At 62.0% G+C, this 115,343-nt stretch carries 80 protein-coding genes (2 of these 80 running past the window's edge); 50 read left to right on the forward strand and 30 right to left on the reverse strand.

The genetic code is table 11. From position 1 onward, the window contains the following. The 10 genes from V7M64_RS00490 to V7M64_RS00535 form a co-directional block, all read left to right on the forward strand. A protein-coding gene (locus V7M64_RS00490; RefSeq protein WP_333676253.1) for a PP2C family serine/threonine-protein phosphatase crosses the window boundary here: on the forward strand, nucleotides 1-146 show its end. 565 nt of this gene lie to the left of the window's left edge; only the last 146 of its 711 coding nucleotides appear in the window; its start codon lies beyond the left edge, outside the window; it ends in the stop codon at nucleotides 144-146. A gap of 132 nt (nucleotides 147-278) precedes the next feature. Further along, complete coding sequence (locus tag V7M64_RS00495; RefSeq protein WP_333676254.1) at nucleotides 279-3,914, forward strand: protein kinase; 3,636 nt, start codon at nucleotides 279-281, stop codon at nucleotides 3,912-3,914. Beyond that, on the forward strand, nucleotides 3,911-4,246 hold the full coding sequence (locus V7M64_RS00500) for a hypothetical protein (RefSeq protein ID WP_333676255.1): 336 nt from the start codon (nucleotides 3,911-3,913) through the stop codon (nucleotides 4,244-4,246). Before V7M64_RS00495 ends, V7M64_RS00500 begins: the two co-directional genes overlap by 4 nt. Nucleotides 4,247-4,286: 40 nt before the next feature. Then, nucleotides 4,287-4,493 carry a hypothetical protein gene (locus tag V7M64_RS00505; protein WP_333676256.1) on the forward strand — a complete coding sequence of 69 codons (207 nt, stop codon included), beginning with the start codon at nucleotides 4,287-4,289 and terminating at the stop codon, nucleotides 4,491-4,493. 125 nt (nucleotides 4,494-4,618) lie between these two features. Further along, on the forward strand, nucleotides 4,619-5,014 hold the full coding sequence (locus V7M64_RS00510; protein ID WP_333676257.1) for a BPSL0067 family protein: 396 nt from the start codon (nucleotides 4,619-4,621) through the stop codon (nucleotides 5,012-5,014). Next, nucleotides 5,001-5,366: an STY0301 family protein gene (locus tag V7M64_RS00515; RefSeq protein ID WP_333676258.1), complete on the forward strand. Its 366-nt coding sequence runs from the start codon at nucleotides 5,001-5,003 to the stop codon at nucleotides 5,364-5,366. Before V7M64_RS00510 ends, V7M64_RS00515 begins: the two co-directional genes overlap by 14 nt. Before the next feature lie 599 nt (nucleotides 5,367-5,965). Then, the gene (locus tag V7M64_RS00520; protein WP_333676259.1) at nucleotides 5,966-7,957 is read left to right on the forward strand and encodes a ShlB/FhaC/HecB family hemolysin secretion/activation protein; all 1,992 of its coding nucleotides are present in this window, start codon (nucleotides 5,966-5,968) and stop codon (nucleotides 7,955-7,957) included. Nucleotides 7,958-7,967: 10 nt separating this feature from the next. Then, nucleotides 7,968-16,952, forward strand: a complete 8,985-nt coding sequence (locus tag V7M64_RS00525; RefSeq protein WP_333676260.1) for an autotransporter-associated beta strand repeat-containing protein — start codon at nucleotides 7,968-7,970, stop codon at nucleotides 16,950-16,952. A 17-nt stretch (nucleotides 16,953-16,969) separates the two neighbouring features. Continuing rightward, nucleotides 16,970-18,070 (forward strand): hypothetical protein, encoded by a 1,101-nt coding sequence (locus V7M64_RS00530; protein WP_333676261.1) that lies wholly within the window; start codon nucleotides 16,970-16,972, stop codon nucleotides 18,068-18,070. A gap of 92 nt (nucleotides 18,071-18,162) precedes the next feature. Then, a complete protein-coding gene (locus tag V7M64_RS00535; RefSeq protein WP_333676262.1) occupies nucleotides 18,163-18,534 on the forward strand; it encodes a hypothetical protein in 372 nt (123 codons plus the stop codon). Between the two features lie 164 nt (nucleotides 18,535-18,698). On the opposite strand, the gene tssA is transcribed toward V7M64_RS00535, so the two are convergent. Continuing rightward, nucleotides 18,699-19,742 carry a type VI secretion system protein TssA gene (gene tssA, locus V7M64_RS00540; protein ID WP_333676263.1) on the reverse strand — a complete coding sequence of 348 codons (1,044 nt, stop codon included), beginning with the start codon at nucleotides 19,740-19,742 and terminating at the stop codon, nucleotides 18,699-18,701. 598 nt (nucleotides 19,743-20,340) lie between these two features. Here tssA and V7M64_RS00545 point away from each other — a divergent pair. After that, nucleotides 20,341-21,855: a beta-xylosidase gene (locus tag V7M64_RS00545; protein ID WP_333676264.1), complete on the forward strand. Its 1,515-nt coding sequence runs from the start codon at nucleotides 20,341-20,343 to the stop codon at nucleotides 21,853-21,855. A 180-nt stretch (nucleotides 21,856-22,035) separates the two neighbouring features. Here V7M64_RS00545 and V7M64_RS00550 read toward each other — a convergent pair whose 3' ends face one another. After that, nucleotides 22,036-23,187 carry a hypothetical protein gene (locus tag V7M64_RS00550; protein WP_333676265.1) on the reverse strand — a complete coding sequence of 384 codons (1,152 nt, stop codon included), beginning with the start codon at nucleotides 23,185-23,187 and terminating at the stop codon, nucleotides 22,036-22,038. 222 nt (nucleotides 23,188-23,409) lie between these two features. Between V7M64_RS00550 and V7M64_RS00555 the strand changes: the two genes are divergently transcribed. Next, on the forward strand, nucleotides 23,410-24,792 hold the full coding sequence (locus V7M64_RS00555; protein WP_333676266.1) for an FAD-containing oxidoreductase: 1,383 nt from the start codon (nucleotides 23,410-23,412) through the stop codon (nucleotides 24,790-24,792). Nucleotides 24,793-24,859: 67 nt separating this feature from the next. Here the strand turns inward: V7M64_RS00555 and V7M64_RS00560 are convergent, their stop codons facing one another. From V7M64_RS00560 to V7M64_RS00570, 3 genes are all read right to left on the reverse strand, one after another. Then, a complete protein-coding gene (locus V7M64_RS00560) occupies nucleotides 24,860-27,172 on the reverse strand; it encodes a xanthine dehydrogenase family protein molybdopterin-binding subunit (RefSeq protein WP_333676267.1) in 2,313 nt (770 codons plus the stop codon). Further along, a complete protein-coding gene (locus tag V7M64_RS00565; protein WP_333676268.1) occupies nucleotides 27,169-27,630 on the reverse strand; it encodes a (2Fe-2S)-binding protein in 462 nt (153 codons plus the stop codon). The genes V7M64_RS00560 and V7M64_RS00565 overlap by 4 nt, the downstream gene beginning before the upstream one ends. A gap of 239 nt (nucleotides 27,631-27,869) precedes the next feature. Further along, entirely contained in the window at nucleotides 27,870-28,664 is a 795-nt protein-coding gene (locus V7M64_RS00570) for an SDR family oxidoreductase (RefSeq protein ID WP_333676269.1), read from the reverse strand. 384 nt (nucleotides 28,665-29,048) lie between these two features. Here V7M64_RS00570 and V7M64_RS00575 point away from each other — a divergent pair, with 384 nt between their 5' ends. Next, nucleotides 29,049-30,962 carry a type II CAAX endopeptidase family protein gene (locus V7M64_RS00575; RefSeq protein ID WP_333676270.1) on the forward strand — a complete coding sequence of 638 codons (1,914 nt, stop codon included), beginning with the start codon at nucleotides 29,049-29,051 and terminating at the stop codon, nucleotides 30,960-30,962. Between the two features lie 120 nt (nucleotides 30,963-31,082). Here V7M64_RS00575 and V7M64_RS00580 read toward each other — a convergent pair whose 3' ends face one another. Continuing rightward, complete coding sequence (locus tag V7M64_RS00580) at nucleotides 31,083-31,880, reverse strand: transporter (RefSeq protein WP_333676271.1); 798 nt, start codon at nucleotides 31,878-31,880, stop codon at nucleotides 31,083-31,085. Between the two features lie 9 nt (nucleotides 31,881-31,889). Beyond that, nucleotides 31,890-33,536 carry a methyl-accepting chemotaxis protein gene (locus tag V7M64_RS00585; protein WP_333676272.1) on the reverse strand — a complete coding sequence of 549 codons (1,647 nt, stop codon included), beginning with the start codon at nucleotides 33,534-33,536 and terminating at the stop codon, nucleotides 31,890-31,892. 513 nt (nucleotides 33,537-34,049) lie between these two features. Between V7M64_RS00585 and V7M64_RS00590 the strand changes: the two genes are divergently transcribed. Continuing rightward, on the forward strand, nucleotides 34,050-37,097 hold the full coding sequence (locus tag V7M64_RS00590; protein WP_333676273.1) for a kelch repeat-containing protein: 3,048 nt from the start codon (nucleotides 34,050-34,052) through the stop codon (nucleotides 37,095-37,097). Nucleotides 37,098-37,190: 93 nt separating this feature from the next. Here V7M64_RS00590 and V7M64_RS00595 read toward each other — a convergent pair whose 3' ends face one another. From V7M64_RS00595 to V7M64_RS00625, 7 genes are all read right to left on the reverse strand, one after another. Next, nucleotides 37,191-38,468: a S8 family serine peptidase gene (locus V7M64_RS00595; protein ID WP_333676274.1), complete on the reverse strand. Its 1,278-nt coding sequence runs from the start codon at nucleotides 38,466-38,468 to the stop codon at nucleotides 37,191-37,193. Continuing rightward, nucleotides 38,465-39,121, reverse strand: coding sequence for a zf-HC2 domain-containing protein (locus V7M64_RS00600; protein ID WP_333676275.1), 657 nt, complete (start codon nucleotides 39,119-39,121; stop codon nucleotides 38,465-38,467). The genes V7M64_RS00595 and V7M64_RS00600 overlap by 4 nt, the downstream gene beginning before the upstream one ends. Next, nucleotides 39,118-39,699: a sigma-70 family RNA polymerase sigma factor gene (locus tag V7M64_RS00605; RefSeq protein WP_333676276.1), complete on the reverse strand. Its 582-nt coding sequence runs from the start codon at nucleotides 39,697-39,699 to the stop codon at nucleotides 39,118-39,120. The genes V7M64_RS00600 and V7M64_RS00605 overlap by 4 nt, the downstream gene beginning before the upstream one ends. Before the next feature lie 97 nt (nucleotides 39,700-39,796). Next, nucleotides 39,797-40,573, reverse strand: coding sequence for a hypothetical protein (locus V7M64_RS00610; RefSeq protein ID WP_333676277.1), 777 nt, complete (start codon nucleotides 40,571-40,573; stop codon nucleotides 39,797-39,799). A gap of 265 nt (nucleotides 40,574-40,838) precedes the next feature. Further along, on the reverse strand, nucleotides 40,839-41,186 hold the full coding sequence (locus V7M64_RS00615; protein WP_333676426.1) for a c-type cytochrome: 348 nt from the start codon (nucleotides 41,184-41,186) through the stop codon (nucleotides 40,839-40,841). A gap of 161 nt (nucleotides 41,187-41,347) precedes the next feature. Then, on the reverse strand, nucleotides 41,348-42,697 hold the full coding sequence (locus V7M64_RS00620; RefSeq protein ID WP_333676278.1) for a cytochrome C: 1,350 nt from the start codon (nucleotides 42,695-42,697) through the stop codon (nucleotides 41,348-41,350). Nucleotides 42,698-42,732: 35 nt separating this feature from the next. Further along, on the reverse strand, nucleotides 42,733-43,299 hold the full coding sequence (locus tag V7M64_RS00625; RefSeq protein WP_333676279.1) for a cytochrome b: 567 nt from the start codon (nucleotides 43,297-43,299) through the stop codon (nucleotides 42,733-42,735). A 515-nt stretch (nucleotides 43,300-43,814) separates the two neighbouring features. On the opposite strand from V7M64_RS00625, the gene V7M64_RS00630 reads away from it, so the two are divergent. From V7M64_RS00630 to V7M64_RS00670, 9 genes are all read left to right on the forward strand, one after another. Beyond that, entirely contained in the window at nucleotides 43,815-44,252 is a 438-nt protein-coding gene (locus tag V7M64_RS00630; RefSeq protein WP_333676280.1) for an FdtA/QdtA family cupin domain-containing protein, read from the forward strand. Beyond that, on the forward strand, nucleotides 44,237-44,902 hold the full coding sequence (locus V7M64_RS00635) for an acetyltransferase (RefSeq protein ID WP_333676281.1): 666 nt from the start codon (nucleotides 44,237-44,239) through the stop codon (nucleotides 44,900-44,902). Before V7M64_RS00630 ends, V7M64_RS00635 begins: the two co-directional genes overlap by 16 nt. Before the next feature lie 5 nt (nucleotides 44,903-44,907). Continuing rightward, nucleotides 44,908-45,861, forward strand: coding sequence for a hypothetical protein (locus V7M64_RS00640; protein ID WP_333676283.1), 954 nt, complete (start codon nucleotides 44,908-44,910; stop codon nucleotides 45,859-45,861). Beyond that, nucleotides 45,848-46,783 (forward strand): GNAT family N-acetyltransferase, encoded by a 936-nt coding sequence (locus V7M64_RS00645; protein ID WP_333676285.1) that lies wholly within the window; start codon nucleotides 45,848-45,850, stop codon nucleotides 46,781-46,783. Before V7M64_RS00640 ends, V7M64_RS00645 begins: the two co-directional genes overlap by 14 nt. Before the next feature lie 223 nt (nucleotides 46,784-47,006). Further along, complete coding sequence (locus tag V7M64_RS00650; protein ID WP_333676286.1) at nucleotides 47,007-48,119, forward strand: DegT/DnrJ/EryC1/StrS family aminotransferase; 1,113 nt, start codon at nucleotides 47,007-47,009, stop codon at nucleotides 48,117-48,119. Continuing rightward, nucleotides 48,116-49,366 carry an O-antigen translocase gene (locus V7M64_RS00655; RefSeq protein ID WP_333676287.1) on the forward strand — a complete coding sequence of 417 codons (1,251 nt, stop codon included), beginning with the start codon at nucleotides 48,116-48,118 and terminating at the stop codon, nucleotides 49,364-49,366. The genes V7M64_RS00650 and V7M64_RS00655 overlap by 4 nt, the downstream gene beginning before the upstream one ends. After that, nucleotides 49,363-50,295: a glycosyltransferase gene (locus V7M64_RS00660; RefSeq protein WP_333676288.1), complete on the forward strand. Its 933-nt coding sequence runs from the start codon at nucleotides 49,363-49,365 to the stop codon at nucleotides 50,293-50,295. The genes V7M64_RS00655 and V7M64_RS00660 overlap by 4 nt, the downstream gene beginning before the upstream one ends. Continuing rightward, nucleotides 50,292-51,425 carry a hypothetical protein gene (locus V7M64_RS00665; RefSeq protein ID WP_333676289.1) on the forward strand — a complete coding sequence of 378 codons (1,134 nt, stop codon included), beginning with the start codon at nucleotides 50,292-50,294 and terminating at the stop codon, nucleotides 51,423-51,425. The genes V7M64_RS00660 and V7M64_RS00665 overlap by 4 nt, the downstream gene beginning before the upstream one ends. A gap of 11 nt (nucleotides 51,426-51,436) precedes the next feature. Beyond that, on the forward strand, nucleotides 51,437-52,270 hold the full coding sequence (locus V7M64_RS00670) for a Wzz/FepE/Etk N-terminal domain-containing protein (RefSeq protein ID WP_333676290.1): 834 nt from the start codon (nucleotides 51,437-51,439) through the stop codon (nucleotides 52,268-52,270). A gap of 83 nt (nucleotides 52,271-52,353) precedes the next feature. On the opposite strand, the gene V7M64_RS00675 is transcribed toward V7M64_RS00670, so the two are convergent. The 4 genes from V7M64_RS00675 to V7M64_RS00690 all read right to left on the reverse strand — a co-directional run bounded on the left by V7M64_RS00675 (nucleotide 52,354) and on the right by V7M64_RS00690 (nucleotide 61,782). Further along, on the reverse strand, nucleotides 52,354-53,676 hold the full coding sequence (locus V7M64_RS00675; RefSeq protein ID WP_333676291.1) for a GDSL-type esterase/lipase family protein: 1,323 nt from the start codon (nucleotides 53,674-53,676) through the stop codon (nucleotides 52,354-52,356). A gap of 22 nt (nucleotides 53,677-53,698) precedes the next feature. Further along, nucleotides 53,699-54,736 carry a LacI family DNA-binding transcriptional regulator gene (locus V7M64_RS00680; protein ID WP_333676292.1) on the reverse strand — a complete coding sequence of 346 codons (1,038 nt, stop codon included), beginning with the start codon at nucleotides 54,734-54,736 and terminating at the stop codon, nucleotides 53,699-53,701. Between the two features lie 283 nt (nucleotides 54,737-55,019). Then, nucleotides 55,020-58,199, reverse strand: coding sequence for a TonB-dependent receptor (locus V7M64_RS00685; RefSeq protein ID WP_333676293.1), 3,180 nt, complete (start codon nucleotides 58,197-58,199; stop codon nucleotides 55,020-55,022). Between the two features lie 163 nt (nucleotides 58,200-58,362). Then, nucleotides 58,363-61,782, reverse strand: a complete 3,420-nt coding sequence (locus V7M64_RS00690; RefSeq protein WP_333676294.1) for a LamG-like jellyroll fold domain-containing protein — start codon at nucleotides 61,780-61,782, stop codon at nucleotides 58,363-58,365. A 664-nt stretch (nucleotides 61,783-62,446) separates the two neighbouring features. On the opposite strand from V7M64_RS00690, the gene V7M64_RS00695 reads away from it, so the two are divergent. The 6 genes from V7M64_RS00695 to V7M64_RS00720 all read left to right on the forward strand — a co-directional run bounded on the left by V7M64_RS00695 (nucleotide 62,447) and on the right by V7M64_RS00720 (nucleotide 69,102). Continuing rightward, nucleotides 62,447-63,250: a class I SAM-dependent methyltransferase gene (locus tag V7M64_RS00695; RefSeq protein WP_333676428.1), complete on the forward strand. Its 804-nt coding sequence runs from the start codon at nucleotides 62,447-62,449 to the stop codon at nucleotides 63,248-63,250. Between the two features lie 4 nt (nucleotides 63,251-63,254). After that, nucleotides 63,255-64,484 (forward strand): amidohydrolase family protein, encoded by a 1,230-nt coding sequence (locus V7M64_RS00700; protein WP_333676295.1) that lies wholly within the window; start codon nucleotides 63,255-63,257, stop codon nucleotides 64,482-64,484. Then, nucleotides 64,484-65,179 (forward strand): class I SAM-dependent methyltransferase, encoded by a 696-nt coding sequence (locus V7M64_RS00705; RefSeq protein ID WP_333676430.1) that lies wholly within the window; start codon nucleotides 64,484-64,486, stop codon nucleotides 65,177-65,179. Before V7M64_RS00700 ends, V7M64_RS00705 begins: the two co-directional genes overlap by 1 nt. A 94-nt stretch (nucleotides 65,180-65,273) precedes the next feature. Next, a complete protein-coding gene (locus V7M64_RS00710) occupies nucleotides 65,274-66,785 on the forward strand; it encodes a radical SAM protein (protein WP_333676296.1) in 1,512 nt (503 codons plus the stop codon). Between the two features lie 74 nt (nucleotides 66,786-66,859). After that, nucleotides 66,860-67,978, forward strand: coding sequence for a glycosyltransferase family 4 protein (locus tag V7M64_RS00715; protein WP_333676297.1), 1,119 nt, complete (start codon nucleotides 66,860-66,862; stop codon nucleotides 67,976-67,978). Next, a complete protein-coding gene (locus tag V7M64_RS00720; RefSeq protein WP_333676299.1) occupies nucleotides 67,975-69,102 on the forward strand; it encodes a glycosyltransferase family 4 protein in 1,128 nt (375 codons plus the stop codon). The genes V7M64_RS00715 and V7M64_RS00720 overlap by 4 nt, the downstream gene beginning before the upstream one ends. A 148-nt stretch (nucleotides 69,103-69,250) precedes the next feature. Here V7M64_RS00720 and V7M64_RS00725 read toward each other — a convergent pair whose 3' ends face one another. Both V7M64_RS00725 and V7M64_RS00730 read right to left on the reverse strand, forming a co-directional pair. Then, on the reverse strand, nucleotides 69,251-70,462 hold the full coding sequence (locus V7M64_RS00725) for a nucleotidyltransferase family protein (protein WP_333676301.1): 1,212 nt from the start codon (nucleotides 70,460-70,462) through the stop codon (nucleotides 69,251-69,253). Beyond that, entirely contained in the window at nucleotides 70,437-71,915 is a 1,479-nt protein-coding gene (locus V7M64_RS00730) for a radical SAM protein (RefSeq protein WP_333676302.1), read from the reverse strand. The genes V7M64_RS00725 and V7M64_RS00730 overlap by 26 nt, the downstream gene beginning before the upstream one ends. Before the next feature lie 155 nt (nucleotides 71,916-72,070). Between V7M64_RS00730 and V7M64_RS00735 the strand changes: the two genes are divergently transcribed. The 3 genes from V7M64_RS00735 to V7M64_RS00745 all read left to right on the forward strand — a co-directional run bounded on the left by V7M64_RS00735 (nucleotide 72,071) and on the right by V7M64_RS00745 (nucleotide 75,771). Then, on the forward strand, nucleotides 72,071-73,105 hold the full coding sequence (locus tag V7M64_RS00735) for a serine kinase (RefSeq protein ID WP_333676304.1): 1,035 nt from the start codon (nucleotides 72,071-72,073) through the stop codon (nucleotides 73,103-73,105). A gap of 100 nt (nucleotides 73,106-73,205) precedes the next feature. Further along, nucleotides 73,206-74,909 (forward strand): ABC transporter ATP-binding protein, encoded by a 1,704-nt coding sequence (locus V7M64_RS00740; protein ID WP_333676305.1) that lies wholly within the window; start codon nucleotides 73,206-73,208, stop codon nucleotides 74,907-74,909. A 250-nt stretch (nucleotides 74,910-75,159) separates the two neighbouring features. Beyond that, nucleotides 75,160-75,771, forward strand: a complete 612-nt coding sequence (locus V7M64_RS00745) for a peroxiredoxin (RefSeq protein WP_333676306.1) — start codon at nucleotides 75,160-75,162, stop codon at nucleotides 75,769-75,771. Between the two features lie 50 nt (nucleotides 75,772-75,821). Here V7M64_RS00745 and V7M64_RS00750 read toward each other — a convergent pair whose 3' ends face one another. Next, nucleotides 75,822-76,757 carry a GNAT family N-acetyltransferase gene (locus V7M64_RS00750; protein WP_333676308.1) on the reverse strand — a complete coding sequence of 312 codons (936 nt, stop codon included), beginning with the start codon at nucleotides 76,755-76,757 and terminating at the stop codon, nucleotides 75,822-75,824. Nucleotides 76,758-76,897: 140 nt separating this feature from the next. On the opposite strand from V7M64_RS00750, the gene V7M64_RS00755 reads away from it, so the two are divergent. From V7M64_RS00755 to V7M64_RS00765, 3 genes are all read left to right on the forward strand, one after another. Next, nucleotides 76,898-77,503 (forward strand): TetR/AcrR family transcriptional regulator, encoded by a 606-nt coding sequence (locus V7M64_RS00755; RefSeq protein WP_333676310.1) that lies wholly within the window; start codon nucleotides 76,898-76,900, stop codon nucleotides 77,501-77,503. A gap of 169 nt (nucleotides 77,504-77,672) precedes the next feature. Then, the gene (locus tag V7M64_RS00760) at nucleotides 77,673-79,082 is read left to right on the forward strand and encodes an HD domain-containing phosphohydrolase (protein WP_333676311.1); all 1,410 of its coding nucleotides are present in this window, start codon (nucleotides 77,673-77,675) and stop codon (nucleotides 79,080-79,082) included. A 29-nt stretch (nucleotides 79,083-79,111) separates the two neighbouring features. Further along, nucleotides 79,112-80,206 carry a histidine kinase gene (locus V7M64_RS00765; protein WP_333676313.1) on the forward strand — a complete coding sequence of 365 codons (1,095 nt, stop codon included), beginning with the start codon at nucleotides 79,112-79,114 and terminating at the stop codon, nucleotides 80,204-80,206. A 217-nt stretch (nucleotides 80,207-80,423) separates the two neighbouring features. Here V7M64_RS00765 and V7M64_RS00770 read toward each other — a convergent pair whose 3' ends face one another. Then, nucleotides 80,424-83,642: a TonB-dependent receptor gene (locus V7M64_RS00770; RefSeq protein WP_333676314.1), complete on the reverse strand. Its 3,219-nt coding sequence runs from the start codon at nucleotides 83,640-83,642 to the stop codon at nucleotides 80,424-80,426. A 444-nt stretch (nucleotides 83,643-84,086) separates the two neighbouring features. On the opposite strand from V7M64_RS00770, the gene V7M64_RS00775 reads away from it, so the two are divergent. The 3 genes from V7M64_RS00775 to V7M64_RS00785 all read left to right on the forward strand — a co-directional run bounded on the left by V7M64_RS00775 (nucleotide 84,087) and on the right by V7M64_RS00785 (nucleotide 88,800). Beyond that, nucleotides 84,087-85,100: a LacI family DNA-binding transcriptional regulator gene (locus V7M64_RS00775; RefSeq protein WP_333676315.1), complete on the forward strand. Its 1,014-nt coding sequence runs from the start codon at nucleotides 84,087-84,089 to the stop codon at nucleotides 85,098-85,100. A gap of 65 nt (nucleotides 85,101-85,165) precedes the next feature. Then, nucleotides 85,166-86,458 carry an MFS transporter gene (locus V7M64_RS00780; protein WP_333676317.1) on the forward strand — a complete coding sequence of 431 codons (1,293 nt, stop codon included), beginning with the start codon at nucleotides 85,166-85,168 and terminating at the stop codon, nucleotides 86,456-86,458. Between the two features lie 554 nt (nucleotides 86,459-87,012). Beyond that, nucleotides 87,013-88,800, forward strand: coding sequence for a beta-1,3-glucanase family protein (locus tag V7M64_RS00785; RefSeq protein ID WP_333676318.1), 1,788 nt, complete (start codon nucleotides 87,013-87,015; stop codon nucleotides 88,798-88,800). Nucleotides 88,801-88,922: 122 nt separating this feature from the next. On the opposite strand, the gene V7M64_RS00790 is transcribed toward V7M64_RS00785, so the two are convergent. The 3 genes from V7M64_RS00790 to V7M64_RS00800 all read right to left on the reverse strand — a co-directional run bounded on the left by V7M64_RS00790 (nucleotide 88,923) and on the right by V7M64_RS00800 (nucleotide 94,287). Further along, a complete protein-coding gene (locus tag V7M64_RS00790; RefSeq protein ID WP_333676319.1) occupies nucleotides 88,923-89,699 on the reverse strand; it encodes an SDR family oxidoreductase in 777 nt (258 codons plus the stop codon). A gap of 2 nt (nucleotides 89,700-89,701) precedes the next feature. Continuing rightward, nucleotides 89,702-91,942: an alpha-galactosidase gene (locus tag V7M64_RS00795; RefSeq protein ID WP_333676320.1), complete on the reverse strand. Its 2,241-nt coding sequence runs from the start codon at nucleotides 91,940-91,942 to the stop codon at nucleotides 89,702-89,704. A 434-nt stretch (nucleotides 91,943-92,376) separates the two neighbouring features. Further along, nucleotides 92,377-94,287 (reverse strand): glycoside hydrolase family 76 protein, encoded by a 1,911-nt coding sequence (locus tag V7M64_RS00800; protein WP_333676321.1) that lies wholly within the window; start codon nucleotides 94,285-94,287, stop codon nucleotides 92,377-92,379. A 734-nt stretch (nucleotides 94,288-95,021) separates the two neighbouring features. Between V7M64_RS00800 and V7M64_RS00805 the strand changes: the two genes are divergently transcribed. Beyond that, the gene (locus tag V7M64_RS00805) at nucleotides 95,022-95,792 is read left to right on the forward strand and encodes a 4'-phosphopantetheinyl transferase superfamily protein (RefSeq protein ID WP_333676323.1); all 771 of its coding nucleotides are present in this window, start codon (nucleotides 95,022-95,024) and stop codon (nucleotides 95,790-95,792) included. A 22-nt stretch (nucleotides 95,793-95,814) separates the two neighbouring features. Here V7M64_RS00805 and V7M64_RS00810 read toward each other — a convergent pair whose 3' ends face one another. Continuing rightward, complete coding sequence (locus V7M64_RS00810) at nucleotides 95,815-96,546, reverse strand: YdcF family protein (RefSeq protein WP_333676324.1); 732 nt, start codon at nucleotides 96,544-96,546, stop codon at nucleotides 95,815-95,817. 275 nt (nucleotides 96,547-96,821) lie between these two features. On the opposite strand from V7M64_RS00810, the gene V7M64_RS00815 reads away from it, so the two are divergent. The 11 genes from V7M64_RS00815 to V7M64_RS00865 all read left to right on the forward strand — a co-directional run bounded on the left by V7M64_RS00815 (nucleotide 96,822) and on the right by V7M64_RS00865 (nucleotide 110,339). Continuing rightward, nucleotides 96,822-97,442, forward strand: coding sequence for an XrtA/PEP-CTERM system exopolysaccharide export protein (locus V7M64_RS00815; protein ID WP_333676325.1), 621 nt, complete (start codon nucleotides 96,822-96,824; stop codon nucleotides 97,440-97,442). A 67-nt stretch (nucleotides 97,443-97,509) separates the two neighbouring features. Further along, nucleotides 97,510-99,054: an XrtA system polysaccharide chain length determinant gene (locus V7M64_RS00820; RefSeq protein WP_333676327.1), complete on the forward strand. Its 1,545-nt coding sequence runs from the start codon at nucleotides 97,510-97,512 to the stop codon at nucleotides 99,052-99,054. A 2-nt stretch (nucleotides 99,055-99,056) separates the two neighbouring features. Then, nucleotides 99,057-99,836, forward strand: coding sequence for a polysaccharide biosynthesis protein (locus V7M64_RS00825; protein ID WP_333676329.1), 780 nt, complete (start codon nucleotides 99,057-99,059; stop codon nucleotides 99,834-99,836). A 62-nt stretch (nucleotides 99,837-99,898) separates the two neighbouring features. Then, a complete protein-coding gene (locus V7M64_RS00830; protein WP_333676331.1) occupies nucleotides 99,899-101,269 on the forward strand; it encodes a hypothetical protein in 1,371 nt (456 codons plus the stop codon). Then, nucleotides 101,266-102,048: an alpha/beta fold hydrolase gene (locus V7M64_RS00835; protein ID WP_333676332.1), complete on the forward strand. Its 783-nt coding sequence runs from the start codon at nucleotides 101,266-101,268 to the stop codon at nucleotides 102,046-102,048. Before V7M64_RS00830 ends, V7M64_RS00835 begins: the two co-directional genes overlap by 4 nt. Continuing rightward, nucleotides 102,048-102,872 carry an alpha/beta hydrolase gene (locus tag V7M64_RS00840; protein ID WP_333676432.1) on the forward strand — a complete coding sequence of 275 codons (825 nt, stop codon included), beginning with the start codon at nucleotides 102,048-102,050 and terminating at the stop codon, nucleotides 102,870-102,872. The genes V7M64_RS00835 and V7M64_RS00840 overlap by 1 nt, the downstream gene beginning before the upstream one ends. Beyond that, nucleotides 102,869-103,873: a UDP-glucose 4-epimerase GalE gene (gene galE, locus V7M64_RS00845; protein ID WP_333676333.1), complete on the forward strand. Its 1,005-nt coding sequence runs from the start codon at nucleotides 102,869-102,871 to the stop codon at nucleotides 103,871-103,873. Before V7M64_RS00840 ends, galE begins: the two co-directional genes overlap by 4 nt. A 24-nt stretch (nucleotides 103,874-103,897) precedes the next feature. Next, entirely contained in the window at nucleotides 103,898-105,568 is a 1,671-nt protein-coding gene (locus V7M64_RS00850; RefSeq protein WP_333676334.1) for a hypothetical protein, read from the forward strand. Then, complete coding sequence (locus V7M64_RS00855) at nucleotides 105,565-107,112, forward strand: oligosaccharide flippase family protein (RefSeq protein ID WP_333676335.1); 1,548 nt, start codon at nucleotides 105,565-105,567, stop codon at nucleotides 107,110-107,112. The genes V7M64_RS00850 and V7M64_RS00855 overlap by 4 nt, the downstream gene beginning before the upstream one ends. A 27-nt stretch (nucleotides 107,113-107,139) precedes the next feature. Further along, nucleotides 107,140-108,105, forward strand: a complete 966-nt coding sequence (locus V7M64_RS00860; RefSeq protein ID WP_333676336.1) for a hypothetical protein — start codon at nucleotides 107,140-107,142, stop codon at nucleotides 108,103-108,105. Nucleotides 108,106-108,701: 596 nt separating this feature from the next. After that, the gene (locus V7M64_RS00865; protein ID WP_333676337.1) at nucleotides 108,702-110,339 is read left to right on the forward strand and encodes a hypothetical protein; all 1,638 of its coding nucleotides are present in this window, start codon (nucleotides 108,702-108,704) and stop codon (nucleotides 110,337-110,339) included. A gap of 423 nt (nucleotides 110,340-110,762) precedes the next feature. On the opposite strand, the gene V7M64_RS00870 is transcribed toward V7M64_RS00865, so the two are convergent. The 4 genes from V7M64_RS00870 to V7M64_RS00885 all read right to left on the reverse strand — a co-directional run. Next, nucleotides 110,763-111,182 (reverse strand): hypothetical protein, encoded by a 420-nt coding sequence (locus V7M64_RS00870; RefSeq protein WP_333676338.1) that lies wholly within the window; start codon nucleotides 111,180-111,182, stop codon nucleotides 110,763-110,765. A gap of 425 nt (nucleotides 111,183-111,607) precedes the next feature. Further along, the gene (locus tag V7M64_RS00875; protein ID WP_333676339.1) at nucleotides 111,608-111,910 is read right to left on the reverse strand and encodes a hypothetical protein; all 303 of its coding nucleotides are present in this window, start codon (nucleotides 111,908-111,910) and stop codon (nucleotides 111,608-111,610) included. Continuing rightward, entirely contained in the window at nucleotides 111,907-114,105 is a 2,199-nt protein-coding gene (locus tag V7M64_RS00880) for a hemagglutinin repeat-containing protein (RefSeq protein ID WP_333676340.1), read from the reverse strand. The genes V7M64_RS00875 and V7M64_RS00880 overlap by 4 nt, the downstream gene beginning before the upstream one ends. Before the next feature lie 388 nt (nucleotides 114,106-114,493). Beyond that, a protein-coding gene (locus tag V7M64_RS00885; RefSeq protein WP_333676341.1) for a hemagglutinin repeat-containing protein crosses the window boundary here: on the reverse strand, nucleotides 114,494-115,343 show its end. The gene runs 8,207 nt beyond the window's last position; the window shows 850 of its 9,057 coding nt (coding positions 8,208-9,057); its start codon lies off the right edge, out of view; it ends in the stop codon at nucleotides 114,494-114,496.

The following is a 115,343-nucleotide window of genomic DNA, read 5'->3' on the forward strand; positions in this document are numbered from 1 at the left end:
ACAAGGAGCTCTCCGATGCCGAACTTGATCAGGAGTACCGCGAGCACAACGACCCGCAGATGGTGCTGGCGAGGTTGTTCGAGTTGTCTTTGAACAGGGCCGGGCGGGACAACATTTCAGCGGTTGTCGTGCGGTTGCGGGATTAGGCCTATGCAATGTATCCCCCATTCTCATAGCTGTCATTCCCGCGAAAGCACGCTGCTGCTCACCGGAATACTTGAAACTTCGCCGGGGCGACGAACCTTCGGCGTTGACATTAAGAAGAACAAGCACACCCCATGATCTCTCTCGCCGAACTCATCGACGACCTCATCGCCCACCGGCGCAAACTGCCGGAGCTGTTCGACGCGCTCGGCGAACGCGGTCCGCAGCCGGACGAGGTTCATCGCGACGACATCGCCCTGCTTGAGCGCATGGGCGAGGAAGGCACGCTGCCGGCAGCCATCGCACGCGCGCTGCTCGCCAAGCTCAAGGCCGTACAGCAATCTGCACCCATCACGGCTGACGATGCGACCGTGGTCAAACCGCCATCGCCCGCAGAAGCCGACGTCACGCAGGTCAAGCCAGCCATGGCGATGGCGACGGGCGATGCCGAGGCCACGGTGGTCAAGCCTGCTTCCGGCCCTTCCACCAACACCCAGAACACCGGCCACAACACCAGCAGCCATTCCGGCAGCTCCAACCGCGACACCTGGGCACGCGTTGCACAGGCCGAAGGCGGCGAATACGCCACGGTCGGCATGCTGCTGAAAGGCCGCTTCCTGCTCGAACGCGAAATCGGCCGCGGCGGCATGGGCGTGGTGTACCTGGCGCGCGACGAACGCAAGGTCGAGGCACGCGATCGCGATCCCTACGTCGCGGTGAAAGTGCTCAATGACGAATTCCGCCGCCATCCCGACTCGCTGATCGCGTTGCAACGCGAAGCGCGTCGCTCGCAATTGCTGGCGCACGATAACATCGTGCGTGTGTTCGATTTCGACAAAGACGGCACCATCGTGTTCATGACGATGGAGTACGTCGACGGCCAGGATTTGAAAGCACTGATCCGCGACCGCTACAACGGCATGCCGTTGGGCGAGGCGCGCCAGTTGATCGAAGGCATGGCGTGGGCATTGAAGCGCGCGCACAGCGCCGGCGTGGTCCACTCGGACTTCAAGCCCGGCAACGTGATGGTGACGCGCGAGGGCATACCGAAAGTGTTCGACTTCGGTATCGCGCGCGCCGGTAAACATGCGGGCGATGCATCCGGCGAGCAGACCTTGTTCGACGCCGGAACACTGGGGGCGCTCACGCCGGCCTACGCCAGCCTGGAAATGATCCAGGGCAAGGAGCCCACGCCCAGCGACGATATCTACGCGCTGGGTTGCGTGGCATTCGAGCTGCTCACCGGCAAGCATCCGTTCGATAAGGTCAGTGCGGAAGTCGCGCAGCGCGAAGGACGTAAACCGCCGCCGGTGCCAGGCCTGACCAAGCGCCAGTACAAGGCGCTGTGCGATGCGGTGGCCTTCCACGGCGAGCAACGCCTGAAAGCAGCCGTCGACCTGGTGGAAGGCCTGCGCGACGTCAGCCTGCGCGAGCGCATCGGGCCGCAGCTTGCCTACGGCAGCGGCGCCCTGGTGTTGCTGGTCGCGGCGGGATGGGGCGCGACGCATTACCTGCATGCTCGAAACGTGCAGCACATCGTGGCGCGTTTCGCCGCCACCGCGCCCGATCGCTACGCCAGCGAAGACCAGGCCGCGCAAGCCCTGGATACGTTGAGCGATAGCGAGCGCAAGGGCATCGTGCTGGACAACGGCGATGCGATCCAGAATTACCTGCTGAGCCGCATCGACGGTTATTGGGATCCGGCACGGAAGCATTACGACTACGCCGCCACGCAGCACGTGTTCCAGTTGCGCGATCAGCTGAAACTGTATTCGCCGACCTTGGACGCCAAGCGCAGCGCGATCGACGAACAGAAGAACGAACTGCTCAATGCGCTGGATACCCAGCTGACCCAGCGCATCGATGCCGGCGCGATTTTCGAGAACCAGCCCGACAACGCGGTGGAAACCCTGGCGCAGATCCGCGCCATCGATCCGCACAGCGACCTGCTCAACAATGCCGAGCTGGAACTGAAATACGACATCGCCATCGGCCAGGCCATCGCCGCCAATCACGCGGAAGACGCCAAGGCGGATCTGGCGACGGCGACGCGGCTGTTCCCCAACTCGGCTCGCTTGAAGCAACGCCAGGCACAATTGACGGCGCTCGGCGGCACGCTGGCAGCAACGCCGACACAGCCTGCTGCGCCAGCGCAAAGCCTGCCGGAAGCGCGCAAGTCGCTGGCCACCTTGATTGCGAAGCCATCGATCAACGCGGAATGGCAGCAACAAGTTGCCAACGTGATGAGCACGCTGCGCAGCGACAACGCGCCGGATACACGCAAGCTGGTGAACGACCTGGCCAGCGCCATCGCCACCCAGGCCGGCCAGCAAAACGACCCACTGCAATGGCAACAGGCCAGCAACCTGGTCAACCTGGGCTTGCAGTACGCGCCGCAATCGAGCGCACTGCGTGCGCAGCGCAGCCGTCTGGATGGTTTGCTGCAACAACAGCAGGCGCAACTCAACCAGGAAAGCATCGCCGCGGAAGTCACCTCGCGCATCGAATCGGTCAAGCGTGCCGCCGCGGCCAACGACATCGGCAAGGCCGAGGAATCGCTGGCGCGCATCCGCACCTTGCAACCGGACAACGCGTTCCTTTCCCAGGAAGGTCCGCAACTGGTCGCGACTGCATATCTCGATCAGGCAAAAACGGCAGTGCAGCGCGGCCGTTACCAAAGTGCCTCCGAGTTGCTGGGCAAGGGCATGAAATCATTGGGCGCGCGTCCGGATCTGCGTAATGCCAAGGGGCGCTACGACTTGCTGGCGGCGGTGATGACCGCGCGTGGCAAGCCGATCAGCGCCGGCGACCTGGATCGCATGCAGAAGCAATTGGCCGATGCGCGCAGGGTCGACGCGGATGGCTTGAAGCAGCTGGAAGCCGACCTGAAACAACGCGGCGCGTTGCAAGGTACGCTCGCCGATTTGCTGGACAGCATGAAGGCGAGCGCCGCTGCCGCGTCCACGCCGCCACCGAGCAATCCCACGCAGCCAGCAGCCACGCCGAATCAGCCCACGCCGACGCCAGGTGCCGCGGCCGGAAAAAGCGCAGCCAACGGCAAGCCTGCAACGGCTACCAATGGCGCCCCCGCGTCGGCCAACCTCGCCACGCCGAACACGGCCGCCACGGCTGGCAGCGATCCTTGCAATCAATCCGATTTGATCGGCAAGGGCAAGGTCTGCTTCGACGCCCTGGGCCAGCGTCGCGGCCCGTCGCTGGTGGTGATTCCGGGTGTGTCCGGGGGCAAGCCGTATGCCTTGTCGCGCGCTGAAATCACCGTTGCCGAATTCAACCGCTTCTGCAGCGCCACCGGACAGTGCTCGGCCAAGACGTCCGACGATCCGGAAGGCGGCAGCTTGCCTATCAGCAACATCACGCTGGCACAAGCCAAGGCTTATGCCGCATGGCTAAGTTCTGCCAGCGGCGGCTACGTGTACCGCTTGCCCACCGATGCGGAATGGACGCATGCCGCCAAAGGCGGCGGCAACTGGTCGCAAGCCTCCGACAGCAACTGCATTCCGCCCACGGCTGGCAGCGGTGACGACAACACCGGCGCCCCCATTTCCGCGCGTGGACGCGAAGCCAATCCATGGGGCCTGGTGAACATGACCGGCAACGTGTGGGAATGGGTGACCAGCGGCGGCGGCGCCAGCGTACGTGGCGGCAGCTTCACCAGCTATTGGTCCGATTGCACCGTCAACGCGCGCCGCGACGACAGCGGCGCCGCACAAAAAGATGTGGGGTTCCGAGTGTTGAGGGAACTGAAATGAGCGACCGCGAACACCACGTCAACCAGAGCCTGCGCGCCCTCGATGAAGCGCATCGGCTTGGCCGTCTGACGCGCGAGGAATACCGCTCGCGCCGCCGCCATTTGTTGGGCGCATTGCGCGATAGCCATGTGGTGACGGCGCGCAATGCGATCGTGCGCGCGGCGACGACGGAGCGTCGGCAAGCGGCACCTGGTGCGGGCAACGACGTGCTGGTTGACATGCTGGCACCACGGCGCGCGATGTGGAAATGGGTGATCGTCGCGCTGGCGTTGCTCGCCATCGTGTGCGCAGGCTTGGCGTATTGGCTATGGGGCCTTCGTAGGCTGGGATGAAATCCCAGCATCAGGACGTTACGGGAAGAAGGTCGCATCAATGGCTCACTTGAGAGAACTTACTATCTCGCTGCTTGATTGGGAGAGTCGCGCTGTGCTCGAAGCGCTGACTAGGGAAATGCAGCGCCTCAAGGTCTTGGCTGAGACTTCCGACGACGAAGATGAGGGTGCCGATGCTGGGAATGATTTTCTTGAAATTGGAGGCTTGTTGGAGCGCTTGCAATCGCAGGCCAAGTCAATCTGGTGATCAAATTACGAACTTCGATAACCAGGTGATGTAAGCGCTTAGCATCCCTAGGCGAAAGCAAGAAGCGGGGACTGCCATCCCAGCCTACTGGGCGGATGTATCATCGGCACATGGAGACAAGGAAGATGTACGTAGCAAGCAATCCGAAGCAGTTTCTTGGACAGTCGGTAGGAAATGGCCAGTGCGTAGCCTTTGCGAAATTGGCAGCCAATATGCCGCAGACCCGCCTCTGGAAACGTGGCGCCCTGGTGAAAGGGAATTTTTCCCTGCAGGCCGGGGCAGCGATTGCCACCTTTGATGCGAATGGTGCCTATGGAAACCATACGGATGGCAGCTCGCATGTGGCTATTTACCTCGGCCAGGACGTGCACGGCATTCGTGTGCTCGACCAGTGGATGAGCACCAAGATGATGGGCGGCAAGGCGGCGAAGGTTCCCACCAATGTCCACGAGCGCGTCATGTATTTCAGGCAAGCGCCCCGAATCGAAAACGACGGAAATAATTATTATGTCGTCGAGTAAATACCTGATGGCATTTGCACTTGCGTCCACGTGCATATCGGCATGTGCTGCGCCATCGATAAGCTGTCCTGCCACGATCAAAGACAACCTGCATGCCTACCCGTTGGCTGACGCGAGCTTGTTTGATGGTCCGCCCGGCAATCTGGCCGATTTGATGCCCGACACCGACAAGGAAATGGCCTGGACGCTGCCGCTTTATCAAAAGGGTGCGCAGGACAGAGGCGAATCCCTGTATTTCGTTTGTCACTATGCCAAAACGCAGAAGACGGTAACGCTTCAGGTGCCCAAGATTGCAAAGAAGTGTTCGGTGTACGGCAACGATAAGGGGCAAACTTTCGCGGTTTGCGAGTAAGTCGAGGCGTCGGTTGGATTGCCGGACGTGATCCTGGAGTGGCCCGACCCATCGCTTTCAAAATGTTGGATCACCCCCGGATCAAGCCCCGGGCAACCCAACCTACGATTACAAAGCAAGAGTAATGCCGTGATCACAATCGTTATATACATTTCGAGACTTGGAACACGGCATCGAACGGAGGCATCATAGGCACTCCCGTCGCGCCCGGTAAGGCGCAGCAGGGGGAATCAGGGTTGGAATTCAGGCTCCGCGACACACCTCATCCCGGTGATGTTCGGGATGCGGTCAAATGCGCGATGCCAGGCATTCCGGATCGATCTTGGATACCTGGCTCGATGTGTTTGACTGAAGCCCCGGTTATCGCCGGAAGCAGGGGAAAGCGGTTGATTTGAAGAACCTGGCCGGCCGCCGCGCCTTGCGGCGGCGCGCGGGTTCAGAGCAACGCATCACACCGAATGCAGGCGCATGAACCTGCGATTCGGCAGCAAGGGTTTCGCAAACATAAGTTGATCGACGGGGAGCGCATGGTGCGCTCCTTTACCCACAAGCACCACCGCGTTTCGATTCAGAGGACAAGTATCGTGCGGATTGCATGCATGGCAGCAGCGTTGGCTTTGGCCGGGGTTTCTTTGGCTTGGGGCGGCGGCTCGGCCTGGGCGCAAGGTGCGCCCGCGCCGGGACAGATCTTGATTAGCGGCGTACCGGCATCGGCGCCGGACATCCAGAAAATCATCGACGGTGAATACCGGAAGGCAGCGGGAGCAGGGGCGCCGGATCATGCGCACCTGCAGGCGCTGGCCGAGCGCATTACCGCGGCTTTGCAGAAGGCGGGCTACCCGCAAGCGCATGCTTACCTGGCCGACCAGTTCGCCACGTACAGCCTGGGGCCGCCGGCGAAGACTGCGCGCCCCGCCAATGCAGAGGCGGCCGCCAGCGCGGTGGCGTCGGCAAGCGAAGAGGGCAATGCCTCGCTGGCATCGGCGCCTAGCGCAGCGGGCGTGGTGCCGCCGGTAAGCCAGCGCGAAAGCAGCGCGCAGAAGATTGCCGTACGCGGCTTCCGTATTGACGGCGTGGGCGATCACCCGGCTGCGGGCATCACCTTCGACAGCATCCAGGCACTGGTCAACGACCAGTACCGCGCGCTGGGCGGCAGCTCCTCGCAACCGGCGATGCTCAGCTTTGCGCAGATGCAAGGCGTGGCCGACAAGATTACCGAGCGCTATCGCAAGGCCGGCTTCATCGTGGCCGACGCCTTCCTGCCGGCGCAGACCATCGGCAGCGACCAGATGGTGCAGATCCAGATCCTGGAAGGGCGCGTCGGGCGCATCATCGTCAAGGGCAACAAGCGTTATTACGCCGACGTGATCGCTGCACCGGCGCAGCAACTGAAAGACAAACCGCTGCAAAAGAGCACGGTGGATTCCGCGCTGCTGTATGTGCGCGATCTGCCGGGCGTGACGGTTGCTTCCACGTTTCAGCCGGGCCGGCAAACGGGCGACACCGACCTGGTCATGGTCGCGCACGAGGCGAAGAATCCGTTCACCTTTACGCTGGGTGCGGACGATTACGGCACCTCGCTCACTGGCCGCTATCGCGCATTGGCCGGCGTGACGTGGAACAGCCCGCTGGGCATTGGCGACAGCTTGTCGGCCAATGTGGACTACGCGCTGGATCCCAACCAGAACGCCTACGGTTCGCTGGCCTATACCGCGCCGCTGGTGGTGGTGCCCGGGTTGAGCATGACCGGTGGCGTGACGCGCAGCGAATTGCAGATCAGTTCCGACGGTTTTGCCGCCTTGAGAGTACGCGGCCCGACCACGACGCAGTTCGCCGGCAGCGACTGGAAGTTCCTCAATACCGACGACATGAAGATGCAGGCGACGCTGCACGTCATGCGCGAAGAATCCAAGCTGAGCACGCAAGGCATGCAGCTGTCGGACGAGCGCTTCAACGTGCTGGAGCTTGGCTATGCCATGAACCACACCGACCGGCGTTTCCACGGCGTGGACCTGTTGCAGGTGGACGTGCGCAAATCGCTCAACGACCAGTCGAAGGAACCGGACCTGGTTGCGCCCAACCACGCGCATGATTTCACCGTGGCGAAGGTGTCGTACACGCGCCTGCAGTTCCTGACGCCATCGCAGCGCTTGTATTTCAAGTTCACCGGCCAGTGGACGCCGGATGCCCTGGTGCCGATGGAGCAGTTCGTGATCGGCGGTCCGGACAGCGTGCGCTCGTATCCGATTGCCGATGGCCTAAGCGATCGCGGTTACTACACTTCGCTCGAATACCACGTGGACGCGCCGTTCATCGGCAACAAGCCGTCGCCGTTCTACGCGCGTCCCTGGCGCGAAGTGCTTGAGCTGGAAACCTTCCTGGATTACGCCCGCGGCTTTACCGCCGGCGCCGATCACAGCAGCACGGTTCCGCCGCTCAATTTCAGCGGTTTCGGTGCCGGTTTCATTTTCCGCATTCCACAGTTCCACCACTTCGAATTCCATCTCGACGGTGCGATACCCCTGGGCAGCCAGGCGGCAACGGATCGTCACGGTTACCACGTATACGGACGTATGGGCTTGACGTTCTAAGGAGGCCATCATGAATACGAGCATTGGCAAGCAGCAGCACACGTCACGTCACGCGCATGGATTGCCGGCCCTGCGACGCAAGTTGTTACCGGCCAGCCTGATTTCCCTGCTGGGGCTTTTCGCCTGCGGCGGCGAAGCGTTTGCGGGCGGCCACGTTGCGGCGAACACCACGCCGACCGGCGGTTCGATCGTCGGCGGCAGCGGTTCGATCGCACAGAACGGCGCCAACACCACCGTCGTGCAGAAATCGCAGATGCTGGCGTTGAACTGGCAGACCTTCAACGTTGGCGAAAACGCCTCGGTCATCTTCAAGCAGCCATCGTTCACCTCGGTGGCGCTCAACCGCATTCTCGACCAGAACGCCAGCCAGATCTTCGGCCACGTCAATGCGAACGGCCAGATCTTCCTGATCAACACGCACGGCATCATCTTCGGCCGCAATTCGCAGGTGAATGTCGGCGGCCTGGTGGCGAGCACGCTGGATTTGACGCCCAGTGATTTTCTGGCGAACCATTTCAATCTCGACGCACATGGCGGCAGCGCCGGCATCGTCAATCACGGCACCATCGAAGCGGCCAGCGGCGGCTCGATAAATCTCATCGGCGGAAAGGTCGCCAACGATGGCCTTATCGTCGCCAACTACGGGCACATCAATCTCGACGGCGCCGACCGCGCCGTGCTCGATTTCGACGGCGATGGCTTGATCAATGTGCAGGTTACCGGTGCGCTGCAAAAGCGCCTGGATGCCGACGAAGCGGCGGTTACCAACAAAGGCGCGTTGAAAGCGGACAACGGTACGGTGGTGCTGCAGGCTTCCGCGGCGAAGGATCTGTTCACCGACCTGGTGAACAATAGCGGCGTGATCCAGGCCGGCGGCATCAACACCAGTGGCGGCAAGGTGCAGTTGATTGCCAGCGGCGGCAATGCCGTTACCAGCGGCACCATCGATGTCTCCGGTGCCGAAGGCGGCAGCGTGCAGGTGCTGGCCGACCAGAACGTGGACGTCAGCGGCGCGATAAATGCCTCCGGCGCCAACGGCGGTGGCAGCATTCGCATCGGCGGCGGCGCGCACGGCGGCGAAGGCTTGATGCAAGCGGCTAACACCATCGTCGAAGCAGGCGCCACGTTGAATGCCGACGCCACGGCGAACGGTAATGGCGGCTCCATCGCGACGTGGGGCAGCCAGGGCAATACGGTTGCCGGCACTTTCAGTGCGCGTGGCGGCGCGAACGGCGGCAATGGCGGCAGCATCGAAACGTCGGGCGAACAGGTGCACATTGCCGATGGCACAAGCGTCAACACGCTGGCGCCGCGAGGGCACAGTGGCAACTGGTTAATCGATCCGGTGGATTTCACCATAGCGGCCAGCGGTGGGGACATAACGGGCGCCTTGTTGAGTTCGCAGTTGGCCAATGGCAACGTGGCCATCCAATCCAGCAGTGGCACAGTTGGAGGAACGTCCGGCAACGTCAACGTCAACGACACGGTGAGCTGGAGCAGCCATACGCTCACTTTGACGGCAGCCAACAACGTCAATATCAATGCCCCCGTAACGCTCACGGGAACAGCCAGCCTGGTGCTTGAGCCGTCAACGACCAATGGAAGCAGCAACGCCGTCGCCGGCGGCACCACCATCATTGGCAGCGCCGGCACGCTGACACTGGGAAGCAGCGGTGCGTCAATCCTTGGTGACCTGACCGACAACGGCTCCCTGGTGTTCAACCAGGCTGGCAGTGCGAGCTACGGCGGAGTGATTTCGGGTTCGGGAACGTTAACCCAGCAAGGCGCGGGCACGTTGACGTTGACGGGCGCCAACACTTATACCGGCGGCACCACGATCGCAGCCGGCAGCAAACTGGCACTCTCCAGCAGTGGCAGCGTGGCCGATTCCAGCACGATTAACGACAGCGGCACGTTTGACATCTCTGCTACCGGTGGAGCAAGCATCGTCAGCCTGGCCGGCAACGGAACGGTGACCTTGGGCGGAAACGCGCTGACCTTGAGCAACGCGGCCGGTACCTTCGGTGGCACTATTGTCGACGGCAATACCGGCGGCGGCAGTCTCGAGGTATTTCATGGCCAAGAGATTCTGTCCGGCACGAATACGTACACAGGCGCCACGACGATCGACAGCGGCGCCACGCTTGCACTGTCGGGCGCCGGCAGCATAGCCAGCCTGGCTGGTGTAAGCGATGCGGGCATCTTCGACATCACCAACGCAACCGGCGGCGTCACTATCGCCAGCCTCTCGGGCAACGGGTCGGTAACCCTGGGCGGCAACACGCTGACGCTCAGCAATGCGTCGGATACCTTCAGTGGCGCGATCAGCGGCAACCTGGGTGCCCTGACTGTATCGGGCGGCACAGAAATACTGAGCGGCGCCAATAGCTACACGGGTGCTACGACGATCGACAGCACCGGCACGCTCACGCTCTCGGGATCGGGCGCCGTGGCAAGCTCCAGCAAGATCGTCGACAACGGTACCTTGGACATTTCGACCACGACCGGCGGAGCGAGCATCACCAGCCTGTCGGGCAGCGGGGCGGCGATTCTCGGCAGCAGGACGCTCACGCTGAGCAATGCCGCGGACACCTTCGGTGGTGCCATCAGCGGCAATGGTGGCGGGCTGATGCTGACGAGCGGTAACGAAACCCTGGGTGGCGCCAATACCTATACCGGCAACACCACGCTCAATAGCGGCACGCTGGCGATATCCAGCAGCAGCAATGTTGGGTCGACCAACCGCCTGGTCTTTGGCGGTGGCACGCTGGAAACCACGGCGACGCTCACGCTGAACAAGGCGGTGACGTTGAACAGCGGCGGCGGCACGCTGCAAACCGACGGCAGCAATACGCTGACCTTGGGCAGCACCATCAGCGGCAGCGGCGGCCTCACCAAGACGGGCGCAGGCACGCTGGCGTTGACGCATTCCAATACCTACAGCGGCGGCACCACCTTCAACGCCGGCACGCTGGTGGTGTCCAGCAGCAACAACCTGGGGGCTGGCGGCAACAGCCTCACCTTTGGCGGCGGCACTCTGGAAAGCACGGCGTCGATGACGCTAAGCGGCACCGTCACGTTGAACGGTGGTGGCGGCACCCTGCAAACCGACGGTGGCGGCACCGTAACCTTGAGCGGTGTCATCGGCGGCAGCGGCGGCTTGAGCAAGACCGGTGCCGGCACGTTGTTGCTGACCAATGCGAACACATACACCGGTGATACGACGATCAATGCCGGCACCTTGCAGCTGGGCAACGGCTTCAGCACCGGCTCGGTCGCCGGCAACATCATAGATAGCGGTGCATTGATATTCGACGAACCCCTTTTTGGCGCGACTTATGCCGGCGTGATTTCCGGCGCCGGCTCGCTGGAGCAAAAAGGCAGCACGCTGACGCTCACGGGCGCGAACACCTACCGTGGCAGTACCACGATCGACGGCGGCACGACGCTTGCGTTGTCCGGCAGCGGCAGCGTGGCCGGTTCCAATGGCGTAACTGCCAATGGCACCTTCGATATCTCCGGCACCACCAGCGGCGCAAGCATCGCCAGCTTGAGCGGTACCGGCCAGGTCAACCTGGGCAGCAAGGCGCTTACCTTGACGGCTGCTGCCGGCACGTTCAACGGCGGCATCGACGACAACGGCATCGTCAGCGGTACCGGTGGCAGCCTGGTGTTGGCGGGCGGCTCGGAAACGCTGATCGGTGCGAAAGGCTATACCGGCGGCACCACGATCGACGCGGGCAGCACCCTGCAACTAGGTGATGGAACCACCGGCAGCACCATCAACGGCAACGTGCTGGACAACGGTACGCTGGTGTTCGACGAGCCCAGCAACCTGGCCTTCGCCGGCGCGATTTCCGGCGGCGGTGCGCTGACCCAGCAAGGCGCAAGCACGTTGACGCTGACGACGGCGAGCTACACCGGCCTCACCACGATTGCCACGGGCAGCACCTTGCAATTAGGCAATGGCGGTACCGGTGTTTCGATCAGCGGCAACGTCACAGACAGCGGCGCACTGGTGTTCGACCAGAACACCGCCATGAGCTACGGCGGCGTGATTTCGGGCACTGGTTCGGTCGAACAGCAAGGCACCGGCACACTGACGCTGACCGGGGCCAATACGTATTCCGGCCTGGCCACCATCGACAACGGCGCCACGCTGGCGTTGTCCGGCAGCGGCAGCCTGGCCAATTCGAGCGTCAGCGACGCGGGCACGTTCGATATCTCCGGCACAACGAGCGGCGCAAGCATCGGCAGCCTGAGCGGCGCGGGCAACGTCAATCTAGGCAGCCAAGCGCTCACCTTGACCAATGCCGCCGATACCTTCGGCGGCGTCATCGCCGATGGCGGCATCGTTGCGGGTACGGGCGGCAGCCTCAAGCTGTCAGGCGGCTCCGAAATATTGGCGGGCACGAACAGCTACACCGGCAGCACCACGATCGCCGCGGGCAGCACCCTGCAACTGGGCAATGGAGGAAGCACGGGTTCCATCACTGGACCGATAACGAACGACGGCATGCTCGTATTCGATGTGAGCGGCAACCTCAATTACGGCAACGTGATTTCCGGCGCGGGTTCGTTGACCCAATCAGGCTCCGGCACGTTGACGCTGACCGGCGCGAACGCCTACAGCGGCACCACCACCATCGACAGCGGCAGCACGCTGGCCTTGTCGGGCGCTGGCAGCGTGGGCAGCTCTGGCGTAAGCGATGCCGGCACTTTCGATATTTCCGGCGCGGGCGGCGGTATAAGCATCGCCACCCTGAGCGGGGCCGGCACGGTAGATCTGGGCAGCCGCGCGCTTATGTTGACCAATGCCTCCGGCAATTTCAGCGGTGCCATCAACGATGGGGGTATCGCTGGCGGGACTGGCGGCAGCCTCGTGCTGACGAGCGGTATGGAAACCTTGTCAGGTTCGAATGGATATACCGGCGCCACCACGATCAATGGCAGCACGCTTGCGCTTTCGGGCAGTGGCAGCATCGCTCATTCCAGTAGCGTCCTCGACAACGGCGCGTTCGATATTTCGGGCACCAGCAGCGGGGCAAGCATTGTCAGTTTGTCGGGCAATGGGACGGTGAAGCTGGGTCGCAGGGCGCTCACCCTGAGCAGTGCGTCCGGCAGTTTTAGCGGAGCCATAAGCGACGGCGGCATTGCCGGTGGTACGGGCGGCAGCCTCGTGTTGGCCAGCGGCGCGGAAACGCTCTCCGGTGCCAACACTTACACCGGCGGCACCAAGATCAACGCGGGCACGCTGACGCTGGGTACGGGCGTTTCGTTTGCCGGCAACGTGCAGGACAACGGTGCCCTCGTCTTCGACCAGGCCGGTACCGTCACTTACGGCGGGCTGATTTCCGGCACCGGCACGCTGACCCAGGCGGGCACGGGTACGTTGATCCTGACCAACGACAATACTTTTTCGGGCAGTACGACGATCAGCGCCGGCACGTTGCAGCTGGGCAATGGCGGAACGACCGGTTCCGTCGTCAGCATTACCACGGACAACGGTGCGCTGGTGTTCGACCATAGCGGCAACGTGAACTATGGTGCGGTCATTTCCGGTACCGGATCGGTCACGCAAATGGGCAGCGGCACGCTGACCTTGGGCGGCGCGAACACTTACGGCGGCGGCACTACCGTCAGCGGTGGCACGTTGGCGATCTCAAGCGACGGCAACCTGGGTGCGAGCGGCACCGGCGTCACGCTCAACGGCGGCACGCTGGAAAACACCGCCAGCTTTACGCTGGGCCGGACGATAACGCTGGGCAGCAGTGGCGGCGCGCTGCAAACCGACAGCGGCACCAACCTCACCGTAACCAGTGCGATCAGCGGCGGCGGCAGCTTCACCCAGAACGGTACCGGCACGCTGACGCTGGACAACAACGTCACCACCGTAGGCAGCCAGACTTACAACGGTGCCGTGGCGTTTGGCGGCAGCCCATCGCTTACCAGCAGCGGTAATGGCGATATCGATTTTGCTTCCACGGTGAGCGGTTCTGGCGCGCTTTCGGTCGCCACCGGTGGCGCGCTCACGTTCGGTGGTGCCGTTTCGCTGGGTGGCCTTACCACGCAAAGCAGCACGTTCACGGCGAACGCGCTCACCATCAACGGCAACCTGTCGGTGACGACCAGCGCCGGCGACATCAAGCAAACCAGCGCATTCAGCGTAACCGGCACTTCCTCTTTCAATGCCGGCAATCATGCGATCGATCTTACGAACGGCGGCAACAACTTCGTCGGCGCGGTAACGGCCATCGGCGATGGCGTATCCATTACCGATGCAAACCTGACCATTGCCGGCCTGACCGATAACGACGATGGCGACGTCAACCTGACGGCCACGCAGTCGCTGAACCTGACCGGCGCCATCAATACCGGCACCGGCAATCTCACGCTGGTTTCCAGCAACGGCACGCTGAGCACGGCGGGTGTGCTCAGCGGCAACAACGTGAGCCTCAGCGGCGCCAACGGCATCACGCTCGGCAATGATGTCACTGCTGCGGGCGCGCTCAATCTGGCCAGCAGCGCAGGCAGCATCTCGCAGAGCGGAGGCTTGCTTGCGGCCGGCACGTTGACCGGCAGCTCCGCCGGCGCTACCACGCTGGGCGGCGCAAATGCCATCTCGATGCTGGGCAATTTCACCGCGAACGGGTTCAGCCTCAACAGCACGCAGGCACTGACGGTCGCTGGCACAGTGAACGGTGGCGCTTCCAGCGTCAGCTTGACCACCACCGGCGGCGTTTTGGCCGTGAACGATGCAATCAGCGGCGCCACGGTGGCGCTGGGCAGTAGTGGCGATCTCGCCATCAATGCTGCCGTGAACAGTGGCACGGGAGCGGCCACGCTGAGCTCGGGCGGTGCGATCAACGAAGGCAACAGCGGCGTCATCACGGCTGGCAGCTTGTCTGGCAGCGCGGCCGGTGCAACCACGCTGAGCGGCGCGAACGTGATTGGCACGCTGGGCAACTTCACGTCCAGCGGCTTCACGCTATCGGATGCGCAAGCGTTGACCCTTGCCGGCACGCTCAACGCCGGCAACGGTGCCGCGACAGTCACCTCGACGGGCGCAATCGACGAAAGCAGCGGCGGCGCGATCATGGCCGGCAGCTTTACCGGTAGCGCGGGGGGCGCCGCGACGCTGCAGGGCGCGAACCAGATCGGTACCCTCGGCAGCTTCGTGGCAAACGGCTTCAGCTTGAACAACGCGCAGGCATTGACCGTGGGCGGCGCGGTGAATGGCGGCGGTGGCGCCACTTCCATCGCCACCACCGCGGGCGCACTGACAGTCGATGCGGGCATCGGCGGTAGCTCCGTTGCGTTGACGGGGCAAGCTGGCCTCGCCGTAAACGACGCCATCAACAGCGGCGCGGGCACCACCACGCTCAGCTCCGGCGGTGCCATCAGCGAAGGCAGCAGCGGCGCCATCACGGCCGGTGTGTTGACGGGCAGTGCCAGCGGCGCGGCGACTCTGGATGGCGCCAATGCCATCATCAGCCTGGGCAGTTTCACGGCGAACGGCTTCAGCCTGACCAATGCAAACGCGCTGACCGTGGATGGCGCCGTCAATGGCGGCAGCGGTACGACCAGTGTCGCCACGACGAGCGGCGAACTGACTTTGAACGGCAGCGTTGCCGGCAGCGCAGTGAGCCTTGGTGGCGGCAGTGGCCTTGCCATCAACGGCGGCGTAAACAGCGGCAGTGGCACCGCCACGCTGACCTCGGGCGGTACTGTCGACGAGGGCGGCAGCGGCGGCATCACTGCCGGTACCCTGACGGGCAGTTCGTTCGCCGCGACCACGTTGGATGGCACAAACCAAATCGCCAACTTGGGTGATTACGCGGCCAATGGCTTCAACCTGAGCAATGCGCAAGCACTGACGGTCGCAGGAACGGTAAGCGCTGGCAACGGCACCGCAACGATTGCCACCAAATCGGGCGCCATGACCGTCAATGGCAATGTCACCGGCAGCGCGGTGAAACTCACTGGCGGCAGCGGTCTTGCGATCAACGGCAGTGTGAACAGCGGCAGCGGCACGGCCACGCTGGCCACAAATGCCGGCAACATCGACATTGCCGGTCCCGTAACCGGCAATACGGTGGCCCTGTATTCGGCCGGTGCGATCGGTGAAGGCAGCGATGGGATCAACGCCGGAACGTTGACCGGCAGTTCGGCTGGCGTGACCTCGCTCAACGGCGCCAATCAGATCGATGCCTTGGGAAGCTTCAACGCCACCGGTTTCAGTTTGATCAACGCGCGCAGCTTGTCGATCAACGGTCCGGTCAATGCCGGCAGCAGCCTTGCGTTGACCACCAGCAGCGGCAACCTCAGCATCAACGGTGCCGTGAATGGTGCGGCAACCAGCCTCAATTCCGCCGGGACGCTCAGCGAAGGCAGCGGCGGCGTCATCACGGCCGATACGCTCAGCGGCAATGCGAGCGGCGTGACCACCCTCACCGGCAAGAACAAGGTAGACACGCTAGGCGATTTCCGTTCGCTGCTGGGCTTCAGCTTCGCGAACGATCAAACGCTCAGCCTGAGTTCCATCAATGGCAGCGGTTACGTGGTGAATGCGGGCACTTCACCGGTATCGATCATGGTGACCAATGGCAATCTGTACCAGGCCGATCACACCTGGACCTATGACGGTACCGGCTCATGGTCTTCGACCGGCGCCATTGGCACCCAGGCCAACCCGATTTACGTCACGGGTACCACCACGCAGTACGTGACCTTGGTCGGGAGTCCGCCGGCGTACTTCTATGCGGTGGATCCGGCCGGCGCCATCCTGCCCATCGTCGGCGACAGCGTGAACATTCCCACCTCGCTGTTCTCCAGCCGCGCGCAGAACGTCAACAATCACCTGGATTCGTATATCGACGCCAGCGTGATCACGGCGAACTACCGCTCGTTCGGCATCGTGCCTTCCGGCATTTTGTTGCCGCCGGATCAGCAGGCTTGCCAGGCGGGTAGTGGTACGGATTGTCCGGACGAATAAGCGAAAGAGGACGGTAGATGCGTAGCACACACCGGATCGTTTCGTTATGTTGCAGCTTGCTGCTTGCCGGTGTCGTGCACCAGGCGCCGGCGCAAATCGCGCCGCGCCTGACCGGCGAAGCGGTGATCGCTCGACTCGACACGGCCAAGCAGGATCTTGCAGCGCGTGCGAGCACTACGCATGACGATCGCCTTGCCGCGGCGAGCATGCAATTGGGCGAGATGGCCGATGCGTTGCGTAAAACCTTGGGCGACAAGGCCAGCCAGCCGGCCGACATCATGGACGACGGCCGGCGCGCCGCCGTATTGCGCGGCGACGCGGCCGTGCAACGCACGCGTGCCTATCTTGACCAAGCGCCCAGTTGTCCGGGGAACGATGCCACGGCGTTGACGGATGCCTTGGCAACCACCATCGACAACCTTGCCAAGACGTCGAGTTCGTCCAAAGCAACCCCGGTGATCAACAGCGTGGAAACGATCGATCATCGTCCGCTGTTCGCATTGCATCCAGGCAATACGCCCATCGCCCTGGCGCTGGTCGGCAGCAATCTGTCGGACCCGCAATGCGCCGATCCGCAACTTACCGCCACCGACGAAAAGGGCAGGCTGCTCGACGCGCAACCCGTCATCACCGGCGTGCTGCCCACGCGCGTGGAATTGAAATTCCCGGAAGGGGCAGGGAACAAGCCTGGCGCCGTGATGTTGCACGTGGTGCCCAAGCACAAGGTGTTTTTGCGCGGCTGCACGTCGCAGCCGGAAGCGGTGACGGCCGTGCAGGTGACGGCGCCCATGCGTGTCTCGATCCGTTACGACCTGACCACCACGTGCGGCAATGGCCAGCGCGTGCCGAGTTCCGGCACGTTGCCGGACATTACGGCATACGGCACGACATCTACGCGCCAGGTGGAAGCTGCTGCCTGCCCGGATCCATCGCGTTACGCGATCAGCGCCAAGGTGACGTTCGGCGATGGCCATGTCGCGTCGGTAGGGCCGGTCGAACAACCGGCCGCAGCGGATATCACGATGGGATTGCCGGCAGGATTCACGTTGAGCTGGAGCCCGTCGACACGAACGGTGTTCGTGCGCTCGGCAGCGAACGTGTGCAAGGGCGTGTATTGACGCACGCGATCAATGCGTCATCGAGGTTCGTGGTGTGGCGCAGGTTGGGTTGCGCCATTGAGGACGCTTTCGCTTGAATACAACAGAAAACCTTGACCCGTCGTCCCGGCGAAAGCCCACTGCTGTCCGGGGAAAATGAAGTTCTTCAGAAATGCGCGGGCATAGCACCCGCATCGAAAATTTTCCATGGAAATTCAGTGCCATCGGCTCGTCATTCCAGCGAAAGCTGGAATCCAGTGCCTTTGCAGATTTTCAAGTCGCTGGATTCCAGCTTTCGCTCACTGCTGTCCGGCATGCGTTTTGCGAATCCATGGCGACGTGATGGATCACAAGCACTTAGCGTCGTCTGTCGATGCCGCAACCCGAAAAGTGCCAGAAGCTCTATGGCCGTCATTCCCGCGAAAGCGGGAATCCATTTTAAGGATGCATCAGAGCAAAATGGATTCCCGCTTTCGCGGGAATGACGGCCGTGTGGACTGCCTGCGAAGCAGCGCAAATACGTGCCGGACAGCAGTGAGCTTTCGCTGGAATGACGTCGTTTTAGCTTTCCCGCAAGAACGGCGAAAAATTTCCCCGGACAGCAGTGGGCGAAAGCCGGGGTGACGGTGAGTTTACGAAAAGCTCGGCGCTACTCGCTTTCGCCGGAAATCACCTGCAACTCGCTCATGCCGCCTGGCGCCAGGTCCTTCATCAAATCGACAAAGCTCAACCCCACCAGCCGTTGCGCACGGCGCAGCAACAACGGAATGGGACTGGAAGGTTCGCAGCGCGCGTAGTAGTCGCAGATGTCATCCAAGCGGCGAATCACATCCTGCGGGTTTTCGATGCGGCCGCTATGCACCTGCTGCATGGAGCCGGCTGAACCGCCCGAAGCCATCTCGCCTTCCGCGTCACCGCCAGCATCGACGATCTGCGGCGAGCGCTTCGCCAGCTGCGGTTCCAGAAACTTCTTCACTTCATAGACATCGCTGAGCAGCGGCTTGAGTTCCGGCCCGGCCGTGCCGACCTGTTCGTTGAAAATGGCATCGATCGCCTTGACGTGCTCGAGCGCCGCGCTGATCGCCGCCACGTTCGCTGCCAGCTGTTCCTCCGGGCAATCCATGCAGCACGCTTCGATCTGCGCCAGGCCGGGGCGTTCGGCATTTTCGTCATCGCCGTCGCCCACTTTCAGCGTACCGTTGGCAATACGCAGATCGCGCAAGGTAAAGCGGCCCATCCGAGGCGATTGCACAAACGGCGTAACGCGGAAAAAGCGCAACATGCCCTGCAGATCGGCAATCGCCGCCACCGCGTTCACGCGCGCGGTCGGGTCGTTGTCGTCCTCGGCATCCAGCTGTGGATGCACCCCATCCCAATACTGCTCCAGCAGGCTGCGGATCAACTGCAAGCCGGCCGCCCAGCCCGGCAGGCCGGTCGTGCGCATCCAGGCGGTGGTCAAATGCACCGCCACGCGCAGGTCCTTGGAGCGCGCCAGCAGTGCCTCCGCCTGGCCGGATACCTTGTCCCAGTCCGGCTCCTCCGCCGCAATCACTTCCTCGCCGATTCCCCGTTCGGCCTTGGGCGCAGCCAGGCGTTCCAAGGCCATGAAATCAGGGTCATATTCAAGATTTTCCCCCGTGGGCGATTCACCATCGAGGGGGGACAGCAACGACTCCAGGGCAGGGCTGGTCATAGGTGCGTAGTGGTCCTTGAGGTGGTGGAAATCGTACCGCAATTGGCGGTTTTGCGAGGGTTGTTTAAGGCAACACTGATTAAGTATCGCCGTCGTCACCAGCCCTGTCTGTTCGCATGCCACAGGGCCGTCGGCGAAGGCAGACTGGTTGTCTGTCGAGACGGCGGACCTGCGGCATGCGGACAGACAGGGCTGGCCCCAACAGGTTGAATTCAAAGTGATGGGGTGATGTCTGGAAGGCCCGCAGGCTGCGCCGCGCGGCTTGGCAAGACGGCCAGTCTTCCCGGCGCCACGCAACACACCCTGCGAGCCTTCCAGGCATCATGACGACGGCGATACTTAATCAGTGTTGCCTTAAGGCCGTTCCAATCCATCATTGCGAAGACCCCCAATCGCGCTTACGAAAATTGAAGCTGCTTGGCAATACGGGGTTTCTTTATTGTCGTTGCGGTCGTAGGTTGGACTGGCTCAGCGCAACAACCACATCAACCCAACCTATCACTGGCATGCCGTGTCCATGAAAACATCGAGCACGATTTCCTTTTTGCGTCTTCATCGCTGGATGAGGCTATGTGGCCTGGCAAGCTTGCTAACGTGCATGGTACCTATTGCGCAGGCGGACCAGGGCACTCGCCATATTGTGGTTGACGTAAAGGGCCCTTCGTCGCCGCTTGATCGCTTCTACAACTTCTCCGTCGGCTCGGATTATCCCGGCACGCTGATGCGCGAGGACAGCCTCGCCCAGCTCAAGACGGTGCGCGAAGAACTCGGTTTTCGCTACATCCGTTTCCACGCCATCTTTCACGACGTGCTCGGCACCTATCGAGAGGTCGATGGCAAGCCAGTCTACGACTGGACCAAGATCGACGCGCTTTACGACAAACTGTTGGCGATGGGCATCCGGCCGTTCGTGGAGCTGGGGTTTACGCCCGAAGCGATGAAGACGTCCGATCAGCACATTTTCTACTGGAAAGGTAATACCTCCCACCCTGTGTTATCGAAATGGACGGCGCTGGTAAATGCCTTCGTGCGCCATCTGGAACAGCGCTACGGGCAGCGCGAAGTACGCAGCTGGTATTTCGAAGTCTGGAACGAACCCAACCTGGCCGGATTCTGGGAGGGTGGTGATCAAAAGGCTTATTTCCAGTTGTTCGACGCGACGGCACGTACCATCAAGCACATCGATGCGGCGTTGAAGGTCGGTGGTCCGGCAACGGCAGGCGCCGCATGGGTGCCGGACTTGATCGCGCACACCACGCAGGCGGGCGTGCCGCTCGATTTCATCAGCACGCACACCTACGGCGTGGATGGCGGCTTTCTCGATGAGCATGGCCAAAGCGATACCAAGCTATCGCCATCGCCGGACGCGATCGTCGGTGATGTCCGGTGCGTGCGTGAGCAGATCAGCCATTCGTCGCGCCCAAACCTGCCGCTGTATTTCACGGAGTGGAGCACCAGCTATACGCCACGCGATGCAGTGCATGATTCGTATGTAAGCGCCGCCTACGTGCTCAGCAAACTGAAGGCGAGCGAGGGGCTTGCGCAGGGCATGAGCTATTGGACCTTCAGCGATCTTTTTGAAGAACCCGGCCCGCCCACCGCGCCATTCCAGGGCGGCTTTGGCCTGATGAATCCGCAAGGGATCCGCAAGCCGGTGTATTTCGCCTACAAGTATCTCAACCAGCTCGGCAGCACCGAACTCAAAACGGCGGACGCGCAAAGCTATGTGACATGGAACGGCGGCGTGCTCAAGGTGCTGGCGTGGGATTTCATGCAGCCGAAGCAGGATAAAAGCAACCGTTCGTTCTATACCAAGCTGCTGCCTGCCCAGCCGGAAGGGAATGTCAGCCTTGACCTCAAGCATCTGGCGCCGGGCAAGTATCAGGTCGCCATCCACCGAACCGGCTTCGACGCCAATGATGCGTATTCAGCGTATTTGCGCATGGGATCGCCCGCGTCGCTGAGTGCTGCCCAGTTGCAGCAGTTGCAAGCGGCGACGGCAGATCATGCCGACATGCGTTCGCTGGTCGTCGGTGCGGATGGGAGTGCGAGTTTGTCTGTGCCTATGCGATCGAACGATGTGGTGCTGATGGAGATTGCGCGGAGCCCTTGATAGCGAGGGGCGGTCGTTCTTGCCCCTCGCACGCCGTCCCAGGGAGCGAGCGTCGCGCATCGGCTTGCAGTGCGCCGAGGTCCCCATGCCCCGGCCTTTGCCGGGGCGGCAAATCGATAGCAATCTGCGGGAATTCGCCTTGCGACGCATCGCAAAGGGTGACGCTATGGGTTGGCGGCATTACGGCTCTTCCCATGCGCCCTCATCCACCGTGCCGCCATTGGCCACGACACTGATGGCCTGCGTGTTCACGTCAAGCATGTTTACCGAAAAGTATTCGCCCGCATCCGGACCCGTGGTGATGTAATGCGTGCGATTGAGCAGGATGTGCGAATCGTCCCTGGACCAGCCGGCGGGATAGTAAAAATCGAAACCATCCGGCTTGTTGGTGAGCTGGCGAACTTTGCCGCTAACGGAGCACATTACGAAGACGGCGCCGAAAGGAAAGGGCGAACCCGTCACCGCAACGTTTCGGGTGAATGCAAAGTGCTTGCTGTCGTGCGACCAGCTTGGCGAGCTGCCGTAAAGTTCGCTGAACTCTCCGCCTGTTGTCCTGCCGGTGGTGAAATTCACGATCTCCATGGCGGAGGTGGCGTCCCACGTATAAATCCCGCGCGTGCCATCGGGAGAGATCGCCAGGTGAGCGGGATCGCCGGTATTCAGATGCGAGATGCGTGTGGTCTTGCCCGTGGCGGCATCGACTCGATAAACATCCGAATAGGAAGGCGGAGTCAGGCCCACGTCACCGAAATAGTGGATTTCGACAAATAGCTGCCTGCCATCGAGCGACCATTGCGGCGGCTGAAAAGCGCCATCGGCCGGACCCGGGCAAAACAACACATGCTGGTCGCCACCATTCGGCCTGACGAGGGCGAGACATTGATGGTTGTCGACGCCGCCGTCAATGAAGGCAATCCACCCGCGAGGTCCCCATACCGGGTATTGGTGCCTGCTCTTGCCGAGCGTGATCTGCCGAAGCCTTCCATTGTTGCGATCCAGGCGATAGATCTGCGATTGCGTAAACCAGTCTGCGGTGGCAACGCGCTCAAAGACCACGACATGGCCATGAGTGGACCAATGTGCGCCAAGGTCACGCGTACCGATCGTCAACGGCGTCAGTTGCCTCACCTTGCCGCCGGCTGCCGATGCCAGATAAATCGAGGTGGCATCCGTGACGTCGCCCGGGGCGAGGTGGTTCTGCGAGAAAAGCACCGAGCCATCTGGCGCCTGTTCGGTTGCTTCACTATTGGGTGCGTAAACGGCTATCCACAAGGCGGCTGCAACAAAAGTCAGCGTCGCCGCCAAGCGACGCACTCGCTGCGTAACTTTCATACTGGTTTACCTCTGTAATCCCCTGACTGGTCCCCTATTGCGCGACCCTACGGAGACGCGCGTGAAGCTTCTGCGTGGAGGCCGCAACGCTTTTTATTTCTATTTGCCGAAATAAATATTTGCGGGTCGAAATCAGGGCATAAAGGTCCACTATCGTATTTACGGTTTTTTCTTCATCCTTGCTACACACTGGTTGTCCCGTAAATTCGTCAAGGCAGCGTCATGACTCAGCGATTCGATGCGGTAGTGGTGGGGGCCGGGCAGGCGGGGCCTTCATTGGCCGAACGCCTGGGTAAATCCGGCCGCAAGGTGGCCGTCGTCGAGCGCAAACTGGTGGGCGGCACCTGCGTCAATACCGGCTGCATTCCCACCAAGGCGATGGTGGCCAGTGCCTATGTGGCGCAACAGGCACGGCGGGCGGCGAGTTATGGTGTGAATACCGGCGACGTCCGCGTGGATATGGAGGCCGTATGGCAGCGCACGCAAGGCATATCCGGGCAATCGCGCAGCAGCGTCGAGAAGTGGCTGGCCGGCATGCAGAATGTTTCCCTGCTGCGCGGGCACGCTGCATTTGAATCAACGCATACGTTGCGTGTGGGCGACACGCTGATCGAAGCCGACGAGATCTTCCTCAACGTAGGGGGGCGTGCCGTGGTGCCTGATTTTCCCGGCATCGACAGCGTGCCTTACCTCACCAACACCAGCGTGTTGCAATTGCGCGAGTTGCCCAGGCACCTGGTGATCGTCGGCGGCAGCTATATCGGGCTCGAGTTTGGGCAGATGTTCCGGCGTTTCGGTGCGGAGGTCACCATCGTCGAGCGTAGCGATCGCCTGTTGCCGAAGGAAGATCCCGACGTCTCGGCCGCAGTGGTCGATATCCTGGAGCAGGAAGGTATCAAGCTGCATCTGGCCGCCAAGTGCATCGAGCTGCGCGGCAAGTCCGGCGAGATCAGCGTCGTGGCCCAATGCGCCAGGCCGGGCTTGGACGTGCGTGGCACGCATCTGCTGCTTGCTGTCGGCCGCCGTCCCAATACCGATGCATTGGGCCTGGACAAGGCCGGCGTGGCCACGGACGCGCACGGTTATATCGTTGTCGACGATCAATGCCGTACGAATGTCCCTGGCATCTGGGCGATGGGGGAATGCAATGGCAAGGGCGCCTTTACCCATACCGCGTACAACGATTATGAAATCGTGGCGGCCAACGTGCTGGATGGCGAGCCGCGGCGAATTTCCGATCGCATTCTCGCTTATGCGCTTTTTATCGATCCGCCACTTGGGCGGATCGGTCTCACCGAGCAGGAAGCTTTAAAGCAAGGCCATGACGTACGCGTCGGCGTGCGCCCGATGACGCGGGTGGGCCGTGCGGTCGAGCGCGGTGAAACGCTGGGTTTCATGAAAGTGATCGTGGACGGCAAGACCGAGCAGTTGCTGGGTGCGGCGATCCTGGGTGTCAGTGGCGATGAGGCGATCCACAGTCTGCTGGATGTGATGTATGCCAAGGCGCGGTATCAGACCGTGACGCACGCGGTGCATATCCACCCGACGGTGGCGGAGTTGTTGCCGACGGTGCTGCAGAGTCTTTCGCCGCGTAACTTGGAGTGAGGCACGGCCGAACCCCAACATGGCATGTGTATCCGGATGTCGGGGTTGGCGTTCCGCTCGTCCCAACCTACGCCACACGCTTTGCCTTCACCCATTGCTGCCTGATCGGCAACGCACGAATCCTTGCTCCCGTCGCCGCAAAGATCGCGTTGGTCAACGCCGGCGCAATCGGCGGCAAGCCTGGTTCGCCCACACCGCTCAACGGCACGGAAAAATCATCCGCCCCGACCATATGCACATGGATCTCGCGCGGCGCCTCATTCATGCGCAGCACCAGAAAGTCGTTGAAATTGGATTGCTCGGCGCGGCCGTTCTTGAAGCTGATCTCGCCATGCAGCGCCAACCCCAGCCCCATGATCACCGCCCCTTCCAATTGCGAGCGCACGCGCTCTGGGTTGACCTGCGGACCGCAGTCGATGGCGATATCCACGCGCGGAATGCTCAGTTTTCCATCGGCAGTCGCCTTCACTTCAATCACAGCAGCGGTGTACGAGACAAAGCTGCGATGCGCAGCCAGGCCCAGGCCGTGGCCTGTGGGCCGCTTGCGATCCCAGTCTGCCGCCGCCGTTACCGTTTCGATAACGCGCTTCAGTCGCTTGGTGTCGACGGGAAAAAGTGCAGGATCTTCGCCATAGTTGGTAAACGGCAATTGCGTCGAAGGGTCGAACTGGCGGTCGGCACCGATCAACTCCAACAGGAAATCGCGGTGATCGCGGCCGGCTGCGTGCGCCAGTTCCGCCACGAAACTCTGGATGCCGTAGGCATGCGGAATGTTGTACACCGAGCGGAACCAGCCGATGCGCGTATGCGCGTCGATGGCGGGATTTTCGATGCGTACGTTGGGAATGGCGAAGGGCAGGTCGACGATGCCCTGGTTCAATTCACCGGCCTGTTCGTGATCCACGCCGGGCATGAAGGTGGACGAGATGGAGGGCGCGACCGTGCGATGCAGCCAGCCGGTGACTTTGCCCGAGCCATCCAGCGCCGCCTCGAAATGCTCGGCCGATACCGCATGGAAATAATCGTTGACGATGTCGTCTTCGCGCGTCCATAGCACTTTTACCGGCTTGCCGGTGGCACGCGAAAGCAGGGCGGCTTCCACGACATAGTCCGGCTTGGATTTGCGCCCGAAGCCGCCGCCGAGCAGCGTGACATTCACGGTGATGTCGGCGTCCGGAATGCCCAGCGCCTTCACCAGTTCGTTGCGCACGTCTTGCGGCGATTGCGTGGGCGCCCACACTTCGCATTTGCCATCGGCGAAGCGTGCGACCGCGCACGGCGGTTCCATGGTGGCGTGGGCGAGATGCGGTATGTAGTAATCCGCGGTGACGCGTTTGGCAGCGCCATGCAGCGCCTGCTCGATGTTGCCGTCGTTGCGGACCAGCTTGCCCGGCTTGCGGTTGGCGGCATCCAGTTGCGCGTGGTAGGCGACCGAGTCGTAGCCGGCGTTCGGGCCGCTGGCCCAGTCGAGCTTCAATTGCTCGCGCGCCTTGATTGCCGTCCAGCTGTTGTTGGCGATCACGGCCACGCCACCCAACGGCTGGAAACCCGAAGGCAGCGGCGTGGATTCCAGCGCCATCACCTTCACCACGCCGAGCATTTTCTCCGCGGCACTGCCATCGAACGACGCGAGTTTGTCGCCATACACCGGCGGCCGCGCAATCACCGCGTACAGCATGCCGTCCAGGCGCATGTCGATGCCGTAGGGCGCGCGGCCGGTGACGATGTCGTGGTTGTCGATCAGTGGCGTCTTGCCTTTGCCGATGTAGCGGAATTCAGCCGGCGATTTCAGCGCGAGCGTCTTCGGATCGGGCGTGGGCAGGGCGGCAGCCTTGGATGCCAGTTCGCCAAAACCCAGCTTGCGCCCGCTCTTGCTGTCGACCACTTCGTGGATGCCGGCTTTCACCTGGTTCACCGGCACGCCCCACTGCGCCGCGGCGGCCTGTTCCAGCATCGTGCGCGCGGCGGCGCCGGCGCGGCGCAGGGCGGCAAAGCTCTGGCGCAGGCTGCGCGAACCATCGGTATCCTGGTCGCCGTATTTCACTTCATCGCCCGGCGCCTGGCGCACCTTCACGCGCGACCAGTCCGCTCCGAGTTCATCGGCCACCACCAGCGCCACACTGGTGCGCACGCCCTGGCCCATTTCCGAGCGGATGCATACCACCGTCACCGTGCCGTCCGGTGCGATCTCGACGAACAAATGCGGATCGTCGCGCAGCCCATGCTCGTTCGCTTCGCCTCCGTATTTCTTCTTGGGCGCCGTTTCCGCTGCGCGTGCGAACGCGGGCAGGCCGAATGCCAGCAGCAGGCTGCCGGCGCCGAAACCAAGCAGGAACGCGCGACGGCTTTCGTTGCAGATGTGCAGGCTGCCGTTGTTCATGCCGCGCTCCCTTCGCCGGCGGCGAGCTTGATGGCATCGCGAATACGCGTGTACGTGCCACAGCGGCAGATATTGCCGGACATGGCAGCATCGATATCGGCATCGCTGGGATGCGGGTTGCTTTTGAGCAACGAAGAAGCCTGCATGATCTGCCCCGCCTGGCAGTAGCCGCATTGCGCCACGTTGAGTTTCATCCATGCCTGCTGCACCGGATGGCTGCCATCCGGCGACAGACCTTCGATGGTGGTGACCTGCCTGCCTGCGGCCGCTGCCACGGGCGTGACGCAGGAGCGCACGGCGGTGCCGTCCAGATGCACGGTGCAGGCACCGCACAAGGCCATGCCGCAACCGAACTTGGTGCCGGTGTACCCGAGCGTGTCGCGCAGGTACCAGAGCAGGGGCATGTCGGGCGGGCCGTCGAAGGAGTGCTCTTGGCCGTTGATGGTCAACGTAAGCATGGGGGCCTCTTCATCGTTTGTGGGGCGACAGTTGGCAAAGGTACTGCTGATGTGGAGGTTTGAGAAATGCCGTAAGTTGGCGGGGTTTTGCCTGATACGGTTTTTCCTCGGACGCTAACCAATGAAGGCCCGCTGCGATGCGGGGATTTTTTTCGGATGGCTTGCTGCTAGTTGCTTATGCCGTGAGCCATCCCAGACGGCAGTCGCTCGAAATGCAAAAGCACAACGCGCACAACCATTCAAACCATCGACCTCACCACTCCGCCGTCCACCCGCACCGCCGCTCCCGTCGTTGCCGAGGCCTGCTCCGAGGCTAGGTACACACAAAGATTCGCCACTTCCTCCACCGTAGCCAGACGCCTGATCAACGAGGAAGGCCGATGTGTCGCAATGAAATCGCGCTCCACCGTTTCCTGCGGCACGCCTTGCTCGCTGGCGATCTTGCCGAAGAAATCGCCCACGCCTTCCGAGCGCGTCGGCCCGGGCAACACTGCATTCACCGTCACGCCAGTACCGGCGAGCGTTTCGGCCAAGCCGCGCGAGATGGCGAGCTGGGCGGTCTTGGTGGTGCCGTAATGCACCATCTCGGCGGGGATCTGCACGCCTGATTCGCTGGAGATGAACTGGATGCGGCCCCAGCCGCGCTTGGCCATGCCTTGAGCGTAATGGCGCGACAGGCGCACGCCGCTCATCACGTTCACTTCGAAGAAGCGTTGCCAGTCCTCGTCGGGGATATCGAAGAAGGGCTTCGGTTCGAAGATGCCAAGGTTGTTCACCAGGACATCGGCATCCGGTTCCTGCCGGATCAATTGCTCGGCACCTTCGCGCGTGCCCAGATCACCGGCGATGCCGCTTACGCTCGCATTCGGTACGTGCGTGCGGATCGCCGCGAGTGCTTCGTCCACGCGCGCCTGCGTGCGGCCGGTTACCACCACGTGCGCACCGGTGGCGGCCAGGCCTTGGGCAATGGCCAGGCCAATGCCGGCGGTGGAGCCGGTGACGATGGCGCGGCGGTTCTTGAGCTGGATATGCATGAGGTACCTCAGGGCTCGGTTCAATTGCGATGGTGACCGAACTGGGTGGGTTCGCAATGGGGAATTGTGCGCCGGAAGTGTCTGATCCTGCGGGTTCAGTGGGGATGAAAACCGCAGCCGCGGCAGCAGGTGCCGCGTATTTCAGGCCGTAGCTTGCCGCCACCCCTTCCGCCATCGCCCGGAACCGGCCATAGTTATCGCAGCGCGGAAAACGCGCCGATCGGGGAAACCAGGGATGAAGGGGGAAGCGCGCCTGATTTGGCGTGCGCACGACATACCACTTTTCGTCTGGCACGTTCTCCGTGGGGTGCCATGGCGGCTGTCCGTGGGCGGCCGTCTACGCACGCAGCGAAATACAGTCATCGCTTGCAAGGAGAGATAGGGATGAACGTGATTTACCCGGCCGGCGCGGCCAAGGCCGCGGAGGATTCCATCCGCCGCGACGGCACCTGCCTGCGCCATGCGTGGCTCGTCGCGGGCGCCTTGCGGACTTTCATGGTGATCATCTGCGTGGTCGTCCTGTGCCCCGCAGCCTTGGCAGAAACGCCCATTCCGCCGGATGTCCTGCGCACGCATGAACAAGCCGTCGCCCTGGTTTCCGCCGGCCAGCAAGATGCCTACCGCCGTGTACTGTCAGCCTACGCACGCGAGGAAAAAGCCAGTCCGAACGACCTCGCGCTGGTGATGACGCGTTGCAGATTCGTCCAGACATTCACGTACAGCGAGGAGATCGATTGGACCGACGCCGCGCAGGATGATTTCCAGCATTGCAAGACCGATCTGCAAACCCGTTTTTCCAGCAATGCCGACGCCAATTTGTTCATCGCCGAACAGCAGGGCGGCAAAAACGCCATTGCTTTCGCGCGGAGCCTGCTGCCGGCCAGCGCACACTGGACCTTGCCGCAGCGTGCAAAGCTTCATGGCATTCTTGCGCGTGGCTACGCCGCGACAAAACAGACGCAGATTGCCGGACAGGAAGCACTGGCAGCGGTGCAATTGGACCCGGGCAGCGATCAGCTTGTCACGGCCTTGCGCTATCTCGCCAGCGCGGGCCGTATCGGCGAGGCGGAAGCGCTGCTCGCCAAGACACCGGTCGATACGTCAGCCTGGCGCGAATGGTCGCGTGTCAACTTTGCTGCCGACAGCCTGAGTCCGGCGGCCGCACTGGCTGAACTCGAGCGTGCCAAGAAAGCGCATGAATCGATCAACGAGTGGGTTATGGCGCGCATCTATCTGCGCGCGGGAAAAACCACGGACGCGGTCAGGGCGCTTGCAACCGTGGGAGGCTGTTCCTGCAGCGAGACCGTCCAGCAGTATCAAACGCGCCTGAATGTCGCGGTGGCCGCAGGCGATGGCAAGGCGGCGTCGGAGGCCTTGCAGGCATGGTTTGCCAAGACCGGCATATCCATGCCGCTGTTGTCCGCTTACGGAAGCCTGCTGCTGCATCGTCCCGCGCAACTGTTCGCGCCATCATTGATGCATCTGGCCCTGGGCATGCTGCTGTTGTTGCTGGCGCTTGCGTATGCGCCAAGCCTGATCGCTTTTCCCGCGTATTACCGTGGTGTTGTACGTGCACGTCTCCACAAGCCGGTCGTGCCGCTCTTCGCGCATATCGGGTTACGGCGGCTATGGATCGCTCTGGCCGTGTTTCTCGTTGCATCCACTATCGTGCCGTTCCTCGGTGGAGGCGGTGCCCTGCAGGCATGGGCGGCGAACAAAGTTCTATCGGGCGAAGAGCAGGCCACCCTTGTTGCCGTTGAGTTGACCACGCTACTGGTGGGCGGCGCACTGATGGCGCCCATCGCATTGAAGCTCTCGTGGCGAGAATGGCTGGGCAAGCGCGGCCTGGTGGCGGCGTTGGCCGTCGTATTGCTTTGGACCTTGGTGAAAGCCGTGGGTGTCTGGGTGGCGTGGCACTCGGGACATCTGAATGCGGTGGTGCGCGGTAGCTTGCACGACCGCATGATCGCCGCGCTGGCACAGGCGTTCGTGCACATGGGTGGACCCGTCTTCGCCTTGCTCGTCATCGCCGTGGCGGTGCCAGTCTATGAGGAGCTGGTCTTCAGGGCTTGCGTGCTCGGTGGACTCACCCGGCATATCAGCTTCGGCTGGGCCAATATCTGGCAGGCGTTGCTGTTTGCCACCTTGCATAACGACACGCCGCATTTTGTATTTTATTTTCTGCTGGGCCTGTTGGGCGGCTGGTTGGCGCGGCATACGCGGGGCCTGGCGGCGCCGATTGCATTGCATGCGGCGAATAATGCCGTTGCCTGCATGGCGATATTTCTGGGTGGTTGATCGGCGGCGTCGCATACCGCGCAGGTTGGGGCGAGCGGAATGGGAACCCGTCTTTCGGTAGATGGTGTTGGGGTTCGGCTGGGCTTCACCCCGGCCTGCACGAGCGTCGAGGCGCAACCATCACTTGCCGAAATAAAACGCGACGCCAAACCCCGCCACCCACGCCGGGGCCGTGCCGACGAAACCGCGGTCGAAGGAAAGATCCCATTGCAGGCGCGCATTGGGCAGATAGGTTACGCCGGCGCCGATCAGTCCGCCGGTGCGCGCCTGTTGATGCAGGGCCACCAACTCGCCGTATATGGCCCATGTCTTGTTCAAGCTATAGCCGTAGTTGCCGGCAAGCTGATAGGTGCCGTGCGTACCCATGCGTTGCCATTGCGCGAAATATCCTAGCGTGCGGCGCTCATCCAACTGCTGTGCCAGCGTCACGCCCAGCGTGTATTGGCGTTGCGGCAAGCGCAGGGCGTCGGCGCCGTCGGGCAACTCCACTGTAGCCAGCAGCGCGCCGCTCCATTGTGCATTGAACGGCGGCGGTGCGATTTTCAGGCCGAGCAGCGTATCGCCGCGCCCGGTCATGTGTTGCGATGCATGGCCTTCGCTGGTCGTGAGCTCATTGAATGGCGTGCTGCCCGCCTGCAATTCCAGGCCGTTGCCCAGGCCGACGCGGAGCAGGCTATCGGCCATGAATTGGCTGGTGCGCACGCCATCCTGATGCATCAGGCTCCAATCCGGCAAACCTTGTTCGACCGCAAAACCACCCAGCGGCAGGGCACTGGTGGCGAAGCCGAAGGCCGGGCGGTCGTAGGCCGGTACCGTACCGCTGGTGTTGTCCGCATCATCCGCCTGGGCCTGCGTGGATATCACCGTCAGCATGCACGCAAGCCCATGCGCAAGCAGCCACGCGCCTTTGTATTTCATGTTTCCCCTTCAAGCGCCCACGGCCTGCCATCTCGGCCTGGCCGATGATGCCACAGGCCCGGCGCTGCGCGAGTGCGGCCTGGCAGGTGCGACCTGCTCGTTCTCCGCGCCTTTGATGTGGAAGAAGTTGACCTGCTGCATCAGCTCGGTAGCTTGCTCTTGCAAGGCGTGGCTGGCTGCGGCGGCTTCTTCCACCAGTGCGGCGTTGCGTTGCGTCATGTCGTCCAGCGCCGTGACGGTGGTGTTGACCTGGTCCACGCCGGCCGCCTGTTCATGACTGGCTGCGGCGATCTCCGCGACCACATCCGTAGCTTTGCGCGTGCGATCCAGAATGTGCCGCAGCGCGTCGCCGGAGGCGCTGACCAGCGAGGTGCCGGCGTGCACTTTCTCGCTCGATTCGTTGATCAGCAGCTTGATCTCGCGCGCCGCACTGGCCGAACGCTGCGCCAGCGTGCGCACTTCGCCGGCCACGACGGCAAAGCCGCGTCCTTCCTCGCCGGCGCGCGCCGCTTCCACCGCGGCGTTGAGCGCCAGCAGATTGGTCTGGAAGGCGATTTCGTCGATCAGGCTGGAGATTTCCGCAATGCGCTTGCTGGCCGCTTCGATGTCGCTCATCGCCTGCACGGCTTCGCTCACCACCTTGCCGCCATGCTCGGCCTGTTCCAGTGCGCCTTTTACCCATTGCGACGCCTGGCTCGCGTTCTCGGCGTTCTGGCGCACCGTCGCGTTCATTTCTTCCATGGACGCGGCCGTTTCTTCCAGGCTGGAAGCTTGCTCCTGCGTGCGATGCGAAAGATCGTCGTTGCCCTGCGCAATCTGGTTGGAGGCCGTGGCGACGGACGCGGCGCCATGGCGAACTTCTTTCACGATGCGCGTAAGTTGCTCGTCCATGCGTTGCAAGCCAAGCAGCAGTCGGCCCACTTCATCACCGCGGTCGACCTCAATGCCGTGGTTGAGATGGCCAGCGGCAATCGTGTCGGCCAATTGCACGGCGTAGTCAAGCGGCTTGGAGATGGCGCGGATCATCACTACCAGCAAGCTCAGGATCCCCAGGAATCCGACCGCGATAAAGGCCACGGTGGCCAGCAGGATGCGATGGAAGGATGCCTCGGCGTGGTTGAACGAATCCGCCGCCTGGGCTTTGTTCTCCTGGTAGAGAACGTCTGCGTTGAGCATCGCCGACTTGAACGGCTGCTCATACGCGCCGCCGCTGGCGAGCACGCCGGTATCGAATTTGCCTTGCGCCATGTCGGCCAGCGCGCTGGCAGTCACCTCGCCGATCTCCTTGCGAGAGGTTGTCACCCTGTCGGCGGCATTGCGCTCGCGTGGGCTGTCGATCAGCGGATAGTAGGTGTTCCACGCCCGGTCCATGTCGGCATTGTTCTGCGCCATGGAAGCCTTGAACGCCGCGGTGCCTTTGGGGTCATGCGAAAGCAGCAGCTTGTTCAACGCAACCAGGTTCTGGTTGATGCCGTTGCGCACGGTGCTGATATAGAGAAGCGGCTGGACGTCGCCCTGATAAATATCGGCCACGTCTTTGTTGATCTGCTTTTGACCATAGATGCCCGCGCAACCGATCGTTACCATGATCAATGCGCAGAACGACAAGCCGATGATGAGTTTGTGTTTGATGGTGAACGTGATGCGGCGTTTCATGCTTGCTCCGACGGTCAGGCGCCTCCTGCAATCGATTTCTGTCCTCTGTAAAAGCAATATCGGCGGGGTATGTTTTTTTTTGAGTGTGAACCAGGGACGCCATGGAGGGCGGAGGTGACTGGCCGGCGAGGAGTGCGCCGAGCTGCTTCAATCGCCGGAAACTTCTGTTCGTCATCCTCGCGAAAGCTGGACGTGGCGCGAAGCGCGCAGAACGTTCGAATGGGAGATTGTAGAATCGAGCAGGGTTGACAGGGGGCAATGACGTGCCTGAACGGGACTTCTTTGAAGCCGCCGCCTATAGGGCATGCGGCGACGTGCTGGCAGTGTCGAAATCACCCTGGATATTTTGCAAACGCGACGGGGTGCATGTGATCGAGTGTCGACGCAGGCAGGTTCGTCAGTTTCGCGAAAGTTGTTTGGAATGCGGCGCGGTCAAGCGCATTTGAATTGGCGGGCAGGCGGAGCCATGGCTGCCTACTTATGCACACGACACTAAAAATGGAATTCCCAGCAATGCATCGGATTATCAGGGCCATCATCTGGATGTTGCTTTTCAGCCTGGCTGGCATGGCTCAAGCCGGCAACACGCTGCCCAGTGTGCCCACCCTGACCCGCGTGCAAGCATCCACGCCAACGCAACCGGCCGGCGCGTTGCACGACATCGGTGCTTATCCAACGCAGATCGCCGGCCCGACCATGACGCCGCTTGCCGGCGGAAAGGTGCTGGTCTTCGGTTTTGATCCGATCGGATATGGCGTGCGCGATGAAGGAGGAAGGCCGGCAGTCACGTTGCGCAACCGCTGGAAACAAGGCTACGGCTATGGCTTTCGCGTCAACAGCGCATGGACGCCGTTGGTGTGGAAACCGGAGCGGAAGGGTTGGACGAAAATTCCGCCATTGCCGGACTGTGCCGGAGCGAGATACCTGCATACCGCCACGGCGTTGCCCAATGGCAACGTCCTGATTGCAGGGGGCCTTTGTGATGTGCAGGTATTCGAAAACACCGGCGGATTGTCCGCTGGCGGCTATACCAGCCTTTGGCTGTGGGACAGCACCTCGGAGAACTGGGAGACGGCGCCACCGCTGAACGACCCGCGCATCTTTCATAGCGCAACGCTCATGCAGGATGGCAGTGTTCTATTCGTCGGTGGCGAAAGTGATCCTGCTTTGTCAGCCGCGGATGAACCCGTGCTCGATAGTGTCGAACGCTACGACGGCAAGTCGGTGACGCGCCTTCCATCGCTGCACGTGGCGCGCGCCAGGCATACGGCGACCTTGTTGGCGAATGGCACGGTACTGGTCGCAGGAGGCATGGATCGCGACGGCCACGCCATCGACGCGGTCGAACTTTGGGATCCGTTGTTGCGTACGTGGTCGGCATTGCCGCCCTTGAATACGGCTCGCTACGCACACACGGCGGCATTGCTCGACGACGGCAGGGTCATGGTCGCAGGCGGCATCGGCCCTGACGGACGCGCCCTCAATTCGGTCGAGTTCTGGGATCCAGCCACCAGCCGCTGGTCCATCGGCAGCCCATTGCCACGTGCGGCCAGCCATCACGCGATGGTGAAGCTCCCGGACGGGAATGTCCTGCTGGTGGGCGGAACAAGCGCGTTTTCTCCTTATCCCGTCGACTGGGCTTTGCTATGGAACCTGTTCACGGGTGACTGGCGCCCCGCCGGCACGGCCCAGCCTGACGAGCAGAATGATCTGGTCTATCCACCGACGCTCGTCCCCTCGAACGACGGCAGTGTGCTGGTCTTCGGAACGCGCCGCATTCTTCGATGGCAATCGTCTGCCGCCATGCAGTCGTCCGGGCAGCCTACCTGGCGCAGCGCCACCGCGATGATCGCCCTGGCCGATGGCGATCTCATGGTCATCGGCGAAACCGATCTCAACAAGTGGACGGCGAACATCTGGCATCCGCGCGACGACACGTGGACCTTTGCCGGCGGCCTGGCCTATCAAGGCCGTAGCCACACCAGGGCCGTCCTGCTGCAGACCGGGCAGGTGATGCATGTTGGCCTGGGTGGCTACAACGACATTGTTTGCGAACTCAGCGACATCGAACATCGGCACTGGACCGATTGCGGCCATTTTTCGCTTGAGCATCTCGCTGATTCACCCGTGGGGCTGGGAGTCTTGCCGAGCGGGAAGGTTGCGCTGGTGGCGAATGCGGCCGATGCATTCCTGTACGACCCGCATGCCAACCAATGGAATGCCGAGCACCTGGAGTGGAACAACCAGGACATGGCGTATGGCGCCCCCGTACGCGCCGGGCAGCATCCCTTGGCAAGGCTGTGGGATAGCGAGCACGATGCATGGCTCGACGTAAGCAGCATCGCCGCCGAATACTGGAGCGCCACATTCGGCCACTATGGCTACGAAGTGGTGATCGACGGCCACGTCAGGAAAGTGGCGTCGCGTGGCGCACCACCGTCGCTGTTGTGGGATGCGAGCCGGCAGCAATGGGCTTATGTCTTTCCGCCGGGCAGCACAAAGATGGGCGGCCAGGCGCAAATGCTGCCGGACGGTTGCGCGCTCTCCTGGTTGCCGCTGAAGCTGTTCAATCCGGATACGGGCGACGCGACGGCATTGAATGATCCGGGCATTGGCATTGAGGCATCGCAAGGAAGCATGCTCGTTCTTGCCGATGGCACGGCGGTGTTTACGGGCGCGCCGGATGGCGGCGTGGGCACAGGTTTTTTCCGTCGCAAGGTGAGCTGTGCCGGTTTCGCGCCAGCGCAAGAAGATCAATGGCTGATGCCAGCGGTTTTCAGCCCGTCACCCAATGCGATCCATGACACCGTCGCGGCGCCCGCACCGCCAGCCAAAGCGGTGCCGCCACGTTCGCGCGCATCGCTGCTGTGGGATTACCTGCAGGCCAATCCGTGGCCGTTGCGTGCCGTGCTGGGCGTACTGTTGCTCTATGTGCTGCTGCGCTATCTGTTTTTGCCGGCGGTCAGGTACACGGCCGGGCGCAGCATTTCACGCCGGCGCGCGGCGACGCTGACACGCCCATTGCCACGGCCCTATGCATGGGTCACGCGCATCGTCATTTATGGATTGCTGGCACTCGCCGTCGTGCCAGCCTTGAAAGGGTTCGTGCATTTCCATCGCGGGCAGGCGGTGGAAGAATGCAAGCACGATGCATCTGCATGCCTGGATCCACACACCGGCATCCTGCAAAGCATACCGGCGCTGGAGCAGGCATCACCCGATCACCCGCAGCCCGGCATACCTTGCCGTTTCGTGGGGATCTGGTCCTCGCGGGAAGGCGCCCTGGCGTTTCGCATCACGATGAAAGACGACGGCACGTATGCGGTACAGCCGAACGCCGGCGGCATCGGCGATCCGGCCGGATACACCGGCTATTGGATGGTGCAAGGCGACAGCGTGGTCTGGCGCGATCGCGCACGGCCCGAGCTTGGCCCGGACATCAACCCGGTCATTTCGCAAAGCGATGGCCGCTTCGTTCTGCTTGAGCAGGATGGGCGTCGCACGCAGTTCGACTTGATCAAGCCTGTCGTGTCGGATCGTTGCAAGAAGCAAGGTGGCTGAGTGTGTTTGCGGCGCAGCCCGGGCGCGGGCTGGGACGCAAAGAATGCTGGAATTTCATCCTAGCCTGCGTGCTACGCGCTCACGCGCTGGCGATCAACGCGTCGATGTGTTCGCGCCGTGCAGCGCCGCGACGGCGGCGGCGGCGTTCACTTCCATCACGCCGTTGGAGGTTTTGCTGCTCTGTACCAGCAGGTCGTGCACGGCGTGTGCGTCCAGCCGCGGTGAAAGCGAAAGCAGCAACGCAACGATGCCGCTGACGTGCGCGGCGGCCATGGACGAGCCGGAGGTGAAGTCGTAGCCGCCGCCGGGCTGGGTGGTGAGGATGTCTTTGCCGGGTGCGCTTATGACGCCGGCGGGCGAGGCGGATGGACCGCTGGAGCGCACCACGATCACGCCGGGGGCGTTGTCCGGAAATCCTTCCAGGCTTCCGCTCGGCGGCAACGCGGCTACCACGATGCGGCCCTGGCTGAGCAATTGCGCCAGCAGCTTGTCGAGCAGGGGATCGGCCGGGCCGCCCAGGCTCAGGTTGACGATGCGCGCATCGGTATCGATCACCGCTGCCAATGCCTTGGCCAGCGTGAATGAATTGCAGCGCGCGCCGCTATGCGGCTGGGGCGCATACCAGCACGCCTTGTACACGCTGAGCACGGCCTTGGGCGCGATGCCGACGATGCCTTGGTGATTGTCCGCATCCGCGGCGATCACGCCGGCCACTTCGGTGCCGTGGTTGTCGCGATCGAAAGCGGCGGCATCGTCGCTGACCATGTCGTGGACGTCGTGGATGCGTCCTTGCAGGTCGGGATGCTTGGTGTCGGCGCCGGTGTCGACCACGGCGATGTGCACGCCGTCGCCCTGGCTGAAGGTTTGCGCCAGCGCCGCGTCGGTTTCTTCGAAGCCGCGCTGCAATCCCACGTACGGATCGTTGTAGCGATGATGCGTGCTCGCGGCGACGGTTGCGTAGACCGAATAGTCTTGCAGCGGCTGGGCAAGCTTGACGCGGTCGTCCTTGGCGAGCGTCTTGATCAAGTCGTCGCGGCCGGTGCCCGCGGGTGTTTCCACGACGACGCAGTACACGCCCAGCGCCTTGATCGGCCAGCCGGCGACTTCGTGCAGGTGGTAGTGCCGCTTCAGATCGCCGAGCGCGGAAGCCGCGCGTTGGCCGGCGCCGTAATAGCCGGCGGGTGCATAGCCCAGCATGCTGGAGCCGGCATGCAGGGCCGGGGGATCGATCGGGTTGGCGACGGCCAGCACGATGTCGCGCTGGCTGTTCATCGCGGACACTGGCGACGCCTGGCTGGATGCATCGGTAGCCGATGCCTGCATGCCCAGGCACATCAGCGCTGCGGTGAGCAGGAATGCAGCGATCCTCATGGCGTATCGGTCACCGGCTCCGCCAGGCGAACGCCATGCGCGGCACGCAGTTGCTGCAGCCTGCCTGGTTGAAGTGTCGTGCCCTGCTGGCTGGTCGCGCCAGCCATGGGTGCCACGGTGTAGGCGCCCACGTCGTTAGGGCCGCCCACCACCTGCAATTGCAGCGAATGCAGCAAGGCATTCCAGTCGGCCAGCGTCATGCTTGCATCGGGCACGACACGGATGGCGCCGGCCGTCGCCGGCGCGGCGGGTTGCTGGCTCAGCGTGCGGTACGCGGCGCCGTCGCCGGCCGACCAGGTCTTCAAACCCAGCGCACCGATGCCGATGGCTTGAATCAGTACGGCGGCCGCCAGTGCACGCGTCAGCCAGCCACCGCGGCGCACGCGCTGGGGTTCTTCCACCGCCGGTGCATCCAGGCGGCCGAGCAGGCGCTGCAGTCCGGCTTCCATATCCACCGCCGTTTCCGAAGGTAGCGACATCGCGTGTTGCAGGCGTTTCTGTTGCTCGAATTCCGCGCGGCAGGCTTCGCAATGCGCCAAGTGGTGCGTCAGCCATGCGCCCTGTTCCTGCGTGGCGCTGTCTTGCAGCACCCACGGCATCATTTCCCACGCACGCGGGCAATCCTGGCTGGAGTAGGTCGGTAACATCGTCATGGTGCTTGCTCTTTGAAAGTGGCGGTGCGTTCGGCCAAGGCTGGCAGTACGTTGCGCAGCTTTACGCGCGCATGGAACAGGCGTGCCTTCACCGTGCCCACCGGGCATTGCATGATCGCGGCGACGTCGTCCAGGGTATGGCCTTCGCCGTACACCAGTTCGACCACTACGCGCTGGTCGTGCGAAAGGCGTTGCAGCCCTTTGCTCAGCCAGTCGCGCATGACGCGATCTTCATCGGGATCATCCGCGGGAATGCGGTCTTCCAGGACATTGTCTTCAACCGGCTCCTCGCCGTGCTGGCGCAACGCCTTGAGGCCGCAGCGATAGGCAATGCCCATGATCCAGGTGGACACGCGCGAGTCGCCGCGGAAATCGCCGGCTTTTTGCCAGGCGATCCAGAAGCAATCGTTGATCACTTCCTCGATGACTTCCGGGCGGCGGGTCTGCCGCGACAGAAACCGGCACAGCCGGCCGTGGTAGTTGCGGTAGAGGATGGCCAGCGCGGCACGGTCGCCCGCTGCCATGCGCTGCAGCAGCTGGCGATCGGTGGCATCGGTATTGAGATCGGCGTCGTTCATGAGGTTCGATGGCGTCGGTTGACGACATAAGTGCCGGTTTGGCGCCGAAAGGTTGCTAGCGATGTTCTGCCGGGTGCGTGGATGGATCAGGGCATCCCTAGAAGGACCAGGAAATCGTGGCGACCCACGGCGCTGCCGCCATCTGGCGCTGGGACGGGTCGGTGGCGATCCGGTCCAGTTCGACTCGCCAGGCTTCGTAGGCCCAGGCCAGGCCCACTTGGCCGTAACCGTAGTATGGACCCGGGCGCTGGCGGTAGGGATAGGGCGGGAATGTGGCCCGGGTGCTGTCGTAAGCGGGGCTGCTGTAGCGGCTCCAGGCGGGCAGGGGCTGGGCCACGCCCACGCCGGCGGTCAGCGAGAAATGCGCCGGCAGCGGCCAATGGAAATCCACGTCGACGGCGCCGCGCGGCTGATGGTTGCTGCCACGGGTAAGGCTGATGGCCGATAGCCCGAAGGTGAGCACGTCGCGGTAGATCCAGCCGACGCTGGCTTCGGCCCGATCGAAGGCGCCGGCGCTCGCATTGCCGGGATAGGCGTAATAGGCCAGCCCGGCCTGCATGCGCCAGTCGCCGCCCAGCAACCAGTAGTGGTCGAGCTGGGCCAGAACGTCGGAACCATGTCTTGGCGTGCGCGTCTGGACACCTGCCGACAGGCCCAGCACCCAGCCATTGGCGGTGGCCCACGATGCCGCGCCCTGTAACACCGGCGTGACCGGGGTGACGGCGACCCCGCGATCGACCAGTTGCGAACTGAGCGCGACGGTGCCGCTGAACGTGCTGGTCTGTGCGTGCAGCGGTGCGATGGCGAGGATGGCCAAGAGGGCCGCGAGGGGAAGGCCGTGGCGACTTGGGCGAAGCGAACGGTGTGTGCACATGAGTAACACGTTCGCGCGATTTGCGATGGAGGTTACTGCCAGCTCACGGCCGTCATTTCCGCAGACGTTTCGCTGCTTGCCATGATGTGTTCCCTCCCTTGCGGCGGCAGGGGAGGGAGCAGAGCCGTCTTCGTCGTACCAACCCGCAAACGCCAAGCCGTCACCCTCGCGCAAGCAAGGATGACGGCAGGAAAAAGCTGGCTCGGAAACGCATGCGTACGGCATCACCGGCTTATAGCCGATCCCCCCGGACAAGGGAATGTCATCAATGAAGCGTGCTGAGATACGTGATCAGATCTTCCAATTGCTTCGCATCATCGAGCCCGTCGTATTTCATCTTGGTGCCGGGGTTGGCTTTCTTGGCCGGCTGCGACAGGTAGTCGTGCAGCTTGTCGGCGGTCCAGGTCCAGTGCGCCTGTTTGAGCGCGTCCGAATAGTTGTAGTTGGTGATGGAGCCGGCGGGGCGGCCCACGATGCCGAACAGGCTCGGGCCTTTCTTGTTCTTCCCCTGCTTGGGGCTATGGCATTCGGCGCATTCGGATCTGAATACATCGGAGCCGGCGCTGGCGTCGCCGGCCTTGGCGATGGGGGAGGCCACGATCCATCCGATCAAAAGTCCTGCTACGGCCGAGCCACGCAACAACCGTCCTGCTACTGACTGACTCACTACATCGACTCCTGTTCGCGTTTCTTGTGGGGGCTGCGTCGGCTGGGATGAAAATCCCAGCATCGCCATTCAAAAAAAAGCTGGGATTTTCATCCCAGCCGACGTACTTAGAACGCCACGCTGGCGAAAAGCAGGAAGGCGTTGAGATCCTTCGCATTGGTCACCGCCGGGCTGCCGGGCGGTGCGCCGAACACGTTGTCGCTGCTGCCGTTGAATTTGCTGAAGCGGAACCATTCGGCAGCCAGCTTCAGATTGGCGATGGAGGTGAAGGAATCGTCCTTGCCGAACGGCGTCCAGAACACGGTGAACGAATTGCTGGACGTGTCCGGTTCGCCATACGGCACGAAGCGCACGACGTCATGCGTGCCGGTGCTCACCAGGTGGGAAATCGATATGCCGTAGCTCTGCCTGAAGGTGTAGGTGAGCGTGGCGGTCTGGTCGTGAACCACGCCGTTCGACAAGGCGACCAGGCCGGGCAGGGGACCGAACGCCGTGGTCGCATAGCGGCGGCGTTCCATGATGTTCACGTAGGCAAACTGGACGATGTTCTCGTGATCGCCCAGGTATTGATACGTCACGTCATAGCCCACGTCGGTCACGTGCTCGCTCGGGCCGCTGCGTGGCAGCTGGCGCTCGGTGGTCAATCCCACCAGGCCGGCGGAAACGAACTGGTGCTTGAAATCGCGCAGGTAGGCAAAGCGCGCGTACACCGTGTCGCTGAGCCTGCCGGGGTCGCCGCCGAGCGAATAACCCAGGTTGTACTGCATCGATGTCGGCAGCGAATTGTACGTGCCCAGTTCGCCGTACCAGTTGTCGTCATACAACGCATAGAGGCTTGCGCCGATCACGCGATGCGCCAGCGTATTGGAGCTGGATGGATTGAGCAGCGTGCCCGATACCGTCGGCGGCCCGTTGTTGGTGGCTGCCGGCAATGCGCTGATCGGATCGTTGAAGCCCGGGTTGTTGTTGACGCTGATGCCGACCAGCGCCTGCTTGCCGCCGAGCTTGAGATCCTTCGCCACAAAGCGCAGGTCAACGTCGCTCAACTGCGTGTGGAATTTGTCTTGCCCGTTGTTGTTGTCCTGGATTTTGACGTAGCCGCCGATCTGATCCGTCACGCGGCCGGCCAGATAGATGTCGGCCTCGCTCAACAGATTGCTGCTTTGGCCCTTGGCGGGAACGGTGCGCGTGCCGGTGAGCTGGATGGCTGCCGGAATCTTGGTGCCCTGGCCGTCCGTATCGGTATAGCCGCCCATCTTGAAGCGCATGCCGTAAGGCGTCAGCGCGGGCCCGTAGGCGCCGGCATGGCAATCGGCGCAGGCATTGCCCGTCTGGCGCGCATAGGCAGGCACTGCGTGCGCGCTCTGCACGGCGAATAGTGGCAGCGCCGCCAAGCCATACCAAAGATGCAGCTTCCTGGGCCGGCACGCGGTGCGTCGGTGCAGCGAAGTGTGCATGGAATCTCCTTGTCTTGATGGATGCGGAAAATCAGTCATCGCCGGCGCTGCCACCACATGGCGCGCAGCAAGCCATCCCGTCGCACGAAGTGGTGCCAAAGCGCTGCCAATACATGCAGCACGATCAGCGCCAGCAACAGCCATGCAACGTTGGTATGCCAGGTCTGCAAAGTGTCGGCGCGGTCTTCATCGGCGGCGACCAGCGCCGGCAGCGTCAGCCCGAACAGATGCACCGGTTTGTCCTGCGCATTGCTGAGCGCCCAGCCGAGCAGCGGTTGGACCAACAGCAATACATATAAAGCGGTATGCACCAAGGCAGCTGCCGCGCGCGCGACGATCGATGTGTCGCCCGGCGACGCCAGCGCGCCGGCGCGCGCGCGTACCACCAGGCGAATAAAAAACAAGGCGAGCACGAACAAGCCGAAGTGGCGATGGAATTCCAGCAACCATTGCCGGGCGGCACGGGCGGATACTTCGTCGCGGGTCAGGATGGCGATGGCTGCGCCGAGCAGGCACAACACGGTAAGCCAATGCACCAGCACAAGCCTGCGCGGTCGCGCCGGTGCGGTGGTGTTGCCGGCACTGTCAGTGGATGTCGCCATTGTTCTCCCCGTGGCCTGAAATGACGTCCTGCTTCAGCCACTTGCAGGTGCCTGAAGGAGGTTTGTGCGGGTGAGTGCGGAATAAAACGGGAAAGGTTGTGGTCTTCTTTTTCTTTCGTTCCGTGAAGACCCCAGCCACGCGGCGTAGGTGGGGGGCGCGAAACCGACATCCTGAGCGCTGCATGCTTGCGACGCCGCCAGATGCTTGCGTCGGTGCGATTTCAGAGCGCGCCGTCATTCGGGCGAAGGCCGGACGGAGCGAAGCGGAGAACGTCCGAAGGACGGCCCAGCAGGGGTGAGCGAGGCGAATCATCCAGTCAAATACGTCGTGCGAAGCACACAAACCTTTTATGCCGTGTGCTGCGCACGCCATCCTTGACTGGATTCCGGCCTTCGCCGGAATGACGAGCGTTGGTCCTCTCGCGGCTGAAGCATTCCCTTCGCGCCAACGCAACCTTTCCCAATACAGCCGGCACTCAACTGCGTAGATCACCCAACCGCAGCCGGCCCATCACATGCAAATCCAGCGAGTCCAGTTGCAGCAGCATGGCGATGAGCGCGGCATGCTCGTAGCCTTGGAAAAGGATCGCAACGTACCGTTCGAGATCCGGCGCGTGTACTACCTGTTCGCGACCAGGAACCAGGTGCACCGCGGCCAGCATGCGCACCGCCATCTCAACCAGCTCGCGGTGACGGTGCGTGGTTCGGTCACGTTCCTGCTGGATGACGGCAGCGGACCGGTGGAAGTGGTGCTGGACGACCCGTCGCAAGGCTTGTTGCTGGGAAGCATGGTGTGGCGCGAGATGTACGACTTCAGCGAGGACTGCGTGTTGATGGTGCTCGCCGACCAGCTGTATGACCCCGCCGACTACATCACCAACTACGACGAATTCCTGCGCGAGGTAAACAGCCCGATGCTGTTGGGGGACGTGGCCGCATGCCAAAGCCGCTAGTGCTTATCGGCGCGGGCGAGTTTGCGCAAATCGCCTGCGAATATTTTCAGCACGACAGCGACTACGACGTCGTTGCCTTCAGCGTGGAGCGTGAATACCTCACGCAACCGAGCCTGGCCGAACGCCCCATCGTGGCGTTCGAAGACCTCGAAACGGCGTACCCGCCATCGGAAGTCGACACATTCGTGGCCGTGCCGGCCAGCCAGCTCAACCGCCTGCGCACGCGCCTGTATCAAGAGGCCAGGCGCAAAGGCTACCGTTGCGCCACGTATGTAAGTTCGCGCGCGTTCGTGTGGCGCAATGCCGAAGTGGGCGAAAACAGCTTCATCTTCGAGAACAACGTGATCCAGCCGTTCGTGCGCATCGGCAACAATTGCGTGCTGTGGAGCGGCAACCATGTGGGCCACCGCACGGTGGTGCGCGACAACGTATTTGTCGCATCGCATGCGGTCATTTCCGGCTATTGCGAGATCGGCGAACACAGCTTCGTCGGCGTGAATGCCACCTTCAACGACGGCGTGAAAGTCGCCGCCGACTGCGTGATCGGCTCCGGCGCACTGGTGGTGAAGGATACCGAGCAGGGCAAGGTCTACGTCGGCTCGCCGGCACGTGCGCTGCCTGGTCGTTCCAGCCTTGACGTAAGGCTTTGACGCCAATGTTTGCCTGGAACAAGCGTGGACTGGTATTCGAGCCTGCGCGGCAGGGCGTGGGCGGCTGGATGCAGCATTCGGCGCTCACGCCTACGCCATACCGCCTGGATGAGGAAACCATCCGCGTCTATGCGGGTTTTCGCGATGCGCAAGGCGTCAGCCGCATCGGTTACGTCGATGTGTGGGCACGCGATCCGATGGTGATGCTGCGCGTCAGTGCCGAGCCGGTGCTGGATATCGGGCGTGGCGGTTGCTTTGACGACAACGGCATGATCCTCGGCGATGTGATTGACGCGCCAGGTGGCCTGCACATGTTCTACGTCGGTTTTCAACGCGTGGCCAAGGCCAAGTTCCTGGCCTTTACCGGATTGGCCATGTCCACCGATGGTGGCGAGAGTTTCCAGCGCGTGCAGGAAACGCCCATCCTCGATCGCGTACCCGGCCGCAGCACCATCGCCGCGGTGCATTCGGCGATGTGGGAGAACGGCCGATGGCGCCTTTGGTATGCGGTGGGCGATGACTGGGAGACGATCGGCGGGCAGCCGTATCCGCGCTACCACATCCGCTATGCCGAGACCGCGTCGCTGCAGGCCATACCGCGTGCGGATCGTGTTTGCCTGCTGCCGCTGGGCAGTGAGTATCGTATTGGCCGTCCGCGCGTCTATCGCATCAGCGATCGTTACGCGATGTACTTCACGCGCGGCAATACCACCGGCGAATATTTTCCCGGCCTGGCCTTGAGCGACGATGGCGTGCACTGGGAGCGCTGCGACGAAGCGCTAGGCCTGGGCTTGTCGGCCAGCGGCTGGGATTCGCGCACGCTGTGCTATCCCGCCTTGATTCGCCAGGACGACACCTGGCTGATGTTCTACAACGGCAACGACATGGGCGTGGACGGTTTCGGCGTGGCCGAGGCCGTGACGGCGCATGCAGGCGGTGGTGCCCATGTTCACGCTTAAAGCCTATGCACCTGACGATGCGGCGCGCTGGGACGCCGTGGTCGAGCAATCGCGCAACGGCAATCTGTTGCACCGGCGCGGCTACATGGATTACCACGTCGATCGTTTCACCGATTGTTCGTTGATCGTCGAACGCAATGGCGAAGCGGTGGCCGTGCTTCCGGCCAGCCGCAAAAACGGCACGGTGAGCAGCCACGGCGGCCTTACCTATGCCGGCCTGATCATGACGCGCGCCGTGCGCACCGAGTGGACACTGGAGGTGTTGGAGCGTATCGGCCAACACTATCGCGCACTGGGCGTGGAACGCCTTGTCTACAAGGCGGTGCCGCACGTTTTTCATGCGTATCCGGCGGATGAAGATCTGTACGCCTTGCATCGGCTTGGCGCGCGGCTTACGCGACGCGATGTGTCATCGGTGATCGCGCTGCGCGAGCCGTTCGCGTTTGCCGATGGACGCAGGCGGGCGGTCGACAAGGCGCGGCGCTCGGCCATTCGCTTGCAACCGGCAAGCGATCTTGCGGATTTCCACGCCTTGCTGACGGAAGTGCTGCGCAGCCGCTACGAGGTGGCGCCCACGCATAGCCTGGCGGAGCTGCGTCTGCTGCAAGGGCGGTTTCCACGGCAGATCGTGCTGCATGAAGCACGCGAAGGGGACGCGTTGCTGGCCGGCGCGCTGGTTTATGACTTTGGCCGCGCGGTGCACACGCAGTACCTGGCAGCCTCGGAAGCGGGGCGTGAGTGCAATGCGCTCAATCTGCTGCTGGCCGAGCTGATCGAGCATACGTACGCGGACCGGCATTACTTTTCATTCGGGGTTTCGACGGAGCAGGAAGGACGGGTGCTCAACGGTGGACTGATCACGCAGAAGGAGTATTTCGGTGCGCGCGCCGTGGTGCATGATTTTTATGAGTGGGTGTTGTGATGGGCGGCTTGTGTGAGATGTCAGGTTTTCTTGCTCTCATTCCCTTGAATGGCGGCGGCACACGCCATCATGCATGCCGCCCATGGGGCCGTCATTCCCGCGAAAGCGGGAATCCATTTTCAAGGATGCGGCAGAGCAAGATGGATTCCCGCTTTCGCGGGAATGACGGCCGTAGGGTGTTTGCCGGGGAAGGAGTGCGTTTTGCATTCCGTGGGACGCCCTGATGGACATCCCCTTCCTCAACCTCCAAGCCATCAATGCCCGCCACGCCGACGAGCTGAAAGCTGCCGCCGCGCGCGTGATCGATTCGGGCTGGTATATCCTCGGCCAGGAACTGACCGCCTTCGAGCAGGAGTTCGCACGCTACTGCGGCGTGCGCCATGCGATCGGCGTAGGCAACGGGCTGGATGCGCTGTCGCTGATCCTGCGTGCCTACAAGGAACTCGGCGCCTTGCACGATGGCGACGAAGTGATCGTCCCTGCCAACACCTTTATCGCCAGTTTTCTTGCCATCACCGAAAACCGTCTCGTGCCGGTGCCGGTGGAGCCGGATCCGGCCAGCTTCAATATCGATCCCATGCGCGTGGCGGCAGCGATCGGCTCGCGCACGCGCGCGATCATGGCGGTGCATCTGTACGGACAATTGGCCGATATGCCCGCGCTGGCCGATCTTGCCCAGCGCCATCACCTGCTGTTGATCGAAGACGCCGCGCAAGCGCATGGCGCAACAAGCGATGGCCGCAGGGCAGGGGCGTTCGGGCACGCCGCGGGTTTCAGTTTTTTCCCGGCCAAGAATCTCGGCGCGCTGGGCGATGGCGGTGCCGTCGTCACCAACGACACCGTGCTGGCGGATCGCGTGGCGGCGCTGCGCAACTACGGTTCGGATGTGAAGTACCGCCATCTCTACCAAGGCATCAATTCGCGGCTGGATGAATTGCAGGCGGCCTTGCTGCGCGTCAAGCTGAAGTACCTGGACGATGACATCGCGCATCGCCGCCATATCGCGCTGCGCTATCGCGAAGGCATCCATCATCCGCAGATCCAGCTGCCGATCGTGCAGAGCGAAGAGCAGCATGTATGGCATCTGTTCGTGGTGCGCTGCGCGCAGCGCGATGCCTTGCAGCGGCACTTGCAGGCGCATGGCATCCATAGCCAGGTGCATTACCCGATACCGCCGCATCGGCAATCGGCTTACCCGGCGTTGCGCGACTTGCCGCTGCCGCTGACGGATCGGTTGCATCAGGAAGTGCTGAGCCTGCCGATCGGGCCGACGCTGCGTGACGAAGACGCCGATCGCGTCATCGCCGCCTGCCAATCCTTCGAGTACCGCGCATGAATATCGTGCGTGCCGGCTTCTATTCCAGCATCGCCACCGCGGCGCGCTTGCTGACCGGCCTGGTGGTGATCAAGCTGGTGGCGTGGCTGGCCGGTCCGGAGGGCGTGGGCAAGCTCGGGCAGTTCATGAGCCTGATGTCGCTGCTGGCAGTGCTTGCCGGCGGCGGTATCAGCGCGGGTATCGTGAAATACGTGGCGGAATACCGCCACGATGCGCAAAAGCTTGCACGCCTGCTGGCGGCGGCCTTGTGGTACGCGCTGGCCGCCTCCTGCCTGATGGGTTGCGCCGCGCTGTTGCTGAGCAAGCAGTTGTCGTTGTGGTTGCTGGGCGATGTGCATTACGAAAACCTGATACGCCTGTTGGCGATCGCGCAGTTGGGCATTGCGCTGGCCAATTACATCCTGGCGGTGATCAATGGTTTCATGGACGTGCGCCGGCTGGCGTTTATCCAGGTGCTGGGGGCGGCGCTCAGCGTGGCGATGGCGGTAGGGTTGTCGCATTGGCTGCATTTGTACGGCGTGTTGCTGGCGCTGGTGGTGGGGCAGTTGCTGTTGCTGGTGGTTGGCGTGCCGGTGTGGCGGTGCAGCCCGTACTTCCAGCGCAGCATGCTGCGCATGCATTTCGATCGCGAGATGAGCGCCAAGCTCGCGGCGTTCTCAGTGATGACGCTCACCTCGGCCTTGCTGCCGCCGCTGATCAATATTGCGGTACGCAATCACCTGGCGTTGCACTTCGGCTGGGAGCAGGTCGGTTATTGGCAGGCGGTGAGCAAGGTGTCGGACGCCTACCTGCTGTTCCTTACCACCGCCATCAACATCTATTACCTGCCCAAGCTCGCCTCCACGCATGAGCGTGCCTCGCTGGTGGCGGAGCTGCGGAACGCCTATCGGCTGCTGCTGCCGGCGGTGATCCTGCTGGCGGCGTTGGTGTATGCGCTGCGCGGCTGGGTGACGCGCATTTTGTTCAGTGCGGATTTTTCGGCAGCCAATGGTTTGTACGGGCCGCAATTGCTCGGCGACGTGATCAAGATCGCCTCGTTCATGCTGTCCTACCTGATGCTGGCCAAGGCCATGACGCGGCTGTTCGTGATTTCCGAATGCGTGTTCGCGCTGAGCTACCTGGCCCTGGTCTACGTGTTCACCGCATCGTTCGGCCTGGTCGGCGCGATGTATGCCTTCGCGGTCAATTACCTGCTCTATCTCGTGTTCAACGTAGTCGTTGCGCGACGTTACCTGGGGGCGCTATGACGAAGGCAGCCGCGCCGCTGGTATCCGTGCTGATCCCGGCCTACAACCACGAGCGCTTCGTGGAACGCTGCCTGGATAGCGTGCTGGAAGATGCCTATCCGGCCAAGGAAATCGTCATCATCGACGATGGCTCCATCGACCGCACCGGCGAACGCATCGCCCAATGGGCGGCGCGGTACCGCCGTCATCTGCGTGTGGAATACGTGCGGCACGATGGAAACCGCGGTATCGCGGCGACCTTGAACGAGTTGGCGGCGCGTGCGCATGGCGAGTTCCTGCGCCTGGGCGCCAGCGACGATTATCTGCTGCCGGGCGGCTTGGCCGCGCAGGTGAACTACCTGCAGGCGCACCCGCGCAAGCACGCGGTGATCGGCGATTCCATCGTGGTCGACCAATACGGCAACAAGCTGCATGACAGCGGCATGCGCGATCTGCATGGCGCGGACAAAAGCCTGTACCGCACGGACGAGGGCATTCGCCGCGCGGTGATCAGCCAATGGGCCATCGGCGGCCCGGTCGCCTTGCTGCGGAAAAGCGCGCTGGAAACAGTGGACCGGTGGACGGAAGGGCTGCGCATCGACGATTGGGATTTCTTCCTGCGCCTGGCGGCGCGCGATGCGCTGGGCTTTATCGACATGCCCGTGTGCGCCTATCGCCTGCACGGCAACAATGTCAGCAAGACGCGGCATACCGCGACGCGCATCGTGAATCTTACCGAGTCATGGCAGGTCGCGCGGCGCCGGGCGGAGATGTTCGACGAGCCTTACCGCAGCCTGCTCAAGGCGCAATCGCACTACATCAGCGCCAAGGTCGCTTTTCTGCAGAAGCGTTCCATTCTGCTGGGTTGCCATTTGCTGGCGTATCTCTCGCTGCTGCTCGCCTCCAAAGTGCGCCTGCCGCCGGCGGGCAGGCTGGTGGAAAAAACATGAGCAAGCTGCTGCAACTGCCGTCGACTTACCTGGCCGTGCCGATCCTGCTGGCATGCGCGTGCACACTGCTCAGCTACGACCTGCCGGGCGATTACCTGGAGGGCATGCTGCTGTTGCTGGCCACGGCGATGGGTATCGTGCTGTTCGATGTATTCGCCGGCCCTCGCTTGCCGACGATGCATGCTTTTCGCACGCGCCACTATGCAGGTACGCGTGAATCCTTCGTGGCCTTGGCGTATGCCGCGGGCATCATCGCCTTCTGCTTGCTGGACCTGGCGCTGTTTCCGATTCCGCTGCTGGTCGATCCTTCTTCCTATGCCACGATGGAGGGCGGGCATGAGCACATTCGGCATATCTCCGACATGTGCTGGACCCTGCCGCCGATCGGCATGCTGTGCACGCGCCGCAAATGGCTGCGCAATCTGCTGGTGTTTGCCGGCGTGGCGTTTCCGGTGCTGGTGATCGATCGCAATCGCCTGTTTGCATCGCTGTTCTCGCTGGCCTTCATGGTGGTGCTGCGCCGTGACGCGAGCAGGCCGTTGCCGTGGAAAGCGGTGACGCTTATCGGCGTGCTGGGCGCCAGCGTGTTCTCGGTGCTGGGCATCTTGCGCTCCGGCACGCTGGACACGGTGGCCTTGCCGTTCAGCGATGCGTATCGCGCGATGCCGTCGGGCATCAAGTGGCTGCTGCTGTATATCAGCGCTGGCCCCTACAACTTCGGCGCGATTTTCGCCAAGCATTACGTCAACGCGACCTTCCTGATCAATCAGCTGGTGCCCGGCGCAGGTTCCATTGCCACCGCCGGCACGGATATCCCGCTGGATGCGCCGAACATCAACGTCGGCACCGAGTTCCTGCCGTTCCTGATGGCATGGGGACCGGCCGGCGCGGTGTTGTCGATGGTGGGCATGTACGCCTTGCTGGCGTGGAGCGTGCGCCGCGTGCAGCCGGCCGCATCGCTGTTTCCGCTGCTGATCTTCCTGCGCGTTTCCTACTGCTGCGTCATGTCTCCGTTCGCCCCGCAGGCCTACACCTGGAGCAGCGCGGGTTTCATCGTCGTGTGCCTGGTGTTGCAGCTGTTGACAGCATGGCTGCCGAGCAGGGCGCATGTCTTGCACCTCCACTCCTGAGCCAGATACCCATGCAAAAAGAAGACATCTACCTGATCGACATGTGGCGGCTGCTACGCCGCGAATGGATGTGGTTCCTGGCCGTGTTCGTGGCGGTCCTGCTGGCCACGTTCGCGTACATGCGCAGCGCCAAGCCGCAATGGCAGGCGGATGCGTGGATTCGCATCGGCCAGGTTGGCACGGCGCCGAGCGGGCAGGATCCGAAAATCGAGCCGCTGCAACGCGTGCTCGAACGCCTGCAACTGATCCCGTTCCAGAACCAGGTACTGCAAGGCATTGGCCTTACCCTGAATGCGCCGGAGGCGAAGCTTTATCGCAAGAGCCTGAAAGTGGAGCCGCTGCCGTATGCCGGCCCGCTGGTGAAGCTGAGCGTGCGCGCGCATTCGCCGCAACAGGCGCGCCAGCTGGCCGAGGCGACGGTGGCTGCGCTGCAGGCCATCCACCAGGAAATGGCAGCGCCGCAATTGCGCCTTGCCCATCAGCGCCTGGATGAAGCGCAGCGCGACCTGCAGAGCGTGATGGCCGATCGAGAGCATCTGCAACAGACTGTCGCGCAGAACAAGGACAACTTCGCCGGCATGTTGCTGATGAACAAGAACGACGAACTCAGCGACCTGCAGCAGACACGCGACGACCTGCTCAACCGCCTTGGCGATGCGTATACCTATGACACGGCACTGATGTGGCCGGTGTACGTGCCGGACCACACGGCGTTTCCCAACCCGGTACTGATCTGGGGCATGGGAGTGGTGGGCGGCTTGTTCCTGGGCATGGTCGCGGCGGTGGGCAGGAATGCGTTGCGGCGTAGGACTTTGCAGCCTGCGGGTTGGGTTGGCGCAGGGTAACCCAACCATGGCGACGAATACGAAGCGCCTCGGCCTTCGCCGGAATAAAAGGCCAGTTGTCACGCCGAGCTGGCGTTCGTGGCTTAATCACACGGCAGGTCCAGGCGCCGCGCTTGGGCCGACAACACACCGAAAGCCAGCGTGCCCATCACGGCATAGCCGCGGTCGTTGGGATGCAAGCCGGCATCGCCAGCACAAACACTTGCCATGCCTGGTGGTAAGGGATGTTGTGACGCCGCGATGGGTGATGGCTGATACTTTCCGGCCAGTGCCGCGGCAAAGGGAAGCACGCCATCGGCTTTCGCTTCGTGTTCGATCCAATCGTTGACCCGCTGGCGCACGGCTTCCTTTTCCGGCGTGAACCATCCCGGCAAAGTAAATCCGGCAAACGGCGGCACGGTAGCGAGGTAGATGCGCAAGCCGTGCTGGTGCGCCACGTCCACCAGCATGCGCAGGCCAGCGATGATGTCGCCGGCAAGTGCGCCATGTGGCTGCCCGGTGCGGTCGATACCGCGGTTTATGTCGTTGGTGCCGAGCAGCACCAGTACGTCGGTCACGCCGGGCTGGTCGATCACGTCGCGCTCGAAACGCTTCAATCCGGACATGCCGGCTTCCGGCTGGCCGATCTGGTCAGTGGTGAGTTCATCGGCGCTGATGCCCATGTTGACCACGGCCATGGGTGAACGCGCGTCCGTTGCATTGGCCAACGTTGCGATCACGCCCGGCCAGGTCTTGGCCGGCGTACTGGCGAATGCGCCATCGGTGATCGAATCGCCAAAGGCAACCACGCCGCGCGTTGCGCTGCCTGCCAGCACATCCACGCCGTTGAGCACGTAGATGTGCGGCGAAGTATCGTCGCCGGCAAGCTTCAGAGGCTTTCGGTGCGCGAGTGTTTCCTCGGCCACGGCGTTGCCGTCCACCGCGACCGTGGTTGCTGCATGTTCCATCGGATGCATGTCGCTCAACGCCGCGCTGCCCTCAAAATAGAGGCTGACCACGACGGTGGACAGTGCCGGCACGTCGAGCGTGACTGCATCGCTGGTGGCCAGCTGGCCAGGCGGAATCGTCACGCTCGCTCGGCCATGAAAACGCAGCGTGCGATCACTGGTCTTGGTGATACGCGTATGGTCCTGCGTATCGGCCGCGCTCAACGCTATATGCGCGGAGGCGATCCGCAGTGGCGTGCTGCCAAAGTAATTCGACAGACGGATGCGAACCTTCCCACCCCCGGTACTGGTGAAGACGGCCTGACGCAAGGTGAAGTCCTTGCTTGCGCTGCCGCTGTGGGCAGTCATTGCCTGCGCCCAGGTAGCCACCCATTTCTGTCCCGCTGCGGACCCATCCGCATGCGCCGGCAGGATCAGCAGCATGGCAAGCATCAGCGTCGGCCACGAACGGAACATCATGCATTCTCTCCATCGGTATGGATCAGGACGGTGCGCAGGACGAATCCCGCTTCACCAGGGTGAACTTCATTACCTGATGCGCCACTGTTCGCGCGCGGGCTTCGTCACGGCGGCGGATCTGATCCAGGATCAGGCGTACTGCCGTTCGTCCCATGGCGGCGACGGGTTGGTGAATGGTGGTCAGCGCAGGCCAGATGGTGACGGCCACCGGCGTATCGTCGAAGCCCACCACGGTGAGATCGCGTGGCACGTTCAAGCCCATGCCATGGGCCACGGCAATGGTGGCGGCTGCCATATCGTCGTTGCTGGAAAAGATCGCGCTGGGGCGATCCGTCTCCTGCAGCAGTTTGCGCGCCGCCGTCAGGCCCGATTTATAGGTAAACAAGCCCTGCGCAAGGTGGGCTTCGGGCACCGCCAGGCCGGCCGCCGCCATGGTGTCGAAAAAGGCTTGCGCACGCAGCTGTGCCGGTGTGTGCGCGGGATCGCCCTTGATGAAACCAATGCGGCGATGGCCCAGCTTGAGCAGGTATTGCGTCATCGCGCATGCACCCTGGTAATCGTCGATGCGCACCGAGGTGACGCCTTCCATCGGCGAACCCGTCGCCACCGCCACCACCGGTACATTGGCGGTGTCCAGTTGCTGGATGGTCTGGCGCGAATCGCACAGCGGCGGCGGCAGGATGACGCCATCCACGCTCGCATCCAGCAAACGCTCCATCGCCTGCCGCTGGCTGCGCATGCCAGCGCACTTCTGAAGCATGATCTGCGCACCGCTCAAGCTGCTTTCTTCCAGCACGCCAAGCATGAATTGGTTGAGGTACGCAGCACTGGGGTTGCTGTAAAGCACGCCGACGCGTGCGATGCTGGACATACGCAGCGAACGCCCGGCGAGGTTGGGCCGATACTCCAGCGTCTTGGCCGAGGCCAGCACGCGCTCGCGCATGGCCTGCCCCACCTGCGGGTTGTTGTTCATCACCCGCGAGGCGGTCATGGGTGAAACGCCGGCATGTCGCGCAACGTCGAGAATGGTGACGGATTGGCGGCGGTTGCGTGGCGGCATGGGCCTCGTGGGTTTGGCGGCTGCGTAGGTTGGGTTGGCGCAGCGTAACCCAACACATCGCTGCGAGCGTGTTGAGGAGTAGCGCCCTCTCTCCCATCTTTGATCAATAACGGGGGCGAGGGCTGGGGTGAGGGGAGAATCTCGCGGGATAGTTAGTTCCATGCGAGATTCAAAAGAGCAAAACTTGCACGCTGACCAAGTTTTCTCGCAAGCCCAGCCCCTCACCCTAGCCCTCTCCCCGGAGGGAGAGGAAACTGGTCTGTCGCGTTGGGTTGTTATCCACTCAAAAATTCGCCCGCACCCCCACCATATACCGCCGGTCGAACATCGTCGTATCCGCCACCTGGCTCGGCCACACCAGGTAATAGCGTTCATGCTCATTGGTCAGGTTCGACGCCTGCACGAACAACTGCACGTTGGGCGTGAGCTTGTAACTGAGCGACGCATCCAGGTAAAACGTGGGCGCCTGGTATACCTCCAACCCAGCCACACCGCCGAAGTTCTGTGACACGGCACGCTTGGAGCGATAGTTGCCGGCGACGCGCGCCTCGAAGCGTTTGTCCTGGTACCACAGCGCTGCGTTGGCCTGTTCCTTGGAGTTGTCCTGGAACGGAATCTCGTTGCCGGCCAGGTCCCTGCCGGTGTTGCTCGGCGAATAGGTGAAGTTGGCATCCACGCCGAAATTGCCCCAGAAGCCCGGCAGGAAACGGAAATCCTGCTTGCCCGCCAACTCCACGCCACGCAGCGAATTGCCGCGGCCTTGCAGCGGGCCGGTGATCGCCACGCAACGGCCGCGCACCACGCCATCTTCATCCGGCAGGCTGCAGGTCTGCACGCTGCCGTTCTCGATAAAGCTCTGCACCTTGATGTAGAAGGCGGCCACGCTGAACAGGGTCGACCGCCCCATGTAGTACTCAAGGGAAAGATCGTAGTTGGACGAGCGCCATGGATCGAGATTGGGGTTGCCGGTAGTGGAACCGCCCAGCACCCGGAACAGCGTGGAGCCCGGCGTGGAGGTGTCGATGGCGTAGTTGAGCGTGAGGCCTCCACCCCATTGGTCGAGGTTGAGCGGCATCATGTTCTTCGAATACGCAAAGCGCAGCTTGAGCGAAGGCGTGAAATCGAAGGCGACGTTCAATGCCGGCAGGTAATCGTTGTAGGAGCGATTGGTTCGGACCGTGCCATTGTCGCGCGCCAGCAATCCATAGGGCTCGCTGTTGCCGACAACGTGCTGCGTGACGTCCAGATCGGTATGCACCATGCGCACGCCCACGTTGCCGCTGATTGGCACCGCACCATCGAAACTGAAATCACCCTGCAGATAGGCCGTGCGCTCTTTCAGCATGAGGTCCCAGCTGCCGCCCGGATCGACGTTGCGCATCTCGCCGGGGTAAAGCGCGTTCTGAAACGCCAGCACGTTGTCCATCGTGGCAGGGTCGAGGTTATAGATCGACACGCCACCGACACCGGCCAGATTGCTGTACCGATGCATATTGCCGCTGATGAGCGATGGAAGCTGGCTGGGGTTCTGCGCGGAAAGCACACCGGCACGGTAATAGCCCTGTGCATTGCCGGCCGTGCAGGCGCCCGGCACGCCGCCGCCGTTGAGCACCACGTCTGCCGCCTTCCAGCGCACCAGGCATCCCGATGGATCGCTGGCGCCATCGCCCGCATACACCGGCGCCACCATGTTGAAATTGACGTTCGAGGCGGTGCGGATGCTGTTGCGCACGCCGAAGTCCAGCTTGAAGCCGGAATCGTCGAAGTTGTAGTGGCCGTCGGCACGGAAGATCGTCATGCCGCTGGAGCGTTCGTGATTGCCTTCGCTGGAGATGGTCTTCAGCGCATAGTTGTTGAGATTGGATAGAAAACTGTTCAGTTGGGATGGCAGCGCCACGGCCATGTTGTCGCCACGCATGTCCACGATCACCGGCACGGTATTGGGCGCGAAACCCGCCGGATTGAACACGCGATTGCCGCCAGGGTAGATGTACGTACCCGGTGGCGCGGCGGTGATCGGGGAGTTCGGCCATTGCGAGCCATCCGCATCGCTGAACTGCACATAGCTTTGCATCAACAGTTCATGCGCGCTGGCCGAGATGCCGCGTACGCTGCCGGTGAAGTTGCCGCCGTTGTCGTAGTCCAGTTGCAGGTTGAAGTTGCGCGACACGGTGCGGGTGACGTCGTCTTCCGCATAGGTTTCCATGTCGCCCAGCCACTTCTGGTAAACCTGCGTGGTGTAGATCTCCTGATTCCAGCCCTGGTTGTCGTTATAGGGGCCGGCGATACGCTTGCCGGTATCAGTCGCCACCAGCGGGACAAAGGTGGCGCCCAGCCAGGACGACGAATTGAGCTGGTAGCCGTTGGCGCGCACATATTGGTTTTGATGCGTGTAGAACACATCGCCGGTCAGGGTGAAGCCGCCGCCCAGATCCGCTTGCCCCGACGCGTTCAGGCCAAGACGCTGGCGTTCGATCTGGCGATCGGAGATGGCGAAATCCTCGCTGCCGTAGAAGGCGTCGTTGGCATTGCGGTTGCCATTGACGTCCACGTTGCCACCGCCGAGCTGGTGGATTTGCGAAGGAATGGGCGCCGAGCCGAATGCACCCAGGAAACCATCGCTGGCCGTCGCGCTCTTGGCGTTCTCACCGAAGAACTTGCCGCCGTAGGAATCCATGCCCGTGATGGAATCGTTCAACGTGGTATCGGAATAAGCCGCCGAAACGAGCACGCCCCATTTGCCGCCCGCATTGAAACTGGCCAGCCCGTTGACTTCCGGGCCGGCTTTTTTCGATGTCCCGCCGTATTCGCCGTCGGCCGATCCGGCAAACGTCCAGCCGTTCTTCAAATCCCAGGGGCGCCGCGTACGCAAGTTGATCGAACCGGTGATGCCATTGTTCAACAGGCTGGCCGTGGGCGTCTTGATCACATCGGCACCGGCGAACAACTGCGAAGGAATATCGGTGAAATTTGGCTGCGCGGAAACGATCTGGCCGGCGGTCAGGAACGTTTCGCCGTTCAAGGTCGTGCCCACTTGCGGCAGGCCGCGCACGTTCACCGTGCTGCCTTCGCCGCCCGAGCGATCGATCTGCACGCCGGTAATGCGTTGCAGGGAATCGGCAATCGTCACGTCCGGCAGCTTGCCGATGTCCACCGCGGAAATGCTGTCCTGGATCGAAGCGGCGTCGCGTTTGAGTTCCACGGAAAGTTCTTCTGATGCGCGGATACCGCCGTTCACGGTGACAGTGGCCAGTTGCTTGGCCTTGTCTGCGTTGGCAGAGCTGCCGTCGTTCTTCTTGCTGGCGGCTGTTTTCGGCGGTGTGGTTTGCTGGGCGGTATTGTCGGTACGCTGCTGATCGGCCGGCATGGCCCACAGGCCCGCAGAACAACCCAGCGATAGACAGGCGGCAACGGCGGCAATCAACGGCTTTGTGCTGCAACGAACATGCTTGAAACGCATCATGGGACTTCCCCTCCAAAGCGCGGCATCCGCCGCGGTTCTGCGTTGTGGTAACGATCTGGCCTGGCGACAACGCCCCTTGCGTCCTTGCGCTGATGCCGCCCATTGCTTCCGCAACTGTTGCAAGCCCGTTTCCCCAAGCTGCACGGGTTCGCGAAAAGCTTTTTCAATGACTGCCTGCGCGCAGCGGAACCGACTGATCCGGCACGTTCCAGCCACGCACTTCCACCTTGGCGGCGTCCTTAAGCGCTGCCGCCGTGATGCCTTCGATATCGATGTCGCGCGATTCGCGCGGCGCCAGGTTCACGTAGTTGTCGCTGTAGTAGGCCGGCAGCACCCGATGGCCCTGCGCATCCACCAGGGTCAGCTTGGTGCTCAGCGCCGCGGCTGCCGCACCGTTGTGCAAGCTCACTCGAACTCGGCCATCCGCCCCGCGCTGCGCATGCACATCCAAGGCGGCCTTGGGCATGCTGTCCAGTTGCTGCAGATCTTTCAGTTCGCGCGATAGCCAATAGAAATTGCGCGACAGCAGTGTGCCATCCGCGCCATGCATTTGCAGTTGGACCAGCACGACGCCATGTGCCTGCAACAGTTGCGCGAGGTTGGTGGACAAGTTTGCCGGCGTAACGGAAACCGCCGCGGCATCCACGTAAGCACGGCTTTCACCCAGTGCATGGCCGTCCACGGCGTAAAGGCGCATGTCCACGGCAACGCCGGGCAAGGCGGTGGTGGTGTCATTGACCACCACCACGTCGTGATCCGGCAGATTCATCTGTACATGGACCGGCTCGGAAGCCTCTTTCACGCCGTAATACGCGGCGTGCGTGTCGTAGTCGTGGCTGTAAATTTGCCAGGTGGTGCTAGGCCACGCGGGATGGCTCATCCATAGCAGGCGGCCGCTGTTCTGCGTCCACAAGTGCGCATTGAGACCCTCGAAAATCGCGCGGTAACTGCCGTAGTTCAGCATCTGCGCCTTGCGCTCGAAGTCGGCAAGATTGGCCGCGTCGCCAAACTCCGTATGCATCGCCGCCATGAAGCCATGCACGTCGCCGTTATCCGATTGATGCCAGTCGTGATAGGCCCAGTCGTCGCTGATCGGCCACTGATCTGCGGTGGGCATCATCGCCTTGAAGGCTTCCAGCGTAGGGAAGGAAGGCGTGCCCACCTCCACCGCAAAACCCTTGGACAGGGTGGTGAAGTACGCTTCATCCGGCTGATATTTGTACGGCCCGCTGCCCCACAGGTTGATGCCGTTGGAACTGGGCATATAGATGCGCGTGCCATCCAGCTGTGCAATCAGGGCATCCAGCCGCTCGTTCAACGACGGCTGCGGCACGCCCTCGTTACGGCCGAACCACAATGCGATGCTTGGATGGTTGCGATAGCGCCGGATGGTATCGGCGGCATTGCGCAGGAAAAGCTCGTCGTCCTGCGGTTCGAAATTGTAGTTCTCCGTGGACTGCCAGAAATCGTTGAGCACGAGCAGGCCGTATTTGTCGGCCAGATCGTAGAACACCGGCTCAGTGTTCTGCCCTGTCCAGTTGCGTACCGCGTTGAGATGCGCCTCGCGCTGCAAGCGGAAGTAGGGCTCCAGGCGTTCGCGCGAGATGCGCTTGAGCAGGTCGTCCATGCCCCAGCTGCCGCCCTTGATGGCAATGCGCACTCCATTGACGCGAATGACGAGATAGGGCGTCAGGTGCGCATCGGCGAGCGCGCTAACCGCCGGCGAATGCTCGGCATCCGGTTGCAGCGAATACGCCCAACCGGTCGGCGTCTGCCGGATCGCCCGGTGGGAAACATCCATCAGGCGCTGGCCTGGCTGCGCGATAAGATCCGGCGTCAGCAAGACACGTCGCAAATGCCCCTGCTCATCGAACAAGGACAACTCGTAGCTGATCTGGCGAATGCCAAAGTGAAACTGCTGGTGATCGGATAGCTTTCCGTTCGCCTCGAACTGCACCTGCATGTCGTAGAGGTAAGGATCGCCGTAACCATTCGGCCACCACAGATGCGGATGGCTGAGCGCGAGTTGCGGAAACTCGCTGGGCCGCAGCATCACCGTGGTTCCGCCTGGCGGCACGACTACTTCCTTCGTCACCGTCACGTTGCCGAAGCTCACCTTCACGCGCCCGGCCACCGGCGAAGTGCTGGCATTCGCCAGCGGGACGTCCACGTCGATGTCCGCATGATCCTTGTTTGCACCGGCAAGCCGCGTGACCACCTGCGTATCGCCAATGCGCACGTCGCCCGCCGCGCTTAGCACCACGTCCTGCCACAGTCCCGTGTTGCGATCGCGAATGGCTGGAATCCAGTCCCAGCCCTCCGTGGCGAAGAAGGTGGGGCCATCCATCGTCTGCATGCCGCCGTTCGGCCCCGGCCCCGCCGCCAGTGATTGTTCGTGCGCAATACCTGGATGCGGCGGCGGCGACACGCGTACGGCGATGGCGTTGCGCCCGCCGGCGTGCAGCAGCTGCGTCACATCGAACCGGCCGCGAATGAAAGCGCCTTGCACATCGCCCACGCGTTGTCCGTTCACCCACACTTCGGCGGCGTAGTTGATGCCGTTGAACGTCAGCTGCCAATGCCGCCCCTGCGCATCGGCCGGCAAGTCGAACGCCGTGCGATACCACCAGTCGTGCTTGTTCAAGGATTCGGGAATGGCCATGTTGTTCAAGCCATACGCCGGATCGGGATACACGCCCCGGTCGACCAGCGTGGTCAGCACCGTTCCTGGCACGGTCGCTCTCATCCATGCGCTACCGGGCAGATACTCCGGCGCCGAAAGCCGCGCGCCATTGGCATCATCGAGCCTGGTAGCCGACGCAAGCAGCCAATGCCCGAGCTGCCAACGATCGGCGCCATCCGGCATCAGCGCCGCCTGCTGGTCGGCTGCATGCTGTATGGGCTGCGAAAAAGGCGCGCGGCTCGCCGGCAGAGTGGAAGCCGCCTGCGGCGCAGCCATGCCGATTGACTGGCGCGTTTGCACCGGCCATGCCTGCGACGCATCGGTAAAACGAATCAGCGCAGGGTCCGGCGCATGCTTGGCCATGGCCACCAGCTGCGCGCTGTCGATGGCCTGGTCCTGCACGGTGAAATCGGCGACTTTGCCACCGAAATGCACCGCGCCATCCCACGGCTGCGCGTCGGGGGCCACCGTCATTTGCGGCGCGATGAGCGACGGCGTAATCGAAGCTTCCGCCACCTGCCTGCCATCGAGATACAACGCAACGCGATCATGACGGCACACGGCCGCGATGAATTGCCAGCGATGCGGCGCAAGGCTTGCCTTGGACAACAATGCAGGCGACACGCCTGACCAGGGCGCGCCCGACTGGAATCCGAAACGGCCGTGATCCAACACAAAGTAGCGCGACGCCTTGAGCGGATCGCCCATGCCGGCAAGCAACTGTTGCGAAGAAGCGATGTCGGCCGGGAACACCCAGGCGTACATCGTCCAGTCGGCGTCAGCGCGAATCACCGCCGCCTGTTCCGGCAACGGAGCTGTCAGACCGACACCACCCTGCAGCACCCATACATTCATAGGCCCGTAGGTGGCGGCCAAGGCCGTAAATGACAGCGCTGTCATAAATAGGGCAAAAAAAGCCCGCCATATGCCTGCGACGCAACTATGCACCATGAAGAAGATCCTCCTGGATCCTTCCAACCTGGTTGTCAGGTGATCACTGCTTAGCACGCTGCCGCAAACACCATCACCGGATCTTCACGATGCTGAAAACGCGAAACCCTGGAAAATGCCGCTTAGGTAACGTTATCTAATGATTTTCACCGATCCAGCCATAACGCAAGTTGCGTTGCACAAGAAATTGCGGGTGTGTGCTTTGGCGGTTGAGACTGGCAGCTGCCTATTTGAAGACTTCACGGCGCGCTGGCGCCGGGCACGCCGGCATATGACAGCGCTAGCCAAAACGAGACACTTGGCAGAAGGAAAGCAGGCGTATCGATCATCGCGAAAGGCTGCCCATTACCCCCGCGCGCAGGCCAGGGCGAGGGTCAACGCTCCGTGTTTCAATCGTCGGAACCTTCCGTCGTCATGCCGGCGAACGCCGTAGTCCGTTCAAAATGACGGGCGTGCAGATGGCGATGCCGTGGTTTGCACCTCAACCTGCGCGGTTTACGGCAATTCAACCAAATCGCTCCGCACCAGCACTCACGACGTACCCCATGCCAAACCGGCGGAGACCGAAGTGAGTCGTACCTACGAGCTAGAAGCAGGAAGCCACGCCGCGACATTGAATGAAGCGCAGCTGCTGGATACCCAGCGTGCCTTTGACAGTGTCGCCGCCGACTACGACGGCCCGCGCGGCAACAACGACCTGATCCAGCGCATGCGGCTCACCTTGTGGGACACCGTGCGCCGCGAAGTTCCGAACGGTTCGCGCCTGCTCGATCTTGGCTGCGGCACGGGCATCGACGCCGTGGAGTTTGCCTCGCGCGGTTACCCGGTGGTGGCCAGCGACTGGTCGCCGCGCATGGTGGAGCGCACGCAGGCGCGTGCAGCCGCGGCAGGTTTGGATGCGCAGGTGTCGGCGGTGCACGTTGGCGTGCACCAGCTCGACCGGCTGGAAGGCGGGTTCGACGGGATCTATTCCAATTTCGGTCCCTTGAACTGCGCGCCGGACATGGTCGAGGTGGCCGATCAATGTGCGCGCCTGCTGCGGCCCGGTGGGAAATTGGTGTTTTCGGTGATCGGCCGGATCTGCCCGTGGGAAGTCGGTTATTACTTTTTCAAGGGACGCTTCAAGCGCGCCGGCATCCGCGCCACGCGCGGCGTCACCGCGGTGGGCATGAATCGCCACACGATCTGGACGCAGTATTACTTGCCGCGCGAGTTCTACCGCGCCTTCGCCCCGCACTTCGATTTGCGCGGCTATCGCGCGCTGAGCCTGTTCATGCCGCCGCCGTACCTGGTGGATGTCTATCAACGCCGACGCAAGCTGGGCGAATGGCTCGGCCGCCTGGACGATCGCTTCGGCGCATGGCCGGTGCTGCGCGACATGGGCGATCACTTTCTGATCGTTATGCAGCGGCGCTAAGGCGATGGAAGCGCTGCCAGGCAGCACTCACATCACGCTGTACCATGCGGCCACGGCCACGCCGCAGAGCGTGACGCGCGCGCCGCTGCCGATCAGGGCAGGGCGTATCGATGCAGCCGTGGCCACGTCGGCGTATCGCATCGACCTGCGCGACCATCTGGTTTTTCCCGGCCTGATCAACGCGCACGATCATCTGCAGGTGAACGCCGTGCCGCCGCTGCCTGCGCATGCACCGTTTCCCAACAGCTACGCGTGGATCGAAGCGTTCCAGGCACATTTCCAGCATCCTGACGTGATCGCCGCGCTGCGGACCCCCAAAGCCCTGCGCATGCGTCACGGCGCGCTGAAGAACCTGCTGGCGGGTACCACGTGCGTGGCGCATCACGACCCGTGGCATCCCGTGCTGGATGCGGATGATTTCCCTATTGCGCTGCTACGCGACTACGGTTGGAGCTACGCACTTGGCTGGCCTGGCTATGGTCCGCCGGTGCAGGAGAGTTTTGCCGCTACATCCGCCGATCGCCCGTGGCTGGTCCATCTGGCCGAAGGCACCGATGCCGTGGCGGCCGATGAACTGGCGCAGCTCGATCAACTCGGTTGCCTGGCCGGCAACAGCGTGCTGATCCATGGCGTGGGCTTAAGCGAACAGGATGTCGAGCGCGTGATCGCACGTGATGCCGCAGTGGTGTGGTGTCCGCGCAGCAACCTCAATTTGCTGGGGCGCACGCTCGATCCACGCCGCTTGTGCGCGGCCGGCCGGCTTGCGCTGGGCAGCGATTCGCGGCTGAGCGGCGCGCGCGATCTGCTGGAAGAACTGGCTGGCGTCGTCGACGGCTACGATCTCGATGCGGCGCAACTGCTCGCACTGGTGACGACGCAGGCGGCGCGCATGCTGCGCATGCCGTCGCGCGGCCACTTGCAGCCCGGCGCAACAGCGGATCTGGTTATCGTCAAAGACCTTGGCGGCGATCCCATGCGCAACCTGGTCGGTATCGAACGCAGCCGCATCCGTGCCGTCGTGCGCGATGGTCTGCCACGCATCGCCGATCCTGATTTCGCCGACTGGTTCGCCGCAGCCGGCGTGGATGCCGTGCCGGTGATGTTGGATGGCCAGCCGAAGCTGCTGGCCAAGCCGTTGGCGCAACCTGCCTTGCTTGCGTTGGAACCCGGACTCGAATTCGCAACGGGGCGCATCGAGCGTGAGCTTGCGACAGCAAGCGGGAGTTGCCCATGATGACCAGTGCACCGGTTCTTTCGCCGACCGAAGCCTATGCCATGTGGGCACCGAGCTATCCCTCACATGCGCACAATCCGGTGATGCAGGCCGAAGAGCGGGCCATGCTCGCGCTGATGCCGGCGGATCTGCACGGCTTGAACGTGCTCGACGTGGGCTGCGGCAGCGGGCGCTACATGTTGCATGCCGTGCGCCGCGGCGCGTCGCGCAGCATCGGGGTGGATCTCTCCGCCGCGATGCTGCGGCGTGCGTACGCCGAACTGACGGCATGCCGCTTCAATGCCGGCATTGGTTTGGCGCAAGGCGGCATGCATGCGCTGCCGGTGCTCGATGCGTGGGCCGATCTCACCATCAGCGGCCTGGTCATCGGCCATCTGGAACAACTGCACGGCGCGCTGCGTGAACTGCGCCGCGTGACACGGCCGGGCGGCATCGTGTTGTGCAGCGACGTGCATCCGATCGGCCCTGCGCTCGGCTGGCAGCGCGATTTCAAGCATGACGGACAGCGTTATGCGGTACGCCATACGCAGCATCTGTACAGCCACTGGCATGCGGCGTGCAAAGCGTTGGGGCTGGTGATCGAGGATGTGCTGGAGCCGATACTGGATCCGGCGGACATTCCGGCGGAGGCGAATTTCGATCGCACCGCGTTGGGAGTGCCGGTGGCGCTGGTGTTTCGGTTGCGTAGAGGCTGAGCATCTTGTCGATAACTCTCACTACTCCTGGCCGTCATTCCCGCTTTCGCGGGAATGACGGCCAGGAACTATGACGTAACGAGCGCACACCTGCATGTCCAACTCACCTCGCACGCTTCTCATCAACCCCACTATCACCTCGCGCAACAGCGCTCGCTTTCCGCTATCGCTGCTGAACCTCGCCGCCGCCCTCGACAAACACGGCAGCAGCGACATCATCGACGGCAACGTCGACCGCGATCTGCTCAGCGCCACCTTGCAGAAAATGGAGCAGGGTGGGTACGAGGCCGTCGGCATCAGCGTGATGGGCGGCCCGCAGATCGCGCCCGCCATTGATGTTTCCAAGACCGTCCGCGAGCGCTTTCCGCACGTACCCATCATCTGGGGCGGCTATTTCCCCACGCTCTACACCGAGACTGCGCTTGCCGCGCCGTACGTCGACTACGCCATCCGCGGCCAGGCCGAAGAGAGCCTGCCGGAACTGGTGCAGGCGCTGCGCCAGCCGGAACCCAAGCTGGCCAACATCGGCGGCCTGTCGTGGAAACACGGCGACGGCATCGTGCACAACCCGAACCGCCGCTTTGCGCTGCCCGATTCCGGTGTGGTGCTGCCCTACGAAAAACTGGGCGATCCGCGCCGCTATCTCGCGCGCACGTTTCTGGGGCGGCGCACGGCGGCACATCAGGCGGCGATCGGCTGCCGGTTCCGCTGCACGTTCTGCGGCGTGGCGGCGATGTTCGGCGGCACCACCATGCTGCCGACGGCGGCGCGGCTGGAGCGCGAACTCAGTTATCTGAAATACGAACTGGGCGCCGATTCCATCCAGTTCTTCGACCACAACTTCTTCGATCGCGAAGAAGACATGATTCCATTGCTCGAAGTGATGGCGAAGCTGGAGCTGCCGTGGTGGTGTTATGCCCGCGCCGATGCGTTGCTGAAACTGTCGGAAAGCTCGTGGAAGCTGGTGCGCAAGAGCCGCCTGAAGATGGCCTACATCGGGGCGGAATCGCCCAGCGGCCAGATGCTGAAGGAAATCCGCAAGGGCACGCGACCGGACCAGACGCTGGAAGTGGCCGAACTGTGCCGGCGCAACGGCGTGATTCCGGAACTCTCCTTCATGGTCGCGCCACCGGAAAACACCGAAGAAGAAACCGAACACACCTTCGAGTTCATCCGCGAGCTCAAGCGCATCAATTCCCTGTCGGAAATCATCGTCTATATCTACACGCCGCTGCCCGAAAGCAGCCGGCACGAAAAAGATCGCGGCAAGCGGCCGGGCATGGCGTTGCGCGATCTCAACGGCGAACCGGTGGTGTTTCCCAAAACGCCCGAAGAATGGACCGAGCGCCAATGGGTGGACTACGCCTGCCATGCCGATGCGCCATGGCTGACCGACAAGTTGCGCCAGCGCATCCACGACTTCGTCACCGTGCTGCGTTGCCGCTATCCCACCGTGCAGGACATGCGCTCGCCGCCGTGGGCCAAGCGCAGCCTGAGCGCGATGGCAACTTGGCGTTATCGCTATCGGCGTTATGACCGGCCGTGGGAATTGAACCTGGCCAACCGGTTGGTGAAGTTGCGCATGCCGCAGGTGTCGGGGTTGTAGGCGTTCGCCGGAATGACGAGCGGGGCTCTCGGCGACAAAGCAGTAGATCGACAAGTTTTTCAAGGAGCAACCACGTGCACGTCGCACACATCAATTTCCTGCCACCGCCCAAGGAGCTTGCTGCTGCCGACGTGTTCGCGCACTGGCCTTCGCTGGCAGATATTCCCGACGCTGCCGCCAGTTCCGGCATCAAAGTCTCGGTCATCCAGGCCGCGGCACGCCGCGAGCGCGTCACGCGCAACGAGGTGGACTATCACTTCCTGGATACCGGTAAAGCCAAGACCCTCATCGACCGCGGTTATCAATTCGCCAGCCAGCTCGACCAGATCAAGGCTGACATGCTGCATGTGCATGGCTTGAATTTCGGCGAGGAGGCGTTTGCCATCTCGCACTACCTGCCGCGCTTGCCGGTGTTGTTCCAGGATCACGCCGACCACCCGCCGCGCTGGTGGCGGCGCCGGTTGTGGCGCCGCTGGTATGCCAACGCGGCGGGCTTGGCGTTTACCGCCAAAGAGTTGGCGCGTCCATTTACCGCCGCGGGCGTGTTGAACGCGCGCACCAGGCTGTTTGCGATACCGGAGTCGAGTTGTCGCTTCGCGCTGGGCGATCGCGCCATGGCCCGTACCCAAACCGGCTGCTACGGCAACCCATGCGTCGCCTGGGTAGGGCATTTGAATGACGGCAAGGATCCGCTGACCGTGCTCGACGGCATCGCCGAGGCAATATCCGAGCTGCCTGATCTGCAATTGTGGTGCGCGTTCGGCAACGCGTCGTTGCTCGCCCGCGTGCAACAGCGTGTCGCTGGCGATGCACGCTTGGCCGGGCGCGTGCATTTGCTCGGCAAGCTGCCGCACGCGCGTATCGAACGCCTGATGCAGTCGGCTGATCTGTTCGTTTCCGGCAGCCACGCCGAAAGCTGTGGCTATGCCTTGCTCGAAGCGATGGCATGCGGAGCGTTCCCGGTAGTGACCGACATTCCGTCGTTCCGCGCGTTGACCCGGGACGGGGCCATGGGTGAGCTATGGCTTCCCGGCGATGCGGCGCAACTGGCCGACGCGCTGGTGCGTGCTGCCGTCAACCGGCCATCGCGCGAGCAGGTGCGCCGCTATTTCGACGACAACCTTTCGTTCGCGGCCGTTGGCCGCAAGTGGGCGGATGCCTATGCGCACGTGCTCGGCGGGAGCGCGCCATGAAGCTTGCACTGGTGCTGCCCGGTGGCGTGGATCGCAGTGGCGAGGTCCGCGTGATTCCTGCCTTCCTTGCCTTGATCGAGCGCCTGGCGCGTGCGCACGAAGTGCATGTGTTCGTGCTGCATCAGGAGGCCAGGGCTGGGCGCTGGGAGCTGGCCGGCGCGCACATCCACAACATCGGCGATGGCTGGACGCGCCTGCGCGCCATCATGGCGATTCGCAACGAGCATGGCCGCGCGCCGTTCGACCTTGTGCAGGCGATCTTTTCCGGTTCCTGCAGCTTTATCGCCGTGGCCGCCGCCAAGCTGTTGCACCTGCCTAGCCTGGTGCACATCGCTGGCGGCGAACTCATCGCGTTGGATGCCATCGGTTACGGCGGCCGGCGCAAGTGGAAAGGGCGCCTGCGCGAAGCATTGGTGTTGCGTGGCGCCGACGCCATCACCGCGGCGAGCATGCCGATACTCGATTCGTTGAAGGGCCTGGGCCTGGATGCGCTGCGCGTGCCATTGGGCGTGGACCTGCGCCGCTGGCCTGCGCTGGCGCCGCGGCGGCGCAAGTCGGCATGCGCGCAATTGATACACGTCGCCAGCATCAATCGCGTCAAGGACCAGGCGACGTTGCTGCGTGCGTTGGCTTTGCTTGCCAGGGAAGGTGTCGAGTTCCAGCTCAACCTCGTCGGCGTCGATACCTTGCATGGTGAATTGCAGGCCTTGGCGAGCGGACTGGGCTTGCAGCGATATATCCGTTTTCTCGGCTTCAAGACGCAACGCGAATTGCGCGCGGTCATGGAAGCGGCGGACGTGCTGGTGATGTCGTCCCTGCATGAAGCCGGCCCGCTGGTTTTGCTGGAAGCGGCGGTGGCTGGCGTACCGACGGTGGGCACGGCGGTGGGACATATCGCGGAATGGTCGCCGACGGCGGCGCTGGCGGTGCCGGTGGGTGATTGGGAAGAACTGGCCGAAGCAATTCGCAGCGTGCTGGACAACGAACCGTTGCGGCTGCGCATGGCGATGGAAGCGCAGCGCCGTGCATTGCTGGAAGATGCCGATTGCACGGCGCGGCTGTTTGAAGGGTTGTACCGCCAGGTATCGCATCGGCGAGAGGCGGTTGCTGCGATGAATCCGTAGGTTGGAATGACAATCCCAGCTTGCTTGTGCTTCCTGCTGGGATTTCACACAGCCTACGCGATCGAACCATGCCTTGAACCGCTCCCCCCTGCGATAGCAGGGAAAGGAGCCGAACTGGGCAAGCGGAGGCAAGCAGGGAGGCGTCGTTTTACGTCGCGGAAACAAACTCATCCAACGCCGCACGCACCACGTACAAGGTATCCATGCGCGGTACCGGCCGCGTCAGCCAGGTCAATAAACGCCGCGCGTGCTTCTGCCGCACCCAATCCTGTCCCTTCAACCAGACCTGTGTGCGCAGCATGTCTGCGCGTTCCTGGCGGGCTTCCGCGGTGGGCCGCAGGCGATTCAGGACACAACGCCCGGCCTCGCCCAACGAGCGCGACCATTCGATGCCCGGCAAGGGGCTCAGCCATAGCGCCGAGCAGGACACCTGCGTAAGCGTCTGGCGGCGTGACAAACGGCGCAGCAGCGGCGGGCATGCCGGTTCCAGTTGCGCCAGCACGCTGCGCGGTATCGCATTGGCGTAATAGCGCGCTACCAAATGCAGCGGCGGCACGGCCCACCAGGCAGGTTCGTGCTGATCCCACAGCAGTTCCCAATCGCTGATACGCATGCGCGTGGCCAGCAGTGAGATGTCGTTGAGATGCACGAGACGCAGGCTGCGGCCGCAGATGTTGCCGGCGGCGTGCAGCAGCAGGTGCGCCATCAAGGCGCCGTCGGAGGGGTAGGGATTCAAGCCCGGCAACGCGTGGCGCGGAAAAATCCAGCGCGTGATGTCCACCGTGCGTATCGGCAGGCGCTCCTGGATGCGCGTGTGCAATTCGATGTTGATCGGCGTGTCGCGATGCTCGCCCAGGCCCATCACCGGTTCGCCGGCCGCCGGCTTGAACGTGCGGTGCTTCCACTGCGTAAAGGACGCGACATAGTCCAGCGATTGCAACAGCTTGCTGGCCTGTTCCATGTCCTCGGCGCGGACCAGCAGGTCGATGTCGGCCATCGGGCGTTCGCCCGGCGCATACAGGCCGATGGCATGCAGGGCCGAGCCTTTCAAGGCAACCATCGCCACGCCGGCAGAACGCGCCTCGGCATCGATGCGCTTGAGCAAGTCGGCGATGCGTTGATGGCGCTGCGCGACGTGTTCGTACTGCGTTTCCAGAAACCGTCGCCACGCCAGGTTCTGCCAGGGCGAGCAGCGGTACAGCAGCGGCGATATGCCATGCGCCGCGCCGGCTGCCGAAGCGAGGCGCCATTCCAGTTCGTTCCATGTCGGCATGGCATGGCCGGGATGCGCCAATTCCGCCGCCAGCGTTTCCGTGGTGCGGCGCAGGCCTTCTTTAACAGTTTTGAGCGGTGGCAGCATGGCGGATCGTCACGGTGGGCGAGGTGGCGTGTTCGGTGCGATGCGCGTATTCGTTCGCGAGCAGGGCATCCCATTGCGCATCCAGTGCGGCGCATGCCTGCGCGTCGTGTGCATCGGGCGACTGCCGCAGCGTGACTTGTGCATGCAGCAGGTCGCGGAAGCGGCGATAGAACTCCGAGTCGTAGGCGCCGCGGAACATCATGGCGAGATCGCCGCTGTCGTCCCAATGGGTTTTCTTGCCAAGCTGGGCCTTCACCTGCTCATAGAACTTGGTGCCGGGCAGGGGATAGGAAACGCTCACGCCGATGTCGTCCGGCGCGGCTTGCGCCACCAGTTCGCGCGTGGCGAGCAGATCGTCCAGCTGCTCGCCGAGGTAGCCCAGCTGGATAAAAAAGCCCACGCGAACGCCGCGGGTTCCCAACCGTTCGCGTGCGGCAATCAATTCCGGCACTCGCGTGCCCTTGTTCATGGCATCCAGTACGCGCTGGCTGCCGCTTTCCGCGCCGATCCACGCTTCGGCACAGCCGGCTTGCGCCAGTGCATCGGCCATGCGTTCGCTGATCAGGTCGGCGCGGGTTTGAATGGTGAACGGTACCGAGCCGTCGGCAGCGCGCAGATGCTGGGCGAACTCGGTGACCCAGTCGATGTGGAAGCCGAAGATGTCGTCGGCCATCCAGATGTGGTCGGGCTGGAAGGTCTGCTTCAGGTAGGTCATTTCGGCAGCCATGTCCTGCGCGCTGCGCTGCTTGTAGTGGTTGCCCCAGATCGGCTTGGCGCACCAGGTGCAGCGGAACGGGCAGCCGCGCGAGGCGGCCATGTTGAGGCTGAAGTAGCCGTGCCGCTCGCGCCACATCGTGCGATAGCGGCCGATGTCGAGCAGGTCCCAGGCCGGACGCAGCGTCAGCCGCGGGTCCGGCGGCACCACGCCGATGCGCGTCACGTGCGTCTTTTCGCTGACCACGCTGGCGACGCCGGTGATGTTGGCGGTCCAGCTTGCGCTGTCGATGTCCGGATCGCGCGCCAGGCGGCCGATGAGCTCGTTCAAGGCGGCGATGCCTTCGCCGATCAGCACGGCGTGCGCACCTGCGGCAAGGAAGGCTTCCGGCTGATCGGACGCATCGGAGCCGGCCACGATCACGCGCACGCCTTGTGCCCGCGCTTCGCCGATCATGCGGCAGGCGGCATCGCGCATCACGCTCAGGCACATCTTGGTGAGGTAGTTGAAGTTGTCTTCGTAGAACACCACCACGTCCGGTTGCGCGGCGTGCAGCGAGGCGGCGTAGTCTTCGACGCCATCGGCAAGCATGGCGTCGAACAGGCTCACCTCGTGTCCCATCTGCCTTAGCCAGGCGGCAATCTGGATCGTCGCCAGCGGGGGATAGGGTTTGCCGCGCTCCCATTGTTTCCGGTCGTACCGCAGGAAATAGGAGTGGCCGACCTGAATTTTCAGCATGTTATTTAGCGCCTCATGATCCTGGGAAACGCGGCGGGTGCAGTGCTGCGTGCCAGTGAGTGCGCCACGGCAGGTATTCGGTTGCGGCAACCTTTGCCGGTCTTGAGCGCACTCACGGCGGTCCCCATCGGCTGCCACGGATGCGTTCGACCAGCATGACTTCACCTCCCCAGTCTGCCGCCTGCGAGCTTCATGCCGATCCATTCGGCGAGCGCTTGCCGCAGCCGCTAGCCGTGCACAAGCAACTGCTGGGCGGACGCTTTCGTTTCGAAAGCAACAGCCAGGCTTTGCTGCATCTGGTCGAGGCCGCGTATGGCGACGTGCCGCCGCATCGCCTGCCGCTCGTGGCACCCGAGCTACGCATCGAATTGCGGTTGGTACCGGGTCGGCATTTGCAGGATGCGGACGAGCCGCCACCGGTGCAGATGCAATCGGGCATGGAGCTGTTGCTTGGCGTGATCGATGCCGCGAACTATGCGGTGATTTCGCCACGGCAGCGGCAGGCGCTGATCGTGGCCTCCGAAGACATGCTCGCGTTTCCCTATCACCTGCGCTACGAACTGATCGAGTTTGCCGTGTACGTACTGGCCACGCGCTGCCTTGGGCTGGTGCCCTTGCATGGCGCGTGCGTGGGCAGGGAAGGGCGCGGGGTGTTGTTGCTGGGTGGCAGTGGCGCAGGCAAGACGACGTTGGCCTTGCATGGGTTGCTGCACGGCCTGGAGTTTCTTTCCGAGGATGCCGTGTTCGTGCAGCCGGAAAGCATGTTGGCGACGGCGGTGACCAACTATGTGCACGTGAAGAGCGATGCCTTGCATTTTGTCGATAACGAACATGCACGGCGGTGGATTGGCGAGTCACCGGTCATTCGGCGTCGTAGTGGGGTGGAGAAGTTCGAGGTGGACGTGCGGTCGGGTCATGGACAGCTCGCCGCTACGCCATTGAGGTTGGTGGGCGCGGTGTTTGTATCGTCTGAGATGGCGAATGATCCTGCTGCGCTGTTACAGCCGATTCCCAGGCACGAGACGGCTGTGCGATTGGATGCGGATCAGGCGTATGCCGTGGGGCAACCCGGGTGGTTGCCGTTCCGGCACAAGCTGGTGGAAATGGGAATGTATGAGTTGCGGCGCGGGGCGCATCCGCGGGCTTCGGTTGAGGCGGTGGGCGAATTGCTTGATCGGATCGGGTGCTAGCCATGGAATGTTTGGATCGCTGCGTGACCCACATGCGGAATGCTGGCCTCGATGCAGTTCCAAGCGCTCCTTTACCTGCGGGGAAGGGCCGGTGAGCCACGTGGACAAACAGCCTCGCCACAACCACGCATCGTTCAGAGCGCTATCAGGCACGCTCAGCCGTACGGACGTAGCAGAAATCCTTCTCTACGTCCTGCTGTCCCTCGCCTGCGCCCTGGCCGGCAGCGCCGCCGCCGTCCTGCTGGTACCGATGGTGCAACCCGGCCATCCGCTGGTACTCGGCGGCCACAGCATAGATATCCACGGCAATATCGAAACGCACGCACTGCTGTTCGCCGCCACCACTGCGTGCTTTGCCGTGCTGCGCTGGCAGGCGGCGCGCCTTGCCGCACGCCTGGCCAGCCGCTACGGCATGCATCTGCGGCGCGCGGTGCATGCGCGCCTGATCGATGCCTCCTTGCCATCGCTGGCCGATGCGACATCGGCGGAAATCGCCAATGTCCTCACCTACAACGTCGAAATCATTACGCAGGGTTTCAACGCGTTGCTACAGTTGCTGGTGGCCGGCATGACCGCACTCGTCAGCCTGGCGCTGGCGTTCTGGGTGTCGCCGCCGCTGGCGTTGGCCGCGCCCTTGCTCGCGGTGCTTGCGCTGGCGACATCGCGCATCAGCAGCCGCAAGCAAGCCGCCGTCAGCCGTCAATACATCGCCGATCTCACGCGCCTGTTCTGGCTCAGCGAGGATTTTCCGCGACGCCTGCGCCATGTGCGTTCGTTCGAGCGCGAGGATGCGGAAAAAGCCAGCCACAGCGATATTTCCGGCAGGCTAGGCCAGGGCTATCGGCATCAGCTTGACCTGATTGCCTCCGGCAGGCTGATGCTCGAATTGCTTGCGGCGGCCGGCCTTGCCGCCGTCTTTGTGCTGGCGTATCGCCTGCATGGCGTCGACCAGGCGTCGTTGATCGCCGTATGCCTGCTGCTCGGCCGCTTGCTGCCTTATCTGGTCTCCACACGGCAAAGCCTGCAACAGCTGCATTCGGCCGTGCCGGCGTTTGAGTTGTGGCAACGCTACATGCATTTGCCGCCCGCCCGCACCGCCCACGTGCCGCTGCACGGTGCGCAGATTGCCGGCACCTTGCATATCGAACACGTGCAACTGGCGCAGCCGCTGGCCGCGCTGGAGGTGCGCGACATGTCCTTGAGTCCCGGCACGCTTACCTTGCTTTCCGGCGATTCGGGCATCGGCAAGACCAGCCTGGTCGATGTGCTGGCCGGCATGGTGCGGCCAGGTACTTTTGTCGCGCGTGCCGGCCAGCGCGCGCTCGATTTCGATGGCTATCGCGAGCTGGTGCGCAACAGCGCCTACATCAGCCAGAGCGTGCGGCCGTGGCAACGAACGGTGCGCGAATGCCTGCACTGGGCCGCGCCGGATGCCACCGACGAGGTGCTGCGCCGCGTGTTGATCGACGTCGGTCTCGACAAGCGGCTGGCCGGATCCGAACACGGCCTGGATACCGCGCTGAGCAGCGCCTCCAGCCGGCTTTCCGGCGGTGAACTGCAGCGCTTGCTGCTGGCGCAGGTGATCTTGCGGCAACCCTTGCTCGCCCTGCTGGACGAAGCCACCAGCGCGCTCGATGCCGCCGCGGAAATCGCCGTGCTGTCGGCGCTTAAGCGACGCCTGCCGCGCACGATCATGCTGGTGGTATCGCATCGCGGCAGCGTGGCGGCGGTAGCGGATCAGTGCCTGGCCGTCGGCGCGGATTTCAATACGACGGTGAGCACGCCCGCGCATGCGCACGCGTGACCGCGGTTGGGGTGTAACTTCCGTCATGGATGCAGCGAAGTAGCCGTGAGCTCGTCGCTTGCTGTCATCGGCGCCCGTCGAGTTCAGCTACGAGGTGCAGTCCCCTCCCCTGCGAAGTAGGGGAGGGCTAGGGCGGGGCAGAGGAGGAACGGCCTTTCTCAGCGATCGCGCCCCGACCAACAAACGGCGGAGTAGGATGCGCCGTGCCATGCTCCATACCCCCACACATCAAGAAGAGAGGAAGCCCGGAATGAAAAAGCACCTCGCCGCATCCATCGCCGCCAGCGCGATGATCACCCTGCTGTTCGCCATTCCGGCTTCCGCCGCACTGGCTCCCGGCGCAGCAGCGCCCGATTTCACCGCCGAAGCCAGCCTCGCCGGCAAGGATTTCAGCTTCTCGCTCAAGGATGCGCTGAAGAAAGGCCCGGTAGTGGTGTATTTCTACCCCTCGGCCTATACCGGCGGTTGCGATATCGAAGCGCACACCTTCGCCACCGACAAGGCCAAGTTCGATGCTGCCGGCGCCACCATCATCGGCGTATCGGCCGACAGCATCGATCGCCTCAATACCTTTTCCTCCGATCCGAAATACTGCGCCGGCAAGTTCCCGGTTGCCTCCGATGCCACCGGCAAGATCGCCGCTTCCTATGAATTGAAAACCGAAGCCGCGCAAGCCGGCGTGACCGACGTGCGCGGCGTGGCCATCAATCACGGCTTCATCGAGCGCACCACCTTCGTGATCAACCGCGACGGCAAGATCATCGCCACGCTTTCTTCCGAGGCGGACCACCTGCATCCGCAGGATCACGTGAAGAAGTCGCTGGCGATCGTGCAGCAGTTGCAGGCGGGGAAGGCGCCGTAAGCTCCGTTCTCGTTTATGCAAGGGCCGGCACGTGTTGGTGCCGGCCTTTTTTATGCCACCGATTTTGGCGACAGCAGGAGTGTGTGATTCGTGCTCGCTTCAAAGCCGAGCCTTTCATAGAGCGCCTTTGCCCGCGGATTCGTACGGTACGCCTCAACCGTGATCATGGCGGTACGCCTGGGCCAAATCGGACTGTTGCCCTGCGCGAGATGCTGGATGAATTGCGTCGCCAAGCCACGGCCTCGATACGCGGGTGCCACATACAGCTCATCCAAGGCGCAAATCTCGCCGCCAAGCTCGTTGGACCAGAATGAAACCAGCAAGGCGTAACCGCACAGCTCTTGCCCGATCTCCAGTACCGCAACGACGCCACGGATGGGATTGGCCATGAATTCGGCGAGCGTCCGCCGCATCATCCCGCTGTCGAATGGCAAGGTTTCGCCAGGGTCTTCGGCATTGAGATGCTCGTTCATCGCCACGATGCGATCGAAGTCGAGCTCGGTGGCCAATCGCCAAGACGAAGAGTCGGTGGACGCTACCTGGGTCGATGCAGGTTTATTCAAAGCGGCAACGAGGGTTTGAAACCCAACCCATCCCCAATAGACACGATGGTGAACGATCAGCCCGTCTGCCACGTCCATGACCTCGACCAGATCCACCTGGTTGCCCTGTGGCGTCTCGCGCGGATATTCCCAGGTCAGCTGCCGCCCGTTGGAAAAGAACAGTCCGCTGCGGTACCAGCGATTGAGTTCGTTTCCGAGCTTGCGGAACCCCGCTTCGAAAAACGGCCTGATCTCGCGCCTTCCTCGCAGCATGCCCTGCGTACGATCCGGCAGCGTGACGAGGATGGCGGGTGTTTCAAATACGGCGTCCTCGGCATAGAGCGCGATGAGACGGTCGATGTCCTTGCGTATGATCGCCTCATGCCATTGATCATAGATGTGGCGGATTTCCGCATCGGCATTTTCGAGGGCAAGGTTGCTCATGACTGTTCCTTTGCAGGCTCGAAGCGCTGCAATACGATGGCGACGCGGGAGCAAATGTTACCGATCGGTTCGGTCCTGGCGAGGTTATGAACCGATCGGTAACATGTCAAGTGAATCACCGGCACAAAGGCAGGGCGCACATGGCCGCAGCAGCGAGACGCAGGGCGAAAGACACCGACGACAGGTCGGCGCGCGAGCGCGTATTGGCGGTTGCCGCCGACCTGTTCTATCGCAAGGGCATTCGCGCCGTCGGCGTGGAGGAAGTCGTCAACGAGGCAGGCGTGGCGAAAATCAGCCTGTACCGGAATTTCAAATCCAAGGACGACTTGATCGTCGCCTATCTTGAACGGCGCCAGCTTGAATTCAGCCGGCAATGGGAGGAGCGTTTTTCGCCCTTTGCCGATGACCCGCGCGCCATGCTTGAGGCGATCATGGATTTTCTCGCGCGCCGCATCGCGCAGGCCGGCTATCGTGGTTGCCCGTTCATCAACTACGCGAATGAGTTTCCCGATCCGTCGCATCCAGGCCATCGCGTGGCGAAGGCCAACAAGCGTGAGTTGCGGCGGCGCCTTACGACGATTGCCGAAGCACTGGGCGCGGCGAAGCCAAAGCTTCTTGCGGATGGCCTGCTGCTGCTGATCGAAGGCGTTTATACCGTCAGCCAGACGCTTGGCGGTCCAAAGGGGCCGGCTGCGGCGCTGGTGGCTTCGGCCAATGCGATGGTCGATGGGCATTTGCGGAGTTGAGCGAATCTTCCAATGACCGGAGATCGCGAAAGTCACTGGGCCCCGGCCTTCGCCGGGGCGACGAATCAGTCGTGTTGCGGCGTGACGAAGGCGTGAAGAAGCCGCCGTAATTAAAGGATTTTTCTCCCGCCGCCGATAGCCTCATCGAACCCTGCATGAGGCACTTTTCATGGATACGCCTGACGGTACGACACCCTCTCCCATGATGGGGGCATGCGCTCCGGAACCCGTTGCCAACGGGAGCGAAGGGACGCCCAGAAAGCCGGCGATTCTTATCGTCGATGACGAGCCGAGTGTGCTGTCCGCGCTTCGGCGCTTGTTGCACGCTTCGCCTTATCACGTGTTGACGGCCGAGAGCGGCACGGCCGCGTTGGACATGCTTGCCACGCAAGAGGTGGACCTGATCATCTCCGACATGCGCATGCCGGGCATGTCGGGCAGCGAGTTGCTCGCGCGCGTGCAGGCGCTTTATCCGGACACCATGCGTATCCTGCTCACCGGTTACTCGGAAATCGAGGCGGTGGTGCAAGCTGTCAACGAAGGCGGCATCTATCGTTACTTGAACAAACCCTGGGATGAGCACGATCTGCTGCTCACCATCAAGCAGGCGCTGGAGCAACGGCGCCTGCGCAAGGAAGCCGCCAGGCTGTTGGCGCTGACACAGCAACAGAACGAGAAGCTGGCTGCGTTCAACCATGCACTGGAAGCGAAAGTGACATCCCGCACGGAGGAAATCCGGCAGACCGTGATGTTCCTGGAAGATGCCCAGCGCGATCTGCGGCGCAATTTCATGACCATGGTGCAGGTCGGCGCCAGCATGATCGAACTGCGTTGTGGCGCGATGGGCGGTGAATCGCATCGTGTGGGCCACCTCGCCAAGCATCTTGGGCTTGCGCTCGGCCTGGATGGTCTCGATGCGCAGGATCTCTATTTCGCTGGGCTCTTGCATGGCATCGGCAAGCTGTCGTTGCCCGATGAGATCCTGCACAAATCCATCGACCGCATGACGCCGGCGGAAGCGCACACCTATTACCGCCATCCATTGCGCGCGCAAATGCTGCTGACGCCCGTGCCGCAGCTCACTCAAGTGGCGCACATCGTTCGACATCAATACGAACGCTTCAATGGCCGCGGCACGCCCGATGGACTAGCCGAAGGAAATATCCCCTTGGGCTCGCGCATCCTGGCCGTTGCACGGGACTACGAAGGCTTGCAGAGCGGCGCGATCACGCGCGAGCGCTTGCTGCCGGAACAGGCTGTCGAACTAATCAAGATGCAGGCGGGCCTGCGCTACGACCCGCACGTGGTGGAGCAATTTCTGCTGCTGTTGAACGATCCAGCCATGCTGGGTGGTTCGACGCCGTTCCGGCACGTGGCCAGCGGCGATCTGGTATCGGGCATGCGCCTCGCGGACGATCTGCGTACCAGCCGCGGCGTGCTGTTGATGACGAAGGGCAGCGTGGTTTCGGAATACCAGGCATCCGTCGTGCGGCGGTACGAAGCCCAGGAAGGCGCGCCGTTCACCATTCTTATCGCGACCGCCGACGCCGAACCTGTCGTGCAGGCCGTGCCTGCCTAGCCGGTTGCACGGGCGAGCAAGGCAACGCCATGAACGCCACCTACGCCATCGCGCTTTTTGCCATCGCGGTTCTCATCGTCGCGCTCGCGATATGGCGCTTTGATCCGCGCACCGCGTTCCTGCGCGGCAGGAACAATGCGCTGGAGGCGCAAGTGAAGCGGCGTACCGCCGAGCTGGAAGGCGTACTGCGCCAATACGAACGCAGCGTGCTTGCGCTCGAACAGGCACGCGCGATGATGGAAGAGGAGATCGAGCAGCGCAAAGCCGTGCAGCAGCGCCTGGAAATCGAAAAGGAAGAACAGCGCCGGCTGATCCACGAACTGGAAGAGACGCACCTGCAGTTGCTGCAGACCGAAAAACTCGCCTCGATCGGTCAGCTCGCCGCCGGCGTGGCGCACGAGATCAACAACCCGATCAGCTTCGTGCACGCCAACCTCAACACGCTGAAAAGCTGGGTGCGGCAATTGCTGGCGGTGATCGTGGCGCAGGAAGCGGTCACCGGTGCGCCTGCGGCCAGCATGCTGGCGCCGGTTTCGCAGATGGCAGGGGAGCTCGACCTGGATTACGTGCGCAACGACATCATGATGCTGATCGAGGAATCGCTCGAAGGCGCCATGCGCGTGCGCCAGATCGTGCGCGACCTGCGCGATTTCTCCCGCCCCAGCGGCGACGAGCGCGCCTTTGCCGATCTCCACACCGGGCTGGAAAGCACCTTGAACGTGGTGCATAACGAGATCAAGTACAAAGCGGACGTGGTGCGTGAATACGGCGAACTGCCATTGGTGGAATGCAATGCGGCGCAGTTGAACCAGGTGTTCATGAACCTGCTGGTGAATGCCGCGCATGCCATCCGCGAGCACGGCACCATCACGATCCGCACCGCCTGCCAGGGCGACAGCGTATCGATTGCCATTGCGGACACCGGCAACGGCATACCCGATCATGTGATGGGCCGGATCTTCGATCCGTTTTTCACCACCAAGCCGCTCGGGCAGGGGACGGGGCTGGGTTTGTCGATCTCGCATGGGATCGTGGAGCATCATCGCGGGCGTATCGAGGTGCAGAGCTCCGCCGGACAGGGCAGTACGTTTACCGTGACGATTCCGGTCAGGCGTGTGACGTAGGTGGGTTGGCACGGATTGCATCTTCGCCAGGAACGTAACGACAACGGCCAGCCGCTTTAAGGCAACACTGAATAAGTATCGCCGTCGTCACCAGCCCTGTCTGTTCGCATGCCGCAGGGCCGTCGGCGAAGGCAGACTGGCTGTCTGTCTGTCGAGATCCCAAGATGACAGCGCAGGTTGGGGTGCGCGGAATGCGAACCCCAACCTGAGTTACACATCAGAAATCCGCGCGCACACTGAGGTTGTAGCGCGTGTCGTCGCGGAAGAAGCCTTTCGGCACGCTCAACCCATCGGTGTTGATGATTTCCCTGGTGCGGAAGGTCGAGTTCAACAGGTTGGCCACCTGTAGTGACAGCTTCACGTGATCGGTAAGCGCGTAGATCAGCGATGCATCCAGCTGGCCCTGCGAATCGGCCATCACCGGCAGGAACGGATAATCCGCCTCGTAGCCGGTAATCAGGTACTTCGAGCGCCAGTTGTAGGCCAGACGCGTGGACAGCGGGCCTTTCTCGTAATACAGGGTGATGTTGTAGGTATTGCGGGACAGTTCGTACGGCGGCAGCTTGAGCTGGTTGACGCACTGCGTGGCCGGCGCGTAGCCGCTGGGGCAGAAACTCGTCGAACCGTAGCTCAGGTTCTGCGGCTTGATGTACGTGTAATTCATCTGCGTGCCGAAACCGGATAGCCAGCCGGGCAGGAAATCGTATTTCTGCTGGTAGGCCAGTTCCGCGCCACGCACGCTGCCACCTTTGTTCAAGTTGGCCAGGCCAATGGTGTATTGCTCCGGATAGCTCACGCCATTGTTGGTGACCGTGGTGTCGACCACGCTGGTGATGGTCTGGATGGTGTTGTTCAACTGCTTGTAGAACAAGGTGCCGGAGATCGAACCGGCATGGCCGAAATACCATTCCTGCGTAATGTCGAAGTTGTGCGCCTTGATCGGCAACAGGTATGGGTTGCTGCCGCTGTAGCCATTGCCCACGGTGGGCACCGTGCTGCCATTGGTGCCGTAAGGCAGCAGTCCGCTGACCGTTTGGCCTGCCTGCAATTGGTTGAGCGTCGGCCGGTACACCGATTCGGAGAATGCGAAACGGGTGATCAGGTCGCTGGTCCAGCCGATGGCCAGGTTGAAGCTGGGAAGCCAGTTGCTATAGGAGTTGCGAGCCGTAATCGGTGTGTACGCGCCGTTGGCGAAGCTGACGTACTGCTGTTGTTGCGCAGGCGTGAGCGCGCAGAACGTGCCCGGCGCGGGCGTGGCGCCGCCTTGCGTTTGCGTGAGGCAGTACTGCGCGATGCCGACGCCATTGAGTACCGCCGACTGATTGGGCAGGATCAGGTAGCCTTGCGCATCGTCCTGGGTGCGCACGTAACGCAAGCCGACGTTGCCGCTGATCTGCAGGCCGCTGAGAAAATCGGTGTTGTCGTTGCCGAAATTAAGGCGCACGTAGGCGGCGTTGGTCTTCTCCTGGTTGGAGGCGACTTCCTGCGGCAGGTAGAACGTGCCCGGTACGAACACGTCGCCGTTGACATACTGCGGGCGCTCATAAAGCGTGTAGTACGGGCCGACGCTGCCGGGCGGGTTCATCGCCATCGCCTGCTTGTTGATCTGCTGGATGATGGCGGCGGCCTGGTGGAATTGCGTGAGCGGATTGAGGTTGAAATAGGGCGCAACGATGCCGCCGAAATTGCTGTTGCTGAAACCGGGCAGATTGAGGTTGTACAGCGACGTGTCGCCCGGAGTATTCGCGGCCGTTACCGCGTTCTGCCCGTAGGGTGAGCTGATGGCCGAATAGTTGTACGCCGAGTTTTGCACCGTTTCGCGCTGGTCGGAGTGGCGCACGCCGAACTGCAGGTTGTCCAGGAAGCTCTCGTCGATGTCGAACGTGCCATCCAGCCGGAAGGTGCGCTGGTTGCCCCAGGAGTTCGCGAAGTGATCCTGCGCCGCTGCCCAATAATAATTGTTGGGATTGCTGTAGTACTGCGCCGCCGTTTCATTCGGATCGGGCGAAAGCAGGCTGACGCTGGGCGTGCTGCTGCCGTGCTGGGTGATGTCCCAGTTGGCCTGCGTCAATTGGCGAATGTAGTAGTAGAAGTTGTTGAACTTGGAGTTGGTGTCCTGCACGTCGGCGCTCAGGTGCAGCCGATCGTTGACGTTCCACTTCAGGTTGAAGCTGTAATCGTTGGTGACATAGCGGTTGCGATACGCGGTGCTGTCGACCTGCGTCTGCACGCCGCCATAGGTGATCGGCAGGAAACTGGACGAACCCGGCGCGCCGCCGATGATACCCGACTGGAACACGCCGTTGCTGTCATAAACGGGCGTTGCGCCGGCCACCGGCACGGCGCAGCCAGCGAGCGACTGGCCAAACGCGCAGCCATCCGTCGACGCTTGCAGGGTGTGCTCGTAGGTAGTTTCCGTGTCGGATGCGCGATCCCATTCCAAGGTCGCTTGCCATGCCTTGTCCGGGCTTTCCCACTGCGTGGAAAGCACGTGGCCGAAGCGTGTGCTGCTTTCGTTCTGCACGCGCATGTCGGCACCAACCGGCACGTAGGCGTATTGGCCTGGCGCCAGGCCAGGGAAGCTGTCGGTTCTGCCATTGGGCAGCGCGCAGCCATCGCAGCGGCGCTGGAAATCGACCAGCGAAATCGCGTTGTCCTGCTGCTTGATGCGGTCGTAGGCCACGTTGAGCAGCACGCCGAAGCGGCCGATCTCGGTGTTCCAGTTATGGCTGAAGAGGCCTGCGATCTGCGGCGTGCCTTTCTTGTCCAGGTTGCCCCAGTAACTGCCGAGGGTGAGCGATACCTGCGTATCCTTTTTGCTGTCGAAAGGCTTGCGCGTATTCAGGTCGATCGACCCGGCGATGCCGCCTTCGATCATGTCGGCCGTCTGGTTCTTGCTCACCACGACCGAACCGATCAATTCCGGTGACACCGTGAAAAAGTTCAGGCCCTGGCCGCCGCCGGCGGAGAACACCTCACGTCCGTTGAACAGGGTGCTGGTATAAGGCAGGCCTTGCAGGCTGATGTCCGAACCCTGGATGGAGAAGTGGTCTGGATCGGCTGCCACGCCGAACGCGCTGACCGCCACGCCCGGCACACGCTTCAATGCTTCGGTGACCGAGGTGTCGGGCAGGGAGCCGGCGTCCTGCGCTGAAATCGCATCGACCACCGTATCGGCGTAGCGCTTGATGTTCTGCGCCTGGTTCAAGCTGTTGGAAAAGCCGTTGACGGTGAGGCCGCTGAGCAGCTTGGCTTCTTTCTCGTCGGTTTGGGTGGCGCTGTCTTTTTTCTTGTTCGCCGTCTTGGCGTTGGCGGTTTGGTCGCTTGGCTGCGGTGTCGGCTGTTCGGTTTGAGCATGCAGCTGTCCTGCAGCGAACAACGTTATCGCAATGGCGAAGGACAGCCGGCAGGGCTGATGCATGGATTGCTTCTTCATTACTGAATCTCTCCCAAGTTCAGTGAACAACCGCCGTCGCTTGCCTTGAACAGTCCCCGGAGCGAGGCGGCGAAAAGTGCTGCATGGCGCATCGCGGCGCCTTATGTGGCGCCCCTTTTTATGGGCGATGCTTCGAACTTAAGGGTGCCTGGATGTCTTTGAACCGTCGTCCCGGCGTGGTTGACGGTCGCTGGCCCCCGGCCTTCGCCGGGTGACGGCGGTGACACCCTTAAGTTCGAAGCATTGCCTATTCCCCTCGCGTTGCGCGCTGCAGCATGCGGGTTTGTGCCCGAGACGCACGCTATTAAAAATGTACAAGCGCTGTCAATACGAAAATACCAGCGCTGGTACTTTGGATCGGAAAGAGTGAAATTCAGGTGGTTGCACGGCTTGTGCTTGGGGTAGCATGGGCCGTTGCAAACCATGAACAGGTCAGGGCGATACATGCCTGCGAGAATCGAAGACGTTGCTGCGCATGCAGGCGTGTCCACCAAGACGGTATCGCGCGTCCTTAACGGCCATACCAGCGTGCGCGCCAAGCTGCGCGCACGGATCGAAGCGTCGATTCGCGCGCTCAACTACGTGCCCAATCCGGCGGCGCGAGGCCTGGCGGGGAACCGTTCCTACCTGGTCGCCCTGCTGTACGACAACCCCACCGCCAACTCCAGCTACATCATGGAATTGATCGTGGGCGTCCTGCAGGCTTGCAAGGGCACGCCGTACAACGCGGTGCTGCACCCCTTCGAGGCGGGCGACGACCTGGCCGCGCGCATCGACGGCTTTGTGGCGACGCATCGTCCGGACGCCCTGGTGCTGGTGCCGCCGCATGCGAATAACGCCAAGTTGCTGCAGCGCCTCGATGAGCTGGACATCCGTTATTCGACCATCTCCTCGAAGCTGCGCGCATCGCGCATCGACATCGGTTTCGACGAGCGCAAGGCGGCGGCCGGCATCGTCGAGCATCTGGTGTCGCTGGGGCACCGGCGCATCGCCCATATCACCGGCTTGAAGGGACACGGCGCGTACACGTGGCGGCTCGGCGGTTATCGCGATGCCTTGCGCAAGGCTGGCATCGCGTTCGACGAATCGCTGGTGGCGGAGGGGGACTTCACGTTTGCATCCGGCATCGCCGCGGCGAAGACCTTGCTCAACCGGCGGCGTCCGCCCACCGCGGTCTTTGCGGCGAACGACGACATGGCGTGCGGGGTGATACGCGAAGCTTACGCGCGCGGGCTGGCCATTCCCGACGACCTGTCGGTAGGCGGTTTCGACGACACGCCGGTGTCGCAATTGATCTCGCCCGGCCTGACCACGGTGCGCCAACCTTGCCGTGAGATCGCCTGCCTGGCCGCCGAAAGCGTCCTGCAATCGATCCGCGATCCGGCCATCCGCCTGCATGCGCGGGTGCCGTACCAGATGCAATTGCGCGCCTCCACGACCCAACGCAAAAAGCCGTAGGATGGCCGTTCGCCGTCGTCGGGCTCGCCACGCGCCTGACACATGGCATCACGGAGGGGCGAGCGGTGAGCGACGAGATAGCCGAAGCTGCGTTACGCGGGCTCCCGCGGGGCGGGGTGACCGTTGAAGCGACCAGGCCGGCGCGGCAGGTCGGCTGGTTGTTCATCGTGGTCTACGGCATGGCCTACACCGGCCTGTGGATGGCGCTGCTGCCGCCGATCCTGACCGGCTTGACGATGCGCGTGCACGAACTGGACCCTGCGCATGCCACCGCCAGCCTGTCGTTGGTGGTTGGCGTGGGCGCGCTGATGGCGTTGTTCGGCAATCCGTTCTTCGGCCGCTTGTCGGACCGCACCAGCTCGCGCTTCGGCATGCGCCGGCCGTGGCTGATCGCAGGCGCGCTGGGCGGGGTAGCGGGTTTGGCGGTGATAGCGACGGCGGCGTCGGTGCCGCAACTCTTGCTGGGCTGGTGCATCACGCAGCTTGCCTATAACGCGGAACTGGCGGCGTTGGCGGCGATCTTTGCCGACCAGGTGCCGGCACAGCAGCGCGGTACGGTCTCGGGCATCGTGGGCATCAGCCTGCCACTGGGCATGATCGGCGGCACCTTCCTGATGCAGGCGCTGGCCGATTCCACGCGCGCCATGTTTTTGGTGGCGGCGGTGATGGCGTTGATCAGTGCCTTGATGCTGGTCTGGATGCTGCCCGACCAGCGCCTGGCCGACACGCAGCGTCCGCGCTACGGGTGGCGCGAATTGCTCGGCAGCTATTGGATCGATCCGCTGCGCTTTCCCGATTTCGGATGGGCGTGGGGCAGTCGTTTTCTGCTTTACGCGGGCATCGCGGTATTGATGACTTATCAGGGGCTTTATCTGATTCATCAATTGGGCTGCGCGCCGGCTGATGTGCCGCGGCGGATCTTTTTGTCCACGCTGGTGCAGTCCTGCGCAGTGGCGATCTTCAGTGCGGCGGGCGGCGGTTTGTCCGACGCGATCGGGAAGCGCAAGGTGTTCGTGGCTGGGGCCGCGGTGGTTTATGCATTGGCCTTGCTGATCGTCGCGTTCGCCGTGTCGTATCCCTGGTTCCTCGCCGGCATGGCGATTACCGGCGCGGCGCAAGGCGTGTACCTGGCTGCCGATCTGGCGCTGGTGACCGACGTACTGCCGCAGCGCGAAACCCACGCGGCGGGGAATCTTGGCATTTTCAACATCGCCAACGTGATGCCGCAGTCGCTGATGCCGGCGGTGGCGCCGGCGATTCTGTTGGCGAGCGATGGAAGCTATACGGCGTTGTTCGTCGTGGCGGCCATGCTTGTCGCGCTAAGCGCATGGGTCATCTTGCCGGTACGCGCACAGTAGGTGGGGGTGAGACCCGGCCGAACCCCAACGTGGCGGCGTGTATCCAGGAAACGTTTGAGGGCGCGTCCGGCTCATCTCGACCCGCGCGGTCATGCGCAGACATAGGCTGACGCTTGCCTGACGTTATTCCGGCCCTCGTCCTAAGCAAGCACCTGTGCTTATCGGATGCCAATCTTTTTGCCGGCAAACGCAACGCTCCCGAGTCGTCGCCCCGGCGAAAGCCGGGATCCGGTGACTTTGAGGCTTTTCAAGTCGCGGCGTTATTCGCTTCGCTCACCCCTTCGGAGCCGTCCATGCGGACGTTCTGCGCGCTTCGTGCTACGCCCGGCCTTCGCCGGAACGACGATTCACGGCCAGCATGACCGCCATCACGGAAAAATGACAGCGCTTGTATTTTCATTTTGACAGCGCTTGTACTTTCGACTTGACAGCGCCACCACAATCAGAAAATACCGACGGCGACTGTCCCCACACGGCTGCATCCAAAGCGTGCCGTGGAATCGCCCATTCCCATCGTTTGGTAGTGATTTCACCCATCGCAAAGGAGACAGTCCATGCAAAAGAGCATTCATTCGACGCCGTGGTCCACGCTGGCACTGAGTTCGCTGGGCACCTCGATCGGCGCCGTGCTTTCCACCGCCGCGCTAACGGCCATGCCGATACAGCCGGTGCATGCGCAGACGACGTGTGCGTCCGCCTGGAGTGCTTCGACCGTGTATACGCAAGGCCAGACGGCTAGCGAAAAAGGCATCAACTACGTGGCCAACTGGTGGACGCAAGGCAACGATCCGGCCACCAACAACGGCGGCGCCGGCAGCGGCCAGCCCTGGACGTCGCAAGGCGGTTGCGGCAGTACGCCCACGCCGACACCAGCGCCAACTCCCACCCCCACGCCGACACCGACACCGACACCGACACCGGCACCGTCGTCGAGTTACGGCGCCATCGACGAACCGGCTGGCGTGGCACAGTTCTATGCTGATGGCGGCACATGGGCCGATCTGCACTACACGCCTGCCGGCGGCAGCCAGCTCAATGTACGCATGAGCAACAGCGGTACCGACAACACCTATGACGTTTCCGGCCTCGCCAATGGCGAGCAGGTGAGCTACTGGTTCACGATCGGCCAGAGCGACGGATCGGCGGTGAACACGCCTTCGCAAACATTGATCTACGCCGCGCCAACACCCACGCCGACACCGACACCTTCGCCATCCGGCCCGGTATTTCCGGCCGCAGGCACCACCTTCAACCTGGTCAACGGCACCAACGGCGCGTATGCCGATAGCCAGGTCTACTGGACGATGGTCGGGCAGGATCCAGCGCACCCCGGCACGTTCGTGCACGTCGATTGTTCGGGCAACCTTATTCCGATGGCCCCGGGCGACAACGGTGCACTGAGCAGGAACGGCCAGAGCTATGCCGATTACTCGATTCCGTTCTCGCAGTGCAAATCGTTCACTGTTCCGCAGATTCTTTCCGCGCGCATCTACCTGAGCGTGGCCAGCCCGATGTACATCCAGGCCGTCGGCAATCCGGTATACGGCTACACCGGCCCCAACATCGACAACCCCACCGATCCCAACATCAACGTGACGTTCGACTTCGTCGAAGTGAACATCAACGCCACCAACTTCTACGGCAACACCACGCGCGTCGATCAGTTCGGCATGCCGGTTCGACTGGAGTTGCAAGACCCGAGCGGCTACGACCAGACCGTGGGTGAAACGGAAAGCCGCGCCGCGCTGTTCCAGGAATTCGTGGCGCAGGTGCCGGCACCGTTCCAGTCACTTGCCCAGGTGCAGGCGCCTTATCGCATCGTGGCGCCGGCACACGGCAGCTTCGGCGCGGGTGGTTCGCAGACCACTTATCTGGATAGCTACATCCAGTCCATCTGGAATCAATACCGCACCCAATCGCTGGTATTCACCGATGCCCAAGGCACGTTCACCGGCAACGTCGTCGGCAACCAGTTCGTGTTTACCGACGGGCAGGGTACGTATTACATCAACAACGTACCGACCACGCAGGAGGTGTTGCTCGGCAATGGCGTATTCAACGATGCCAGCAACGCCGCCGCGGGCGTTGCCACCGCCAAGCAATTGCAAATTCAGGCGCAGGTGGATGCCGCGTTGAACCGTCACGTGGCCGAGAACGCAGCGGCGTGGAATACGTCGGCGGACTTCTATAACAGCGCACCGACCAACTCCTACTCCGCGTTCTGGCATGCGCACAGCATCAACGGACTCACTTATGGTTTTCCGTATGACGACGTGCGTGGCTTCAGCTCCTCGCTGATCGGCACCAATCCTACGGTGGCCACCATTACGGTGAGTTGGTAAGAACCGGTTCGCACTGAGGTGGGTTGGGGTGAGCGGAACGCGAACCCCAACGCTTCGGTTCGGTACCGGGGATGTTGGGGTTCGGGGGTGCCTCATTCCAACCTGCAACGAATGGCGTGCGGCTAGTCGTGATATAGCTGGCTGCGGCCGCCGTCGATGAGCAAATCGGTGGCGTTGATAAAACGCGCCTCGTCGCTGGCCAGGAACAGGGCGGCATAAGCCACTTCGTCGGGCGTGCCGATGCGTTTGCAGGGCAGCAGCTCCGCCTGCCTGCGGCGTTCGGCGTCGGGGTCCGGGCATGATTGGAAGTAACGTTCGGCGGCCGGCGTCAGGATCAATCCCGGCGAAATCGAGTTCACGCGAATACCGCGGGCCGCATATTCCAGGCCCAGCGCGCGCGTGAGTCCGATCAGGCCGTGTTTGGCGACCGGGTAGGGGAAACAGCCCGGGATGATCTTATGCCCATGTACGGATGCAATGTTCACGATATGCCCGTAGCCGGCTTCGAGCATCGACGGCAACACTGCATGCGCGCAGTGCCACGCACCTTGCAGGTTGACGCCGAGATTGAGCTGCCAGTCCGCGTCGCTCAAGCTCAGCGGATCGCGAAAGACGTTGATGCCCGCACCGTTGACCAGGATGTCGATACGGCCGAGCGCTTGCTTGGCGTGCGCAACAGCGCGTTGCACGTCATCGGCTTTCGATACGTCAGCTTGCACGGCGACGGCATGGTGGCCTGTGCCGGCGAGCTCGCACGCCAATGCGTCGGCGGCAGCAGCATCGACGTCCAACAACGCGAGCACAGCGCCTTCGCGTGCAAACAACCGCGCGATGGCGCTGCCGATGCCACTGGCAGCGCCCGTGATCAGGGCCGTTTTGTTTTCAAGCCGCGGGCGCATGTCTATTCGCGATCGAAGGTGATGGCTGTCGCTTGGAAGTCGCCACGCATCACGACGTCGATGCCCTTGTTCATCCAGTAGGCGCCGCTTGCCACAGTAGGCGTGTGCGCCGCCAAGGTTCCCTGCAGCACGTGCACGCGATAGCGCGCATCCGGATCGAGCCCTTGCAGCCGCACCGTCGGATACGGATAACCTTCGGTGCTGGAATGCAGGAAGGCGAACAGCACGGCATGCGCCTTGTCGGGCGATACATCCTCCGTGGCCGAATGCTCGCTGCCGTTATCCGGCGACACCAGGCGGTACAGATCGCCATGCTGCACGGTCTCGCGGATGGCCTTGTAATCGGCGACCAGGCGCTTGGCCGTGCTCATGTCCTGCGCGCTCCATGTCGCGAGATTCGCACCGATGCCGAGCGAGCCTTGCATGGCCGAAAGGAAACGGTATTCCAGCGACACACTGCGCCCATCCATGAAGGAGGGCGAGTCGGTCACCCAGGCCATCATCACCGCCGGCGTATGCGCCTGGGTAAAGCCGTCCTGGATGCGCAGGCGGTCGTAGGCATCCGTGTTGTCGGACGGCCAGACTTCATCGGTGAAATGCATGATGCCCAGATCCACGCGACCACCGCCGCTGGAGCACGATTCGATCTCCACCGTCGGATGCTTGTGGCGCAGTTCTGCCAGGATGCCGTAGACATTGCGCACGAAGTCGACATAGACGTTTTTCTGCTGATCCGGCGGCACGGCCGGCCAACCTGGCTCGGACCAGCTACGGTTGTAGTCCCACTTGAGAAAGGCGATCTGGTTTTCGCTCAGCAATTTGTCGAGGGCGTTGAACACGTAGGCGCGCACGTCAGCACGCGCAAGGTTGAGCACCATCTGGTTGCGGCCCAGCGTGCGCGGGCGGCCGGTCATGTTGAGCACCCAATCCGGATGCGCGCGGTACAGATCGCTGTCCGGGTTGACCATCTCCGGCTCAACCCAGATGCCGAAATCCATGCCCAATGCGTGGACGCGATCGATCAGGGGCTTCAATCCGTGCGGGAATTTCCGTGGATTGACGGTCCAGTCGCCCAGGCCGGCCTTGTCGTTGTTGCGCGCGCCGAACCAGCCATCGTCGACCACGAAACGCTCGACACCGATGCTTGCGGCTTTTTCCGCGAGCGCGATCTGCCCCGCTTCGTTGACGTCGAAGCCGGTCGCCTCCCACGAGTTGTAGAGCACGGGGCGCGCACGCGGGTGCGGTGCCTGCGGCAGGATGCGCGTGAGTTCCAGCCGATGCATCAAGCGCGACGCTTCGCCCATGCCGCCATCCGTGACGCCTGCATAAAAGCTGGGCGTTTGCAGGCTTGCACCGGGTGCCAGCTTGTAGCCGAAATCAAACGGATTGAAACCGCCGGTGACGCGGACCTGGTCGGCCTGGTCCTGCTCGATCGTCATCTGCCAGGAGCCGCTCCAGGCCAGCGCGCCGAACCACACTTGCCCGTGGGTTTCGTCGGCATCGTTGCGGCGAATGGCGAACCACGGCTCGTTCTGCATGCCGGTGCTGCCGCGGCGGCTTTCCAGCACGGTCTTGCCCGGTTGCACCGGATGCTCGTAAATATCGTTCTCGCCCGCCCAACGGCCGGCAAGGTAACGCAGCGTGTAATCGCGCCCGCGCGGCAGGAACCACGTGCCCGCGGCCGCCTGTTCCACGATCACCGGCGTCGGGCTGCGATTCTCGATTGAGGCGCTGCGCCGCACGATGCCGGTGCCCGGATCGATCTCGTATTGCAAGGTGACGAGGATGGGGCGCTCGATGTCCTGCATGACGATGGACAACACGTCGCCGTGCACGCTGTTGGATACGTAGTGCAGCACCAGGTCGCGATTGCCGTCGGGAAAGGTCACCTTGAGATCCGGTTCGTAGTAGAGCCCTTCGCCCCAGCCGGTGTATTCCTGCGGAATGACGTTGACGCTGCCGTCGATCGCGTCACGCTCTGGCGGCGCAACCGGGTTCGGCAACGGATCGCCGGCTGCCAGTCGCGGTCCCCAATAGATCGACTGCAACTGTCCCTTTTCGTTGACCCCGAATGCGTAGGTCACCTTGGCCGCATCCAGCCGGAATACCTTGCCGGATACCTCGATGTGGGCGGTGTCGTTGCGGGTCGCTGCGCGCGCATCGTGCAGGACGCAACACGTTATCAACACCATGGCGCCGAGGATCGCCAAGCCATGGCGGGCGCATGCTTTGGAAAGTTTCATCGAGCGGGAACCCCTTTGATCATCGAGCACGAGGATGGTGGTGCGCGGCAAAGGTGGTTTTATACGACAAATGTGGATTTGATGCTTGTTGCAGCGTGGCAATTCATTGCGTGATGACGTCCGGGAATATCGTCAAAACGCTGTATTGCTTCATACACCGCGTGCAAGGGACTTGCGGTGCGTCAACGTCACGGGGCTCCGGCGTTCGCCGGGGTGGCGAATCGGTCGTGTTGAATTTCCTGGCAAGAAAGGCACACGTCGATGTGCTTATGCAGGGATTTCATTCCACTCATGCAGCTTTGCGCACTCGTGATGATGAAACTGGCCTGATACCCGTCACCCCGGCGAACGCCGGGGCCCAGCGACTTTGCTTTTCCATCAAGACACAGGGCACCTCCTTCCTCACATCAACAAGGAAGGAGGCACCCGTACAACTATTCGACGATATTCGCCGTCACGTGATACACCCGTCCGCCCCAACCATCATGGGGGAAGGCATCGGACACCTTCACGTAGACAGGCTTGGCACCATTGGCGGCGGCGCCGAGGTACGGTGTCAGGTCGATGGTGCGGGCAGCCTTGTTTGAGCCGTCGGTGACCGGCTGGGTCTCTTGCAACACGGTTGTCCAGTTCTGGTTGTCCGTGCTGACTTGCACCAGGAATTCGTTGTCGATGGTCAGCGTGACCTGCGCCGACGTAGTGTCGGCCGGGAAGGGGAAGCGATAGGTGAAATGCGCCGTGCCGTCGGCGAAACGGTTCTGCACGCCATTGCTCTGCGAACCGTCAGGATCGAACAGCCACGGGGTTTCATCGACGGTGCCGGTGTCAAAGTCGATCGTGTGCGCGATCAGCACGTCAGCCTGCGTGGTAAAGCTCATTCCGGCCGCGGCCACGTTGGCGGTGACCATCTGATGTCCATCCGCCGCCGTGCTAGGCACGGTGATGGTCAGCGGCAGAGTAGTGCTTACCGGATCGGCGTTGCCGTGCGGTTGCAGGCGCACCATGCTGGTTGGCGGTGTGGCCGTCCAACCGGCGGGTGTCGTGATGGCGGCGCGTGCTTGCAGGGGGAAGAAACCGGTGGCCGAGACCCCAAGAGTAACGGCGATGGACGTGCTGCCCGATGCGGGCGGCATGATGACCGGTTGCGCCGGGGACATGGTGGCCGCCAGCGATTCCCACGGCGTTACGCTCGGTATGTCGCCGATCAGCGCGCTCAATGCGCTGGCCTGCGTGCGCCAGTCGAACACGTTGGGATGGTCGTCATTGGTGACACCGGACCAGCGCGTGCCAAGCCGACCGGCGGCGTCGCGGTCGTCGTTCCAGATGCTTTGGGCTTGCTGCTCAAGGAAGGCGGCGTAGCGCGGATCGCGGGTGGTGTCGACAAGATCGGTCCAGTAGCGCATGAAGATGCCCTTGAACTGCTTGCCGTTGTCGTCGCAGGTCTGATCCGCGGCATCGCAGCTTTCGGTCAGGATGCCGTTCGTCACCAGCGCATCCGGGCCGATCGCGGCATCGGCCAGGTGCTGCACGCTTGCCAGGATTTTCGGATCGCGCGTGGCCCGCCACAATTCCAGGCCGGCGCCGATCGCCATGCCCTGGTTGTAGCTCCACACGGTCTGGCCGTTGTTGGTGCAGGCGTTGGTAAGGCCATCGTTGACCAGGCCGTTGGCGTTGATCATGCCGCTGTGCTGGAACCACGCCCATGCGGTGCTGGAACGGGCCAGCCATTGCGTGTCGCCAGGGATGCGGTTGTGCAATTCGGCGGTAAGCCGAATCCATAAGCCATTGGTGACTGCGTTCTTGTAGGTGCGTTCGGCATTCCACCACACGCCACCGCCGCAGGTGCTGGTGTCCCAGTAGCCGTACACGTAGTTGGCGATGGTGATGGCCATCTCCAGGTACTTCGGATTGCCGGTGAGGTCATAGGCCTCCACCCAGGTCAGCGCCCACCATTCCGAATCGTCGATGGCCCGGCTGGTGAAGTTGCCCAGCAGCGGATCGCCCGACAACACGCCGGCGGGAAACGCGCCTTTGTCTTTTTCGAATGTGTTATCCAGCTGGCCAAGATAGCGGCGGTCGCCGGTGCGTTGCATGTAGTCGCCGATGGTCTGCAAGGCGACGGCCGAATTCCACCAGCTGGACGGAAACCATGCCTTGTCGGGGTCGTAGGAACTCATCAGGACGTCCGCCGCCACCCGTGCGCGCGCCACGGCGGTGGGGCCGTCGGTGTGGGGATTGGCCGGGTACGTTCGTTCGGCTGCCATCGAAGGGAAGGCGGCCAGGACCGTCAGGCTGGCCACGGCCAGCAGGGTCAGGACTCGTGTGCGTATGGCGTCGAGACTCATGATCAGAAGCACTCCGCTCGGATGCCCACGACGGGAATGCCAGGACCGGACCGTGGGCGGTTATCCGGCCTGGAAACGTGCGCGCACGAGCGGTCCAGCCGTTTATACGGCTATATCCGCATGCGCCTGCAAAGGCCCCCTGGCGGGATCGAGCCCGCCCCATGCCCAACTTTTTTTCCGACAAGCACTGCCCGATGGCGGCTGCGCTCCCCAGCTGCCATGCGGTATTTATATCGATCTAAATTCGATTTCTTAAAAAAGGCATCGTGATGGCCCGGTGTACGGATGCTCAGCGATCGATGCCTGCGCGGACTGTAGCGCGCTTTGGTGCGTGATGCTCGTTGCAATGCAAAAGGGTGGAGAAGGGTGTACGTAAGGGAGCCATTGACTCATGCCTCGTGGCAGTCATTTCCGCGAAAGCGCACTGCTGTCCGGAGAAATTTTTCGCCGTTCTTGCGGGAAAGCTAAAACGACGTCATTCCAGCTTTCGCTGGAATGACGAGTTGATGGCACTGAATTTCCAGGGAAATTTTTTGATGCCGGGTGCTATGCCCGCGCATTTCTGAAGAACTTCATTTTCCCCGGACAGCAATGCGCGAAAGCGGGAATCCATTTTCAGGGATGCACGAGAGCAAGATGGATTTGCGCTTTCGCGGGAATGACGGCCGTGAAGGTGACGTGTTACCGCGACTCTCGATGCTGGGATTATCATCCCAGCCTCCTTGGACGTGCGCATGAACAATCCGGCCGATATCACTCCAACCATGCCTGCGCAGGGCACAACGCTCACCCTCCTCAAGGCGACGCCCACCGCGCTGTGGCATGAAGCCCGCGAAGCCTGCGACGATGCGTTGCGGCAAGGCCATGCCTTTGTGGCAATCCTGCACGGCATGGAGGCCTTTGCGGACGAGCGTGTATTGACCGACGAAGATCGCCAACGCGCCGCACGCTATCGCCAGGCCGGCGATCGTCACAACTTCGTGCTCGGGCGCAATCTGGTTCATCACCTGGTTCGCCCGCGCGGTATATCCGCGCCGTGCCGTTTCTCGATCGGTCCGCGTGGCAAGCCGTTTTTGCCGGACGCACCAGCCTATAACCTCTCGCATTCAGGGCGCTGGGTTGCTTGCGTGGTAAGCCACGACGAAGCGGTCGGCATCGATGTCGAGACCTTTGCGCGCCTCAAGGATTATCGCGACCTGCTTGGCATGGTCACGCATCCGGCCGAGCGCCACTGCATCGAGCAAGCGTCACCGGAACATGGCCTGGCGCTGTTCAAGCGTTGTTGGACACGCAAGGAAGCGGTCTTGAAAGCGACCGGCGAAGGGCTGCATGACAACCTGCCTGGCATCGACGTGTGCCTGCAACAGCATGAGCCCGTGCTCGATCACCCCATGCCACTGCGCCTGATGCACCTGACGGCGGACCATGACGAAGCGACGATTGCGCTGGCCTTGAATCCGTCGCTCCCGGGCGTAGTGGCGATGTTTGTCGACCAGCCGCGTTGACCTGTTCGCGCGGTGGATGTGCTCACGCCCAGCCGCGCAATCGATACCACCAAAGGCCGGCAAATTCGCGCAGGCAGTGGCCGCTTAAATGTAGAGCGGACCGCCGGGGCCACCAGGAATGGGCCTGCCAGGACGGGTAAGTCGGGTCATACGCCGGTGCGGGAATAACCTCCAGCCCTTGCTTGACGAACGCCGCCGCGGCGCGCGGCATATGGAAGCCGGACGTCACCAGCAAGATGCGCGACAGTCCTGCGCGCTTGAGCATGGCGGCCGAAAACTCGGCGTTTTCGTGCGTATTCCGGCTCACGCATTCGGTTTGCAACGCGCTGGCCGGCACGCCTTGCTGCAGCAGCCTGCGCGCCATGCGCTGGGCCTGGTCATTGCCGGAAACCAATATCACCCCGGCGCGTGCATCGCGAAACAACTGCAGGCCAAAACCGATGCGCGTGGCGAGGCTATATGCGTCGTCCGCATCCCAGTCCGAACCGGATGGCGGCAACGCACCGCCGCCCAGGATCACGATCGCATCGGCCTTGGCATAGGTGGATGCATCGCGCTGCGGATAGTGATGTTCCAGCCTGTCCCGCAAGCACATGGCCATGCCGGGCGTGGCGCACAGCCATAGCCAGCATGCACCGAATGCCAGCAGCACCAGGGCGGGGCGATAGCGCCGGCGACATAAGAAACCCAGTCCGGCGGCGGCAAGGATGGCCGTTTGGTAGATCGGATAAAGCAAGTGCTCAAGCAGGTCCATCAGCGTTCTCGCGCGGAGCGAAAGGGGAGGTGGGTTGGGGCGAGACGCCGCCGAACCCTCGCGTCGCATGCAAGCGCCAGGAGGGTTCGCGTTCCGCTCGCCCCAACCGGCGTTCCCATGCGGGTACGCGGGACTCAAAAACCATGCCAGGTTTCCGACCGGAAAAATCTCTTCGCCGTTTTTAACAAACTCGCCTCTTGCGTCGAGAGTTTGTCAAGAGCATATAATGAGACAGGGATCACACTTTCACTTTCCACTACCGGCCGAGAGTGCTTATGAAAAGCCTCAGTCGTTGTTTTGCGCTGTTCCTGCCATGGCTGCTCGCCGCCTGTGCCACCACGGGTTCCGGCGCGCCACCGAAGCTGGATGCAGACGTGCAGGCCGTTACCACCTACCACATTGGTGTGGACGACCAGTTACAAATCACCGTCTGGCATAACCCGGACCTCAGCGTCAGCGTCCCGGTGCGGCCAGATGGCCGGATCACCGTGCCGCTGATCGGCGACGTGGTGGCCGGCGGACGCACGCCCGACCAAGTATCCGCCGAAATCAAGGACAAGCTGCAATCCTATATACGGGATCCGCAGGTCGCCGTCATTCTGATTGCTCTGCGCAGCAACGAATACCTGTCGCGGGTGCGAGTCACCGGTGCGGTACGCAGCCCGATTTCGATTCCTTATCGCCAGGGCATGACCGTGCTCGACGCGGTCCTGGCTGCAGGCGGCATTACCGAGTTTGCGGCGCCGGACCGCACCGAGCTGTATCGCAAGGGCGATGCCGACAGCCCCGTCGCGTACGCGGTGCATCTGGAAAAGATCCTGCAGAAGGGCGACCTGGCCAACAACTACCCGGTACAGCCCGGGGATGTGATTACGGTGCCGCAGCGCGCGTTCTGATCGTGTGCTCCATGGGCATGGAGCGCAGGCGGCGGCTTTTTAGGGATAGCAAAGGGAAGGGGATGTCATGGGGGGAGAACTTGCACCTTTGGGCGGCATGCTGCCAGCGCTGATCAACGAGGCGCGGCGCCGCCGCATGGCCTTGGGCGTAGCGTTTGCCGTGATCGCCATCGCGGCCCTGGTCGCCGGCATGTTCTGGCCGAAAAAATACGAAGCGTCCACCACCATCCTGGCGCAGGAAAGCAACATCATCACGCCACTGATGGAAGGCGCGGCTTCGGCGACCGCGAATGCCAACCGGGCGGGTATCGCCCAGAACGTGATTTTCAGCCGCAAAGTGCTCGATCAGATTCTGGAGGTCGGCGGCTGGACGGCCATGCATCCGACGCCGATCCAGCGCGATCTCATCCTCGAGGGCATTCGGACCCGCACCAAGGTGCAGATCTCGCACGGCAATCTGATCACCATCAGTTATACCGATTCCGAGCCGCGGCGCGCGTTCGTGGTGACGCAGGCGTTCGCGCGTCTTTTCATCAGCGAAAGCCTGGCCTCGAAACAGCGCGAAAGCCGCGACGCCTACGAGTTCATCAACAGCCAGGTCGAAACCTATCGGCGCAAGCTGACCGATGCCGAAGACAAGCTCAAGGCCTATCGCGAATCCAACGTGGATGCGCGGCCGGGCAGCGATGCCGACACCAATTCGCGCATCAGCCAGCTGCGTACGCAAATCGAGAATACGCAGCTGGAACTGACCGAAAAGCGCTCGCAGGCAGCAGCGCTGCAAGCCCAGCTGTCGGGCGAATCGGAAGTCAACGCCGTGCACACTGCGCAAGGCATCTACGACGTCCAGCTTGCCGATCTGCAGGGTCAGCTGGACAAGCTGCTGCTCACCTACACTGACCAATATCCTGACGTGATCCGGCTGCGCCATCAGATCCAGGATGTGCGCCAGCAGATGGCCCAGTCCGACCAGCGCAAGCAGGCGGCACGCGCCGCCGGCGCGCCGATACCGCTGGATAGCGCGGTGCAAATGAACCCGCTTTACCAGCAACTGAAGATCCAGCTTGCCGCCACCGAGGGCGACGCCGCCGCAGCCGAGGCACGCATCCAGGCCAGCGAAGGAATGCTCGCCACGGAACTGGACCGCAGCAAACGCATTTCCAGTTCGGAAAACGTCACTTCCGAACTGACGCGCGACTACGACGTCAACCGCGACGTTTACCAGGATCTGTTGAAGCGTCGCGAGAATGCGCGCGTGTCGATGAATCTCGATGCCGAACAACGCGGCTTGACCTTCCTGATCCAGAATCCCGCAGCGGTGCCGCTGGTGCCATCGGGCCTGCGCTTCATGCATTTCGGCGCGGCGGGCCTGGTGTTGTCGCTGGCCATTCCGTTCGGCCTGTTGTTCGCGCTGGTGCGTTTCGATCCGCGCGTTCGCTCGGCCGACCAGTTGGAGCGCGCGCTGGGCAGCAACGTGCTGGCAACGATTCCGTTCTACCCAACCCCGCGCGACCGCCGCCGCGACCGGTTGCATAACACCATGCTGGTGTTGATCGGTGTCGGCGTTGCCGCGTTTTACCTGATTCTGTTCTGGATCCGGCATAAGGGTTGAGCATGAATACCCAAGACGAAAACGTGTTTACCAACCGCCGCGATCACAAGCCCGAAGCCGGCGTACGCAACATCGACGAGACGCCTTCGAGCGGGCACTCGATTGCGTTGATGACGGAAGTCGGCCACGCGCTGGTGCCGGCGCAGCTGGAACAGCGCCGGATGATCCACCGCGAAGATTCGGTGCGTCGCCAGTCCGATGCGTTCCGCGGCATTCGCACGCGTCTGCTTGAGCTGGCGGGGGCGCAGAACTTCATCACGCTGGTGGTATCGGTCAGCCCTCATTCGGGCGGCAGTTTCGTGGCGCGCAACCTGGCCGCGGCGTTCGCCTTCGACGAAGCGAAGACCAGCCTGCTGATCGACTGCAACCTGCGTTATCCCAGCCAGCACAAGGCACTGGGCGTGCAGCCGGAAAAGGGCGGCTTGATCGAATACCTCGAGCATCCCATCCGCGGCATCAAATCGATCATCTACCAGACCGGCATTCCGCGCCTGCGCCTCGTGCCGGCGGGCACGTCGCGCGAAAACGGCGGCGAATTTTTCTCGTCGTTCCGCATGCGCGCGATGCTTGATTCGCTGCGCTGCCGCTACGCCGACCGCTATCTGTTCCTGGACGGACCGGCGATCAACGGTTCGCCGGATGCACGCATTTTGTCCGACCTGGCCGATTTCGTTGTGGTGGTGGTGGGCTATGGACGCGATACGCCGGCTGCCGTCAATCAGGCCGTCGCCAATTTCGATGCAAGCAAGCTGGCAGGAGTGGTGTTCAACCAGTCGGCGTAGGACGCAAGGCGACTGGGATGCAACGGATTCAACGCAGCACATTGACGGAAGGGAGGGGAGACATGCCGGCATCCACCACGCTAGTTCGAGCCATGGCGCTTGCGCTCGTCGTCGTGCCGGGTGCGGCATCGGCCGCGCAATTCAATTATTCGATCTTCGGCAGCGTCGAACACAGCGACAACATCACGCTGAGCGACAGCAACCCGATCAGCCAGAACGTCTTCATTCCCGGCTTCAGCTTCAACTACCAGCAGCAAGGTTCGACCTTGCAGGCGAACGTAAGCGGCACATTTCAGGACAACGATTATCTGGGGCACCAATTTGCCAACCAGACGCAGACCGAACTGGCCGGCCAGGCCAATTGGACGGTGCTGCCCAAGCGCCTGGACTTTACCGTCGAGGATTACGCGGGTGTGGAGCCGGTGGATTCCCTGGCCAGCAACGCGCCGGACAACCGGCAGCAGACCAACGTGCTGTCGTTGGGCCCGACCTTGCACCTGCAGTTCGGCAACGTCATGCGCGCGCAGGTCGAGCTGCACTATCTCAACAGCTACGCCTCGAAGGTGAAGGATTTCAATTCGAACCGCGGGATGGCGGCGTTCCGGCTGTATCGCGATCTCAATCCCACCGACACGCTGTCGCTGAACCTCGAATCGCAACGGGTGCGATTCAACGACAGCACCAACACGACACTGGTCGATGGCGTCGACAGCAGCATTGCGACACCCAATTACACGCGTGACGAATTCTACGCGCGCTACACCAGCACGCTCGCGCACTTCAATGCCGACGTGCTGGCCGGCTGGTCGAAGATCGATTTCGATCACGCGCACGGCGATTCCAAGCCGCTGGGCAGGGTCACCTTGGGTTGGCAATTCACCCCGCACCAGACCTTGACCGCCACCGGCGCCTATCAGTTTTCCGATGCTGCGCAAGACATGTTTTTGCAGCCGGGGCAGAGCGTGGTCAACATTCTGGATGAGAACCCGACCGACTTTCTCTACAACCCCGGCGGCGGCATCAGCACCGGCAGCCTGGTGATCGATTCGGAGGTTTACCTGGAGCGAATCCTGGAAGCGACCTACACCTATCACACCGAACGCTTCCAGCTGTCGATTGCACCGACGTACGACAAGCTTGCCTATCTCGATAACTCCACTTTCAACCAATCCACGCGCGGCGGCACCATCGAAGCCAATTTTCACCTGCGTCCGCATACGTCGCTGGCCGCCTTCGTCAATGCCGAGCGTCTGACCTATACGTCGCTGCAGCGCACCGACAAGACCTATCGCTACGGCGTCGATCTGGGGCATCAGTGGGCGCCGCATTGGACCTGGCACGTTTCCTATATCCGTCAGCTGCGCAGCAGTAACGCGGCTGACCAGAGCTACCACGAGAACGAAATCTTTTTCAGCGTGGTGTTCAAGCGATGAGCGTGCGTGCCGAAGCGGAACTGCCGTTCTTTTTCGGGCCGGAACAAAGCCTGTTCGGCCTGTTCCATGCCAGCGGCAAGCCGGCGCGCAAGGCGATGCTGCTATGTCCGCCGTTGGGGCAGGACCAGATCCGCTGCCATCGCCTTTACCGGCAGCTGGCGCAGGCGCTGGCCGCCGAAGGGGTTGCCGTGTTGCGCTTCGACTACTACGGCACGGGCGACTCGGCCGGGGACAGCGTGGACATGGATTGGCAGCGTTGCCTGGCCGATAGCGCCGCCGCCGCCAACGAATTGCGCGCGCGCGCCGGTGTCGATCGCGTGTTGGCGTTTGGCGCGCGCCTGGGCGGAAGCATTGCATTGGCTTGTGCCGCGCAAGCGCGCTTGGCCGGCATCGTGGCGTGGGATCCCGTGCTCGACGGGCGCGCGTATGCCACGCATCTGGATGCCATGCAATCGGCGCTGTGCCGTGACAGGCAGCGCTTCATGGTGCCGCGCGATGCAGCAGACGCCGCGGCGCAATGGCTCGGTTTTGCGATCAGCGAGCGCTTTCGCCAGCAGATCATGGATTTGCATGTCGAGCGTCCGGCCGTGCCGACGTTGCTGCTGGATTCGCTTTCATCGGATGGGCCGCAGTCGTGGGGCAGTCTTGTAGCCGATGCCGCCGCCGTGAGGCGCGTGCAGCCGCCCACGCCGTGGAATGATCCGCGTCGACTCGAAGTGGCGATTCTCTCGCACCCGCTGATCCAGGCCGTGACGCAGCACGTGCAGGAGGCGGCGTGATGCAGGAGCGGGCGTTTCGTTTTGGACGCGCGCGGCATCTGGTCGGCGTTGCCGGCGTGCCGCCGCCGGCCGCGTCGGAAACAGTGGGCGTGATCGTGCTCAATGCCGGCCTGGTGCATCGGATCGGGCCGTTTCGCCTGCATGTGGAGATGACGCGGCGCTTGAACGCCAGCGGTTATCCCACCTTGCGCTTCGATCTATCCACCATCGGCGACAGCGCCGCCAGTGGCGAATCGCAGACGCGCAAGCAGCAGATCTGCGCGGACGTTGGCGATGCGATGAAGCTGCTTGGCGAACAGGCGGCATGCAAGCGCTTCGTCTTGATCGGCCTGTGTTCCGGTTCGCAGAGCGCGCACATGGTCGCCTGCAGCGATCCCAACGTGGCCGGCGCGGTTTTCCTCGATGGCTATGCGTATCGCACGCTGGGTTACCACTTGCGTTATTACCTGCCGCGCCTGCTGGACATGAAGCGTTGGCTGCGCATGCTTTCGCGCCGCCGCAAGGCGCAAGACGGCAGCGGCGAGCCGGCTTTCACCGTGGCGCCGTTGCCGCAAGCGGTGGTGCGCTCCGACCTGGCCGGCATGCTCGATCGAGGCCTGAAGCTGTGCCTGATCTATAGCGGCGGCATCAGCCGGTATTTCAATCACGCGCGCCAGTTCCGCGAATGTTTCGGCGGAGTCGTCAGCCGTCCCGGCGTCTCCACCCGTTTCCTCAAGGAAGCCGATCACACCTACATCCTCACCAGCGACCGCAACCGCTTGCTGGACAACGTCGAGCGCTGGCTCTTCGACAATTTTCCCGTCACCACGGGTGGTACCCCATGAATACAGTCCTGGTTACCGGCGGTGCCGGCTACATCGGCAGTCACGTCGTCCAGCAGTTGGTGGCGCGGGGCGAGCACGTGGTGGTGATCGACAACTTGAGTACCGGTTTTCGCGAAGCCGTGCGCGGCGCCGAACTGGTGATCGGCAACGTCGGCGATCCGGGCCTGGTAAGCCACGTGATGGCGGCGCACCGCTTCGATGCGGTATTGCATTTCGCCGCCCATACCATCGTGCCCGAGTCCGTGTGCGATCCGCTCAAGTATTACGGCAACAACACCTGCAACACGCGCAACCTGCTGGCGTGCTGTGCCGATGCCGGCGTCGACAAGTTCATCTTTTCCTCGACGGCGGCCGTCTATGGCGAGACGGCCAACGGCATTGCCGACGAAGACACGCCGACCCGGCCGATCAATCCCTACGGCACGTCCAAGCTGATGTCCGAAACCATGTTGCGCGATCACAGCGCGGCGGGTGCGATGCGGCACGTGATACTTCGTTACTTCAACGTCGCCGGCTGCGATCCGGCGGGACGCATCGGCCATTCCACGCCCAATGCGACGCTGCTGATCAAGGTGTGCTGCGAGCACGCGGTGGGCATTCGCGACAGCCTGTCGATTTTCGGCACCGATTACGACACGCCGGACGGCACCGGCATTCGTGACTACATTCATGTCGACGACCTGGCCGCGGCGCATCTGCATGCGCTCGATCATCTTCGTCGCGGCGGTTCGTCGCTGACCTTGAACTGCGGCTACGGCCATGGCTACAGCGTGCGCGAGGTGATCAACGCCGTGGCCAGGATAGGCGGCAAGCCGCTCAACGTGATCGAACTGCCGCGCCGCCCCGGCGACATTCCCAAGCTGATTGCCTGCAGCGATCGCCTGAAGCACGTGCTCGATTGGCGTCCGCATTACGACGACCTGGATGTCATCGTCGGCACGGCGCTGCGCTGGGAACAGCAGCTTTTGTACAAGCGCGTTCCGCTGTCGTCGGTGGCTTGAATGCGTGCTCGCCGGTTGACGCTGATGACAGCTTGGCTCCTGATGGCCGTTCTTCTGATCGGCGGCACAGCGGCCAGCGCGGGTTCACGCCCATTGGCAAGCCGTGCAGCGCCGGCGGATACCACGCCGGATCAACGCATCCTCGTGCATCGCAATGCGGGCAAGGATGCGGACGTGCTGGTGTCGGTCGGCATTCCGTTTCCACCCGGCACACTGCGGGATGCGCATCTGCTACGCATCCTGGATGAAAGCGGCGCGGAAGTACCCGCGGCCGTCCAGACGACTTTGCTGTGGTACGCGAAAGACGGCAGCGTGCGCGCCGTTCGCGCACAGTTCCACGCCCACCTTGGCGAGGATGCGCAGGCGTTCTATTTCTCGATCGGCAAGCCGCGCCAGCGGGATCTGCCCGGATGGCCGTACGCCAAGGGACTGGTCGCCGACGTGCAAGGCTTGAAGGTGGCCACTGCCTTGGCAACGCTCAGCCCGGCGTGGCTGTGCAACTCGCTGGTTGCCGGTCCGCAATTTCCGGCGCAGCCCAACGAGGCGTATGCCAATTATGTTGCGACGCAGTTCCAGTGGGCGCGGCCGTTGCCGGTGAACGATCCCACCGCATGGCTGTTCGACCGGCCTTCCACGCTGTTCAAGGCATATATCCGCACCGGCCGTTTCGATTATCTGCAAGCGGCCGATCTCAGTTATCACTTCTACATGAAATACATCCGCCGCGACGGCTTGGCGATGAGCCCGTTCTGCGCCGGCGGCTGGGCCTACAACGACAAGCCATGCGACGTGAAATACGTCTACGTCGAGCCCATCCTGCTTGCATTGGCGCTGACCGGCGACGATAGCGAGCACGATCCGCAAACCGTCGACAAGATGATGACGCTGTGGGAAAACGGCGGCTGGGGCAATCGCCCGGGGCCTTATACCAGCCCCTCGCAGCATTTCACGGAACGCATGACTGGCCTGGGCTTGCTGGAAACCGTCAGCGCCTATGAATTGACCGGCGACCGCCGTTATCTCAAGCGTGTCAACGATCGCATCGGGTGGCTCTACGAACATCAGCGCAACAACCCGGATGGCCTCGGCGATGACGGTTCCTGGCGCAACAGCTGGAACCTGCATGAAGACGACTCCTGGAACCCCTCCACCGACGTGCGCGGCAGCTCGCCATGGATGACGGAAAACATCATCGATGGCCTGTGGCACGCATGGCTGGTCACCGGCGATCCGCGCATACCCACCATGATCACCGCGTTTGGCCGTTATCTTGAGCAATACGGCTGGATCAAGTCGAACCTGCTGCATTACGAGCACGACTGGCGCAATCCCTGTTCCGGTCCGGACGGCCAGATCACATGGTATTGGTCATCGTCGCACGCCGACACGAAAGCGCTGTCGCATATCGAAGACTCGGATGGCTGGTACAGCGATGCGCATACGGTCGAGATCGCCTTGCCGGTGGCCGCGGCTTACTACTTCGAGAAAGATCCCAGGCAAAGCGCCGCATTGAAGCATCGGCTGGATGCACTGGAGTCGTCCTACAACATCGATTGCGCCAAATCGGCCGATCCACTGCGACGCTTCAATTGGAACAACCGCGGTAGCGGTGTCGTCGCGTGGCTGATTCGCCAGCCCCCCGGCAGCGGCGCCGCGGCAGGGCCGTCAACAGCAGCCAAAAGAGTGACGCCATGAAACAACGCATGGCGGTATTGCGCAGCGTCACCTTGGTCTCGGTCGCCACCTATGCCGAGTACGCGCTGGGATTGGTCGTGAGCATCTGGATCGCGCGCACGCTGGGGCCGGCCGATTTCGGCCGTTACGCGTTTACCGTGTGGTTGTGCAGCTGGTTGATGACTTGCAGCAATCATGCATTGACGACCTCCTCGACCAAGTTCATCGCCGAAGCGGATGGGGCAGGGCGGCCGGACCTGGCCTCACATATCGCCCATCGCTTGAGCCGCTACCAGCACGTGAGTTCCCTGATCGTGATGCTGCTGTTCGTCGCGGCGATCGTGGCGATCCGCCCGGTCGAGTGGCGGCAATCGCTATGGCCGATCACGGCATTGGTGATCGTCGCCGTGGTGTCCAAGGCGAACTACGCCATGCTCGTGGCGATCGAGAAAGGGCAGGAGAGTTTTGAGCCGGTATCGATTGCGACGGTGCTGGCCGGGGTCATCAACGTCGGGCTGATCACCGCGGCCACCATGGCGCACGCTGGCATGGTGGCGTTCTTCGCGCTGTTCGCGGTGGCGTGCCTGATGCTGAACCTGATCAACCGGTTCGCTTTTCATCGTTTTTGCCGGCCCTTCGCCGCCGGCCCGATTCCGGATGATCTCAGCAAGCGCATGACGCGGCATCTGCGCTTGACCGCTGTGCTGGTGTTGTTGATATCGCTGCGTTCGAGCACGATCGAAGTGTTCCTGCTCAATACCTACGCCACCTCCACGGCGGTCGGCTTCTTTGCCATTGCCGCCACACTCACGCGCGGGGCGGTCGAATTGCTTTCGGTTGGCCTGACCACCACCTTGCTGCCGTACATGGCCAAGTCGTTCGGCAAGAACGGTACGGGGCAGGCGGCGCGGTTGCTCACCGAGTCGGCGCGGTTTTACTGGGCCACCGGCTTGGTGATCGCGGGCGTCGGCCTGGTCACCACGCCCGAAATCGTCACGTTGATGTACGGCAACCGTTACGTCGGCGCGATTCCGGCGATCGAAGCGATGCTGGTGCTGGCCGGGTTGCTCTTGGTCAGCAACAGCATCGGTGCATTCCAGATCGTGGTCGACCGCCAGGACGATCGCGTGCGCATCTCGTCGCTCGCGCTTATCGTCAATGTGGTGTTCGGCGTGGCGCTGGTGCCGTTCTTCGGCCTGACCGGCGCGATGATCACCTATGCAAGCACCCGCTTCGCGGAACTGGGCCTGGCCATGTTCTATTTGCGCAAAGCCACCGGCGGCGGCTTGCCGCTTATGCCCATGGCGCGCCTGTTCGTTGCCGCGCTGGTGGCGACAGTGGCGGCATGGCTGAGCGTGGATGTGATCCCCAGCCGCTTTGGTTTCATCGCCGGTGGCCTGGTATTCGTGGGTATCTTCGCGCCCGCCAGCTTCATCGTGCGGTATTGGAGCGAGGCAGACTGCCAGTTGATGACGATGATCACCAATCGCCTCGGGCCGCCCGGGCGCACACTGATGCGAGGCTTGACCAGCTTGCATGGAACGGCGGCCAAGGCGTCGCCCTGATCTGAAAGCAGGCACGGGAGCACTGTCATGCGTTGGAAAACCAAAGCAACGCTGCAGAACGCAGTTTCCCGGCTACCGGCAGGGTCGTCCTACGCCACTTACTATTGGCTGCAACGCCATTTTGGCGGACTGCGCCGTATCAATCCGGTCGCGCGACTGCGGGCGGGCATCGAAACTTGGCGGCAAATCGAAAAGCTGGGCCGCGATCCGTTCAATAAAACATTTTTCGAGGTGGGCACCGGGCGTGTCCCGATGACGCCGCTGGCTTATTGGCTGATGGGCGCCAAGCGTGTCATAACCATCGACCTCAATCCCTATCTGAAGGCGGAGTTGACGCGGGAGTGTCTGCAGTACATCGCCGATCACGAGGGAGAGCTGCGGACCTTGTTCGGTCCACTGCTCAATCGAAAGCGATTCGAAGCATTGCTTGAATTCGAGCGGCAAGAGCTTTTTAACCTGCAGCATCTGCTCGATCTTTGCCACATTACCTATATCGCCCCGGGCGACGCGGCGCACACCGGTCTTGGCGCTGACGAAATCGACTTCCATACGTCGTTCAACGTATTCGAACATATCCCGCACACGGTGCTGGTTGCCATTCTTGATGAAGGCAACCGCATCATACGCAGCGATGGACTGTTCGTTCATCGCGTGGACTATTCCGACCACTTCTCGCATTCCGATTCGCATATATCGCCGATCAATTTCCTGCAATATTCCGATGTGCAGTGGGAGCGCTACGCGGGCAATCGCTACATGTACATGAATCGCCTGCGCCATGATGATTTCCTGGCGCTGTTCGAATCGGTGCGCCATACCATTCTTGCGGCTGAGCCGACGGTGGACGCTTCATCACTGCAATTGCTGCGTGATCGCCGATTGACGATCGATGCGCGGTTTGGCGGCAAGACGGACGAGGTTTTGGCGACGACAGAAGCGTGGATTGTTTGCGCCAAATCGGAGCGAGCCCTGCGCTTGGGCAGGTTGGGGTGAGGCTAAACCAAACCCTAGCCTGGCGTGGAGGTATTCAGGAACGTCGGGGTTCGCGTTCCGCCCATCCCGGCCTACACGATGTAACAAGATTTTCGCCGTGATCGCATTCTCGCCCGTTGTAAAGGCCCCGAGACAGATCGGTGCTGCGACGAAATCGTGGTTTACGCCGGTCTCATGTTGAAGCATGTCGTCATTTCCGCGAATGCCGCTTCAATCAAAATAGACGTCCGAAGGACACATCCCTTCATGAGCAGACCTTACTCAACGTGTCTGCATAGCGCCGCGCGACAGTCTTCTTCGATAGATACATAACACCCTCACGGCGGCAAGATGCCATTCAATCGCTACATGAATATTGCCTCCAAAACAACTGGATCGGACAACCTTCCTTCAGTTTCCGTATCAGGTGCGAAGAGGCTGGAAATCTCTGTCGTCGTGGGTTTGAAGACGGGAGCGTAGTAAATAAGCATTTACACGGCGTTCTAAAAACGACGACAAATTAAATATAAATTATTTAAATATAAATAATTTATACATAAATATTAATAATTAAATTATCGCTACGTCATAGTATCTATAACGCATAGGACTCTACAATGAATAAAATAACAAATACATCGATGGAAAATGTCATACGAGTGCAAGCCAGCGAACTTCTGGGTGACCGCGCGGCAGAGATTGCCAGCAAGTTTGAAGATGGTCACATGATCTTGGTGCTCAATGAGCATTGTGACGCGTCCGTGGCGAAGAATATCGTGAGTGTGTTTGGTTATGGAACTTTGGCCACATGTTCTCTGTTTGCGATGTCGACTACAGGCATGTTGGTGGACGCTGCGGACCTATCCGATATGCAACCATCATCGATTGATAAGTGGCTCGACGGTGCGGTGGCGCGCATACAAGCCACCTCATTCGAGGGCGTATCTATTAGTGCAGCGAATTCCGTCGGTCAACAGCCCGATGCAATGGCTCCCCGTATGCGTATTACTGCTAGCGGCGTAGGGCCGAATAACTTTGCATACACTTCAGAGTTGATTGTCATGAGGGATGCGCAACCCGCATCGGATAAAAAAGTGGTTCTGGCGCGCACTCAATTTGACATCAAGCCAGACCTTAAAAGAGGCTTTAGAATTCAAGAGTTTTCGGTAGCTTCATCGATCAGATCTGGAAGCAATACGGGCTTCACTCGGTTGGACCACGAGCCAAAATCTGATGGTCGCACCGATTTCACCATCGAGAAAGTACACGAGAAGACTGTGGGATATTCATTCACAGCAGGCCTCTCCGTCGGAGGGGGCGTCAGCTCGACCGGACCAACATTGAGTGCGAAAAGCGCTTTTTCGTTTGGTTACAACCGGTCACGTACGGATCGCCAAGGAATCAGCTATGCAGTCAAAGACTACAGGGTGGAGTCAAACCCGATACTACGTCCAGATGGAACCAACCTGGTTGAGCTGCGAAGCATTCGTGACCGGCGTGCAGCTGCGGCAACCCCAATGGGGTCTGTCCAACACCTCCAACAACTTGTCCGTTGGGAAATCGACGCTAGCTATAAAGACGTGGCTGCTTTCCGGGTGGTCCTGCAACGTTTAGACATAAGAAGCATACTAGGCACTCCAGGGGAGGGTGGCCAAAATTTTTCGTTTACGGCACCAGCCGTGTTTGTTCCAATGAACAGTCCATTCATCACTCGCTCTCCGACTGTTCTCATTCAAAGCACACACCTTACCGGCCATGTTTTGGGGGCGCAGCCGAACGGACGCGGTGTACAGCTTGTGAAGGCTGAAAGACCCGAGACCAACACCGCAATTCAATGGGAATTCGATGCGGAAAGCCGATACATAAACCGCCTGACGGGTACGGCACTCACGATGGACCCGACATCAGGAGCACTGTCGCTCCAGAAACCCACCCTCGACTTGACCCAGCGTTGGGAGTGGCGGGCGGATCGACTTCACTCACAATATTCTGATCGGGTTTTCCGGCTCACGAATGAGCGCGGGCGGCCGACGGCGGCTCGCAGCCAGGATCTCCCGCTCAACGATGAGAACAGCCTCTTGGCACCCTGGGGCCAGTACCCTGGGAAACCCGCAGTCGGCGACACAATCCCACGATCAGGTCCAGGACTTACCCGTCCGCCCATTCCTCCCGCGTGGCCAGAACAGTTTGACGCGGTGCCGGAAACCGAGCGCTGGCAGCTTGTCATTCTCCGCGCTGGGATCGGTAATTCATAGAGTATGCCCGACTAGCGTGGTCGGTCGCGTGTTCGATAATGCGCCCTTTATCCGCGTTGCCCGTCGTATTGCGCGCCGTCGCTGCACTCAGTAAGGGCAGTTTTGGCCCTCACTGAGACCACGCGCCACTGGCCGCAGGCTATGCAAGTGGTCGCGCCCTTGAAGGCCACCGATCGTGTGTTGCGCAGTGCTCTCCTGACGTCATCGCGGTGCACTATATCGAGCGATGACGCACTGGTTGATTCGCCATAGACGTCCCGTGATCGTCATGGATGGGTCGGAATTTAAAGGACGACGGCAGTTTTAAATTGTTGCGCACGGGTCTGCTCTCACGAGGATGCACCATCACGACACCCAGGGCGATTTGGTGTGAACAACGGAACTTCCCGCATCGTTTCCTTACGTCCGTTCGGTCCTGATCTTTTACGCCTTAGGGATTGCGCTCAACGCGTTCCGATGCTTGATTCGAAGAGGGATCAGTACAAGAACGATCACGTTAAGAAGCAGCGGCGCGATCGCCATCGTCCCTGCGATGAAAGAGGCCACGGCAAGCACAATGGCTAGGACTGCCGGAAGTACGATGAGCCACCACTTCGGATACTGCTTGAACCACACTTCAAAAGCGGCAACGGCATAGAGGGCGCCGAGCACCACACCAAGAATAGGCTCGATGACTGTCTGGCTGCCACCGATTATACGAATGACTCCCATGATGAGATTGGCGACAGCCGAATAACCAAGAATGCCAAACATCACCATCATCGCCTTGTAGTCACGGCTCTCAATGGCTCGGCGCTGGTTGCGGCGCGCTATGCTGGCGCGATGGTTGGTTCCAAAATCCATTAGTTCACTATCCTTCTATCAAGTCACTTAATTAATTGCACAAATCAAAGCGGCCTTTACTGCCGATTTTCGTCCTTTCCTGCGCTTCTATTTGGAAGTCCGGGGGCGCAAATCACCACCAGAAGCACGCACAATGCTCCTATAGCAAGCGGGACAAGAATACCTGCCGGCGTCTTCAACATCTCGACGGTCCGTGTCATCGCTGGGCGCCAACCATGTGACAACGCATCCGTCAGAAACGGGCCGAGGTGCGTGCCAATGCAACCAACTACAAAAATTATCCGCAGACGAAATCGACGAAGAAATTTTGCCAACGGTTTCGCGAACAGGCCACCAAATATTCCAGGCAATAACCAATCAGTCATTGTGATCGCCTATAGCCCCTGTCTGATCGGGACATCATGACGTCTCGCTGAGAATCACTATCAATCTTTCAAGCTGCGGCCTCTCCGTTGCGCCGGCATGATTGCTGTGCTGATCCCTACAACGAGTACAGCTATAGCACCAAGCGCTACACCTCCAAGCAGCAGCCCAAAGAATTTCTTCGATAGGAATCGTTGAGCAGCTATCGCCCATCCACTTTGAATTACATCAAACAAGAAAAAAGCGATCGGCGTAATTGTGAGGAAGCATAGAAATATTCCTGCCAACCTAAATTTTCGTAAAAATCGTACCGCAGACGGACCGAACAACCCTCCAAACACTCCCGACCAAAATCCATCTATCATGGTCTCGCCTCCTGTTTTTGCTCATGCGCTTGGACTGCTCCTTGGGCAGCCATCCCAGCCGCCTTGCCCGTGGCGATGGTGTTAATACGAATTACAGCACCTTCCACAGTAAAGGCGTTAGACAAAGCATTAGAGACGTTGGCCCATTGGAACATCTGCGTAGCAAACATGCCGTTGACAGCACCTACGGCCATAGAGGTGCCAAGACCCAGATATGAGAAGCGTTGATCAAACGATGACGCAAAGCTTGCATCTCCCCTATACCAGTCCCCGATCGCGCCAGCCACGGACCCACCTGTATACACACCTCCTGAAACAAGTGCTCCTGAACCCGCTGCCGCCCCCAAAGAATAGTTCGCGGTTGCAACCTGATAAGCAGCCCAAGCTTCCTGTCCCCAAGCCAATGTCGCAGGTGCTGCAGCAACCGCCACGGCGGTGCCCGCTCCCGCCACGGCCGGCGCAAAAAATAGTTGTCCATTCTGGCTGCGGACTTCATCCGCATAGACCAATCCCCACTGAGATTGATGATTCAGATAATTCTGCAGGCTGATATTTTGGTCAACTTGTAGTCCCAACTGGGCCGCCAACGGATCGGTGGCATAAGCACGCGCGGCGAGGATGTTCGCTTTGCAGGTGTCGGAGAGGCTGCCGAAACTACCACTGCAGCCACCGACAAGCAGTTTCTCTTGATCAGCCGACAGCATTTCCGCGGTGCTCTTGGCAGATTCGATGCAAACACGATCGCCTTCGCACCGATTGATCTCTTTTTGCAGATCTGTCAGCTGCTGATGCGTTAGATAGTTGTACGTCGTTCCATCCAGCGCCGTCGCCGCACCGGCACCGCCACCTACCGCGGCCCCTACCGCCGTGCTTGCCAACTGCAACATGCTGGCAAATTCCGATGATCCAGGCGTGTAGCCCTGGCTTACCAAATAGTCAGCCATTTTTTGGACCACGAGTTGATTCGCCGCCGCACCTAACGCACCACCCACCACATCGCCGCCACCTAAGGCAGCGATGCCAGCACCCACCACGCCGTGCAGAACCGTTCGCTCTGTGCTGCCTTCGGTCCAACCCATTTGTCCGGCAAGATCGCCTGCGGCGCGCATGCCAACTTGACCGGCGATGTCACTCATCTCCATTTGCTCTTGCACTTTCTGCGCATCGAAGATCGGATAGAGCGCTTGGTTGTCGAGCGTGGGGTTTCTATCAAGGCCAGCGGGGTCTGTATCGCCATCGCGCTGAATGATCGTGCCTTGCGCAATGCCTGAGTTGGTATCGCTGCTGCTATGTCCACTTTGCGGCACACCTAGCGTCGGCGCACCACTAAAGCCGCTGCCACCGTAACCGCCACCGCCCGCGCTATAGCTGGCACTGATGCCAGTGCTGCTAGCGCTGTAGTTCGCTTCGTTATGGATGCTTTCGTAGGTGAGGCTGCCGGTATCGAGCAGGTTCTTGCTCGGATCGGCAGTGCTCGCAATCACGCCGCCGATCAGATGCGTGTTGCCACCCACGATGATATCGAAGCCACCGCTGCCCGCTTGAATGCCACTGACTTCATTCACACTCTGGTAATGGCTGTTCACCTTGCTCTGGTTGTAGCTGATGCTGCCGCCACTGCCATAACCGATCACCATCTTGCCGCCGAGCTGCTGTTGCTTGCTGGCGTAGTCGTCAGTGTCCTGTTCGCTCTGAATCAGCAAGTTGCCGCCGATAGCACCGATGACGGTGTTGCCGGTGAGCTGCGCACCCTTGACCGTTGCGTCGTTGCCGGCAACCAGGGTTAGCGTGTCATTGGCGTTGATCAGGCTTTCGGCATGCGTTGTACCGTTACCGTGCGCGCTGCCTTTGCCGACCGACCCTTGGGCGTAGAAACCCACACCATCACTGCCAATCTGGATACCGACACCGCCGCTGGCGTTCTTGTTGCTACTTTGCAGGCTGTGGTTTTCCTGCTGGCTGAGGATGTTGAGGTTGTTGGCGGCAGCAAGCGCGACGTTGTTGCCGTCGATCTGGCTGCCGATGATGTTCAAGTTTCCACCGGTGGCGGCAATGGTGACGTCACCGTTGCTGCGGATATGGCTGCCATACGCCGTTTCGTCGTGCGTGGTGGTGCTGCTGCTTGCGCTGCTGACACCAAGCCCGATACGAGGAAGGGGTTCAAGTCGCCACAGGCGGTGGATATCTATAGACAAACAGGATCGTTTGAATGTGCATGACAAAATGTTCCATTTATTCTCTTATTTATATCGCGAGCCGGGGGGGCGACCCCCGACCTGCAGGCCTTTAGATTCCTAGAATGCTCGCAAAAGTCATAGCGACCTCCCGCAAAGACGAAGCCAGAAGATTTCATGCACATATACATCTCTGCAAACTCTTCTTGTGTTACAGCTTTCCCAGCCTGCCATTGCGCCGCTTGGTACGGACTTGGATAGCCACATTCAAGCATGGCTTTTTTTACGTTCAGGCTCGTAACATCTACTTTAGCCCAGCTCTCAAATTCTGGAGGAGGCGGCTGAAATGGCTCCCAACCAAGGCAACCTGAAATACATAGAGTAAGCAGTAACACTACCACTCGTACTTTCATTTGCTTCCTCCTGTAGCTTGAGCACTAGATGCCTTCTTATCAGGCGAATCAAGCCACAGTCCGCCACAAGCACTTGGGGCGGATGCCCCATAACAGTTGTGAGAGGTGTTCTTTCCACCAAGTGCCCGTAGCATTTCTTTCAACCGGCCGCTTCCATCGGGAAGCGTCCCGCCCGTGGGTGGATTGCTTCCGATAAAGAATAGCCCTCCCACTGGATCAGCAACATGATTCTCGAACATTAGCACCATGTTGCTGGGACGCGAAGGATCAGAAACACTGTTATAGCCCTGCAAGACACTTAGTAGCTTATCGGCAGCAGCAGCGTTATATGCGGGCCCAAAGAAGCTGACCGTAGTGTTTGAAAGCACCCCCTCCGATCCAGGCATCTTGGCGATGGATTTCAACGCATTGCCAACCGTCATAGAGCCTCTACTGTGACCATCAAGGTGCAAGCCCTCCTGACCATAAAGAAGCATCATCGTTTTGACCTCTTGGGTAGCATTGGTCAATCCCAAGAAGTCGTTTTCAAGATTCTTCTGGTAACCGGCGATCAGCAACTCAGAGAGGCCGTTGCTTGCCTTTGGGAATGCAATGAAATATTGAGACCCATCGCCTGCCTGGCTGTGCTGATACGCGTAATTCTCGGCCGCCAGCTCATCGTTGAAGATACCGTTGTTGGCGATGTAGATCAGTCCATCTTTGCCAGGGTTGAGATTCATCTTCTCATCTTGGGTCAAAGGGCGCCCGAGTATTGGTTTGCCTTGCCCGTCTCGCAGAAGTTCTCCATTTTCGTCACGCTGCACTTCGTAGACGTTTGATGCATCCACGAACATCTTGCGATACGTC

Source organism: Dyella sp. (assembly GCF_036746095.1).
Classification (GTDB): Bacteria; Pseudomonadota; Gammaproteobacteria; order Xanthomonadales; family Rhodanobacteraceae; genus Dyella_B.

What these genes read in the sequence shown, in the direction of transcription:
- V7M64_RS00500 (WP_333676255.1), top strand. Translation starts at nt 3,911, where the DNA reads ATGAGCGACCGCGAACACCACGTCAACCAGAGCCTGCGCGCCCTCGAT.
- V7M64_RS00745 (WP_333676306.1), top strand. Translation starts at nt 75,160, where the DNA reads ATGAAAAAGCACCTCGCCGCATCCATCGCCGCCAGCGCGATGATCACC.
- V7M64_RS00790 (WP_333676319.1), bottom strand. Translation starts at nt 89,699, where the DNA reads ATGCGCCCGCGGCTTGAAAACAAAACGGCCCTGATCACGGGCGCTGCC.
- V7M64_RS00665 (WP_333676289.1), top strand. Translation starts at nt 50,292, where the DNA reads ATGAGCAAGCTGCTGCAACTGCCGTCGACTTACCTGGCCGTGCCGATC.
- V7M64_RS00840 (WP_333676432.1), top strand. Translation starts at nt 102,048, where the DNA reads ATGCAGGAGCGGGCGTTTCGTTTTGGACGCGCGCGGCATCTGGTCGGC.
- V7M64_RS00570 (WP_333676269.1), bottom strand. Translation starts at nt 28,664, where the DNA reads ATGCATATCCAGCTCAAGAACCGCCGCGCCATCGTCACCGGCTCCACC.
- V7M64_RS00785 (WP_333676318.1), top strand. Translation starts at nt 87,013, where the DNA reads ATGCAAAAGAGCATTCATTCGACGCCGTGGTCCACGCTGGCACTGAGT.
- V7M64_RS00750 (WP_333676308.1), bottom strand. Translation starts at nt 76,757, where the DNA reads ATGAGCAACCTTGCCCTCGAAAATGCCGATGCGGAAATCCGCCACATC.
- V7M64_RS00590 (WP_333676273.1), top strand. Translation starts at nt 34,050, where the DNA reads ATGCATCGGATTATCAGGGCCATCATCTGGATGTTGCTTTTCAGCCTG.
- V7M64_RS00495 (WP_333676254.1), top strand. Translation starts at nt 279, where the DNA reads ATGATCTCTCTCGCCGAACTCATCGACGACCTCATCGCCCACCGGCGC.
- V7M64_RS00770 (WP_333676314.1), bottom strand. Translation starts at nt 83,642, where the DNA reads ATGAAGAAGCAATCCATGCATCAGCCCTGCCGGCTGTCCTTCGCCATT.
- V7M64_RS00655 (WP_333676287.1), top strand. Translation starts at nt 48,116, where the DNA reads ATGAATATCGTGCGTGCCGGCTTCTATTCCAGCATCGCCACCGCGGCG.
- V7M64_RS00820 (WP_333676327.1), top strand. Translation starts at nt 97,510, where the DNA reads ATGGGGGGAGAACTTGCACCTTTGGGCGGCATGCTGCCAGCGCTGATC.
- V7M64_RS00625 (WP_333676279.1), bottom strand. Translation starts at nt 43,299, where the DNA reads ATGGCGACATCCACTGACAGTGCCGGCAACACCACCGCACCGGCGCGA.
- V7M64_RS00800 (WP_333676321.1), bottom strand. Translation starts at nt 94,287, where the DNA reads ATGAGTCTCGACGCCATACGCACACGAGTCCTGACCCTGCTGGCCGTG.
- V7M64_RS00530 (WP_333676261.1), top strand. Translation starts at nt 16,970, where the DNA reads ATGCGTAGCACACACCGGATCGTTTCGTTATGTTGCAGCTTGCTGCTT.
- V7M64_RS00505 (WP_333676256.1), top strand. Translation starts at nt 4,287, where the DNA reads ATGGCTCACTTGAGAGAACTTACTATCTCGCTGCTTGATTGGGAGAGT.
- V7M64_RS00650 (WP_333676286.1), top strand. Translation starts at nt 47,007, where the DNA reads ATGGACATCCCCTTCCTCAACCTCCAAGCCATCAATGCCCGCCACGCC.
- V7M64_RS00525 (WP_333676260.1), top strand. Translation starts at nt 7,968, where the DNA reads ATGAATACGAGCATTGGCAAGCAGCAGCACACGTCACGTCACGCGCAT.
- V7M64_RS00635 (WP_333676281.1), top strand. Translation starts at nt 44,237, where the DNA reads ATGCCAAAGCCGCTAGTGCTTATCGGCGCGGGCGAGTTTGCGCAAATC.
- V7M64_RS00565 (WP_333676268.1), bottom strand. Translation starts at nt 27,630, where the DNA reads ATGCTTACGTTGACCATCAACGGCCAAGAGCACTCCTTCGACGGCCCG.
- V7M64_RS00875 (WP_333676339.1), bottom strand. Translation starts at nt 111,910, where the DNA reads ATGATAGATGGATTTTGGTCGGGAGTGTTTGGAGGGTTGTTCGGTCCG.
- V7M64_RS00550 (WP_333676265.1), bottom strand. Translation starts at nt 23,187, where the DNA reads ATGAAAGTTACGCAGCGAGTGCGTCGCTTGGCGGCGACGCTGACTTTT.
- V7M64_RS00805 (WP_333676323.1), top strand. Translation starts at nt 95,022, where the DNA reads ATGAACAATCCGGCCGATATCACTCCAACCATGCCTGCGCAGGGCACA.
- V7M64_RS00865 (WP_333676337.1), top strand. Translation starts at nt 108,702, where the DNA reads ATGAATAAAATAACAAATACATCGATGGAAAATGTCATACGAGTGCAA.
- V7M64_RS00795 (WP_333676320.1), bottom strand. Translation starts at nt 91,942, where the DNA reads ATGAAACTTTCCAAAGCATGCGCCCGCCATGGCTTGGCGATCCTCGGC.
- V7M64_RS00760 (WP_333676311.1), top strand. Translation starts at nt 77,673, where the DNA reads ATGGATACGCCTGACGGTACGACACCCTCTCCCATGATGGGGGCATGC.
- V7M64_RS00810 (WP_333676324.1), bottom strand. Translation starts at nt 96,546, where the DNA reads ATGGACCTGCTTGAGCACTTGCTTTATCCGATCTACCAAACGGCCATC.
- V7M64_RS00585 (WP_333676272.1), bottom strand. Translation starts at nt 33,536, where the DNA reads ATGAAACGCCGCATCACGTTCACCATCAAACACAAACTCATCATCGGC.
- V7M64_RS00860 (WP_333676336.1), top strand. Translation starts at nt 107,140, where the DNA reads ATGCGTTGGAAAACCAAAGCAACGCTGCAGAACGCAGTTTCCCGGCTA.
- V7M64_RS00630 (WP_333676280.1), top strand. Translation starts at nt 43,815, where the DNA reads ATGCAAATCCAGCGAGTCCAGTTGCAGCAGCATGGCGATGAGCGCGGC.
- V7M64_RS00730 (WP_333676302.1), bottom strand. Translation starts at nt 71,915, where the DNA reads ATGCTGAAAATTCAGGTCGGCCACTCCTATTTCCTGCGGTACGACCGG.
- V7M64_RS00620 (WP_333676278.1), bottom strand. Translation starts at nt 42,697, where the DNA reads ATGCACACTTCGCTGCACCGACGCACCGCGTGCCGGCCCAGGAAGCTG.
- V7M64_RS00755 (WP_333676310.1), top strand. Translation starts at nt 76,898, where the DNA reads ATGGCCGCAGCAGCGAGACGCAGGGCGAAAGACACCGACGACAGGTCG.
- V7M64_RS00515 (WP_333676258.1), top strand. Translation starts at nt 5,001, where the DNA reads ATGTCGTCGAGTAAATACCTGATGGCATTTGCACTTGCGTCCACGTGC.
- V7M64_RS00645 (WP_333676285.1), top strand. Translation starts at nt 45,848, where the DNA reads ATGTTCACGCTTAAAGCCTATGCACCTGACGATGCGGCGCGCTGGGAC.
- V7M64_RS00700 (WP_333676295.1), top strand. Translation starts at nt 63,255, where the DNA reads ATGGAAGCGCTGCCAGGCAGCACTCACATCACGCTGTACCATGCGGCC.
- V7M64_RS00660 (WP_333676288.1), top strand. Translation starts at nt 49,363, where the DNA reads ATGACGAAGGCAGCCGCGCCGCTGGTATCCGTGCTGATCCCGGCCTAC.
- V7M64_RS00595 (WP_333676274.1), bottom strand. Translation starts at nt 38,468, where the DNA reads ATGAGGATCGCTGCATTCCTGCTCACCGCAGCGCTGATGTGCCTGGGC.
- V7M64_RS00825 (WP_333676329.1), top strand. Translation starts at nt 99,057, where the DNA reads ATGAATACCCAAGACGAAAACGTGTTTACCAACCGCCGCGATCACAAG.
- V7M64_RS00775 (WP_333676315.1), top strand. Translation starts at nt 84,087, where the DNA reads ATGCCTGCGAGAATCGAAGACGTTGCTGCGCATGCAGGCGTGTCCACC.
- V7M64_RS00560 (WP_333676267.1), bottom strand. Translation starts at nt 27,172, where the DNA reads ATGAACAACGGCAGCCTGCACATCTGCAACGAAAGCCGTCGCGCGTTC.
- V7M64_RS00640 (WP_333676283.1), top strand. Translation starts at nt 44,908, where the DNA reads ATGTTTGCCTGGAACAAGCGTGGACTGGTATTCGAGCCTGCGCGGCAG.
- V7M64_RS00720 (WP_333676299.1), top strand. Translation starts at nt 67,975, where the DNA reads ATGAAGCTTGCACTGGTGCTGCCCGGTGGCGTGGATCGCAGTGGCGAG.
- V7M64_RS00710 (WP_333676296.1), top strand. Translation starts at nt 65,274, where the DNA reads ATGTCCAACTCACCTCGCACGCTTCTCATCAACCCCACTATCACCTCG.
- V7M64_RS00870 (WP_333676338.1), bottom strand. Translation starts at nt 111,182, where the DNA reads ATGGATTTTGGAACCAACCATCGCGCCAGCATAGCGCGCCGCAACCAG.
- V7M64_RS00850 (WP_333676334.1), top strand. Translation starts at nt 103,898, where the DNA reads ATGACAGCTTGGCTCCTGATGGCCGTTCTTCTGATCGGCGGCACAGCG.
- V7M64_RS00600 (WP_333676275.1), bottom strand. Translation starts at nt 39,121, where the DNA reads ATGACGATGTTACCGACCTACTCCAGCCAGGATTGCCCGCGTGCGTGG.
- V7M64_RS00605 (WP_333676276.1), bottom strand. Translation starts at nt 39,699, where the DNA reads ATGAACGACGCCGATCTCAATACCGATGCCACCGATCGCCAGCTGCTG.
- V7M64_RS00580 (WP_333676271.1), bottom strand. Translation starts at nt 31,880, where the DNA reads ATGAAATACAAAGGCGCGTGGCTGCTTGCGCATGGGCTTGCGTGCATG.
- V7M64_RS00735 (WP_333676304.1), top strand. Translation starts at nt 72,071, where the DNA reads ATGACTTCACCTCCCCAGTCTGCCGCCTGCGAGCTTCATGCCGATCCA.
- V7M64_RS00815 (WP_333676325.1), top strand. Translation starts at nt 96,822, where the DNA reads ATGAAAAGCCTCAGTCGTTGTTTTGCGCTGTTCCTGCCATGGCTGCTC.
- V7M64_RS00725 (WP_333676301.1), bottom strand. Translation starts at nt 70,462, where the DNA reads ATGCTGCCACCGCTCAAAACTGTTAAAGAAGGCCTGCGCCGCACCACG.
- V7M64_RS00670 (WP_333676290.1), top strand. Translation starts at nt 51,437, where the DNA reads ATGCAAAAAGAAGACATCTACCTGATCGACATGTGGCGGCTGCTACGC.
- galE (WP_333676333.1), top strand. Translation starts at nt 102,869, where the DNA reads ATGAATACAGTCCTGGTTACCGGCGGTGCCGGCTACATCGGCAGTCAC.
- tssA (WP_333676263.1), bottom strand. Translation starts at nt 19,742, where the DNA reads ATGACCAGCCCTGCCCTGGAGTCGTTGCTGTCCCCCCTCGATGGTGAA.
- V7M64_RS00690 (WP_333676294.1), bottom strand. Translation starts at nt 61,782, where the DNA reads ATGACAGCGCTGTCATTTACGGCCTTGGCCGCCACCTACGGGCCTATG.
- V7M64_RS00520 (WP_333676259.1), top strand. Translation starts at nt 5,966, where the DNA reads ATGGCAGCAGCGTTGGCTTTGGCCGGGGTTTCTTTGGCTTGGGGCGGC.
- V7M64_RS00830 (WP_333676331.1), top strand. Translation starts at nt 99,899, where the DNA reads ATGCCGGCATCCACCACGCTAGTTCGAGCCATGGCGCTTGCGCTCGTC.
- V7M64_RS00610 (WP_333676277.1), bottom strand. Translation starts at nt 40,573, where the DNA reads ATGTGCACACACCGTTCGCTTCGCCCAAGTCGCCACGGCCTTCCCCTC.
- V7M64_RS00855 (WP_333676335.1), top strand. Translation starts at nt 105,565, where the DNA reads ATGAAACAACGCATGGCGGTATTGCGCAGCGTCACCTTGGTCTCGGTC.
- V7M64_RS00555 (WP_333676266.1), top strand. Translation starts at nt 23,410, where the DNA reads ATGACTCAGCGATTCGATGCGGTAGTGGTGGGGGCCGGGCAGGCGGGG.
- V7M64_RS00575 (WP_333676270.1), top strand. Translation starts at nt 29,049, where the DNA reads ATGAACGTGATTTACCCGGCCGGCGCGGCCAAGGCCGCGGAGGATTCC.
- V7M64_RS00675 (WP_333676291.1), bottom strand. Translation starts at nt 53,676, where the DNA reads ATGATGTTCCGTTCGTGGCCGACGCTGATGCTTGCCATGCTGCTGATC.
- V7M64_RS00680 (WP_333676292.1), bottom strand. Translation starts at nt 54,736, where the DNA reads ATGCCGCCACGCAACCGCCGCCAATCCGTCACCATTCTCGACGTTGCG.
- V7M64_RS00510 (WP_333676257.1), top strand. Translation starts at nt 4,619, where the DNA reads ATGTACGTAGCAAGCAATCCGAAGCAGTTTCTTGGACAGTCGGTAGGA.
- V7M64_RS00835 (WP_333676332.1), top strand. Translation starts at nt 101,266, where the DNA reads ATGAGCGTGCGTGCCGAAGCGGAACTGCCGTTCTTTTTCGGGCCGGAA.
- V7M64_RS00705 (WP_333676430.1), top strand. Translation starts at nt 64,484, where the DNA reads ATGACCAGTGCACCGGTTCTTTCGCCGACCGAAGCCTATGCCATGTGG.
- V7M64_RS00765 (WP_333676313.1), top strand. Translation starts at nt 79,112, where the DNA reads ATGAACGCCACCTACGCCATCGCGCTTTTTGCCATCGCGGTTCTCATC.
- V7M64_RS00685 (WP_333676293.1), bottom strand. Translation starts at nt 58,199, where the DNA reads ATGATGCGTTTCAAGCATGTTCGTTGCAGCACAAAGCCGTTGATTGCC.
- V7M64_RS00545 (WP_333676264.1), top strand. Translation starts at nt 20,341, where the DNA reads ATGGTACCTATTGCGCAGGCGGACCAGGGCACTCGCCATATTGTGGTT.